At 50.9% G+C, this 114080-nt stretch carries 120 protein-coding genes and 1 riboswitch (1 of these 121 running past the window's edge); of the genes, 65 read left to right on the top strand and 55 right to left on the bottom strand.

Annotated features, from left to right (window positions below):
* From moaC to BLV87_RS03145, 11 genes are all read left to right on the top strand, one after another.
* A protein-coding gene (gene moaC, locus BLV87_RS03195) for a cyclic pyranopterin monophosphate synthase MoaC (protein WP_093065347.1) crosses the window boundary here: on the top strand, positions 1-239 show its 3' portion. The gene continues 250 nt to the left of window position 1, outside the view; 239 of the gene's 489 nt are visible here — the last part of the coding sequence; its start codon lies beyond the left edge, outside the window; its stop codon occupies positions 237-239.
* Between the two features lie 79 nt (positions 240-318).
* The gene (locus tag BLV87_RS03190; protein WP_093065345.1) at positions 319-1740 is read left to right on the top strand and encodes a M48 family metalloprotease; all 1422 of its coding nucleotides are present in this window, start codon (positions 319-321) and stop codon (positions 1738-1740) included.
* A gap of 201 nt (positions 1741-1941) precedes the next feature.
* On the top strand, positions 1942-2352 hold the full coding sequence (gene soxX / locus BLV87_RS03185) for a sulfur oxidation c-type cytochrome SoxX (RefSeq protein WP_217629926.1): 411 nt from the start codon (positions 1942-1944) through the stop codon (positions 2350-2352).
* 36 nt (positions 2353-2388) lie between these two features.
* A complete protein-coding gene (gene soxY / locus BLV87_RS03180; RefSeq protein WP_093065343.1) occupies positions 2389-2844 on the top strand; it encodes a thiosulfate oxidation carrier protein SoxY in 456 nt (151 codons plus the stop codon).
* A gap of 17 nt (positions 2845-2861) precedes the next feature.
* Complete coding sequence (gene soxZ / locus BLV87_RS03175; protein WP_093065341.1) at positions 2862-3170, top strand: thiosulfate oxidation carrier complex protein SoxZ; 309 nt, start codon at positions 2862-2864, stop codon at positions 3168-3170.
* A 12-nt stretch (positions 3171-3182) separates the two neighbouring features.
* Complete coding sequence (gene soxA, locus BLV87_RS03170; protein ID WP_093065339.1) at positions 3183-4037, top strand: sulfur oxidation c-type cytochrome SoxA; 855 nt, start codon at positions 3183-3185, stop codon at positions 4035-4037.
* A 180-nt stretch (positions 4038-4217) separates the two neighbouring features.
* Complete coding sequence (gene soxY, locus BLV87_RS03165) at positions 4218-4673, top strand: thiosulfate oxidation carrier protein SoxY (protein WP_093065337.1); 456 nt, start codon at positions 4218-4220, stop codon at positions 4671-4673.
* An 18-nt stretch (positions 4674-4691) separates the two neighbouring features.
* Positions 4692-5000, top strand: coding sequence for a thiosulfate oxidation carrier complex protein SoxZ (soxZ, locus tag BLV87_RS03160; protein WP_175517819.1), 309 nt, complete (start codon positions 4692-4694; stop codon positions 4998-5000).
* A 114-nt stretch (positions 5001-5114) separates the two neighbouring features.
* Positions 5115-6065, top strand: coding sequence for an MBL fold metallo-hydrolase (locus BLV87_RS03155; protein WP_093065333.1), 951 nt, complete (start codon positions 5115-5117; stop codon positions 6063-6065).
* A 49-nt stretch (positions 6066-6114) separates the two neighbouring features.
* Positions 6115-6690, top strand: a complete 576-nt coding sequence (locus BLV87_RS03150) for a DsrE family protein (protein ID WP_093065331.1) — start codon at positions 6115-6117, stop codon at positions 6688-6690.
* A 69-nt stretch (positions 6691-6759) separates the two neighbouring features.
* Positions 6760-7479 carry a DUF4395 domain-containing protein gene (locus tag BLV87_RS03145; protein WP_093065328.1) on the top strand — a complete coding sequence of 240 codons (720 nt, stop codon included), beginning with the start codon at positions 6760-6762 and terminating at the stop codon, positions 7477-7479.
* Positions 7480-7512: 33 nt separating this feature from the next.
* Here BLV87_RS03145 and BLV87_RS03140 read toward each other — a convergent pair whose 3' ends face one another.
* Positions 7513-8205, bottom strand: coding sequence for a hypothetical protein (locus BLV87_RS03140; RefSeq protein WP_093065325.1), 693 nt, complete (start codon positions 8203-8205; stop codon positions 7513-7515).
* Complete coding sequence (locus BLV87_RS03135) at positions 8202-8741, bottom strand: RNA polymerase sigma factor (protein ID WP_093065323.1); 540 nt, start codon at positions 8739-8741, stop codon at positions 8202-8204. The genes BLV87_RS03140 and BLV87_RS03135 overlap by 4 nt, the downstream gene beginning before the upstream one ends.
* 146 nt (positions 8742-8887) lie before the next feature.
* Between BLV87_RS03135 and soxB the strand changes: the two genes are divergently transcribed.
* Positions 8888-10633, top strand: a complete 1746-nt coding sequence (gene soxB, locus BLV87_RS03130) for a thiosulfohydrolase SoxB (RefSeq protein WP_217629925.1) — start codon at positions 8888-8890, stop codon at positions 10631-10633.
* 46 nt (positions 10634-10679) lie between these two features.
* Here the strand turns inward: soxB and BLV87_RS19000 are convergent, their stop codons facing one another.
* A complete protein-coding gene (locus BLV87_RS19000; protein ID WP_139282115.1) occupies positions 10680-10958 on the bottom strand; it encodes a hypothetical protein in 279 nt (92 codons plus the stop codon).
* Positions 10959-11056: 98 nt separating this feature from the next.
* Here BLV87_RS19000 and BLV87_RS03125 point away from each other — a divergent pair, with 98 nt between their 5' ends.
* The 3 genes from BLV87_RS03125 (at position 11057) to BLV87_RS03115 (ending at position 13642) form a co-directional block, all read left to right on the top strand.
* Positions 11057-11716 (top strand): protein-L-isoaspartate O-methyltransferase family protein, encoded by a 660-nt coding sequence (locus BLV87_RS03125; RefSeq protein ID WP_093065321.1) that lies wholly within the window; start codon positions 11057-11059, stop codon positions 11714-11716.
* A 2-nt stretch (positions 11717-11718) separates the two neighbouring features.
* Entirely contained in the window at positions 11719-12033 is a 315-nt protein-coding gene (locus BLV87_RS03120) for a rhodanese-like domain-containing protein (RefSeq protein WP_093065319.1), read from the top strand.
* An 82-nt stretch (positions 12034-12115) separates the two neighbouring features.
* On the top strand, positions 12116-13642 hold the full coding sequence (locus BLV87_RS03115; RefSeq protein WP_093065317.1) for a TolC family outer membrane protein: 1527 nt from the start codon (positions 12116-12118) through the stop codon (positions 13640-13642).
* A gap of 3 nt (positions 13643-13645) precedes the next feature.
* Here BLV87_RS03115 and BLV87_RS03110 read toward each other — a convergent pair whose 3' ends face one another.
* Positions 13646-14050 carry a hypothetical protein gene (locus BLV87_RS03110; RefSeq protein ID WP_093065315.1) on the bottom strand — a complete coding sequence of 135 codons (405 nt, stop codon included), beginning with the start codon at positions 14048-14050 and terminating at the stop codon, positions 13646-13648.
* Positions 14051-14176: 126 nt separating this feature from the next.
* Here BLV87_RS03110 and BLV87_RS03105 point away from each other — a divergent pair, with 126 nt between their 5' ends.
* Genes BLV87_RS03105 through BLV87_RS03075 form a run of 7 tightly spaced genes read left to right on the top strand, consistent with a single transcriptional unit; the run spans position 14177 to position 28252 of the window.
* On the top strand, positions 14177-15679 hold the full coding sequence (locus BLV87_RS03105; RefSeq protein WP_245706893.1) for a complex I subunit 4 family protein: 1503 nt from the start codon (positions 14177-14179) through the stop codon (positions 15677-15679).
* Complete coding sequence (locus tag BLV87_RS03100; RefSeq protein ID WP_217629924.1) at positions 15676-18864, top strand: DUF2309 domain-containing protein; 3189 nt, start codon at positions 15676-15678, stop codon at positions 18862-18864. Before BLV87_RS03105 ends, BLV87_RS03100 begins: the two co-directional genes overlap by 4 nt.
* The gene (locus BLV87_RS03095) at positions 18857-20413 is read left to right on the top strand and encodes a proton-conducting transporter transmembrane domain-containing protein (protein ID WP_093065311.1); all 1557 of its coding nucleotides are present in this window, start codon (positions 18857-18859) and stop codon (positions 20411-20413) included. Before BLV87_RS03100 ends, BLV87_RS03095 begins: the two co-directional genes overlap by 8 nt.
* A 13-nt stretch (positions 20414-20426) precedes the next feature.
* On the top strand, positions 20427-23666 hold the full coding sequence (locus BLV87_RS03090) for a putative inorganic carbon transporter subunit DabA (protein ID WP_093065309.1): 3240 nt from the start codon (positions 20427-20429) through the stop codon (positions 23664-23666).
* Complete coding sequence (locus BLV87_RS03085) at positions 23659-25218, top strand: NADH-quinone oxidoreductase subunit 5 family protein (RefSeq protein ID WP_093065307.1); 1560 nt, start codon at positions 23659-23661, stop codon at positions 25216-25218. The genes BLV87_RS03090 and BLV87_RS03085 overlap by 8 nt, the downstream gene beginning before the upstream one ends.
* 5 nt (positions 25219-25223) lie before the next feature.
* Complete coding sequence (locus tag BLV87_RS03080; RefSeq protein ID WP_093065305.1) at positions 25224-26759, top strand: complex I subunit 4 family protein; 1536 nt, start codon at positions 25224-25226, stop codon at positions 26757-26759.
* Complete coding sequence (locus BLV87_RS03075) at positions 26759-28252, top strand: complex I subunit 4 family protein (RefSeq protein ID WP_093065303.1); 1494 nt, start codon at positions 26759-26761, stop codon at positions 28250-28252. Before BLV87_RS03080 ends, BLV87_RS03075 begins: the two co-directional genes overlap by 1 nt.
* Here BLV87_RS03075 and BLV87_RS03070 read toward each other — a convergent pair.
* Positions 28244-28762, bottom strand: coding sequence for an Lcl C-terminal domain-containing protein (locus BLV87_RS03070; protein WP_175517818.1), 519 nt, complete (start codon positions 28760-28762; stop codon positions 28244-28246). The two genes, BLV87_RS03075 and BLV87_RS03070, sit on opposite strands and share 9 nt — an antisense overlap.
* Before the next feature lie 213 nt (positions 28763-28975).
* Here BLV87_RS03070 and bioD point away from each other — a divergent pair, with 213 nt between their 5' ends.
* A complete protein-coding gene (gene bioD, locus BLV87_RS03065) occupies positions 28976-29629 on the top strand; it encodes a dethiobiotin synthase (RefSeq protein WP_245706892.1) in 654 nt (217 codons plus the stop codon).
* On the opposite strand, the gene BLV87_RS03060 is transcribed toward bioD, so the two are convergent.
* The 3 genes from BLV87_RS03060 to BLV87_RS03050 are packed head-to-tail and all read right to left on the bottom strand — an operon-like array spanning position 29626 to position 32959.
* Positions 29626-30756 (bottom strand): PilT/PilU family type 4a pilus ATPase, encoded by a 1131-nt coding sequence (locus tag BLV87_RS03060; RefSeq protein ID WP_093065297.1) that lies wholly within the window; start codon positions 30754-30756, stop codon positions 29626-29628. The two genes, bioD and BLV87_RS03060, sit on opposite strands and share 4 nt — an antisense overlap.
* Positions 30753-31910, bottom strand: a complete 1158-nt coding sequence (locus BLV87_RS03055; RefSeq protein ID WP_093065295.1) for a PilT/PilU family type 4a pilus ATPase — start codon at positions 31908-31910, stop codon at positions 30753-30755. Before BLV87_RS03055 ends, BLV87_RS03060 begins: the two co-directional genes overlap by 4 nt.
* 14 nt (positions 31911-31924) lie before the next feature.
* A complete protein-coding gene (locus BLV87_RS03050) occupies positions 31925-32959 on the bottom strand; it encodes a type IV pilus twitching motility protein PilT (RefSeq protein ID WP_093065293.1) in 1035 nt (344 codons plus the stop codon).
* 61 nt (positions 32960-33020) lie between these two features.
* Between BLV87_RS03050 and BLV87_RS03045 the strand changes: the two genes are divergently transcribed.
* The 4 genes from BLV87_RS03045 (at position 33021) to BLV87_RS03030 (ending at position 37897) form a co-directional block, all read left to right on the top strand.
* Complete coding sequence (locus BLV87_RS03045; RefSeq protein ID WP_093065291.1) at positions 33021-33698, top strand: YggS family pyridoxal phosphate-dependent enzyme; 678 nt, start codon at positions 33021-33023, stop codon at positions 33696-33698.
* A gap of 59 nt (positions 33699-33757) precedes the next feature.
* The gene (locus BLV87_RS03040; protein ID WP_093065289.1) at positions 33758-35014 is read left to right on the top strand and encodes an ATP-binding protein; all 1257 of its coding nucleotides are present in this window, start codon (positions 33758-33760) and stop codon (positions 35012-35014) included.
* Between the two features lie 75 nt (positions 35015-35089).
* Positions 35090-36895 (top strand): ATP-binding cassette domain-containing protein, encoded by a 1806-nt coding sequence (locus tag BLV87_RS03035; RefSeq protein ID WP_093065597.1) that lies wholly within the window; start codon positions 35090-35092, stop codon positions 36893-36895.
* Between the two features lie 219 nt (positions 36896-37114).
* The gene (locus BLV87_RS03030) at positions 37115-37897 is read left to right on the top strand and encodes a methyltransferase domain-containing protein (protein ID WP_093065287.1); all 783 of its coding nucleotides are present in this window, start codon (positions 37115-37117) and stop codon (positions 37895-37897) included.
* Here BLV87_RS03030 and BLV87_RS03025 read toward each other — a convergent pair.
* Positions 37878-38474, bottom strand: coding sequence for an SCO family protein (locus BLV87_RS03025; protein WP_093065285.1), 597 nt, complete (start codon positions 38472-38474; stop codon positions 37878-37880). The two genes, BLV87_RS03030 and BLV87_RS03025, sit on opposite strands and share 20 nt — an antisense overlap.
* 149 nt (positions 38475-38623) lie before the next feature.
* Between BLV87_RS03025 and BLV87_RS03020 the strand changes: the two genes are divergently transcribed.
* The 7 genes from BLV87_RS03020 to BLV87_RS02990 are packed head-to-tail and all read left to right on the top strand — an operon-like array spanning position 38624 to position 43267.
* Positions 38624-39481: an energy transducer TonB gene (locus BLV87_RS03020; protein ID WP_245706891.1), complete on the top strand. Its 858-nt coding sequence runs from the start codon at positions 38624-38626 to the stop codon at positions 39479-39481.
* A 7-nt stretch (positions 39482-39488) separates the two neighbouring features.
* Positions 39489-40070 (top strand): YqgE/AlgH family protein, encoded by a 582-nt coding sequence (locus tag BLV87_RS03015; RefSeq protein ID WP_245706890.1) that lies wholly within the window; start codon positions 39489-39491, stop codon positions 40068-40070.
* The gene (gene ruvX, locus BLV87_RS03010) at positions 40067-40513 is read left to right on the top strand and encodes a Holliday junction resolvase RuvX (RefSeq protein WP_093065278.1); all 447 of its coding nucleotides are present in this window, start codon (positions 40067-40069) and stop codon (positions 40511-40513) included. Before BLV87_RS03015 ends, ruvX begins: the two co-directional genes overlap by 4 nt.
* Positions 40494-41000 (top strand): bifunctional pyr operon transcriptional regulator/uracil phosphoribosyltransferase PyrR, encoded by a 507-nt coding sequence (gene pyrR, locus BLV87_RS03005; protein WP_093065276.1) that lies wholly within the window; start codon positions 40494-40496, stop codon positions 40998-41000. The genes ruvX and pyrR overlap by 20 nt, the downstream gene beginning before the upstream one ends.
* Positions 41001-41036: 36 nt before the next feature.
* Complete coding sequence (gene cobU / locus BLV87_RS03000) at positions 41037-41567, top strand: bifunctional adenosylcobinamide kinase/adenosylcobinamide-phosphate guanylyltransferase (protein WP_093065274.1); 531 nt, start codon at positions 41037-41039, stop codon at positions 41565-41567.
* Positions 41555-42598, top strand: coding sequence for a nicotinate-nucleotide--dimethylbenzimidazole phosphoribosyltransferase (gene cobT / locus BLV87_RS02995; protein WP_093065272.1), 1044 nt, complete (start codon positions 41555-41557; stop codon positions 42596-42598). The genes cobU and cobT overlap by 13 nt, the downstream gene beginning before the upstream one ends.
* A gap of 6 nt (positions 42599-42604) precedes the next feature.
* Entirely contained in the window at positions 42605-43267 is a 663-nt protein-coding gene (locus BLV87_RS02990) for a histidine phosphatase family protein (protein ID WP_093065270.1), read from the top strand.
* Positions 43268-43300: 33 nt separating this feature from the next.
* Here the strand turns inward: BLV87_RS02990 and BLV87_RS02985 are convergent, their stop codons facing one another.
* Positions 43301-44989 (bottom strand): AAA family ATPase, encoded by a 1689-nt coding sequence (locus BLV87_RS02985; RefSeq protein WP_093065268.1) that lies wholly within the window; start codon positions 44987-44989, stop codon positions 43301-43303.
* 91 nt (positions 44990-45080) lie between these two features.
* Positions 45081-46964 carry a 3'-5' exonuclease gene (locus BLV87_RS02980; protein ID WP_093065266.1) on the bottom strand — a complete coding sequence of 628 codons (1884 nt, stop codon included), beginning with the start codon at positions 46962-46964 and terminating at the stop codon, positions 45081-45083.
* Positions 46965-47156: 192 nt separating this feature from the next.
* Here BLV87_RS02980 and BLV87_RS02975 point away from each other — a divergent pair, with 192 nt between their 5' ends.
* On the top strand, positions 47157-47717 hold the full coding sequence (locus BLV87_RS02975; RefSeq protein WP_093065264.1) for a Uma2 family endonuclease: 561 nt from the start codon (positions 47157-47159) through the stop codon (positions 47715-47717).
* On the opposite strand, the gene BLV87_RS02970 is transcribed toward BLV87_RS02975, so the two are convergent.
* The 9 genes from BLV87_RS02970 to BLV87_RS02930 form a co-directional block, all read right to left on the bottom strand.
* Positions 47718-47954, bottom strand: coding sequence for a YlcI/YnfO family protein (locus tag BLV87_RS02970; protein ID WP_093065262.1), 237 nt, complete (start codon positions 47952-47954; stop codon positions 47718-47720).
* Positions 47951-48382: a putative toxin-antitoxin system toxin component, PIN family gene (locus tag BLV87_RS02965; protein ID WP_093065260.1), complete on the bottom strand. Its 432-nt coding sequence runs from the start codon at positions 48380-48382 to the stop codon at positions 47951-47953. Before BLV87_RS02965 ends, BLV87_RS02970 begins: the two co-directional genes overlap by 4 nt.
* Positions 48383-48445: 63 nt before the next feature.
* The gene (locus BLV87_RS02960; RefSeq protein ID WP_245706889.1) at positions 48446-50824 is read right to left on the bottom strand and encodes a DNA phosphorothioation-associated putative methyltransferase; all 2379 of its coding nucleotides are present in this window, start codon (positions 50822-50824) and stop codon (positions 48446-48448) included.
* A 242-nt stretch (positions 50825-51066) separates the two neighbouring features.
* Positions 51067-51945, bottom strand: a complete 879-nt coding sequence (locus BLV87_RS02955; protein ID WP_093065256.1) for a hypothetical protein — start codon at positions 51943-51945, stop codon at positions 51067-51069.
* Positions 51932-53158, bottom strand: coding sequence for an AAA family ATPase (locus BLV87_RS02950; protein WP_093065254.1), 1227 nt, complete (start codon positions 53156-53158; stop codon positions 51932-51934). The genes BLV87_RS02955 and BLV87_RS02950 overlap by 14 nt, the downstream gene beginning before the upstream one ends.
* Positions 53159-53160: 2 nt before the next feature.
* Positions 53161-54648, bottom strand: coding sequence for an FtsK/SpoIIIE domain-containing protein (locus BLV87_RS02945; protein ID WP_093065252.1), 1488 nt, complete (start codon positions 54646-54648; stop codon positions 53161-53163).
* Complete coding sequence (gene dndD, locus BLV87_RS02940; RefSeq protein WP_093065250.1) at positions 54649-56706, bottom strand: DNA sulfur modification protein DndD; 2058 nt, start codon at positions 56704-56706, stop codon at positions 54649-54651.
* Positions 56703-58076, bottom strand: a complete 1374-nt coding sequence (gene dndC / locus BLV87_RS02935) for a DNA phosphorothioation system sulfurtransferase DndC (RefSeq protein ID WP_093065248.1) — start codon at positions 58074-58076, stop codon at positions 56703-56705. Before dndC ends, dndD begins: the two co-directional genes overlap by 4 nt.
* A gap of 97 nt (positions 58077-58173) precedes the next feature.
* Entirely contained in the window at positions 58174-58560 is a 387-nt protein-coding gene (locus BLV87_RS02930) for an HIT family protein (protein ID WP_093065246.1), read from the bottom strand.
* A 65-nt stretch (positions 58561-58625) separates the two neighbouring features.
* Between BLV87_RS02930 and BLV87_RS02925 the strand changes: the two genes are divergently transcribed.
* Entirely contained in the window at positions 58626-58847 is a 222-nt protein-coding gene (locus tag BLV87_RS02925) for a DUF433 domain-containing protein (RefSeq protein WP_093065244.1), read from the top strand.
* A gap of 215 nt (positions 58848-59062) precedes the next feature.
* Positions 59063-59515, top strand: coding sequence for a PIN domain-containing protein (locus BLV87_RS02920; RefSeq protein ID WP_139282114.1), 453 nt, complete (start codon positions 59063-59065; stop codon positions 59513-59515).
* A 325-nt stretch (positions 59516-59840) separates the two neighbouring features.
* On the opposite strand, the gene BLV87_RS02915 is transcribed toward BLV87_RS02920, so the two are convergent.
* The 3 genes from BLV87_RS02915 to BLV87_RS02905 all read right to left on the bottom strand — a co-directional run bounded on the left by BLV87_RS02915 (position 59841) and on the right by BLV87_RS02905 (position 62904).
* Complete coding sequence (locus BLV87_RS02915; protein ID WP_093065240.1) at positions 59841-60320, bottom strand: cupin domain-containing protein; 480 nt, start codon at positions 60318-60320, stop codon at positions 59841-59843.
* Entirely contained in the window at positions 60317-60898 is a 582-nt protein-coding gene (locus BLV87_RS02910; protein ID WP_093065238.1) for an RNA polymerase sigma factor, read from the bottom strand. The genes BLV87_RS02915 and BLV87_RS02910 overlap by 4 nt, the downstream gene beginning before the upstream one ends.
* 146 nt (positions 60899-61044) lie before the next feature.
* The gene (locus BLV87_RS02905; protein WP_093065236.1) at positions 61045-62904 is read right to left on the bottom strand and encodes a hypothetical protein; all 1860 of its coding nucleotides are present in this window, start codon (positions 62902-62904) and stop codon (positions 61045-61047) included.
* A gap of 167 nt (positions 62905-63071) precedes the next feature.
* Between BLV87_RS02905 and BLV87_RS02900 the strand changes: the two genes are divergently transcribed.
* From BLV87_RS02900 to BLV87_RS02890, 3 genes are all read left to right on the top strand, one after another.
* The gene (locus BLV87_RS02900; RefSeq protein WP_093065234.1) at positions 63072-63800 is read left to right on the top strand and encodes an adenosylcobinamide-GDP ribazoletransferase; all 729 of its coding nucleotides are present in this window, start codon (positions 63072-63074) and stop codon (positions 63798-63800) included.
* 128 nt (positions 63801-63928) lie between these two features.
* Positions 63929-65503 (top strand): hypothetical protein, encoded by a 1575-nt coding sequence (locus tag BLV87_RS02895; protein WP_093065232.1) that lies wholly within the window; start codon positions 63929-63931, stop codon positions 65501-65503.
* Positions 65504-65536: 33 nt separating this feature from the next.
* Complete coding sequence (locus BLV87_RS02890) at positions 65537-66361, top strand: hypothetical protein (RefSeq protein ID WP_093065230.1); 825 nt, start codon at positions 65537-65539, stop codon at positions 66359-66361.
* 6 nt (positions 66362-66367) lie between these two features.
* On the opposite strand, the gene cobO is transcribed toward BLV87_RS02890, so the two are convergent.
* The 7 genes from cobO to BLV87_RS02855 form a co-directional block, all read right to left on the bottom strand.
* Entirely contained in the window at positions 66368-66973 is a 606-nt protein-coding gene (gene cobO, locus BLV87_RS02885) for a cob(I)yrinic acid a,c-diamide adenosyltransferase (protein WP_093065228.1), read from the bottom strand.
* Positions 66970-67365, bottom strand: coding sequence for a CZB domain-containing protein (locus tag BLV87_RS02880; protein WP_093065226.1), 396 nt, complete (start codon positions 67363-67365; stop codon positions 66970-66972). Before BLV87_RS02880 ends, cobO begins: the two co-directional genes overlap by 4 nt.
* Positions 67366-67492: 127 nt before the next feature.
* A complete protein-coding gene (modC, locus tag BLV87_RS02875; RefSeq protein WP_093065224.1) occupies positions 67493-68584 on the bottom strand; it encodes a molybdenum ABC transporter ATP-binding protein in 1092 nt (363 codons plus the stop codon).
* The gene (modB, locus tag BLV87_RS02870) at positions 68581-69261 is read right to left on the bottom strand and encodes a molybdate ABC transporter permease subunit (protein WP_093065222.1); all 681 of its coding nucleotides are present in this window, start codon (positions 69259-69261) and stop codon (positions 68581-68583) included. The genes modC and modB overlap by 4 nt, the downstream gene beginning before the upstream one ends.
* A 2-nt stretch (positions 69262-69263) precedes the next feature.
* On the bottom strand, positions 69264-70043 hold the full coding sequence (gene modA, locus BLV87_RS02865) for a molybdate ABC transporter substrate-binding protein (RefSeq protein ID WP_093065220.1): 780 nt from the start codon (positions 70041-70043) through the stop codon (positions 69264-69266).
* A gap of 43 nt (positions 70044-70086) precedes the next feature.
* Positions 70087-70671 (bottom strand): TOBE domain-containing protein, encoded by a 585-nt coding sequence (locus BLV87_RS02860; protein ID WP_217629923.1) that lies wholly within the window; start codon positions 70669-70671, stop codon positions 70087-70089.
* 197 nt (positions 70672-70868) lie between these two features.
* Positions 70869-71237, bottom strand: coding sequence for a winged helix-turn-helix domain-containing protein (locus tag BLV87_RS02855; RefSeq protein WP_245706888.1), 369 nt, complete (start codon positions 71235-71237; stop codon positions 70869-70871).
* Between the two features lie 19 nt (positions 71238-71256).
* Here BLV87_RS02855 and BLV87_RS02850 point away from each other — a divergent pair, with 19 nt between their 5' ends.
* Positions 71257-71529, top strand: coding sequence for a hypothetical protein (locus BLV87_RS02850; protein ID WP_175517817.1), 273 nt, complete (start codon positions 71257-71259; stop codon positions 71527-71529).
* Between the two features lie 12 nt (positions 71530-71541).
* Here the strand turns inward: BLV87_RS02850 and moeA are convergent, their stop codons facing one another.
* The 5 genes from moeA to BLV87_RS02825 all read right to left on the bottom strand — a co-directional run bounded on the left by moeA (position 71542) and on the right by BLV87_RS02825 (position 77309).
* Positions 71542-72792, bottom strand: a complete 1251-nt coding sequence (gene moeA, locus BLV87_RS02845) for a molybdopterin molybdotransferase MoeA (RefSeq protein ID WP_093065219.1) — start codon at positions 72790-72792, stop codon at positions 71542-71544.
* Positions 72789-73739, bottom strand: coding sequence for a tRNA dihydrouridine synthase (locus BLV87_RS02840; protein WP_093065217.1), 951 nt, complete (start codon positions 73737-73739; stop codon positions 72789-72791). Before BLV87_RS02840 ends, moeA begins: the two co-directional genes overlap by 4 nt.
* A gap of 30 nt (positions 73740-73769) precedes the next feature.
* Positions 73770-74330: a hypothetical protein gene (locus BLV87_RS02835; RefSeq protein WP_093065215.1), complete on the bottom strand. Its 561-nt coding sequence runs from the start codon at positions 74328-74330 to the stop codon at positions 73770-73772.
* Between the two features lie 97 nt (positions 74331-74427).
* Positions 74428-76263: a TonB-dependent receptor domain-containing protein gene (locus tag BLV87_RS02830; protein WP_093065213.1), complete on the bottom strand. Its 1836-nt coding sequence runs from the start codon at positions 76261-76263 to the stop codon at positions 74428-74430.
* Between the two features lie 58 nt (positions 76264-76321).
* Positions 76322-76460, bottom strand: a riboswitch (cobalamin riboswitch).
* 21 nt (positions 76461-76481) lie between these two features.
* Complete coding sequence (locus BLV87_RS02825; RefSeq protein WP_093065211.1) at positions 76482-77309, bottom strand: metallophosphoesterase; 828 nt, start codon at positions 77307-77309, stop codon at positions 76482-76484.
* Positions 77310-77464: 155 nt separating this feature from the next.
* Between BLV87_RS02825 and BLV87_RS02820 the strand changes: the two genes are divergently transcribed.
* Positions 77465-78250: a TatD family hydrolase gene (locus tag BLV87_RS02820; protein WP_093065209.1), complete on the top strand. Its 786-nt coding sequence runs from the start codon at positions 77465-77467 to the stop codon at positions 78248-78250.
* Positions 78247-78741 (top strand): hypothetical protein, encoded by a 495-nt coding sequence (locus BLV87_RS02815; protein ID WP_093065207.1) that lies wholly within the window; start codon positions 78247-78249, stop codon positions 78739-78741. Before BLV87_RS02820 ends, BLV87_RS02815 begins: the two co-directional genes overlap by 4 nt.
* A 1-nt stretch (position 78742) precedes the next feature.
* Here BLV87_RS02815 and BLV87_RS02810 read toward each other — a convergent pair whose 3' ends face one another.
* From BLV87_RS02810 to BLV87_RS18990, 10 genes are all read right to left on the bottom strand, one after another.
* Entirely contained in the window at positions 78743-79405 is a 663-nt protein-coding gene (locus BLV87_RS02810; protein WP_093065205.1) for a hypothetical protein, read from the bottom strand.
* A 5-nt stretch (positions 79406-79410) separates the two neighbouring features.
* Positions 79411-80148, bottom strand: a complete 738-nt coding sequence (locus BLV87_RS02805; protein ID WP_175517816.1) for an OmpA family protein — start codon at positions 80146-80148, stop codon at positions 79411-79413.
* Between the two features lie 161 nt (positions 80149-80309).
* The gene (locus BLV87_RS02800; protein WP_093065201.1) at positions 80310-81347 is read right to left on the bottom strand and encodes a motility hub landmark protein FimV; all 1038 of its coding nucleotides are present in this window, start codon (positions 81345-81347) and stop codon (positions 80310-80312) included.
* 2 nt (positions 81348-81349) lie between these two features.
* Positions 81350-82096 carry a phosphate/phosphite/phosphonate ABC transporter substrate-binding protein gene (locus BLV87_RS02795; RefSeq protein ID WP_093065199.1) on the bottom strand — a complete coding sequence of 249 codons (747 nt, stop codon included), beginning with the start codon at positions 82094-82096 and terminating at the stop codon, positions 81350-81352.
* Positions 82074-82586, bottom strand: a complete 513-nt coding sequence (locus BLV87_RS02790; protein WP_093065197.1) for a PAS domain-containing protein — start codon at positions 82584-82586, stop codon at positions 82074-82076. Before BLV87_RS02790 ends, BLV87_RS02795 begins: the two co-directional genes overlap by 23 nt.
* A 120-nt stretch (positions 82587-82706) precedes the next feature.
* Positions 82707-83069: a roadblock/LC7 domain-containing protein gene (locus BLV87_RS02785; protein ID WP_093065195.1), complete on the bottom strand. Its 363-nt coding sequence runs from the start codon at positions 83067-83069 to the stop codon at positions 82707-82709.
* Positions 83070-83105: 36 nt separating this feature from the next.
* Complete coding sequence (locus tag BLV87_RS02780) at positions 83106-83753, bottom strand: hypothetical protein (RefSeq protein WP_093065193.1); 648 nt, start codon at positions 83751-83753, stop codon at positions 83106-83108.
* Entirely contained in the window at positions 83750-84298 is a 549-nt protein-coding gene (locus BLV87_RS02775) for a GTP-binding protein (protein WP_217629921.1), read from the bottom strand. The genes BLV87_RS02780 and BLV87_RS02775 overlap by 4 nt, the downstream gene beginning before the upstream one ends.
* A 4-nt stretch (positions 84299-84302) precedes the next feature.
* Entirely contained in the window at positions 84303-85682 is a 1380-nt protein-coding gene (locus tag BLV87_RS02770) for a hypothetical protein (protein ID WP_093065191.1), read from the bottom strand.
* A 27-nt stretch (positions 85683-85709) separates the two neighbouring features.
* The gene (locus tag BLV87_RS18990; protein WP_139282112.1) at positions 85710-86426 is read right to left on the bottom strand and encodes a hypothetical protein; all 717 of its coding nucleotides are present in this window, start codon (positions 86424-86426) and stop codon (positions 85710-85712) included.
* Positions 86427-86612: 186 nt separating this feature from the next.
* Between BLV87_RS18990 and BLV87_RS02760 the strand changes: the two genes are divergently transcribed.
* The 10 genes from BLV87_RS02760 to BLV87_RS02715 all read left to right on the top strand — a co-directional run bounded on the left by BLV87_RS02760 (position 86613) and on the right by BLV87_RS02715 (position 93048).
* Positions 86613-87008 carry a hypothetical protein gene (locus tag BLV87_RS02760; protein ID WP_093065187.1) on the top strand — a complete coding sequence of 132 codons (396 nt, stop codon included), beginning with the start codon at positions 86613-86615 and terminating at the stop codon, positions 87006-87008.
* Between the two features lie 75 nt (positions 87009-87083).
* Positions 87084-87446, top strand: a complete 363-nt coding sequence (locus tag BLV87_RS02755; protein WP_093065185.1) for a bactofilin family protein — start codon at positions 87084-87086, stop codon at positions 87444-87446.
* 208 nt (positions 87447-87654) lie between these two features.
* The gene (locus tag BLV87_RS02750; RefSeq protein WP_093065183.1) at positions 87655-87849 is read left to right on the top strand and encodes a hypothetical protein; all 195 of its coding nucleotides are present in this window, start codon (positions 87655-87657) and stop codon (positions 87847-87849) included.
* Between the two features lie 117 nt (positions 87850-87966).
* A complete protein-coding gene (locus BLV87_RS02745) occupies positions 87967-88284 on the top strand; it encodes a (2Fe-2S) ferredoxin domain-containing protein (RefSeq protein WP_093065179.1) in 318 nt (105 codons plus the stop codon).
* Positions 88281-89138, top strand: a complete 858-nt coding sequence (gene ubiA / locus BLV87_RS02740; protein WP_093065177.1) for a 4-hydroxybenzoate octaprenyltransferase — start codon at positions 88281-88283, stop codon at positions 89136-89138. Before BLV87_RS02745 ends, ubiA begins: the two co-directional genes overlap by 4 nt.
* Positions 89139-89188: 50 nt before the next feature.
* Complete coding sequence (gene fabA / locus BLV87_RS02735; RefSeq protein ID WP_093065175.1) at positions 89189-89704, top strand: 3-hydroxyacyl-[acyl-carrier-protein] dehydratase FabA; 516 nt, start codon at positions 89189-89191, stop codon at positions 89702-89704.
* Positions 89704-90399, top strand: a complete 696-nt coding sequence (locus tag BLV87_RS02730; RefSeq protein ID WP_093065173.1) for an SIMPL domain-containing protein — start codon at positions 89704-89706, stop codon at positions 90397-90399. The genes fabA and BLV87_RS02730 overlap by 1 nt, the downstream gene beginning before the upstream one ends.
* A 52-nt stretch (positions 90400-90451) precedes the next feature.
* Entirely contained in the window at positions 90452-90703 is a 252-nt protein-coding gene (locus BLV87_RS02725; protein WP_093065171.1) for a type B 50S ribosomal protein L31, read from the top strand.
* 84 nt (positions 90704-90787) lie between these two features.
* Positions 90788-91771: a M48 family metalloprotease gene (locus tag BLV87_RS02720; protein ID WP_093065169.1), complete on the top strand. Its 984-nt coding sequence runs from the start codon at positions 90788-90790 to the stop codon at positions 91769-91771.
* Positions 91772-91824: 53 nt separating this feature from the next.
* A complete protein-coding gene (locus BLV87_RS02715; RefSeq protein WP_093065167.1) occupies positions 91825-93048 on the top strand; it encodes a malic enzyme-like NAD(P)-binding protein in 1224 nt (407 codons plus the stop codon).
* Here BLV87_RS02715 and BLV87_RS02710 read toward each other — a convergent pair.
* From BLV87_RS02710 to hemC, 4 genes are read right to left on the bottom strand one after another with little or no spacing between them, the layout of a single operon-like run.
* Positions 93043-94320 carry a heme biosynthesis protein HemY gene (locus BLV87_RS02710; protein WP_093065166.1) on the bottom strand — a complete coding sequence of 426 codons (1278 nt, stop codon included), beginning with the start codon at positions 94318-94320 and terminating at the stop codon, positions 93043-93045. The two genes, BLV87_RS02715 and BLV87_RS02710, sit on opposite strands and share 6 nt — an antisense overlap.
* A complete protein-coding gene (locus BLV87_RS02705; RefSeq protein WP_093065164.1) occupies positions 94317-95618 on the bottom strand; it encodes a uroporphyrinogen-III C-methyltransferase in 1302 nt (433 codons plus the stop codon). The genes BLV87_RS02710 and BLV87_RS02705 overlap by 4 nt, the downstream gene beginning before the upstream one ends.
* Positions 95615-96394 (bottom strand): uroporphyrinogen-III synthase, encoded by a 780-nt coding sequence (locus BLV87_RS02700; RefSeq protein ID WP_093065162.1) that lies wholly within the window; start codon positions 96392-96394, stop codon positions 95615-95617. Before BLV87_RS02700 ends, BLV87_RS02705 begins: the two co-directional genes overlap by 4 nt.
* Positions 96387-97316 (bottom strand): hydroxymethylbilane synthase, encoded by a 930-nt coding sequence (gene hemC / locus BLV87_RS02695; protein ID WP_175517815.1) that lies wholly within the window; start codon positions 97314-97316, stop codon positions 96387-96389. The genes BLV87_RS02700 and hemC overlap by 8 nt, the downstream gene beginning before the upstream one ends.
* Before the next feature lie 315 nt (positions 97317-97631).
* Between hemC and BLV87_RS02690 the strand changes: the two genes are divergently transcribed.
* The gene (locus tag BLV87_RS02690; protein ID WP_093065158.1) at positions 97632-98075 is read left to right on the top strand and encodes a Fur family transcriptional regulator; all 444 of its coding nucleotides are present in this window, start codon (positions 97632-97634) and stop codon (positions 98073-98075) included.
* Here the strand turns inward: BLV87_RS02690 and cfa are convergent.
* On the bottom strand, positions 98072-99250 hold the full coding sequence (cfa, locus tag BLV87_RS02685; protein ID WP_175517814.1) for a cyclopropane fatty acyl phospholipid synthase: 1179 nt from the start codon (positions 99248-99250) through the stop codon (positions 98072-98074). The genes BLV87_RS02690 and cfa overlap by 4 nt on opposite strands.
* Before the next feature lie 280 nt (positions 99251-99530).
* Between cfa and lexA the strand changes: the two genes are divergently transcribed.
* From lexA to BLV87_RS02660, 5 genes are all read left to right on the top strand, one after another.
* Complete coding sequence (gene lexA, locus BLV87_RS02680) at positions 99531-100142, top strand: transcriptional repressor LexA (RefSeq protein WP_093065156.1); 612 nt, start codon at positions 99531-99533, stop codon at positions 100140-100142.
* Between the two features lie 23 nt (positions 100143-100165).
* Positions 100166-100471, top strand: coding sequence for a hypothetical protein (locus BLV87_RS02675; protein WP_093065154.1), 306 nt, complete (start codon positions 100166-100168; stop codon positions 100469-100471).
* A 114-nt stretch (positions 100472-100585) separates the two neighbouring features.
* The gene (locus BLV87_RS02670; protein WP_093065152.1) at positions 100586-102067 is read left to right on the top strand and encodes a hypothetical protein; all 1482 of its coding nucleotides are present in this window, start codon (positions 100586-100588) and stop codon (positions 102065-102067) included.
* Between the two features lie 118 nt (positions 102068-102185).
* A complete protein-coding gene (locus BLV87_RS02665; protein WP_093065150.1) occupies positions 102186-103370 on the top strand; it encodes a FimV/HubP family polar landmark protein in 1185 nt (394 codons plus the stop codon).
* A gap of 20 nt (positions 103371-103390) precedes the next feature.
* Positions 103391-103993, top strand: coding sequence for a lipase family alpha/beta hydrolase (locus BLV87_RS02660; protein WP_093065148.1), 603 nt, complete (start codon positions 103391-103393; stop codon positions 103991-103993).
* On the opposite strand, the gene waaC is transcribed toward BLV87_RS02660, so the two are convergent.
* Positions 103986-104966, bottom strand: coding sequence for a lipopolysaccharide heptosyltransferase I (gene waaC, locus BLV87_RS02655; RefSeq protein ID WP_093065146.1), 981 nt, complete (start codon positions 104964-104966; stop codon positions 103986-103988). The two genes, BLV87_RS02660 and waaC, sit on opposite strands and share 8 nt — an antisense overlap.
* Before the next feature lie 447 nt (positions 104967-105413).
* Here waaC and BLV87_RS02650 point away from each other — a divergent pair, with 447 nt between their 5' ends.
* Together BLV87_RS02650 and BLV87_RS02645 are read left to right on the top strand one after the other, a co-directional pair.
* Positions 105414-106409: an adenosine kinase gene (locus BLV87_RS02650; protein WP_093065144.1), complete on the top strand. Its 996-nt coding sequence runs from the start codon at positions 105414-105416 to the stop codon at positions 106407-106409.
* A 25-nt stretch (positions 106410-106434) separates the two neighbouring features.
* A complete protein-coding gene (locus BLV87_RS02645; protein WP_093065141.1) occupies positions 106435-107349 on the top strand; it encodes a hypothetical protein in 915 nt (304 codons plus the stop codon).
* 27 nt (positions 107350-107376) lie between these two features.
* Here the strand turns inward: BLV87_RS02645 and ribF are convergent, their stop codons facing one another.
* The gene (gene ribF, locus BLV87_RS02640; protein ID WP_093065139.1) at positions 107377-108297 is read right to left on the bottom strand and encodes a bifunctional riboflavin kinase/FAD synthetase; all 921 of its coding nucleotides are present in this window, start codon (positions 108295-108297) and stop codon (positions 107377-107379) included.
* 9 nt (positions 108298-108306) lie between these two features.
* The gene (locus tag BLV87_RS02635) at positions 108307-108771 is read right to left on the bottom strand and encodes a tRNA (cytidine(34)-2'-O)-methyltransferase (RefSeq protein WP_093065136.1); all 465 of its coding nucleotides are present in this window, start codon (positions 108769-108771) and stop codon (positions 108307-108309) included.
* An 89-nt stretch (positions 108772-108860) separates the two neighbouring features.
* Here BLV87_RS02635 and BLV87_RS02630 point away from each other — a divergent pair, with 89 nt between their 5' ends.
* The gene (locus tag BLV87_RS02630; protein ID WP_093065134.1) at positions 108861-110099 is read left to right on the top strand and encodes an ATP-binding protein; all 1239 of its coding nucleotides are present in this window, start codon (positions 108861-108863) and stop codon (positions 110097-110099) included.
* On the opposite strand, the gene BLV87_RS02625 is transcribed toward BLV87_RS02630, so the two are convergent.
* Both BLV87_RS02625 and BLV87_RS02620 read right to left on the bottom strand, forming a co-directional pair.
* Entirely contained in the window at positions 110096-111370 is a 1275-nt protein-coding gene (locus tag BLV87_RS02625; RefSeq protein ID WP_093065131.1) for a dihydroorotase, read from the bottom strand. The genes BLV87_RS02630 and BLV87_RS02625 overlap by 4 nt on opposite strands.
* Positions 111367-112362, bottom strand: coding sequence for an aspartate carbamoyltransferase catalytic subunit (locus BLV87_RS02620; RefSeq protein ID WP_093065129.1), 996 nt, complete (start codon positions 112360-112362; stop codon positions 111367-111369). The genes BLV87_RS02625 and BLV87_RS02620 overlap by 4 nt, the downstream gene beginning before the upstream one ends.
* A 118-nt stretch (positions 112363-112480) precedes the next feature.
* Between BLV87_RS02620 and ispH the strand changes: the two genes are divergently transcribed.
* The 3 genes from ispH to BLV87_RS19200 all read left to right on the top strand — a co-directional run bounded on the left by ispH (position 112481) and on the right by BLV87_RS19200 (position 114010).
* Positions 112481-113419, top strand: a complete 939-nt coding sequence (gene ispH, locus BLV87_RS02615) for a 4-hydroxy-3-methylbut-2-enyl diphosphate reductase (protein ID WP_093065126.1) — start codon at positions 112481-112483, stop codon at positions 113417-113419.
* Between the two features lie 124 nt (positions 113420-113543).
* Positions 113544-113750: an inner membrane CreD family protein gene (locus BLV87_RS02610; protein WP_245706887.1), complete on the top strand. Its 207-nt coding sequence runs from the start codon at positions 113544-113546 to the stop codon at positions 113748-113750.
* Between the two features lie 101 nt (positions 113751-113851).
* Positions 113852-114010 (top strand): hypothetical protein, encoded by a 159-nt coding sequence (locus BLV87_RS19200; RefSeq protein ID WP_175517813.1) that lies wholly within the window; start codon positions 113852-113854, stop codon positions 114008-114010.
* Positions 114011-114080 lie beyond the last annotated feature (70 nt).

Here is a 114080-nt window from a genome sequence, read left to right as displayed (position 1 = left end):
AAGTCGACATTGAATTGACCCCTCAGACAAGTACAGCATCCGTCCACTGCTGCGTCAGCGTAGAAACACGTGGGCAAACCGGTGTAGAGATGGAAGCACTGACCGCAGTACAAATCACCTTACTCACCATTTACGATATGTGCAAAGCCATTGACAAAGGTATGTCGATGGAAGGCATTCGTCTGCTGCAAAAATCCGGTGGAAAATCCGGGGATTGGACTCACCCTGCAACATCATAGCCTGCGATATAAAGGAAAACATACTTTTTAGGGCATTACGGCTATAGTTAGCTAAGCCAACCCGGAAGCTCGATTAACGATGAAACACCTAATCAATGCCAGCTTAATAGCCCTCTGCTTAAGTCTCACGACCAGCAGCCAAGCGGCACTTGATCTGGAATTACCCAGCATCAATATTCCTGACCTAGGAGACCCCGCCAGCAATACCCTCAGCAGCACGCAAGAATCCCTATTAGGCATTAAACTTATCCGTGAATTGCGGGGTCGTGAACCCATCATCGAAGACCCCGAACTCAGCGGCTGGCTACGCGCCCTCGGCAATCGCCTTACTGCCCATGCACCCGGTGGTGGCAATTACTACTTCCTGATTGTCAAAGACCCCGAAATCAATGCTTACGCCATGCCCGGCGGTGTCATCGTCATCCATTCCGGGTTAATTCTCAACACCCGCTCTGAAAGTGAATTAGCTGCTGTGGTAGCCCATGAAATTGCCCACGTTTCCCAGCGTCACATCGCCAGAATGCTGGCAGGTCAAAAAGGCAATCCACTCATGACGGGGCTGGGAGTACTCGCAGGAGCAGCAGCAGCCTCCAAAAGCCCGGAAGCAGCACAAGCCATTATTAGCAGCACGATTGCCACCCAACTGCACCGTCAACTGAGCTTCAGTCGCCAAATGGAAACCGAAGCCGACCGCACAGGCTTACGCATCCTTGCCAGTGCAGGGCTAGACCCACAAGCCATGCCACTTTTCATGGAAAAATTGGACAGACGCACCTCTGACCTACACGGTGATATTACTCAATATTTGCGCACTCACCCCCAAAGCATTGATCGCCTCAGTGATACCCGCGCCCAAGCCAATCAAATGGGCAAACGTACCGTGCACGAAGACAACGACTACTTGTATGCCCGCGAAAAACTTCGCGCCCTAACTGCCCCAAACTCGCCTGCGGTTACAGAAGGCACCCCACAACTCGTACAATATGCCCAAGCTGTCAGCCAATTACGCCGGGGCAACCCAAACGCCACCTTACAAATACTCGGTACGCAATCACGCCAACTCCCTGTCGCCTTAACCATTGCTGCCGCATTGAATGCAACCCGGCATTATGCCGAGACTGAAACCCTATTGACCCCTTTAGTAACCGCTTATCCCGGTCAAGAAGATTTACTCGCCCCACTCGCAGAAGCCTTGCTCGCCAATAAAAAAGCCCCTCAAGCATGGCAACTGATTAAGCAAACGCAACTCACTGAGCAAACCAGTTTAGAGTTCCTCGAAATTCGCCAACGGGTTGCCGAACAAGCAGGACAACCAGCCGAAGCCTATCGCTCCGCTGCTGAGCGTAGTATTCGCATGGGCGAATACAAACACGCCAAAGCCATTCTCGAACAAGCTTCACGACTGCCCGGCAACCCCGCACACACTAGCGCCCGCTTTCAAGCCATGGCTCGTGACATTGAACAAATGGAAGCCAAAGAAAAGCAACTCGACAAGTTTTAACCAATAATAAGAATATAATTATATTCTTATATAAACCACTGGTTTTATTAAAGTTTTTTTGCGTGTTTTACCACAATCAGTTAAGCTCCCAATCCGAAAGTTGATATTTCTCAATGTTTGGTAAGATGTACTACACCAGCCATCTCACAAGCGTAGAGAAACACGTTTCATCGAAATGTTTCGTTTAGAGAGGAGGTCGTTATGCGGAAACTTTTTCGCACTTTGGTAATGTCAGCATCGGTTTCCGTGTTGGCTTTAACCGCTGTATTCTCGTCTGCTTATGCAGCCGATGATAAAAAAGCAGACGCTGCAAAAGCGGAAGCAAAACCAGCAGAAGCAAAAAAAGAAATGACAGGTAAAGACTTGGCATTTGATCGTGGGTTGGGCAACTGCTTGGCGTGTCACATGATTGCTGGCGGTGAATTGCCCGGCAATATTGGTCCACCATTAATTGGAATGGCAGCGCGTTTCCCAGATAAAGAAAAACTCAAAGCCCAAATCTATGATGCACGGGTCGCGAATCCTAATACCATCATGATTCCGTTTGGCCCGATGGGGATTCTGAATGACGAGCAACTGGATAAAGTTGTCGAATTCATTTCAGGTCTGTAATACCTAGATTTGCTGAATTTTGGAGAGAGGAAACTTATGAAACGTAGAACATTTTTGCAAGGCACACTCGCAGCCAGTGCGGCTGGTCTTGCGGTCAGCGCTGGCTTGCTGACCCCACGCATGGTTATGGCAGAAGGCGGCGGTGCATTTGACGCCAAAACCATGGAAGATGCCCTGAAAACCATGGCATTGACACCGGAAGATTCCGCTGACATCAAAATCAAAGCCCCTGAAATCGCTGAAAACGGCGCGGTTGTCCCTGTTACTGTCACCTCCGGCGTGGCTGGTACAACGGAAATCAGCATCCTTGTTGATGGCAACCCTACCCCACTGGCAGCTACCTTCATCCTCGGTGAAGGCACACAACCCGAAGCGTCTACCCGTATCAAAATGGGTAAGACCGCTAACGTTGTCGCGATTGCCAAAGCCGGTGACAAATCGTACACCGCTAAGCAAGAAGTTAAAGTCACCATCGGCGGCTGCGGCGGCTAATTCAGAGGAGCACACACATGTCTAGTATTAAACTTAAAGCTGCTGTGAAAGACGGCACTGTCGAAGTCAAAGCACTGATGACACACCCGATGGAAACTGGGCAGCGTAAAGACAAGAAAACCGGCGAACTCGTTCCGGCGCATTTCATTCAGGATATCGTGGTCACAGCGGGTGACAAAACCATCCTGACCGCTAAATGGGGTGGCTCTGTCTCCAAGAACCCTTACCTCGCGTTTAACTACGCAGGTAAGGCAGGCGACAAAGTGAAACTCGCTTGGACTGACAACAAAGGCGAGAAAGACTCTGCCGAAGCTGACGTTGCTTAACTGGAGGTTTTCATGAAAAAAGTATTGACAGCAGCAGTTGCGATGTCTTTGTCATTCGCAGCAATCAACGCCGTACACGCAGACCCTGCCGAAGATTTGACTGCATTCCAAGACCATTTCAAGACAGCATTCAAAGACATACCATTTGAAGATTTTAAAGACGGTGCTTATGCCTTGGATGCCAACTTGAAAGCCCAATGGGAAGAAATGGAATCGTCATTCCCTCCTTACGAACCCGACATTGATGCGGGAAAAACCATCTGGGAAACACCTTTTAAAAATGGCAAAACCTATGCGGATTGCATGGGTGACATCAAATCCATCCGCACCAAATACCCTTACTACGATGCTGAGAAAGACACTATCGTCACGGCTGAAGGCGCATTAAACGCCTGTAAGACAGAAGGTGACGGCGAAGGCTTCGTTGACAAGGAAGGCAAGCCATTGCTGAATAAAGGTAAAATCGCACAGTTGATGGCTTACATTGCGATGGAAAATCGTGGTGAAAAAATCAACGTTGCTACTCCGGAAGGCAAAGCCGTTGATTGGTACGAAAAAGGCAAAAACTTCTACTACGCCAAACGTGGTCAGTTGAATATGTCTTGTGCAGATTGCCACACCAATAATGCAGGTAAAATGATCCGTGCGGATTTGCTTAGCCCTGCGGTTGGTCATGTCACCCACTGGCCGACTTACCGGTCTGCGGATGGTGAAATCACCACCCTGCATAACCGTTTCATGGGTTGCAACACCATGGTACGTGCTGCCAATTTCAAGGCTCAAAGTGATGAATATAAAGCATTGGAATATTTCCTGACTTATATGTCTAATGGCTTGGAATGGAACGGCCCCGGCTCACGTAAGTAAGCACACCTTACGTTCGATCTGACAATCGACTTGAACCCGGCTTAACGCTGGGTTTTTTATGCACTTGAATAAAAAAAACGGAATATTTTTAGCGCTGCTAACATCATTACCTCTGAATGTTGAGAGTGGCTTGCTCTCAGCGCTATTACGCTCACAAAACATCTCTGGAGAGAGGAACTTATGAAACGCAGAACATTTTTGCAAGGCACACTAGCAGCCAGTGCGGCTGGCCTTGCGGTCAGCGCTGGCTTGCTGACCCCACGCATGGTCATGGCAGAAGGCGGCGGTGCATTTGACGCCAAAACCATGGAAGAAGCCCTGAAAACCATGGCATTGACCCCGGAAGATTCCGCTGACATCAAAATCAAAGCCCCTGAAATCGCTGAAAACGGCGCGGTTGTCCCTGTTACTGTCACCTCCGGCGTGGCTGGTACAACGGAAATCAGCATCCTTGTTGATGGCAACCCTACCCCTCTGGCAGCTACCTTCATCCTCGGTGAAGGCACACAACCCGAAGCGTCTACCCGTATCAAAATGGGTAAGACCGCTAACGTGGTTGCGATTGCTAAAGCCGGTGACAAATCGTACACCGCCAAGCAAGAAGTTAAAGTCACTATCGGCGGCTGCGGCGGCTAATTCAGAGGAGCATTGATCATGTCTAGTATTAAACTTAAAGCCGCTGCCAAAGGCGATGTTGTTGAAGTCAAAGCACTCATGACACACCCGATGGAAACCGGGCAGCGCAAAGACAAGAAAACCGGCGAACTGGTTCCGGCGCATTTCATTCAGGACATCGTGGTCACGGCGGGTGACAAAACTATCCTGACCGCCAAGTGGGGTGGCTCTGTCTCCAAGAACCCTTACCTCGCGTTCAACTACGCGGGCAAAGCGGGTGACAAAGTGAAACTCGCGTGGACTGACAACAAAGGCGAGAAAGACTCTGCCGAAGCTGACGTAGCGTAATCTGCGCTGCCCGTAGAGACGCAAAATTTTGCGTCTCTACCACACCACAACAAAGCATAACAACTAACCACTGCCCCACACACGCCCAAACTTTCACGCTTTACCGGAGGACTCATGCGCGTTATCGCTGCATTCTTCACCCTTCTCTGTTTAACCATCGGGCTGAATGCCCATGCTGATGACAAACTGCCTCCCGTCGTGATGGAGCTGATCAAGGTTTCCGAACACGTTTACTATGTGCAAGGCGCACCGGGTGCTGCCACCCAAAACCACGGTTTCATTTCCAACGCGGCGGTGATTGTCACTGACGAAGGCGTGGTTCTATTCGATACCCTTGGCACACCAGCGTTAGCGCAATTATTCCTGCAAAAACTCAAAAAAGTGACCGACAAGCCGGTGAAAAAGGTCATTGTCAGCCATTATCACGCCGACCATATTTACGGTTTACAAGTTTTTAAAGATTTGGGCGCGGAAATCATCGCCCCCGCTGGTGCTGAGGAATACCTCAATGCGGACAATGCCGAAACCTTGCTGGCTTCGCGGCGTGAAGAGCTTGCCCCGTGGGTCAATGCTGACACCCGCTTGGTTAAACCCGACCGTTACGTCGATGGCAATGAGGAAATCACCCTCGGCGGTGTCACCCTCAAACTCATTTTCAACGGCAAAGCGCATTCTGATGGCGACCAAAGCGTGCTGGTCGAGCCAGATGGCGTATTGCTGATTGGCGATTTAATTTTTGAAGGCCGCGTGCCTTTCGTGGGCGATGCCAATACCAAAATCTGGCTGGAACGCTTAAAAGACATGGCGCAAGGCAAACTCACTGCGATGGTTCCCGGTCACGGCCCGATGTCCAAAAAACCGCAGGAAGTGATTAAAACCACGGTGCAATACATCGAATTCCTGCGTGAAACCATGGGCAAAGCCGTCGAAGACATGACCCCGTTTGACGAAGCCTATGCCGCCACCGACTGGGGCGATTTCATCCACCTGCCTGCATTTGAAGAAGCCAACCGCCGCAATGCTTATCAGGTCTACCTGTCGCTGGAACAGGAAGGAATGCAATAAACACAATTTGAATTAGAACAATTTTATCAACCGTAGGAGGAGACGACCCATGTTAAAACCAATCATACTGGGTTTATTGATGACTGCCAGCAGCGTTGCTGGTCTTGCACTTGCTGACGATGCCAAACCGGCTGAAGCTAAAACAGAAGCTGCCGCTGCTCCGGCTGCTGATGCCAAGCCTGCCGACGCGAAATTCGACCCCGGCGTGCCAGCCCCGAAAGTCGCCGATGACTATTACGCGGGTGCAGAAAAAGTGGTAGTTCACGTCACGATGGAGGGTGACGAAAAGAAATACCTTGGTGTACTGGGCAATATCAGCAATTACATCAAAGCACTGGATCAAACCGGCAAAAAAACCGACGCAATCATCGTCATGAACGGCGACGGCCTAGGTTTGCTGACCACCGCCAAGCAGGTGGAAATGAACGCTGACGCCAAATTGCCAGCAAAAATCGCCGAGCTAAAGGAAAAAGGCGTGAAATTCCAAGTGTGTTACAACACCCTGACCGGGCGCAAAATCAAGTTTGAGGACTTGTACGATGCCAAAGCAGAAGACGTGATTCCCTCCGGTGTGGCAGAAGCTGGTCGTTTGCAGTCGCAAGGCTACCAATTGCTGAAACCGTAATCGCAGAACAAGAATGGTGCTGAGTAAACTCAGCACCATTCTGACCTATCAAGCTAGGAATTAACCCTCATGGTCAATTGGATTATCTCTTGCTGCAAAGATTTGTGGTTTCGTGACCGCAACGAAGTCAGCCCTTACATTAACGACACCGCTGTGCGCATCCGCGCGGGGCTGTTGCTCGCGATTCCCATCTACATGGCATTCACGCTGTTTGATGCCATCTTTGGTTCGGATTGGGTCATCACCGGCGAGGTCATTACCGACACGCTCGAAACCGATTTTGATGGGCGCATTATTTACAGCGTCGAAGCCGTCAAGCGCACGTTTGATTACAGCACGCAAACATGGGTGTTGTTTTACGCGCTATTTGAAATGATTTCCGGCATGTTTGTAAGCACTTCGCGGCTTTCCCCCACCATTCTGCTCAGCAGCTTTCTGGCTAAAAACCTGCGCCCGGTGTGGAAACCGTTACTACCGAAACGGTTTGCTTGGGCGATTGGAGCCAGTTTTATTGTCACCTGCCTAATTTTTTTCAATCCCGAAACCTTCGCAGGCTGGGTCAATGCCATTGCAGGCAGTGAACAACTACCGGAAACGTACAACTACATGCCATCGTGGATCCCGCTGGTGCTAGTGTGGGTGTGCTTTGGGTTTATGTGGATGGAAACGGTGTTGGGATTTTGTATGGGGTGCAAAGTGCATTCCTTGCTGGTGTGGATGGGAATCCTCAAAGAAGAGTGCGAAGCCTGCAACAATTTGGATTGGGGTGATACTGCCAGCAAACGCTGAGCAGCTTCCCTATAAGACAGCCTGTGTGGCGAGTTAAATAGCGATGTAACGCCAACCGTCACGCATGTGTTTCACCACAAACTCCACCGCCGATGGTGCAACTTCCGTATCCTCCACCAATGCCACTAATTCCCCACGTTGGTGGTAGGAATATAACGTATTGCTGCACGCCACAAAGCGCAAATGGGGATATTTTTCGCTCATCTGCAAAATTCGTCCTTCGTGCTGAGTTTCGCCCAAACGTAATAAATCAATGCCCTCTGCACTGGTTACAACATAAACACTGCCATCTTTATGCTCGACCTGCTCCGCCAGTGTTTCGGCTTTCACCAGAGCCTTTTCTAGCTTAGCTGGCTCATGTGAATCGACGAACACAATAAAACGGTCGTCGTGTGCCGCTGCATTTTCCAACGTCAACCCTTCGGGCTGCCACAATTTCGGCACGTAGTGGCTACTGCCTGCGCCAGCAAGAAAGGTAAGCCCAAACACCAAAGCAACCGTTGCAGCTTGTTGCCATACTGGTGGGCGACGCACGGGCTGGCGCAAAACTGGTAAGGGGTAAGCCGATTTCACCAAGTGTTTGATGCGCTGGATTTCGCACAATTCTTTTTGCAGCCCAAGGTCAGTTTCCACCTGAGCTAACACGTAGCGGGTTTGTTCAGCATCCAATTGCCCGTCTGCGAGGGCGTGCAGGCGGTCGTGGATGGTTAGCTGATCGGGATTCATTTCACTCTCCGTAAATAGTGAACGTTGTCAGTTTGGCGTATCCCTTGCAGGCGTTTTTTCATGGTTTCGCGGGCACGGCTGAGGCGGCTCATCACCGTTCCCACCGGAATATCGAGAATCGACGCGACTTGTTCGTAGCTGCACCCTTCTAAATCCACCAAGGTCATGACTTGGCATTGACTAACGGGCAGCGATTCCACCGCAAGGCGCACTTGCGTTGCCAGTTGATCATCGGCGAAGTGTTTTTCGGGGCAATCCGTACAGGTTAACTCCATATCGTCGATGTCCAGCGTCGGCTTTTGGGTGCGCAAATGCTCCATCCAGCAGTTGTGGAGGATTTTGTACAGCCACGCGCCTAAACGCGCTTCATCTTTGAGCTGCTCTTGTTTTTCCAAGGCTTTTGCAAGGGTGTCTTGCACCAGATCGTCGGCTAACGCGCTATCGCCACACCATGCCACTGCCATGCGATGCAGCTTAGCGCGGTGTTCCGACAACTGCTGGTCAAGGCGGTTAAAACGAAAATACTGACTAAACATGTGATTTATTAAAGTCTCTTAGCGGTTCTATTGCACATGACGCAAAATATATGCGAAATATTCCAAAAAAGATGGAATATTTTCGCCTGCACCCCGTCACTACCCCTGTAGCTAGAATAACTTCAGCCCGTTTGAGGAGAGAAAACGTGAGTTTAACCCGTCGTGAATTTATGCAAATGTTGGCGGCTGCCAGCGTTGCCGGTTTCAGCCTGAATAACGCCTTCGCCGATGATGCCGCCAAAGAAGGCGACAAAACATCTGTCAAAGCCCCCAACAACCCGTATGAACTGCCCGCCTTCGGCAATGTATCCCTGATGCATTACACCGACTGCCACGCGCAATTATTGCCGATTTACTTCCGTGAGCCGAACGTCAACTTGGGTATCGGCAGCATGAAAGGTGCAGTGCCGCACTTGGTTGGCGAACACTTCCTGAAAAAGTACGGTATCGAAGCCGGTACGATGGATGCGCACGCATTCACCTACCTTGATTACGTTGAAGCCGCAAAAAAATACGGTAAGGTCGGTGGTTTTGCCCACTTAAAAACCTTGGTTGACCAAGTACGTGCCCAACGCCCCGGTTCATTGCTGCTGGACGGCGGCGATACATGGCAAGGTTCGTGGACATCCTTAAAAACCAATGCGCAAGACATGGTAGACGCACAGCTTGCCCTCGGCGTAGATGTGATGACCCCGCACTGGGAAATGACCTTCGGCGCGGATCGTGTGAAAGAAATCGTCGAGAAAGATTTCGCGGGCAAAATTGATTTCGTCGCACAAAATATCTTCAGCAACGACTTTGACGAGCGTGTATTTGAACCGTTCGTGATCAAAGAAATCAACGGCGTACCCGTGGCGATTATTGGTCAGGCATTTCCGTATGTGCCCGTTGCCAACCCCAAACACATGGTCGCTGACTGGAGCTTCGGCATCCGTGACGACGATATGCAGCAAGCGGTTGACGATGCGCGTAGCAAAGGCGCGAAAGTCGTCATTATGCTGTCGCACAACGGCATGGACGTTGACTTGAAAATGGCCAGCAAAGTCACCGGCATTGACGCCATCATGGGCGGTCATACCCACGATGGCGTATTCCAGCCGGTGGTGGTTGAAAATGCAGGCGGCAAAACGCTGGTCACGAATGCGGGTTCCAACGGCAAGTTCCTCGGCGTGCTCGATCTGGATGTGAAAGACGGTAAAGTCGCGGATTTCCGTTACAAATTGCTGCCCGTCTTCTCCAACTTGTTGGAAGCCAACAAGGACATGCAGGCACTCATCGACAAAATCCGTGAACCGTACAAAAAAGAATTGGCGGAAGAACTCGCGGTGTGTGACGACGTATTGTACCGCCGTGGCAATTTCAACGGCACGTTTGACCAATTGATCTGCGACGCGCTGATGCAAGGCTTGGATGCACCGATGGCATTTTCACCCGGCTTCCGCTGGGGTACGAGTGTACTGCCGGGGCAGCCCATCACGTTTGAACACGTTGCTGACCAAACCGCGATTACTTACGGCACGGTCACGCGTAACGAAATGACTGGCGAAACCATCAAAACCATCCTCGAAGACGTAGCCGATAACCTCTTCAACGAAGACCCTTACTACCAGCAAGGCGGCGACATGGTGCGCGTGGGTGGTTTGAAATTCACCTTTGATCCGACGGCGAAAATGGGCAACCGCGTCTCCGACATGGAACTTGATGGCAAGCCGTTGGATGCTGCGAAAACCTACCCCGTGGCAGGTTGGGCCAGCGTGCAAGAAGAAGTGCCGAAAAACAAGCAAATCTGGGAAGTCGTCGCCGATTACCTGCGCGACAAAAAGACCATTGGCAAGATCGAGCTGAACACGCCGAAACTCAAAAATGTGGACGGCAACGAAGGTTTAGCCTAAGCCTTTATCATTCGTAGGGGCGAATCATCATTCGCCCCTAACGTGTTTACGGACACGCACCCGGTACAAACCCTTGTACTTGCGGGTCTGCACACGCTTTACAATCATTTGCATACGTTACAGGCTGACTAAATTGCCCATTCACTCTGCTTAGGGTTGCGCACACAGGCACAAACGACTCGTAGCAAATTTCAGGGCGTGGCTCACGACACGGTTGAAAAGATGCCGTATCAGCCATCCCTTCTGCCGCATCAGAACGGCTACAACCTGACAGGGCTGTTATTAACAACACCCCCCCTAACAGCAGTATTCCCAAGCTTTTCATAAAAACCTCGCATTATACTGTTTTAGACATTACGCAATCACTTGCGACATCACGCCTTAATCCGTACTCTTATCGCATTCTTTGTCTGGAGCCTGCACATGAATCTGGAACACGCCCGCTTTAATATGATCGAACAACAGATACGTCCATGGGACGTCCTTGATCAGACAGTTTTAGACACGTTTGGTTTCATCCAACGTGAGCTATTTGTACCCAAGGTTCACAAAGCACTGGCGTTTGCTGATGTAGAAATCCCACTCGGTCACGGCGAACACATGATGTTCCCCCGTGTTGAAGCCCGGATGTTACAAGCGCTAGAGATTTCCCCCGACGATACCTGCTTAGAAATTGGTACAGGTAGCGGGTTTATCACCGCCTGTCTGGCTCATCTTAGCAAACACGTTGATAGTGTCGATATTTATGAGGACTTTACCCGACAAGCGGAAGAACGCCTGTTCAACCTCAAACTGCGCAACCACACCCTACACACAGCGGATGCCTTGCGTGATTGGTCAACCGGCAAACAGTACAATGTCATTGCCGTGACAGGTTCTATGCCAACCTATCTACCTCGCTTTGAAGCGCAGCTTGCCCCCGGTGGTCGTCTTTTCGTCGTCGTCGGGCACGGTTCAGTCATGCAAGCCACGTTGATCAAGCATGAAGCGGACAGTGAATTTACGCGCACTACACTATTTGAAACGCAGCTAAAGGCACTGGTCGGAACCGACAGTGATACTGATCGCGCTTTTGTCTTCTAATCGTGCGTCACTGGACTCCTACTGAGCTTGCTGCACATCTCAACACGCAGCAGCCTTTGCATATATTGGATGTCCGGGAAGAATGGGAATACGAGATTGCCCATCTCGAACCCTCAACCCTCATCCCTTTGGGACAATTACCCAGCAAACTGTCACACTTAGATAACCATCATGAGTGGTTAGTGGTCTGCCACCATGGTATTCGTAGTGCCCATGCGTGCTATTACTTAGAACGGAATGGTTTTCAAGTCATCAACTTAACCGGCGGGATCGACCGTTGGGCTAAAGAGGTTGATCATGATATGCCACTCTACTAATTGAGATTAAGGCTATAATCCGCTTTTGGATAAACATGCTAGTATGGCACGTAGCTAACTATAATTTTGGAACCGTTTTTTTATGAAACAACAGACACTGGCATTCTTGATAGCGGCCTCCCTGACACTGATCGCCCAACAAGCACACGCAGAAAACCTGCTTCAGGTTTACCAACAAGCCAAAGGATACGATGCTCAGTTTAAGGCGCTGGAAAGTGATTACCTAGCAACGTTAGAACGCAAACCACAAGCATTAGCGGCCTTAAAACCGCAGGTCGGCGTTTCAGGCTCCATCACCCATAGTCGTCAGCGTACAACGCATGATGCTTCTCTGCTCGACCCTAATGACGTTAATAGCGGCAACAACACTAATTACGCTGTCAATGTCAGTAAATCCTTGTATAACAAAGCCCTAAATGCCCAAGTCGATCTCGCCGACTCCACTATCGCCCAAGCCAGCGCGGGTTTAGACGCACAGCGCGAGGCATTGATCCTGCGGGTGGCGGAAGCTTATTTCAACTTCCTACTCGCCCAAGACAATCTGGAATTTGCCCGTACTGAAAAAGACGCGATTGGTCGCCAATTAGAGCAGACCAGAGCGTATTTTGATGCGGGTCGCTCCGCCATTACCGACGTCAAGGAGGCAGAATCACGCTATGACCTTGCGGTTGCCCAAGAAATCAATGCGGTTAACCAATTGGATTTAAGCCGTGAACAATTGCGCGTACTCACCGGTGGTTTTTACCAAACCCTAAATGCTCCGGCGGCTAATCTACCATTGACCGTTCCAGAACCAGCCGATATTGAGCAATGGGTCAAAACAGCCAAAGTGAATAACAAACAACTGATTGCCAGCCAACATGCCATTCAGTCAGCACAAACCGCTATTGACCTCCAGCGTGCTGCCAAAAAACCGGTAGTGGATCTAGTCGCCAAACAAACAGGCAGTGATGCCCAAAGCAGCGCCCCCCTGGATCCACAAAACTACGGTGCAAGTGTCGGTGTGCAAGTCAGTATGCCCCTGTATACCGGCGGTAGCACCGATTCCAAAATCCGCGAAGCCCAACACAACTTCCGCCAAGCACAACAGCAATACGACTTTCAAAACCGCACCACAGAACAGCAAGCACGTAATGCATTCCTGACGGTGCAGTCCAGTATTAGCCAAGTCAAAGCCAACCAACGCGCCCTTGCTTCGGCGGAAACAGCAGCGGAGGCCACCCAGGCGGGCTTTGAAGTCGGCACACGTACAGCGGTGGATGTGCTGACTTCCTTGCGCAACGTCTTCAGTGCACGGCGTGACTACGCCCAAACCCGCTACACCTATTTGCTAAATACGCTGAAATTGCGTCAAGCAGCAGGTATTTTGACCGATCAAGATATTGCCAATATGAACACATTCATGACCTCAACCCCCAAGCAATTAGCAGCCGCGTTACAGCAAAGTGCTCCACCCGCTGATATTGAGGACAATGGCAGTTTTGAGCAATACAGCACGACTGATGTGAAGCAAGAAAAGCCAGCAGCACCGATCAAAACCAAGCCAACACCCGCCAAACCAGCACAGCAGCAATACTTCACCATCCCGCAAGATGTTGGCAAAAAATAAGCCTCAACGCCGGTAAGCGTATTTCCAGCGACACCCGGATGCTGCTTCCAATGCACTCAGCAAAGCAGCATCCGGTACTGCTTCCGCCTCATGAATATTGCCAATAATCACCCACTCGCGCACCTGCACCAGTGGCTTACGAATCAATTGAAAATCCACCATTGCTGCACTGCAAGGTAATTGTATGTAACAAAATGGCTTGTTTTCCTGCGGCACTAATTCAATATCCGGCGAACACCCCAAAAAACACACCAACGACAAAAACCCTTCACCCACCGCAAAATGCCCTGCCCCCAAACTCTCACCTAGCAAACCCAACGTTTGTAAACACGACTCTAGCGGGGCAATGGCTGGCGCATCAGCCGTAGCGACAGGGAACAACACCAACTGATGCGTAGAATACTGCATTTATTTACCTCAAAATCCTGTAAAACAGTGTGGGTAAACGGCTTGACACCTACCCACAGATACGAAACTTATGTATCATCGCCTGCTTATATTCCCCTGACCACCCCTTTTTAAGGCGCATTGGATATGATGGATCACCCGCTCATCCTGCTCTTGCTTCTGCCTGCGGTAGGTGCGTTTATCTTGGCATTATTACCCAGTGGGCGACCGGGCTTAATCCGCAACACCGCTATTGGGGTGGCAGCCGTTACGCTGGCGTATGCCGTAAGCCTCACCCAACAAATCGACTTTAGCAACCCCGCGATTCAATTGGCGACCAGTATGGTCTGGAATCCTAAACTGGGCACGTCGTTTTCCTTAGGCGTGGATGGGTTAGCGTTCCCGATGGTGTTGCTCACCACCGTGCTGGTGCTGATGGCATTGCTGGCTTCGCACATGATCACGCACCACGTCAAAGGCTATTACCTGCTGATGCTCTTGTTGGAAGCCGCCACCATGGGTGTATTCATGGCGCAAGATTGGGGCTTATTCTACGTTTTTTGGGAACTGGTGCTGATTCCGTTGTTTTTCTTGATTGACCGTTGGGGCGGCAAAAATCGGCAAACGGCGGCATTGAATTTCGTGTTGTACACCATGGGTGGCTCAATTTTCATGCTGCTGGCGCTGTTGGTGCTGTTTGATGCGACTCCTGCACACTCTTTCACCTTTGCGGCCATAGCAGAAGGTGCACGGCAACTGAGTACAACAGAACAAATCCTGATTTTCAGCGGCTTACTGATTGGTTTTGGGGTAAAAATGCCCTTGTTTCCACTGCATGGCTGGCTACCGTTGGCGCACGTCGAAGCGCCTAGCCCCGTGAGTATTTTGCTCTCTGGCATCCTGTTGAAAATGGGGTCGTATGGCTTATTACGCACCATTGATATTTTACCCGCCGCCGCGCAAGCGATGCAGGGCTTATTGTTTACTTTGGGTGTGATTGGCTTGTTGTACGGCGGCTTATTGGCGTGGCGGCAAAGCGATATGAAAAAGATGATCGCGTACTCTTCCGTCAGTCACATGGGCGTGGTGCTGATTGGGATTTCCACACTGAACGTGATCGGCATGACCGGCGCGGTATACCAAATGGTGGCGCATGGGCTGGTGGCGGGTGCAACGTTCATGCTGATCGGCTTGTTGTATGAACGTACCCATACCCGCGACATCAACGATTACGGCTCGCTGATTAGGGTTACGCCACGTTTCGCTTTCCTGATTATTTTGGCGTTCGTCGGTGGCGTAGGCTTGCCGAGTACCGCAGGTTTTGTGGCGGAATTGCACGTTTTGATCGGCGGCTTTGAGGCGTGGGGGTGGAGCATTGTCTTGCTGTCGCTGGGCGTGTTGATCACCGCCACTTACAGCATTCGCACCGTCAAACAGCTTTACACCGGCCCGATGCGGCTGGATATGCAGCAAGTCGAAGACATGCGCCCACTGGAAATGGTTGCGGCGGGTAGCCTGATTATTGGCACGTTGCTGTTAGGTTTTTATCCAGCGCCTTTGCTGACGATGATGGATACCTCGGTGCAACAACTCATTAGCCATTTTGTGCTGCCCATCGTAGCACCCATATCGGGGGGAGCGATGCCGTGAGTGGGGGTATTTTCCAGCACTTACTGGAACATCTGGAACACGTCTTACCCGGTCAAGCACCCCTGCGGGATTTCGTGCACCACAATACCCTGCACGGTTTTCAACACCTCCCTTTCCCAGCAGCGCTCAAAGCGGCACATGACATTACCGGCGCTTACGGCTATTTACCCAGCGAAAAATTCCGCGAGTATTTTCAGCAGGGTCGCATTGCCGCTGATGATCTGGACGCGGTATTGCAAGCCGATTCCAGCCTGAATAGCGCAGAAACTGTATTCAATCGCGCCGCTAACGGCGATGCCATTACACGCGGCGATATTTACCGCACTGCCCTGATTCACCCCATTAAACCCATTAGCCCCAGCGAATTTGTGTGGCAAGTGGAAGAAAACCGGGTGCTGGAACGTGACGGCGAATTGTGGTCAGCGTGCCTGAGTGCGTTGCAACTGGATCATCATCTGCTGCATTCCGAAGACTTACTCAACTTTTCCCCCGAACGTGCCGCCCGTTTGTTTGCCGCCGAACTCGATGCGCAAGGCACGAGCATTCACGAGCGCGTCGCCCAAGACGCACAGCAGCAATTACTCACTCTCACCCGGCAAGTTGGTGAAACGCTGACCTTACGCGACTTATTGCAAGCGGTGACGGGGGAAGACATCCTCCACGACATCCGCCCCTTATTCCTCCGGCAAGTCGCCTCTTGGCTGGATCAAGGCATGGCGGCTTGGCACAACGGCACGGCGGGCAGCAGCTTTTTCACCGCATGGCGCAATACCAGTGCAGACGACCTCACCAGCACACTGGAAGGGCTAACCGATTGGAGCGAACACCTCAATTCCCTCCCCGATACGGCTGAAGCCGCCATCATTGCCGAATTGCAACGCATCGGTATTCCCAAAGAACACTGGGAAAGCTATCTGGAACGCCTTGCCTTGGAATTGCCAGGTTGGTCGGGCATGTTCCTGTGGCGCGATCAACACCCCGGTTACGCGGGCATCACCACGCCACACGTCCACATGCTCGACTATTTGGCGGTGCGTTTGAGTATGGAACACCTGTTTGCGCGGCGCTTGTGCCGTCAAATTTGGTGGATGGAAGCCAGCCTTAGCGATATTCGCGGGCGATTTCGGCGGCATCCCACCGAATTTTGGGTGCGTTACTACACCTTTAACCACCGCCTGCCCGAATATTTGCTCACCCCGGCACAACAATTGATTCGTCACAGCCGCCCGCGTATCAACGAAGAAGCGCAGTGGCAACAACTGGCGCACCAAATCTGGACGTGGGCGCACAGCCCCGCGAATGCCACCCTGCAAGGCTGGAATGCTTACGCGCACGGCTGGCGCTTATTCCGCTTGGCGCAACATCTGGCGTTGGATGCGGCAACGCTACACCAACTGAACCACACGCAACTGGAAACTATTTTCACCTGTCTCGATGCGCTAGATGCCGAACACAGCGGCTTTTTGTGGCTGCAAGCCTACGAACGCCATTACCGCGAACAAATCTTCAACGCCATCCTTAATAACCACGGGCGTGGCACTTGGCAACAACGCCACCAACGCCCGCAAGCGCAACTGGTGTTTTGCATGGATGAGCGCGAAGAAGGCATTCGCCGCCATCTGGAAGAACTCAACCCGCACATCGAAACACTGGGCGCGGCCGCATTTTTCAACCTGCCCATGAACTGGCAAGGGCTGGACGACAAAACCGTCACCAAACTCTGCCCCGTTCCCGTCACGCCGGTGCATTTGGTGCGCGAAGTGCCAGCGGATGCAGCAGCAGAATTGCAACGCCAACATGCCCTACGGGTCGGGTGGCGTAAACGGCTGTTTGCCCACTTGCAACACGTTACCCGGCATAACTTGCTGCTTGGCACCGTGAGCCAAATGGCGCTCGCACCCGCCTCGTTGGGTGTCATGCTGGGCAAATCCTACCTGCCGCTGGGGTTTGGGCAATGGGTGAAACGCTTGCGCCGCAAAGCCGACATGCCGATTCCGACCAAGCTGGAATTCATCGCTTTGCAACCGGAACAGCAACGTTCCAGCCAGCAAAACCAGATGGGCTTCACCGACGCGGAACAAACCGAAAAAGTCGGCGGGTTCTTGCGCATGATCGGGCTAACCGATGGCTTCGCCCCGCTGGTGGTGATTATGGGACACGGCTCTACCAGCCAAAACAACCCCCATGCGGCGGCGTATGAATGCGGCGCGTGCAGCGGTCGCCACAGCGGGCCGAATGCGCGGGTGTTTGCGGCAATGGCAAACCGCGCTGAAATCCGCACGCTATTGGCAGCGCAAGGCATTCACATCCCCACCGATACTTGGTTTGTGGGCGCGGAACACGATACCTGCGACGAACACATTCCTTGGTTTGATACCGACAAAGTGCCTGCGGCGTTGCAGAATGCGTTGCATACCTTGCAAGCCAGTTTGACCGAAGCAGCTCGGCATTCGGCGCACGAACGTTGCCGCAAACTGGCATCTGCCCCGCGTCAACCGACGTTGGCACAAGCGGCGGCGCACATTGCCAGCCGTGCCGTCGATTACAGCCAAGCCCGCCCGGAATTGGGTCATGCCACCAATGCTTGCGCCTTGATCGGGCGACGCGCTGTCACACGCGGCAGTTTTTTGGATCGGCGCTGTTTCCTGATTTCGTATGACTGCACCCGCGACCCCGACGGCAAGATTCTGGAAAATATTTTGCTGAATGCCGGGCCGGTCGGCGCGGGCATTAACCTCGAATACTATTTTTCCACGGTGAATAACGACCGCTACGGGGCGGGCACGAAAGTGACGCACAACCTCACTGGGCTGTTTGGGGTCATGGAAGGCGTATTCAGCGATTTGCGTACTGGTTTGCCGCAGCAAATGATTGAAATCCACGAGGCGATGCGCTTGCTGGTAATCGTGGAAGCGAAAACGGCAATGGTAGGTGAGATTTACGCACGGCAAGCGCCCTTGCAAGAATTGATTGGCGGCGGGTGGCTGATTGTCGCGGTGAAAGACCCGGATAGCGCGGTGATTGATTTGTTTGTGCCGGGAACGGGGTTTGTGCGCTGGGAGGGGAAATTGCAGCAGTTGACAATGGTTGAACGCTCGGCACAGTGGTATTCGGGGGATTATGGGCATTTGCCGCCTGCGTTGGTGACGGCTAACGCCGTTTCACCGGAGGTCGCTCATGCCTAACAGCTTACTTCTGCTCATCCCCGGTCTCCCCTTCCTCGCCGCCCTGTGGATTGTCCTCGGCTTTATCTTCGGCTGGAATCGCGGTGAAAAAGGCGAACGCGAAACCGCGCGGGTCGCGGTCACCGCCAACACCCTCAGCCTGCTGGCCATGGTGGCACTGGCGATTTACGACTTTACCCACGGCGCACCCGGTCATGTGACGTTGTTTCCTTGGCTGCAAAGCGGCGATTACCAAGCCTCGGTCAGCTTGATGCTGGATACACTCAGCTTAAGTTTTGGCGTGGTAATGGCGACGATTACGCTGGTGGTCACGCGTTTTTCGGTCAACTATTTGCACCGCGAACCCGGTTTTCAACGCTTTTTCATTGTGATGTCGCTGTTTTCCTGCGCCATGTTGCTGATTGTGCTGTCGGGCAGTGCCTTGCTGGGCTTTATTGGCTGGGAAATGGCGGGAATCAGTTCCTATATGCTGATTGCATACGCTTGGCAGCGTGAAACGGCGGCGGAAGGTGCTACCCGTGCGTTTGTCACCAACCGTTTCGGCGATACCGGTTATTTGTTCGGCATGTTCATTGGCTTTAGCTGGCTGGGCAATGTTGAGTGGAATGTATTGTTTGGCGAAAAACCCGATATGTCCGGCATGGTGGTGGGCTTGATGAGCATGGGTTTCATGCTGGCAGCGCTGGTGAAATCAGCACAATTTCCATTCAGTGCGTGGATTACTCGTGCGTTGGAAGGCCCCACCCCATCCAGCGCGGTATTTTACGGCTCAATCATGGTACACGCGGGGATTTACCTGCTGTTACGTCTCGAACCCTTGCTGGAAGAATCGCCCCTATTGGGCAACGTGCTGATTCTGTTAGGCATACTCACGGTGCTGTACGGCTGGCTCGGTGTGCAAGTGCAAACCGACATTAAAAGCTCGCTGATCTTTTCCACTCAACAGCAAACCGGGCTAATGCTGATTGAAATCGGGTTCGGATTTTACACCCTCGCCGCATTCCACATGGGGCTACACGCGATTTGGCGAGCTTACCAATTTCTGCATTCGCCCTCGTTTTTGCAACAAACCGAATGGGAACCCGCCAAACCCGCCCCTGTTTGGCTGCGCAAACGCCGCTGGCTGTATACCGCCGCCCTGCAACGTTTCTGGCTCGTACCGCTGGAAAACTGGTTGCTGGTACGCCCCACCCAAGCGTTGGCTCACGAAGTGCAAACCCTGGATAGCCGCGTGATTGACCGCCTCACCGGTACACCATCGCACAGCAATATGCTCTCCACCTTGGCAGAAATGCAGGACTTCCAACAAGGCAAATTGCGACTGGAAAGCGGCATCGGCACGGGTTCAGGCTTGCTGGGCAAGCTGATGCAATGGGTGGCAGAACGATTTGAATGGCTGGAAGACCGGCTGTTATTACAAAAAGGTGGCGGCAAACTGGGGCACTATTTGCAGCAACTGGGCGAATACCTCGACTTGGTTGAAGAATTGCTCACCCAGCCGCGCTACCTGATTTTATTGATAGCGGCTACCCTCGCCGTTATTTTGTAGGAAACAATAACACATGACGAATCACAGTCAGTCACACGACGCACAACGTGACTATTTGCGTGAAGCCATTGCCGGTCTGAATGCGGTGCTGCCGATTCAAGCGCCGCTGCAAGATTTTGTGCATTTTAATCCGCTGGAAAATTACGAATACCTGCCATTCGCCGAGGCGCTACGCACCGCTCACGCTCACAGTGGCTCACTGGGCTATTTGCCCAATGGCGAATACCGCCGGTTTTTCCGCGAAGGGCGCATCAATCGCCACGATATTTTCAGCGTACTCGCCACCGAAGCCGATAAAGCGGCTGACCGCGACATTTACCTCACCGCGCTGGCGAATAATATTAAGCCGATTACCTTCCAGCAAATGCGTTGGCAGGTGGAAGAAAACCACGCGCTGGAACGTTTTCAAGCCGATGTTGCCTTTGAGCAGCGCGAAAAATTACTCGAAGCCGCCGGTCAAGACGAAGCCGTCGCCATCCGTGCCTTGTGGGAAACTTGCCTGCAAAAGCTGGAACTGCACTACGATTTGCCTCACCCTGAAGCCTTGCTCAACCTGCGCCTCACCGACATTAACGGCATCTGGGATCAAATCAAGCAACAAGGGCAAATCGGAGCCAGCATCCCCGATGCAGAAAGCTTCATCCACGCTGAAAGCCGCCACCTGCTGCACGATTTGCTGGATCAAGTCGGCGAAACCCTCACCCTGCGCGGCTTGCTGAGCAAACTTACCGCTGTTGATGTGATGGATTCACTGCTGCCGCTGCTGGATCGCCATCTGGCAAGCTGGCTCGACCAAGGCATTGCCGCTTTCCGCTCCCAATCCAACGGATTTTACACACATTGGCGCGAAGCCACCCTCAACGACCCCACCCTCACCCTCGCTGGCATGGATGATTGGGACGATTACCTGCGTTCCCTGCATCACGACCCGCTGGAAACCATCCACCAAGAAATGATGCGCCTTGGCATCGACAAAGCCCATTGGGGCGGCTACTTGCGGGTATTGGCGCTGGAATTGCCGGGCTGGTCAGGCATGTTCAACTGGCGGGCGAAAAATCCCGGCTATTACGGCTTAACCACGCCGGTGAGCATGGAAGATTACCTCGCGGTGCGTTTGGTGCTGGAACACATCTTCTGCCGCCACGTTGCCCGCGACAACTGGCAAATCGACGCCAGCACCACCGGCATTCGCGGTTATTTCCACCAGCATCAGGATGAGTTTTTTGTTCGCTACCACGCCTACAACACTACCTTGCCAGAATTCCTGCAACAACTCGCCCAACAATTCTTAAGCAGCCAAGAAGACATTCAACCCGCTGACTGGCATCAACTCGCGCACCAAATCCTAACCTGGAACCTTGCACCAGAAACCGTGATCCCCGTCGGCACAGATATTTACCGCAAGGCTTGGCGCTTATTCCACCTTGCCCAACACTTAGGCATGGCAGCACCCCAAGTCGCGCAATTGGAAACCCAGCGCATCAAACGCCTGCTAGCGATTCTGGAAGAACTCGACGACCCCAACACCAGTGGCTACTTATGGCTGCGGGCGTATGAACACCACTATCAGGAAGAAATTTTCAGCGCCTTGCTGAACAAGCACGCGGAAGAAAACCCGCCTAACCTCTCTTCTCCGCCCAATGCGCAGTTGATTTTCTGCATGGATGACCGCGAGGAAAGCGTGCGCCGCCATCTGGAAGAACTCGCCCCCGACCTCGAAACCTTGGGTGCGGCAGGCGTGTTCGGCTTACCCAATAACTGGCGCGGGCTGGATGCACCCCGCCCGTTAAAATTGGCACAACCCGTGGTCACAGCGGTTCACGAACTCCGCGAAGTTCCCGCCACGAATGCCCGACAGCGTTTACCCGCTCACCAACGCCGCCAACGCTGGCTCAATTGGCTGCACAAGTTGAAAAATCACCGGATGCGCCACAGCGTCATCGGCACGACCTTGGCATTACCGCTACTCGCCCCGTTTGCTTTGCTGGAAATGGTCGGGCGCAGCGTCATGCCCGCCAGCTACCAACGTTTCATCAGCAAGGTACAACACCAAACCAGTGTGCCACTCAAAACCCGCGTGGCTTACACCGCCCAAGACGCATTGGAATGCCCTAGCAAAGATCACAATCAACAAGGCTTCAGCGCAGAAGAAAAAGTCACCAAAGTTGCCACTTTCCTCAAACTCACCGGCTTTACCAGCGGCTTTGCGTCCTTGGTGGTGCTCATGGCTCACCGTTCGCGCCATTTGAACAACCCGCACATTCTCGGCTACGGTTGCGGCGCGTGCAGTGGGCGCTTCGGCGGCCCCAATGCGCGTGCCTTTACCAGCATGTGCAATGAACCGGAAGTGCGGGCGCAATTGGTCGCGCAACACGGCATTCACATTCCTGACGGCTGCTGGTTCATCGCCAATGAACACGATACCACCAGCGATGCCATCGACTGGTTTGACACCGATTTGATTCCTGCCAGCCATCGCAGCGTGTTTGCGCACGTGCAGCAAGCCACCGAGCAAGCGGTGCGCTTATCCGCGCAGGAACGTTGCCGCAAATTTGCCTCCGCCAGCCCGCACCTGACCCCGCGTCAAGCCAAGCGGCATGTGGAAGGTCGCGCCGCCTCCCCCGATCAGGTACGGGCAGAATTAGGGCATCAAGGCTGTGCGGTCGCCTTCATTGGGCGGCGGGAATTGAGCAAAGGGATTTTCTGGGATCGACGCGCCTTCCTGATTTCGTATGACCCACACAATGACCCCGATGGCAAAATGTTAGAAGCGCAATTACAAGGCAATGGCGTGGTCGGGGTCGGGATTCAGATGGACTACTACTTTTCGCGGATGCAAAACGGCTACTTCGGTTCCGGCAGCAAAGCCACTCACAACCTTACTGGCTTGTTTGGGGTCATGGAAGGCGGCGCGAGCGATTTACGCACCGGACTGGCACAACAGATGGTGGAATTGCACGAGCCGATGCGCTTACTGGCAATTGCCGAAGCGGAGATTGATACCTTGGTGGCGATTTACCAGCGCCATGATTATTTACGGCGCTTGCTGGACAATGGCTGGGTGTTGCTGGCAGCGAAACCGCCGGAGCGCAACGAAATCCATGTGTTTCAACCGGGCAAGGGCTTTGTGCAATGGCAGGGCGAAATTCATCAATTGCCAAGGGTACAGCATTCACAAGAATGGTACGCGGGGCAGCGGGGGTATTTGCCGCCCGCTGCGGTGCGCAATACAGCGGAGGTGACACATGGCTAATGGCTGGTTATTACTGATTCCCGGTTTGCCTTTATTAGCCGCTGTGTTGGTAGCGCTGAATCGGGTATTGCGTTGGAATCGCTGCGAAGCGAGCGAACGCCTCAGTTCACAGTTGGTGCTGGGGGCGGGCTTGCTGAGTCTGGTCTTGGTGTTGTGGGCGGATGGGCAGTATTTATTGCACGGTAGCCAGCACGTCATGGTATTGCCTTGGTTACACAGCGGTGTCTACAACGCCAGCATCAGCTTCATGCTGGATGGTTTGAGCTTGAGCATGTCGACCTTGGTGGCAGTGATTACGCTGTTGGTGACACGCTTTTCGGTGAATTATTTGCACCGTGATTGCGGGTTTCAGCGCTTTTTTATGGTGCTGGCACTGTTCACCGCCGCGATGCAATTGATTGCCCTGTCGGGCAGCGCGGTGCTGGCGTTTGTGGGCTGGGAATTGGCGGGTGCGAGTTCTTACCTGTTGATTGCGTATAACTGGCAAAGCAAAACCGCAACCATCAATGCGACGCGGGCATTTGTCACCAATCGGCTGGGGGATGCGGGCTTTTTGCTGGGCATGTTCATGGCGTTTTCGCTGTTCCGCAGCACCGAATGGAACGTGATGTTAGTGCCGCAAGCCGATCAGTCGAGTTTGCTGATTGGCGTGGCGGCGTTTGGCTTGATGGGCGCGGCCTTGGTGAAATCGGCACAGTTTCCGTTTTCGGCGTGGATTACCCGTGCGTTGGAAGGGCCTACGCCATCCAGTACGGTGTTTTACGGATCATTGATGGTTCATGCAGGCATTTTCTTATTGCTGCGGATTCACCCACTGTTGGAACAAGCCCCGGCATTGCAATACTTGCTGCTGGGGGTGGGTGTTCTCACCGTATTGTATGGCTGGCTGGGTGGCTTGGCACAAACCGATATTAAAACCTCGCTGTTGTTTTCAACCTTGGCACAAACCGGCTTGATGTTGATCGCGATTGCGCTGGGCTGGTATAGCTTGGCGCTGGTGCATCTGGTATTGCACGCGGTGTGGCGGGCGTATCAATTTTTGCATTCGCCCTCGTTTGCGCTGCATACCCAATGGCAAGCAGCTCCTGCGGTTCCGGCATGGCTGGGGAAACGGCGCTGGTTGCACAATGCGGCCTTGCAACGTTTCTGGCTCGACCCGCTGGCGGATTGGTTGCTGGTAAAACCCACCGTTGCCCTGTCGCAGGAAGCGCAAATCTTTGACGGGCAAATCCTCGATAAACTCAGCGGCACACCGGGGCATCACAGCGGCATTGCGACCCTTGCGGATATGCAAGCCATGCAGCAAGGGCGCTTGCGGGTAGAAAGCAGTATCGGCATTGGCTCTGGGCTGTTCGGCAAGCTCATGCAATGGATCGCCGAACGGCTGGAATGGTTTGAGCAACGCTTATTGCTGCAACAAGGCGGCGGCAAAGCCAAATCCATTCTGGATACCTTAGGGCGTTATTTGGATAAGATTGAACGCCTGCTCACTCAACCGCGTTATCTGGTGTTGCTGATTTTGGCAACGCTGGTCGTTATTTTTCAGGGGTAATGCCAATGACATTTTCGGAAATTCCGGCAGCATCACCGTTGTTGACCATGTTGCAACTGTTCCCGCTGTTGACCGGGCTGGTGTTAATTAAGATACGCGGCAATGCGGCAGTGGCCTTGGCAGGCATTATGGCGCTGGCGCAAATGTTGCTGGCGGTAAGCTTGTATGCCAAGTTTGATGTGCATCAAGCGGCGGGGGTGATGCAGTTTGCGGCACGTTTCCAGATACTCGGTGCGTTTCATTACCACGCGGCGGTGGATGGCATCGGGGTCATGTTTGTGTTGCTGACCAGCTTGATCAGCTTGCTGAGTGTGGCGTTTGTTCTGGTGCGGCGTTTGCACGAAAGTTCGATACTGGCGGTGATGATGATGATTCAGTCCGTCATTACCAGTCAGTTTGTGACGGTGGATTTGCTGTGGTTTACCTGTATGTCCTTCCTCGAAGTGGTCATGGTGGCGTATTTGACCAAACGCTGGCCGACGTTCCACGACATTCAACCGACCTTGGCGCGTTACCTGCAATTCATGGTGGTAGGGCTGCTGTTGTTGGTGTTTGGCACGCTGGTGTTGGGCTGGAATTATGCCGATGCGAATGCCGGACGCTGGAGTTTCAGCCTGTATGAGCTGGCAACCCTCGGCTTTGGGGCGCACGATATGGTGGGAACCTTGGTGTTTTTCGCCCTGTTTTATGCAATGGCGGTACGGATTCCGTTATTCCCGTTTCACGGCTGGCTGCCTGCGTTTATGTTGCACGGCAATGTGGCAGTGGCACCGATTTACTTGCTGGGTTTGAAAGTGGGGGTCTACGGGCTGTTGCGCTTTGTGTTCCCGATTGTGCCTCATGCGGTGTGGGAATGGCACATGGTCGCCACCGTGTTCGCCGCTACCGGGGTGTTTTACGCCGCATTTTTGGCGATGCGCCAGCAAACCTTGCGTGAATTATTGGCGTTTGCGGTCATTAGCCATACCGGGATTTTGACGATTGGTTTATTCAGTTTGCACCGCATGGCGTTTGAAGGCGCTGTCTTGCTGGCGATGAATTTCGGGTTAGCCATCACTGGCTTGCTGCTGATGACCGGCATGGTGTGGCAACGCACCCGTACCACGCGCTTGAGCAAGCTCGGCGGCATGATGGATTACATCCCGATTGTGGGCTTGGCGTTTCTGGTGGCAGGCTTGGCGATTGTGGGAATGCCGGGAACACCGGGGTTTGATGCGGTGCATTTCGTGTTGGAAGGCTCGATTAAGCGCTTCGGGGCGTTGGTGACAGTCGCTGCGGCTTTGGGCAACTTGGTGGCGGCGGGCTTTTTGTTACGCGCTTTCCAACAGGCGTTTTTAGCCAATCCGGGGGTGGAAAGCAAGCGTTGGGATACCAACCCCACTTACCCGGCAGAAATGCTGATGGCAAGTATTGTGATTGTGGTAACGGTAACGGCGGGGTTCTATTCCGCGCCGTGGATTGCATTGATTGATCAGCCCATCCAAGGTTTGGCGGGGCTGTTTGCAGACTACACGGGCGACGTTCAAGGGGGAGAACATTGATGGATAGCTTAACAAGCATGAATTTTCCTTGGCTCAGCCTGTTACTGCTGATGTTACCGTTGGGCGCAATCTTGACCGCATTCATGCCGGGCAAAGAAGCGCGGTTGGCGGCGTTGACCACGGCGGTGCTGACCTTGGTGGTGGCGCTCATTATCGTGGCGGGATTTGATTCGCAGCAGACGGGGTTCCAATTTGTGGAAAAAACCCCCTGGATGCCAAGTTTGGGGATTCATTACCTCTTGGGGGTGGATGGGTTATCGGTCTTGTTCCTGCCGTTCACCGCGCTGTTGTTCATTGGGGTGATATTGGCGTCTTGGAATGCGATTCGCACCATGACACGCCTGTATTTCGCGCTATTGCTGGTGTTGGAATGCACCATGATGGGCATTTTCACCTCGCTGGATACGATTTTGTTTTTCCTGTTTTGGGAAATGACTCTGCTGCCGCTGTTTTTCCTGATCAGTTTGTGGGGCAGCGGTGCGAACCGGCGTTACGCGGGGGTGAAATACAGCTTGTTTATGCTGGCGGGTGGCTTGCCGATTCTGCTGGGGTTTGTGGTGCTGGCGATGAATAATTCCACGGGGATGAGTTTTGCCTACACCGATTTATTGCAGGGTAGCCGTGAATACGGGGTGCAGGTGACGGTGTTCTTCCTGTTGCTGGTGGGGTTTGGGGTGAAAATTCCGCTGTTCCCGCTGCACACGTGGTTGCCAGTGGTCGCGCAAGAAGGGCCTGCGACCACCGTGGCCTTGCTGACGGGTTTGAAAGTCGGGGCGTATGGGTTATTGCGCTTTGGCTTGCCGCTGGTGCCGGATGCCGCGTTGGAATTCCGCTGGATTCTGGTGGGGCTGGGGATGATTGGGGTGTTGTATGGCGCAGTGGCGGCGTTGAGCCAGACCAGTTTGCGGCGCATGTTGGCGTTTTCATCCTTAAGCCACGTCGGGCTGGTGGTGTTGGGGATTGCTGCGTTTAGCCCGCAAGGAATGCAGGGCGCAATCTTCCAGTTGCTGAACTTTACGCTGATTGCGGGTGGCTTGTTTTTGATTACCGGCTTTTTGCATCAACGTACCGGCTCGACGGAATTGTTGAGTTTGGGCGGGGTGGCGAAATCCATGCCATTGCTGGCATCGCTGTTCTTTTTCCTCGGTTTAGCGGGGATCGGAATGCCCGCCACCAGCGGCTTTCCGGCGGAATTTTTGCTGATCGTGAGTATTTTGGAAGTACACACCGGCGCAGGTTTGGTGGTGTTGTTTGTGGTGATTTTGGGGGCGGCGTATTTCCTGAACTTCTACCGCAAAGCCTTTCTGGGTGAAGCGCGTCACGCCATTATCCGTGACGCACCTGACTTGAAGCCGCGAGAACTGGGTGTCCTGCTGCTGATAGTTATACTGGTGCTGGTGTTCGGCCTCTACCCACAGGGGATGTTGGATATGACCGAAACCAGCAGCCAGTATTGGGTGAGCTTGATGCTGCCAACGGATACGTCACCGTAAATTGCGCACCAAGCGAATGTACTTGCCCGCGCCTTTGAAATGTTCATAGGCGCGGCCTTTACCAAAGTCCATACTCCATGCTAATGGATCGGACTGATTTACTGACCATAAACCAACAGCTAACATGTTTGGAAAAAGGTCATTGTTAACCGCTGGCTCAATACAACGCTTATCGACAAGCGTGCCTAACTCATCTAGCGTGGGTAAACGCCAGCCAGAATAACCCGCAAATTTATCGCTGTTGCTCAATTGCGCTAGGCTTACAGCTTTATCCCATTCCATCCGTACAGCACGTCCCACACAGCGTTCACCTGTTTGACCTTCTAGGCATTTTTTCCACATTAAGCCCGTACTAACGTCAATTAATGTGCCATTACCCTGATCGTTGAAACGCTGCACTGGCGTAGAAGATGGAATATTCTGGTTACAATCTTGTCGTGCCATGACCACGTTAGCACTAGTGAACAGCAAACTACCGCTCAACAGTAGGGAGAACCTTTTCATTGTCATATTATTATTTACCAAGCAAGTCATTCGTTTTACTTATTGAATCAAATTAAATATGATTAACAATCAATCTATAAGACGCTTATTTAATCAAAATGGTTCATTATAATAAGATAAATTTATCACTTTGTTTTGCTTAGCGTAAGTATCAGATTATATACCCCATAAAATGATACTTTCTGGATACTTTACTAACGGAGAGGAAATACTATGGGCATGATTGCTCCAACACTTGCTCAATGGCTGGATGACTCCGGTATGAGTACTAGCAATGGTGTTTTCATAACAGGCACCGATACCGGTGTGGGTAAAACTTGGGTTGGCACTCAATTGATTCGAGTTATGCGCGTTTTAGGACGCGAAGTGATTCCCCGTAAGCCCGTGGAATCAGGCTGGGTATCAGACCTAAAACAAACCGATGCTTGGCAATTAGCAGATGCGGCTGGATTGCCCCTAGATAACACAATTTGTCCCTACCGATTCACCGCTGCCCTTGCCCCGCCAAGGGCAGCCAGACAAGCAGGCACAACTTTAGGATTACAACAACTTGCCGCAACCTGCCCTACACGTTGGGAAACTCGCCAATTTCTGCATGTGGAAGGCGCGGGTGGTTTCTACTCACCCATTGCACATGATGGGGTAAATGCCGACCTTGCCCAAATTCTGGGGTTACCGATTATCCTAGTGGCAGAAGACCGTGTAGGCTGTATGAATCATGTCTTACTGATAGCAGAAGCCATTCAACACCGAGCGCTCAGACTCGCGGGTATTATCCTCAATGCTCGGCAGACACCCATCGCAGGCATGGATAACCGCCATGATTTGCAACAATACCTCGATATTCCAATCATGCAGTTCCCATGTGCTTAAACCATCTCCGGTAACTCATGGAGGGATTCGCGGCTCTCACCTTGACCCGCCCCGAAATTGATTTGCCACTCAAGGTCGTTGCGTGAACTCGCATATTCCAGCGCAATCGCTTTGCTAATGTGTTTACCGATATAAAGCTGGTAGAGCGCTTGGTCAAAGGTCTGCATTCCATCCACCGTGCCTTTGGTAATGATGTCTTTCAGTTCACCAAACTGTCCGGTGCGAATCAGTTCCGCCACATACGGCGTATTGACCAATACTTCTGCCGCCAGATGCAAGCCATCCTGCTCATCAGGAATCAAACGTTGCGCCACAATACCCCGCAAGTTAAGGGATAAATCCATCAACACCCGACTTTTATTTTCGCTGGGAAACAGGTACAACATCCGCTCCAATGCCTGAATTACGTTAGTTGCGTGCAATGTCGACAACACCAAATGCCCGGTATCGGCAAACCCCAATACTGCATCCATCGTTTCGGTATCGCGTACCTCCCCCACCATGATCATATCCGGTGCTTCACGCATTGCCTCACGCATCGCATTGGCATAACTCAAGGTATCAAAACCGACTTCGCGTTGCCCGATGATGGATTTGCCATGGCGGAAGGTGTATTCAATCGGATCTTCAATAGTCAAAATATGCCCACAGTGATGCTCATTGCGGTGCTGAATCAAAGATGCCATCGACGTGGATTTACCCGATCCTGTAGACCCCACAAACAGCAACATTCCCTCTTTTTGCATCACCAGCTTTTTCAGGACTTCAGGTAACTTTAGCTCTTCCGGGGAGCGGATATCAGAGCGAATATGGCGAATCACCATCGACACCTCACCTCGCTGAAAATAAAAATTCATGCGAAAGCGCCCAATACCTTTCAGCGAAAATCCCTTATTTAATTCACGATCCGCAAAGAAAGCTTCAATTTCGGTTGCCGTCAGGATCTCTTCGGCTAATTGGCGAATATTGCCCGGCTTCATCGACTCCCGGCTAATGCGCTTGAGCTGCCCGCGCACCTTAATCGTGGCGTGCGCCCCCGTGGTCAAATACAAATCCGACGCGCTTTGTTTCACCATCACATTCAATAATGGCGTGATGCGCATCTCAGCTTCACTTAAAATGGTCATCGTGTGGCATTCTCCAGCGGCTCAATCGCCAACTCATCCAACCCCTTAAAGAAGTCATTATCCTGGGCAAAGCGGCTTTCCAATTTAAGGCGTAGACGCAAGTCATTCTGTGAATCTGCATGGCGCAACGCTTCTTGTACGGTGATTTGCCGCGCTTCAATCAGGTCAAACAAGGCTTGGTCGAACGTGCGCATTCCCTGTTCACGCGATTTCGAGGTAAGCACTTTCATCCCCGGCACATCCCCTTTGAGGATCAAATCTGCCATTAATGGGGTATTAATCACCACCTCCACCGCTGCCAAACGCCCCTCGCCCTTGGCTTTACGTACCAAACGTTGTGACACCACCGCCTTCAGGTTTAACGATAAATCCATCAATAACTGGTTGCGGCGTTCTTCGGGAAAAAAGTTAATAATCCGGTCAATCGCTTGGTTAGAACTGTTGGCGTGCAAGGTAGTCAAGCACAAATGCCCGGTTTCCGCGTAAGCAATCGCATAATCCATCGACTCACGATCCCGAATTTCACCCAGCAAAATGACATCGGGTGCTTGGCGCAAGGTGTTTTTCATGGCGATTTCGTAACTGGCGGTATCCACTCCAATTTCACGCTGCGTAATCAAACACCCCTTGTGCTGATGCACAAACTCGATAGGGTCTTCGATGGTAATGATATGCCCCTTGGAATTCGTATTACGGTAATCCACCATTGAGGCCAACGTGGTGGACTTACCCGAACCGGTTGCCCCCACCATAATCACCAAACCGCGTTTGGTCATGGCAATTTCACGCAATACTGGCGGCAAGCCCAAATCCTTCAAACCCGGAATATGGGTAGGAATGTGCCGCAATACCATGCCTGCGCACCCACGTTGCGTGAAAGCATTGACCCGGAAACGCGCTTTGCCAGGCAGGCTGATGGAAAAGTTACATTCCATATCCTCTTCAAACTGCTTGAGCTGGCGGTCATTCATAATGGCACGCACCAACATCCTAGCGTTTTGCTCATTAAGTGCCTGCGTGGTTAACGGTAGCATTTCGTTAGCAATTTTGGCAGAAGGCGCGGCCTCGGCAGTGATATACAAGTCGGAAGCCTTTTTATCCAACATGGTAGCCAACAATTTATGCACATAGCTGATGGCAGCATCGCGATCCATATCTTACCCTCTGCTTAAATACTATCGGGGTTATCGGCTTTGCGGCGGGCAGCTTCACGCTCGACCAGCCCTTTCATCACCAAATTTTTCAGTGACTGATCAAGGGTTTGCATTCCGTCATTTTGTCCGGTCTGCATCGCGGAACGCATCTGCGCAATCTTGTTCTCGCGGATCAAGTTGCGCACCGCACGGTTGCCAATCAAAATTTCGTGAGCAGCCACACGCCCGCCGCCTTTTTTCTTCAATAACGTTTGGGAAATAACGGCTTGCAACGATTCAGACAGCATGGCTCGCACCATTTCTTTTTCGGCAGCAGGAAACACATCCACAATACGGTCAATGGTTTTGGGCGCAGACGTGGTATGCAAGGTGCCAAACACCAAATGCCCGGTTTCCGCCGCCGTCAGTGCCAGACGAATGGTTTCCAAGTCACGCATTTCCCCCACCAGAATGGTGTCCGGGTCTTCACGCAAGGCGGAACGCAAAGCTGCTTCAAAACCTTTGGTATCACGGTGCACTTCACGTTGGTTGATAAGACTTTTTTTACTTTCGTGGACAAATTCGATGGGGTCTTCGATGGTGAGAATATGACCGTAATCGGTGTCATTTTTGTAGTCGATCATCGCCGCTAAGGTGGTGGATTTACCCGACCCCGTAGGCCCTGTCACTAGCACCAACCCCCGTGGATTTTCGGAAATCTTGCGAAAAATACCCGGCGCACCCAACTGATCTAAGGTTAATACTTTGCTGGGAATGGTACGGAACACCGCACCTGCCCCACGATTTTGGTTAAAGGCATTCACACGAAAACGGGCAACACCCGGAATTTCAAACGAAAAATCGCATTCCCAATGTTCCTCGTAATTTTTACGCTGGTAGTCATTCATGATGTCGTACACCAATGCATGTACCTGCTTATGGTCGAGCACCGGCAAGTTAATCTTGCGCATTTCACCATCGACACGGATCATAGGCGGCATCCCGCCCGATAAATGCAAGTCGGATGCATTGTTTTTGACGCTGAATGCCAGCAGTTGAGTAATATCCATTGTTGTTATTATTCGCGTTGAAGGTTTAGTTCCGTAATTAATGAGGAAAGTAACACATACCATGACAATCCGTGACAATATCCAGACAATCGGCGAACGCATCCGTGCTGCTGAACAAGGCTTCGGACGTGAACCGGGCAGCGTACACTTACTCGCTGTAAGCAAAAAACACCCCACAGCGAGTATTCGCGAAGCCATCCTCGCAGGCCAGACGCAGTTTGGTGAAAATTACGTGCAAGAAATGGTCGAAAAAGCGGCTGAACTCGCTAATAGCGGCATCGTGTGGCATTTCATCGGCCCGATCCAATCCAACAAAACGCGCCTGATTGCAGCAACCGCTCGCTGGGTACATTCTGTGGATAGTGTCAAAATCGCCAAGCGCTTGAGTGAGCAAAAACCAGCAGATGCGCCCGACATCAATATCTGCCTGCAAGTGAATATCAGCGGGGAAGCCAGCAAATCAGGCGTAACGCCGGAAGACTTGCCCGAATTAGCCGCCCAAATAGCAACCTTACCCGGTATTCGCTTACGCGGCTTAATGGCGATTCCCGCCCCCGAACACGACTTCACTAAGCAATGTGCCGTATTTGCGCAAGTACGTGCCTTGCAAGAAAATCTCGTCTCACAAGGTTTCAGCCTCGATACATTATCAATGGGGATGACCGATGACATGGAAGCCGCCATTGCCGAAGGGGCGACTATTGTGCGCATCGGCACAGCCATTTTTGGGGCAAGGTGAAAATATTAATTTTTACAGTCTATAATCTCTAAAATACTCATTTATTGCCAAGAATCGTTATGAAAAGAGCCTTGCTGACGCACAATCCTCACTGGGAAGCACGTTTCCCCACTTTATACCCGCGTGCGTTGCTGCCCGTTCTAACCAAAAAGTTGGCACTCAAACAGGTGCAAGTATTGCAAGGTAGCCGCCGCAGCGGCAAGTCATCGCTGTTCCGCCTGTTGATCCAGCACCTTGTGGAACAGGGCGTAGAGGCGAGGAGCATCCTGTATGTGAATCTGGATGACCCGTATTTCGCTGAGTTGTACACGGATTCTAAGCAACTTTACAGCCTGTTGGATTTATCCGAATCGCTCACAGGGCATAAAGTGGTGTACTTGTTTCTGGATGAAGTACAAAACGTCACCCGTTGGGAAAAGTTCGTCAAAGCCATCTACGATAACCAGCAAGTGCAGAAAACTTTCGTCACTGGCTCGAACTCCTCCTTGCTGGAAGGCGAATTTGCGACCTTATTGAGTGGGCGTTATGTGCGTGACATTGTTTATCCACCCGCGTTGAGCGAACTTTTGCAGGCGCAAGGTTACACCGATTATCTGTCACGCTTGGCAAACAAGCCCAAGATTCTGGCATTGATGATGCAGATGATGGAATACGGTTCGTTTTACGAAGTGTTTGGGCAACAGGATGAAGGGCTGAAACGTGACATTCTGCTGAACTACTACGATACCGTGATCTTCAAGGACTGCATTGCCAATAACCAAATACGCGATACCAAAAGTTTCCGTGAAGCTGCTCATTTTCTGATTTCCAATACCGCTAACCTGTATTCCTACAACTCGCTGGGTCGTGCTTTGGGGCAACATGACAGCACCATCAAGGAATACATCCGCGTGTTGGAAGATTGCTATGTGTTGACTGAACTCAAACCCTATTCCTATTCGCTCAAGGAACAACTGAAGGCTAAGAAAAAAAGCTACATCATTGATAACGGTTTTCTGGCACAAACCGCATTCCGCTTTTCCGCCAATTACGGCACGTTGTTTGAAAATCTGGTGTTTAGTGAACTGGTCAAACAGGGCTATGAGTTGTTCTTTATCAGCAGCGATTTCGAGTGTGATTTCATTGCCCGCAAAGAGGAGCAATTGACTGCTATTCAGGTGTGTTACCAACTGACTCCGCAAAACCGTGAGCGGGAACGGCAAGGTTTGCTCAAACTGAAACTGGCAGTTACTCGCAAGTTATTGATTACCTTCGATCAGTCAGAGCCTTTCGCAGACGGGATCGAAACCTTGCCGTTTTGGGAGATGTTTGGCTGAGTGCCATGCGTAACAGAACCCTTTTTCCCGCATCTGCGCTATACTGCCCGCCTGTTCAACACCGCGCTGGCACTCATGGCTTTACTTCACTTACGCAATATCCACCTCGAAAACGGCGACAATCGCCTGTTTGACGGCATCGACCTCACCATCGAACCGGGTGAACGCCTGTGTTTGGTCGGGCGTAACGGCACGGGCAAATCCACCCTGATGAAATTGTTGTGCCGCGATATTTTGCCGGATGATGGCGAAATGATTCACCCGCCCGAACTCAAAATTGCCCGCCTGCAACAAGACGTACCCCACGATCTTTCTGCCCGCATTTTCGACATTGTGGCGGAAGGCCTAGGTGAAGTGCAGCCTGAAGACGAGTGGCAAATCCAGTGGAAAGTCGACACGGTGCTTTCCCGCATCCAGCTTGACCCCGACACCCTGTTTGACAGCCTTTCCGGTGGCTGGAAACGCCGCGCTTTACTCGCTCGCGCCCTCGTCGCCGAACCCGATTTGCTATTGCTGGACGAGCCAACCAACCACCTCGACATCCCCGCGATTGAATGGTTGGAAAACTTCCTGATGGGCTTCAAAAGTACCCTGCTGTTTGTCAGCCATGACCGTTCCTTCGTGCAAAAGCTCGCCACCCGCATTATTGAACTTGACCGGGGCAAACTCACCAGTTGGCCGGGCAATTTCCAAAAATACCAAGAAAACAAACAAGCCGCGCTCGATGCCGAAGCCCAGCAAGCCGCGCTGTTCGACAAGCGCTTAGCCGACGAAGAAGTGTGGATACGCCAAGGTGTCAAAGCCCGCCGCACCCGTAACGAAGGTCGTGTGCGCCGCCTCGAAGCGATGCGCGAAGAATTCAAACAACGCCGTAACCTGCAAGGCAAAGTCACCGCACAAATCGGGCAAGGCGACAACTCCGGCAAAATCGTGGTCGAAGCCGAACACCTCGATTATGGCTGGGATGGCAAGCTATTGATTCAAGACTTCAACACCACCGTCTTGCGTGGCGACAAGATCGGCATTATCGGCCCCAACGGGGTCGGCAAAACCACCCTGATCAAACTGTTATTAGGGCAATTGCAACCCACTGCGGGGACGGTCAAGCTCGGCACACGTTTACAAGTCGCCTATTTCGACCAACACCGTTCGCAATTTGATGGTGAGAAAAATCTGCGTGATAACATCGCCAGCGGTTCCGATTTTGTGGAAATCAACGGGCAAAAGCGCCATATCATCAGCTATTTGCAGGATTTCCTGTTCACCCCGCTGCAAATCCAAAAGCCGGTGAAAGTGCTCTCCGGTGGCGAACGCAACCGTTTATTGCTGGCTCGCTTATTCTCGCAACCCTCCAATTTACTGGTACTCGACGAACCGACCAACGACCTCGATGCTGAAACCCTCGAATTGCTGGAAGAATTGCTGATCGACTACCAAGGCACGCTCTTGCTGATTTCGCATGACAGAAGTTTCCTCAACTCGGTGGTCACGCGCACCATCGTGTTTGATAACGGCACTATCGGCGAATACGCAGGCGGTTACGACGACTGGCTGTTGCAACGCCCGCAACCCGTGTCAGAGAAAGACAAACCTGCCGCAAAAACTGAAAAATCAGCGGAAAAACCAGTCGCAGTAGCCGCCAAACCCGCTCCCAAAGCCAAAAAGCTCAGTTTCAAAGACCAGCGCGAACTCGAACAATTACCCGCCCAGATCGAACAACTGGAGCTGGCGATTGCCGCACTCCACGAACTGATGAACCAGCCTGACTTTTACCAGCAAGGCACGGTGCAAATTGCGGCGCGACAGGATGAATTACAGCGCCTGGAAAGCGACTTGGAAACGGCTTTTACCCGTTGGGAAATGCTGGAACAGCAGGCATAAAAAAACCGGCCTACCGTTATGGAGGCCGGTTGAAGTTATGTGCTAGTTCTTATGGTCAGTTGAGGGGTCCCTAGCACATAAAGCTGAGACGGAAAACTCTGTTCAACTTGGAACGAGCATAACAAAGAAAAAGTTAATGCCGGTTTACACGTCAAGGTTTTTTTAGGCATTTTATTAAAAAACCTGACAAACAACCTAGTAATCACCATAGGTTTTGATATGCAACAAGACCGAATCTTTGACGGTTTAGCTCAACGTTTCCAACGCAGCATTTATGATGACCCGCGTGGAGCCATTCGCTTAGCCATTCTGCAAGACGATTTGCAACCTTTCGTCGTGAATACGCGCCCCTTGAAGATTTTGGATGCCGGGGGCGGCTTGGGGCAAATGGCTATTTGGTTAGCGCAGCAAGGCCACCAAGTGGTATTGGCAGAACCTTCCGCCGAGATGTTACAACGCGCTGCCACCGCGATTGCCGCTGCGGGTTTGCAAGATGCGATTCACTTATTGCAAGCCAGTGTGCAGGAATTAGCGGCACAAGACTGTGAATCCTTCGACTTAATCACCTTTCATGCCGTATTGGAATGGCTGGCAGAGCCGCGAGCGGTGTTAGCACAGTTGTTATCGTGCCTGAAACCGGAAGGCTGGCTGTCTCTCATGTTTTTCAATCACCATTCGACGGTCATGCGGCGGCTGATTGCGGGCGATCTTGATACCGTGCGCCGGGGTGAGATTGCCAGCGATGGCAAACGTGGCTTAGCGCCAATCTCGCCCCTAAAGCCGGATGAAGTCCTGAGCTGGCTTGCACCATTAGGCTTGGAATTGGATACTTGGTCAGGAGTACGCTGCTTTTATGACTATATGTATCGTGATGTCCGCAAAGCCGCCAAATTGGAAGAAGTGCTACCACTGGAACGCCAATATTCACAGCAAGAACCTTGGCGCTCGCTGGCACGTTATCAGCACATGTTGTGCCGCAAACTTACAAATGACGGCGTATAGCCGCCGCTAATTCTGCGGGTGGCACGGCGTGTTGCACCTGCTCACGCACCTGCCCATCCTTATCAATGACATATAAAATTGCGGAATGGTCGATGGTGTATGCCATTGCCGAACCCGGCACTTCCACCTTGCGGTAAAACGCATTATAACGGCGGGTAATTTCCAAGAGTTCTGCCTGAGAGCCACTCACCCCTATCAAACTGGGGTGGAAATACCCAACGTAGCGCTGAATGTGTTCCAAGGTATCGCGTTCGGGGTCTACCGAAACAAACAGCCCCTGTGTCTGTGACAACTCCGCTGGCGTCAACTGTGCCAGTGCGGCTTTTAAGGTCGCCATGGAGGTGGGGCAAATATCCGGGCACGCGGTATAACCGAAATACAGCACCACGACTTTGCCCTGAAAGTCACTCAGGCTAACCGCACCCTGTGCCGCTTGCAGGGTAAAATCCCCGCCTTTAGGCAAAGGTAACGGTGCTTGACTCAGCGTTTCATCTGGACTGAGAAATCCGGCAACAAACCATGCTCCCCCGACACCTAATACGACAGCTAAGACCACCCCGATGATTTGTTTCAACATAAGGCTCTACTCAATCGGCTCTGAAAAGTGTTAGAATACCTTCAATCAAAGGGGCATACCTTGAAAAAAAGCAAGCAGGGTAATATTAAAAACAATATCCTGTCCGTGGGACACGTTATCTGCGTACTATAACAATGCATGTATTGCCAATGAACCTAGCTGACGAACCGTTAGCCAAAACCTTCCCTGTTGCAGCGCTGTTGCACCTGTTGTTGATCTTTGGCGTGGGCTTCCTACCCGAAATCAGCAAAAACACCCGCTTAGCACCCGTGTTGGATATTACCCTTGTTCAGACGCATTCCGAACAAGCACCCGATGTGGTGGACTTTATTGCACAAGCCAACCAGCAAGCCAGCGGCAGCAGCGACGAAAAGAATCGCCCGCAAAGCCCATTGGCTGCGCTTCTGCCTATCGAAACCAGCGGCGAATCGCCGGTGCAGTCGGAAGCCGGTTCACCGGATACCCCGCTCAAACTGACGCCGCAAATCCTCACCACGAAAGGGGAAACCTTCAAACGTGTCGACAAGACACCCGAACAACCGGTTGAGGAAGAGGACGTACCCGTCGCCGAAGAACGCACCGATGCGACCGAGGAAATTGCCCAATTACTCGCTGAAATGGATGAGGACGAAGCCCGTTATGCCCGTCGCCCACGCATCCACTTCATTGATGCAGTGAGTGCCAAAAGTGCGGTCGAAGCCGAATACATCGACGCGTGGGTCAAGAAAATCGAACGCATTGGCAATATCAATTTCCCTGAAGAAGCCATCATGCGCAACCTCAGTGGCAAACTCATTCTCAATGCGACACTGGATCATGGCGGGCGTGTCGTTGATGCACAAATTAGTCTATCATCAGGGTATGACGTGCTGGACAAAGCCGCGCTGCGTATTATTAAACTCGCAGGCCCTTACCCCGCATTGCCCGATGAAATTCGCCGTAAGTGGGATCAACTGAACATCACCCGCACGTGGATTTTCCACAGCGGAACCCTAAACACCCAATAGCCAGAGCGTGACCGGAACAACTGTGACCCAAGACATCCTCAATTTACGCAATCATCTGCTGATAGCCATGCCAAACATGGGTGACCCCAGCTTTGAGCATACGGTCAGCCTGATCTGTCAACACGATGAATTCGGTGCCTTTGGGGTGATGATCAACCGCCCACTGGAAATGACGGTGGGTGAACTGTTTGAGCAACTCGACATTATCATTGACGACCCCCACATTGCGGGGCAATATGCCCTCAGTGGTGGCCCGGTACAAGCCGAACAAGGCTTTGTACTGCATGATGGCAGCCGCAGTTGGGATAGCACCTTGCGTATTGCTGAGGATTTAGCGCTTACCTCGTCGCGTGACATTCTGCAAGACATTGCCCATGACCGGGGGCCTGCACACTTTTTGCTGTTATTAGGCTGTGCGGGTTGGAGTCCGGGACAACTCGAACACGAGATTAAAGAAAATGTCTGGCTGACTTGCCCCTCCCACGCCAATATTCTGTTTGAAATGCCTTATCAGGAACGCTGGCATGGGGCAGCTCGCACACTCGGTATTGATGTTAATTTGTTAGGCGTTGCGGCTGGTCACGCATGAGTCACATAACCGTGCTAGGCTTTGATTATGGTAAAGCACGAATTGGCGTGGCGATAACCAATACCCTCACCGGCATTGCGACACCCCAGTCCACCATTCAGGCGCACGATGGCACACCCGACTGGAACGCGATTACCCGTTGCCTGCAAGAATGGCAACCGAAACGCTTAGTGGTGGGAATGCCACGCAAACTGGATGGCTCCGACAGTGCTATGCAGGAACCGATTTTACGCTTTATCCGCCAACTGGAAGGACGTTACCACCTTCCTGTTGATGTCGTCAGTGAGCAACTATCATCCCTCGAAGCCGAACAACGTCTCAAGCAGGCCCGGCAAGTAGGGCGTAAGCGCAAAGTGCGCAAAGAAGAAATTGACCAAATAGCAGCAACCATTATTCTGGAAAGCTGGATGCAGGAATACACCCATGGACAGCAAAAACTATAATATCAACGCCTTACTTGACCAGCTCGAACAGCAAATCCGTGCGTGGATGCAAGCAAAAAGCATTACCAACCCCGTTATTGTTGGTTTACACACCGCAGGCGTGTGGGTAGCCCAAGCACTGCGCCAACGCTTACACATAGCGGAAGAACTCGGCACAGTCAGCGCCACCTTCTACCGTGATGACTTCCATCAAGTGGGCTTACACCGCCAACAAAAGCCCTCTCACCTACCGTTTGAGATTGAAAATCGCCATGTGCTGCTGGTTGATGATGTGATCTACACTGGGCGTACCCTGCGCGGTGCGATGAATGAGTTGTTCGACTTCGGTCGCCCTGCCAGCATTACGGCCATTGTGCTAATTGCCCGTGAGGGGCGTGAACTACCCATCGAGCCACAAATCGTTGCCTTACGGGAAGAACCCGGCAGCCATTTCCGCTACCAAGTGACCGGCCCTGAGCCGTTAACCTTGCAATTAGTGGCAAGCTGAGACACGCTTTCCTGTTGTTATTCACAGGAAACACCCATGCAAGCCTTGATCCTTGGTGGCGCACGTTCTGGCAAAAGCCGTTATGCGGAAACCCTTGCACAACAATCCGGGCGCGACGTGGTGTATATCGCCACCGCTCAAGCCCATGATGCTGAAATGCACGCCCGCATTGCCCACCACCGCGCCTCCCGCCCTGCCCATTGGCAAACCGTGGAAGAACCTTTAGCGCTGGCGACTACCCTACAAAACCATGCCGCCCCCGGATGCTTACTACTGGTGGATTGTCTGACCCTATGGCTCAGCAACCTGCTATGCTTAAACGATAACGACCGCCTGCACACCGAAACCAGCGCGTTGCTAAGGTGTTTGCCCGCCTTACCCGCTGATATTTTGCTGGTCAGTAACGAAGTCGGTTTAGGCATTGTGCCATTAGGCGAATTAACCCGCCGTTACGTCGACCATGCAGGCCAATTACACCAGCAGCTCGCCACACAATTGGATACCGTGGTTTTCATGGTGGCAGGGTTGCCACAACCGTTGAAAGGAGTGATCTCATGGAATGGCTAAACACCCCGGCGCAAGCACCCAATGCAGCAATGACCGCAGCCGCCCACTTGCGCCAAACACAACTGACCAAACCCGCCGGTGCGTTGGGTGAATTGGAGGCGGTTGCTATCCGTCTGGCGGGTTTGCAGGGGCGGGAGCAACCCCGCGTTGATAACGTCCACATTAGCGTGTTTGCCGCTGATCATGGCGTCGCCGATGAAGGCGTATCCGCATTCCCCCAAGCTGTCACCGCACAAATGGTACATAACTTCCTCAACGGTGGTGCGGCTATCAACGTCTTGGCACGTGAAATCGGCGCAACGCTGGAAATCATTGATGTTGGGGTAAAAACCCCACTCACTCACCCCAATCTCATCAGCCAACGTGCGGGTAATGGCACCGCTAACAGCGCCTTGGATGCTGCCATGAACACAGCCCAATTAAGCCTTGCCCTGCAAGCCGGAGCCGATGCGGCTGATCGTGCTAACGCCGCTGCTGCTGACCTGTTCATTGCAGGCGAAATGGGCATTGCCAACACCACTGCCGCCACCGCTATCTATTGCGCCCTGCTGGATGTCGCCATACTCGATGCTACCGGCCCCGGCACGGGTTTAGACCGCGATGGCATGGTGCATAAAGTGAATGTGATCCGCCGTATTCTCAACCAACACCGCAGCCATTTTGACGACCCGCTGGAAGTCTTACGCCGCCTCGGTGGGTTTGAAATAGCCGCCATCACCGGCGCATACATCCGGGCGGCACAACTCGGTTTGCCGGTATTGGTGGATGGTTTCATCAGCACTGCCGCCGCGCTGATTGCGATTAATGTGCAACCTAGCGTCGCTGACTGGCTACTGCTCTCCCATACCTCTGCCGAACCGGGGCACTTCTTTGCGATTGCCGAATTGCAACAACGCCCTTTACTGGATTTGAATTTACGCTTAGGCGAAGGCAGTGGTGCTGCTGTCGCCGTCCCCTTATTGCGCATGGCCTGCGCCTTACACAATCACATGGCGACATTTGCGGAAGCCGCCGTAGCCGGAAAACTGTGAGACACGATGACAGACGACACCCTCGAAACGCAGGCTGATCAGCCCGATGTAACGCCAGAACAACCCGCGCCGATCACCACGCCCACCACCGTGGACTTGTTACGCCATGGGCAAGTGGTCACCCCCAATTTGTTTTGCGCCCCCAGCAACGAGCCACTGGGTAATCACGGCTGGAAGCAATTAACCCTTGCCACCCAAGCGGGGCAATGGGACATTGTGATCAGTTCCCCCAGCCGCCGCTGCCACGATTTCGCCCGCTTATTGGCGCAACGCCTCGGCTGCCCGTTTGGGGTTGACCCACGTTTCGGGGAAATGGATTTTGGGGATTGGATCGGCAAATCCCAAAGCGACATCTGGGAACAATACCCCGAACTGATGCAACAGTTGTGGTATCAACCGCGCCGCTTCATTGCCCCCAATGGCGAGGCGATGGAAGACTTCATTGACCGCGTGCAACAAGCGTGGGATGAACTGCAACACCGCTACGCAGGGCAAAATATCTTGCTGCTGACTCACGCAGGCGTGATTCGCGTGGTGCTGGCAAAAGTGCTGGATATTTTGTATCAGCGCAGTTTGCGCTTTGAAGTGGGGTACGCACAGCTTACCCGGGTGCGGACTTATCCTGATGGTGAAACCTCATTGGTGGGGCATGGCTTGCCGCACGCCTAAACTCACCGGTTATGTCAACAGGTATGGATTTGTTTACACTTTCACCACATCTAGCCGTTCCCCATCCGTGAGGAATACCCATGCACTGAGTTTGGGGAGTGCGGCAATCTCTGGCAACTGCAAATAGCCTTGCACCTGCGCAATGCCTTCCTGCCGTTTGGCGTCCCAACCCTTTTCCTTATCGCTTTTCTTGGCGTATTTTAGCTCAATCAGGTGCTGGTGGTTGACGGCAAACGGGCTGCGCTCCAACAGCAAAACATCGGGGTAACGGTGGTTCATTTCGCGCTCGCTCTGAATGAAATAGAACGACACTTGGTATAGCAAGGTTAACAGCAGGGTCTTGACGTGCTTTTCATCCATATTGGTAAAATCGCGATTGGAGAGCAATTGCAGTACCCGTTGCATCTCATCCGCCAGTGGCTGGATATTGTCATGCAACGCCAAGGTTTCCAGCGCCATCCGCAACGCACGATTGGGAATGCTGATCTGGTTGCGGCGTTCCAATTCGACTTTGAAGTACTGGAAATACAATTCCTGCATCACATGGTTGGGGATTCCAAAGATTTCGCCGGAAAGGGTTTGACCTTGCAGGGAGGCAAAACCCATGTACGCCAGCAAACTGATAAAATCGTCGCGATCAAAGCCCTTGTCGAAGTCGAATTTACGGCGTTGCTCAGCAATCACCTGCCCTGTATTGATCAACTCGTCCAGCACGGCGTAGTTTTCGTCACGGTCACCGATACTGAACATGCCCAACAGCTTGCCGTAGTCCGAGGCGATATTGTCATCCAGCATCCGTGCAGGGTAGGCGCAATCCTCTGCATCAAAGTTTTTCACAAAGTACAGCACCATATCCGAATTATAAAGGCTCTCCTGTGCTTTGGTATGGAAGCGGTAGCCATTGTACCAACGGGTCACATCCGCCATCAGTATGCTAGCATCAAGCTGGCACGCCTTCACTAAGGGTTGCAGCAACTGTTCCACTTCCGCTTTGGTGAACCCCATCAAGGCGTTGAAGTCTTTATGCAGGGAAATATTTTCGCCAATATTAAACCCGCTAGTCATGCTATCGAGCGTAATCGGCGTAACCCCCGTAATAAACAAACGGTCAATCGTGCCGCGTTGTGTGGCAGTTTTGAGGGTTTCGTAAAAACTGCGCAAGAAGCCGCCCTTGCCGACAATGCTTTGGAACAATTTCAGGTCTTGCGCCAGAATGCTATTGGCAAAGTGGTCGTATTCGTCGATCAGCAACAGAATTTTCTGCTCTGCGACAAGTTTGAAGAATTGCTCCATTTTCGCGTGGGGAGAGGGTTCGCTATCGACCAGCGCAAGCATATCCGGCGGATAACCGTAGCGCCGTAAAAAGGCTTGCAGTGAGATGGATATTTTTCGGTCAAAGTCTTGGTATAAGCGCTCAAACCCCTGTTCAGTGGCAATTCCGCTGAATTCCATGAACAGTACTTGGTAACTGCTTTTGAGCGTTGTGGGGTGCTTGCCAATATAAAGCGTTGAAAAAATTGCTTCAAAATCAGTCTGATAGCCGATGTCGTAATAATGTTCCAATGCGGATAGAAACAGGCTCTTGCCGAAACGGCGCGGACGCAGCAGGATGTGGTATTTGCCATTTTCTTCCAGCCTAGCGATATAGTCGGTTTTATCGACGTAATAATAGCCTTGGGTGATGACATCTTTGAAATTGCTCAGACCGTAGGGGATTTTCATGGCGGTTCTTTGTTCCTAAAAGCTCACGGTAGGAAAATCATAGCACAGGGAGGCAACTGCTTCTGTTGTTTGGCTTGGGTATCGAATACGGCTAAAGCGTTACTGCTACGGAAGTGGTTTTACTTTGCAAGGCACGAGTAAACTCCGTTTCCTGATGGCTAGTCAGCAATAAACGGTCAGTAGCGCGGGTCATTGCGACATACAATAGCTTGGCTTCGTCGACTGCACTTTCTGCTTCCGCACTAATAAAGCCCAGACCCGCAACCACGACCAGCGGAAATTCCAACCCCTTGCTGCTATGGAACGTCATCAGCTTTACGGTATTGTCCGCCGGGTTAAAACCTTTCTTACTCGCCGCATCACGCAACCAATAGCAAGGCACTCCCGCCGCCTGCATTGCCTGCTGCAACGCCGCGCCTTGTTGATAATGCCGGTACAACACCGCCATTTCTGCCCATGCGGTTCCACGTTCCTCGTGCCATTGGCGTAACCAACGCACCACCCGTGCAGTTTCTTCCGCAAAACTGGGGAACAAACGGCAGACCGGCGCAAAGCTGTGCCGCCCCGCCATTTCAGGTACAAGCAGCGGTATATGGTCATCGTCGCTGTCGTGCGGTTGCAGGTATTGCCGCGCAAATTGGTAAGCAAACCCAAACACTTCATCGGTATTGCGGTAATTAAGCCGCAGCACGGTCGTGCGCCCGCGAGCCTGAATCCCCACGCTGGACAAGCTGAACTTCAACGCTTTGCCTTGCTGATAAATCGACTGCGCGTCATCGTATAACAACAGCAAGGAATCCTTTTCCGGGTCAACCATGCCGCTAATCAGCTTTAACCACGCGGGCTGAAAATCATGCCCTTCGTCAATCATGATTGCGCCATATTGCGCTTTGGGAATACGCCCGTTTTCCACGGCAGCACTGACGGTATTCACCAGTGCATCCAGATACTCAAGCCCGTGTTCCGCTGGGCGGTCGATGTGATACGCCCGCAATTGTTCACCACACCAGTCGTGAAAGTGGTAAACGCTTACCTTGTCATCAATGGCTTTTTCTTGCATCAATGCCCGTAACCGCGCTGCTAAGGCGATGTTGTAACACAGCACCAAAATGGGTTTGGCTAACACCTTTGCCAGATACAAACAACGGTACGCCAATATCAAGGTTTTGCCAGAACCGGCAACCCCGTGAATGACGCGATGCCCACGCCCCATGCTGCGTGCCAGTTGTTCCTGTTGCAGATCCATCACTTTCAGAATATCGGGCAACACGGTTTCGATGGGTTTATCCGCGACACCCGCCGCCATTTCCGTCTGTGGTTCGGCAAACAAACTGCCTTGGGAGGCGATGCGAATCTCCGGGAAAATATGCCAACGGATACGATCCAGTTGCGGCACGGTCAGCGGTTTGCTGAACTGGTAATCGAACATATTCCACAAACATTGCTGGAAATCTTCCGGGTCAGTATTTTCCTGCATTTCATCACTGCACAGGGTGCGATTCCACGGCAACACGGCTTGCAAATCGGTATTGCTAAACTGCTGGCGGCTCATATTGGTCAGTACCACGCCATAGCCGTAAGGGAATGCCAATTTGCCCTGATGCCTGCCCGCGTATTGAGTCAATTGCGGGTCTTGTTCGAGTTGCTGCACCAGCTTATAAGCACATTGCCGCGCCTGTTCCAGCGGGTTGGTGACGGTTTTAACGCCTTGCGGGGTTAGCAGGGTGGCAGACGCTTTGTCGATAGACTGAATGCTATCCAACTTCCAATCTTTGACTTCCAGCAGCAATAATCCCCGCCAAGGATGCACAATAATGAAATCGGCGTAACGCTGGCGAAAACCCTCACCCACACGCGGCTCATACCAACACAGGTAATCATCTTCCAATAACTGTTCCAAACGCCGCGCAAAACGCTTTTCGCCGGAAGTCATGCGGTTGAGGCAACTTTGTAAAGAGGGGATTAACTTGGTCATGAGATAATTATTGTCATTTTTAGGTACATGCTGGCAATAATACGCCAGCCCTGCGGCAATCGCTAATCGTCATGTTTCGCTTGCCCACCATGAATTACCGGATTTCCTTGCATCACTTGAACTGCTTCGCAAAAACTACGAAGATGGAATCGTGTCGTTGAGCTTAAAGTCCCTTATGCAGGAGTCAGTGCGATGGGTGCGTTACCGAAGTCATCTTATGTGTCCCCGGAAGCATATTTATTAGGGGAAAACGACCGCCCGGATGGGCAGAAGTACGAGTACGTGAATGGGCAAATTTACGCGATGGCGGGGGCGAGTCGCGGGCATAATCAATTGTCGATGGCTTTTGCTGGTTTGTTATTTCTGCACCTGCGCGGCAGTCGTTGCCAAGTATTTCAGTCGGATATGAAGGTTGAAATTCAAACATTCAACGATACCCGCTATTACTACCCCGATGTGCAGGTGACGTGTGAGGATGAAACCGCATCGCATTTTAATCAATCGCCGTGTCTGATAATTGAAGTATTATCCGGCAGCACGGCACGTAAAGACCGCACGGAAAAACTGGCAGGTTATCGGATGATTCCGACCTTGCAGGAATACGTGCTGTGTTCGCAGGATACGCCTTACGTGGAAATTTACCGCCGCAGCAACGAGTGGCTCAAGGAAAGTTACACCGAGGGCAAAACTTTCACACTCGTTTCTGTTGGGTTGGAAATGGCGGTGGATGATCTTTACACGTTCTTGCGTTGATCACAAACGGTCGAACGCTTCCGGCTCAACATCCGGTACGGCACGCATGACCTTGAGAAAATCTGCGCGTGATGCTTGAGCCGCTTCTTGTGCCAGATAATTTTTGGTCAGCAAGGCAGACATTTTTTCAGCCGCCGCTGTTACCAAAAATTGATTGATTGAGACACCATCCGCCTTTGCCAGCTCTTTGATCTTCTCATGCAATGATTGGGGTAAACGCAATGTCAGTGTAGTCATGATGTTTGACCTCTTAATAATTCAAGAAAACGCCCCGGTGTAATAGCCTCAATCCCAAAGGTATCAATATTGGCAAAATCACGGAGGTTGTGTGTCACGATGTAACGGCTAGAGGAAGCAACCGCCAGTTCCAGTACCATGTCGTCTTTTGGATCGCTTAACCATGGTCGCCATAAAAAGAAAATGTCGTGATGGCTCGTGATTCCGCAGATGTAACGCAAAAACTGGAGAATTTCTGCTTTGCTGCTTGCTCCGGTCATGTGTTCGTCACGGGTAAGTACATCCTGATATTCGGTATACAAGGGTACAGACAACGCCACCTGAAAATGTTCCAACGGCAATTGTGAAACAAGCGCGTAAGAAGCCCCTTTGCTGGAGCGTAACGCCGACAACATCACATTGGTATCAATCACAATTCGTGTTTTCATGGTGTCATATATACAACCATTAGTAGCTGTCTGGCAAGTTTCTTGCGGCGTTAATTGTTTAGACTAAGCGTCTGTTGTCATTGTGGCGAATCTTTCCGCCGTTACTACTTTCGGCACGAGTCGCCCGCTTTTCCCCGGTAACATCAGCACAATGGCACGGTTGTGTTCATCGCCGTAGCTGACGTGTAGCGGTTTGTCGTTGCCGTAGAAATACAGGCGGTCAAACGGGGTGTTTTGCACGATCCATTGCGCCACTTCCAGCATGTTTTCGTCGGGGACGATGAAATCACAAGCAGCGCCCTTGCGTTCGCAGATTAGGTTGCCACGGGTATTCACTTCATGGGCGGCGTGTTGGTCGCGTTTGGGGTCGATGCTGCCCTTGATGTGTTTGGCGAGTTCGGGGGAGCAGAAACCGTAGGTGAGTTCGATACCGCCAAAGTAATCCATTACCGGGTCAATAATGTGCTGCGCTAGTGCTGCCAGCGCGTTGTAGCTTTCCGCCTGTTTGGGCAGGTTGGGCAAACCGGTACGCGCTTGGGTTGCGCCGCATTCGATGAAGTCGCGGAAGGTGTGGTATTGACCGCAGGGGTCATCCAACGCGGGGATGTGTGGCGCGGGTTGCAGTTCAAAGCCCACGACTGCCAAGCGTAAACGCTGCAAGGTGGCATCGAATTGTTCGGGGGGCATTCCGTAACCGTCTAAGGCAAATTCAGGGTGGGTTGCCAGCACCTGGTCAAAGGCGAGTTGTTCGGCGTAGTGCGGGAAATCGGGGGTGAGGAAACGCGCCTTCCGGTACAAGTAAGGCGGGGTATAGGTGTCGCCGTATTTGTAATACTCGAAACGCTGGTTGACTAGGCTGATTTTGATGCGTTCTAGCAAGCGCGGCAGGGGCGATTCTTCAAAGTCATCGTATTTCATCAGCGACAACTTGCCGGATTCGGCATGGATTTTCAGTAAATCGGCGGAGGTCACGTCACCGAAAACGAAGGTGGCGCAACCGATGTAGACCCGTAAAATCGGCGGCAATGCCACGACTTGCGCGGTGTGGAAGGTGAACGCGCCTTCTTCATCGAGATAGCCATAGCCTTGCGCGGCGGCTTGTTGGCACATTTGGCGCAGCAACGCGGGGTTGCCCGCTGAGAATAACAGGCGTTCGCCGTCGGTTTGGGCGTGTTGATAGTTTTGGAAGAAGGCTTTGACATCGCGCTTGAGGCTTTCCGGTAAATGGCGGTAGATGCGTTGTTGGTCGAAACGGCGCATCGCAAAGTACACCGTGAGGTCATCGCGGCGGCTGTCGAAGGCGAGTTTCAGCAGTTCATCACCGTGGAAGCGTTGCAGGAATTTCAGGGCGCGTTGTGCTGTGCCGAACAGGTCTTTGCTGGCGGCAAGGTCGGGGAATTCGTCGTCTTGGGGCGGTCTGCCCAGTTCTAGCCAGCGTAGCCAGAGTGCATCCAATAAGGCTGCGTGTTGTTCGTAGAAGGCGCGTTCTTTGTCGGCTTTGGTAAGGCGGGCGGCGCGTTCGGCTTTGGGAGCTTTCGGCACTTTGGGTAATTGGCTGATCAGGCGGTTGGCGGTAGCGCGGTTGCGGTAGCGGCGTTCCAGAAATGCTTGTTCTGCGTCTTTGTCTTTGAACACGAAAAACACGCCAGGGCCGACGGCTACCGGGTCTTCATCCAGTACATGGCGCAGGTATTCGCGGAATTCTTCCTGTGAGTAATAGCGCTGGAAGGTGTTGCGGCTGGTGAGTACACCATCACGGAACAAACGCCCGCGTTCGGGGGATTGTTCGCCCAGCATGACCGCAGCGCACAGGAATTGGGTGCAAAGTTGGTATGCGCCTAACACGGCTTCCATGCGTTCGGTTTTGTCTTCGATCACGTTGATGACGAAACCGAGGTTGACAATATCGGCAGTGTGTTTGGGATTGTAGGGGCAGAAATGCGGATCCCAGCCGTTGGCGGTGAGGTTGTTTTGGCGCAGGATGTCTACGTCGCTGCCTTTGCCGCAACCGTAGTCGAAAATCGTGTGTTTGCCTTCCAAAAAGTCATGCTTGGCGAGAAGTTGCATGGGTTTGGAAAGGGCGTAGCGGGTTAGGGCGGTGCGGTGGCGCTCGACGTTGGAGGTCTTTTCTATGGTTGCGGGTGGTGCTATTTCACTTCCATCTAGCCCGACTAGCTGGTGATCGACGACTTTGTAGCCTGCATTGCGGAGGCGTTCTTCCCATTGTTTTTTATAGCCGATTTTGCGGGAGTCTTTGAACAGTCCAGCATCTTCGAGCTGCTTGGTCAGCGCGGCGAATTTGGGAATGTCGGGGTGATCAGGGGGGAGAAGGAGTTCTTTGCGGTGGAGGATGGGCAGGTGAGGGGTTATATAGTGACGTTTTTTAATAGATTGCGAGGGTAAATCTATTATCCAGCTATATGCTAGAGTTGGAAACGGCATACTGAAAATGTCAATATATTGTAAAAAAGAGATTTTTCTCTTCTTGTGGTTAATTTTAATAACATTGAAGTCTTTTTCAGTTTCCAAACTGAAATTACATTGAGTTTCAGTGATCAGCCTCTGAACTTCAGAAGGTTGCTCATTGAACAGAAGATGATGCCAGTAAGAATTACTGCCAACATGTTTGCCCAATAAGCTAGGTGCAGAGGTTATCAATTGATGTTCACCTCTATACGGCATATCTACAGATGGCTTGAGCTTATTGAATCAATATACGTTGCTATTTCAATGGGTGCTGGGTTAATTCGCTCCGCAAGATGATAGCGTGGGTCATCCATAATTGCGTGAATTTGCTTCCAACGATTAAGCAATAGCTTTCCATCAATGATACGTAGCAGACCGTGATATTGATCGAGTAAATCTGAGCTACTGTTCGTAAATGTTGCTGCCTTTGATAGATTGGCTTCGTAAGGCTCTATATCATCGGGCGTGTTCAATAATTTTCTTACTTCAAGATCAACTGCATCACGTTGCTTATTTTTGTATGGATTGTTTATTTCCCGTTTACGCTGCGAATGTCTTAACAGATTTAGCCCAGCCAATGGTATCAATGCATCACAATGTTGGAGCAGTTCAGAAGTGACTTCATGAGTTGGACGTTCAGCGCGACCTTGCTGATGGGAAGCTAAATGCCGCTCCAGAGCATGAGGCTCCAGCAAATAGCTTTCCATTTCCCAGCGCAGTAGGACATTAATATAGTCGCCGAACGGTTTAGCGGCGAGAAAGACTTCATCATCCGTTTCCCAAACCAAATCCCATAAGTCAGCAGATTTTACAGAATCTCTGTCTACAATACCGTAGGATTCAATCCCTGCACTGCGGTCATGCTCAACACTCTGCCTTACCGCAGTGCAGCCATTCATATTTGCATTGCCATCACTACCCGGCTTAAATGCCAGTTTTCTCAAATAATCACGAAACCAGTAATTCTCATAGAGATTTACATCTGCTTCTGACTCAAGGTAAACAATCCGCTTGCCAGCGTAACGGCTAAATAAAATGTCATCGTCAGTAGTAACTGTGCTGGTTGCCGCCCGTTGTCTGCTTTTAAGACTCTGCACTGAGTTGCTCCCTCATTTCCTGCATGATTCGTTGTGCTTTAGCTTCTTCTTCGGCGGTTTCAAGGATATACGCACCTTTCACCAGATTCTTTTCTGTCAATTGTGGGGCAAATGCCTTCATAACTTCCTGAGTATGCGTAGTAACAAACAAAGTGAAGCCGGGATAATGCTTCTGTGCCATTTTCATCAGCTCGAACATAAGCTGGAAACGCCAGGTTGTATGCAGATGAGTTTCTATTTCATCAATGAAAACAATGGTGTTACCTGTCATATGAATGCCAAGACGCAAGAATATTTGCAGAAGGCTCTTCTCACCACTGCTCATCTGATCAAGACGATGAGCTTGTGATTGCCCATCTACAGTAACGTCAGCCAACAAGGTACGTTTGTTGACATCAGTAATTTTCTTGTTGGACTCACCAAATACTCGTTGATTAATGATTGATAAGGCTTCTTTGAAGCGTTCTTCGTCCAACCATTTCAACCAAACCAATAGATTATCTAATGACTGATCCCACAACTGCCCTTCTGTAGAAAAGGTATGGGTTGGTTTGTATCCCCAATTGTTGGGGCGATCAATACTACGTTGGTCAATATTCGCGGGCTTGGGAATATTCCGGTATGCCGAGAAGTAAAGCAGTGTCGGGTAAGTGAGTGATGCATCTTCAAAACCATGAGGTTCTGTTTCTGTATTGTCTTTTTCCTGTGCTTTGCGGAGTAGTGAATTAAAATCATGTATCCATGAGTTATCAGGAAGATTTTCTTTAGTGGTGGTTAACATCTCAATCCGACCAGAATCTGTCCGTCGGAAGCCAAAGCCATACCACTCACCAGCACCAACTCGCGTGAGTTCTTGTTGATTCCATGCCTTTAAGAAATTATTGCCAATAAAACCGGCGATCAGTGACAGTACCCACACTTTGTCAACACCATCACGCTGGGTACGAACCAGAATATCCCATTGCGCACGTCCTTTGCCGTAGTCCAGCGGCTCGAAGCCGAAGCTTTCTAGTTTGGTCTTGCCCAGCATGTTCATCATAGCGACCATCAGCTCCAGCAAGGTGGTCTTGCCACGTCCGTTTTTGGAGGCAAACAGGAAAACATTACAGGGTTCTTCGTTCACATCGGTGAAATCGAACTCCTCCAAGCGTTCCTGAAACGGCCCTATGCGGTCAACCGTCAGGAAGAGTGGTGAGAACTGTTTGATCTGCATGGCTATTTCCTTGTCATTTTGACTAGTTGGGCAATATCGTCAGCATTAATATTAACACCATGCAGCCTCAGAACATTGCCCCCAACCAAACGAATTAACATATCACCACGACCAGTGAGCTTTTCCGCACCTGTTTCGTCCAGAATGATGCGTGATTCAGCAGCAGTACGGACAGTCAGAGCAATACGGCTGGGAACATTGCTGCGTAGCAAGCCACTGAAGGTGTCAGCATCAGGGCGTTGTGTAGCCAACACGAGGTGAATACCCGTTGCGCGGGCTTTTTGCGCAAGCCGTACCAAATAGGTTTCCGTGTCTTGTGATTCCATCAACAGAGCGGATAATTCTTCAACAAATACAACAATAAAAGGAAGCTGGATGACTTGCTTGGTTAAGCCCTCTTCCAAATCCCGCACGCCTGCATCGGCTAATACTTGTTCCCGACGCTCCATTTCACCCGCTAGTTCTTTGAGTAGCTTTAGTGCGGCTGGTGCATCTGTCACTAAACCTTCAGGAGCAAGATGGGCTAACTGCTTATACGCCGTAAACTCAACTCTTTTGGGGTCAATCAAATAAATTTGAAGTTGCGCAGGCGTGCAACTTTGTACAAGTGAAGCAATGAGAGCGTGCAACAGGACACTTTTTCCGCTGCCCGTTGTGCCTGCAACTAACAGATGCGGTGCTTTTGCCAGATCAAAACTGTACGGTTTACCCAAGACATCCACACCGGGATAAACAGGCAGCAAGAACGTTGTACTTTTCCCTTGTTCTATCCAACGGCTTTGTTCATGGAATCCTTGGGAATGCCAAGATGAGGCAGGACGTGGTACATCCAATCCGATCACTTTAGGTTGGTTGGTTTCGTGGGTGAAAATTCCTTGTTCTTGCAAGCCTAAAGAAAATGCCAATGTATCCAGATTCCGCTTCAATTTGCTAAGGTCATTGGCATCAGGCAGATGCAGCATAAAACGGGTTAAACGAGATCCATCTATGGTTTCCTTGATATGTCCACGAACACCTATTTCTTCTAGCATTTCCAGTAAGGGTAGTGGGGCAGCATTTCTATCCTGCTGCTTTGCTGTATTAAGGTTGCTGAATAAGGATTGATACAGGTACTCATGGAAATCGTGTGACTCTCGCCAACTCGTGCGAAATTCATCTAAACCGCGCCGGATGTGACGTTGTAACAAACGGATAAACATTTCCTCATCAGCAAACAAATCTTGTTGATGGTAGTTGCTTATTAACAGACGATAGAGATCAGTAAAATTTTCATCATCAGGCTTGCCTTCTCCACAGACTTGCTCCAGTGAGTATTCTTTGCCGTCACTAGTTCCAAAGTCATAGTGTTCGCCCGGTGGCGTGGTCATTTTCAGAGAGCGTGCCAATGCCAAGCGCAATATTTGCCATTTATATCGACCTGCCAACAAACCTTTGCGTTGAACAAGCTCAATGGTTCTCTCATCATTAAGACTTGTATTTACTTTAGCCATTTAATACATAGCCTCATCTTTTATCGGTTGCGTATGTGCGCCATCTTGGCTATTTTCCAAGCGATATTCTCTATAGATATATTGTTTAAGTCGATGGTAATCCTCTGCAATAATTTCAGAGTCTGTAGGTAGTAAAATAATTTGTCGTCCTAATGCAGGATAATACTGTTCCAATAAGTTGATACGGTGTAATCGGTCAATTCGCGCAAGCGGTGTGTCAATAATGACAGGAGCTTCTTTTCCTGAAACATCCTTCAACGCCCATAACAGAGCTTGAGCAACCAGTTGCTTCATCCCAGACGAAATATTGGCCATACCAACCAGTTCGCCATGTGCATTTTCATAAGAGAGACTGAAATTTTCATCAACTTTGATTTTGTGGATCAAGTGATGTGATGTCATCAACGCATTAAAACGAATATTAATCTTTTCTTCAATTTGCTCACGCCGCCGCTTCTTTAAGTCTTGCTTGTAGTCACGATAAATCGTTTGTAGTTTCTGTGCCAACTCCAATTTTTCTTGGCTAGAGCTTAGTTGACGCAGTTTGGTATCTTGTGTTTTTACTGCTTGCTGTTTTTGATCAACCATTCGTTGAGCTTGCTTAATAGCATCTTCTTTTTGACCAATAGCTTTCAGAATTTCATCACGCACTGCTTGCAGTTTACCAATTTCTGCTTTGTGTTCCTGAAATTTTTTCTGTTCGTCTTGGTCAAGACTGCTGACATCATCCAGCTTTTGCTGGATTGTACGCTGTTGGCGTTTTAAATCACTGATGCTTTGACTTTCTCGTCCTAAACGCTGACGTTCTGTATCTGCTTGCAAGAAAAACTGGAGGCGTTTAAGTAATTTGGTCGTCCGAACGCTATCCAGCTTGAATTTCAAACCTGAACGTTCAGTCACTGGCATTGGTGCATATAGCTTTTCATACATTGATAGCAAACCAGCCAGTTTTTGCTGAAAGAAGTTTCGCTGATCCTGATAAATATCGGGATACGGTAGAGGTTCTTCATGCAATAGTTTTTGTGGCAGTTGTTTCTTTAATTCTGACAGCAGTTTACCAATAGGGCTTTCTGTTTGTTTCGTTAAATGAGAAAGGCTTTGTTCAGCCGATTGCAGCAATTCAGGCACTAATAGTACCGGCGCAATCGGGGTGAAATCATCAGTGAACTGTTGTGTTTTCTGCTCCAACTGCTTTCTTATTTCGTCTACCTGAGTTGTCAATCGCGTCTCATCTTCTTGTAGAGCGAACGCACGTTTTGATTGAATATAACTTTCAAGATTTTTAATTTTGTAGGTGTATTCTTGATTTTGCTCTTCCAGAATCCGTACTTCTGCCTGAAGTGCTTCATGGGTTGCGCAACTAATCTGCAACTCACCGTGAAGCTTATCCAGCTCTGCCTGTTCTATTCTGGCTGAACCTTCTCGTCGCCAATTTGAAATGTTTTTACCAATATACTCATCCAACAGGTCAACTGTTGCTATATCAAGAATTTTCTCAATTTGTTCTAATTGGCGGGTACGGTTAGCTTCAGCAAGTGTTTGTACTTGCTCCCCATCATAAATAAAAAATGGTAAAAGATGGCGAGGTAAAATATTTTCAAGAAATGCATCTGCATCTTCCTGATCAGTAATGCTGTGACCATCGCTGAACGTAATTTCTAGCAAACCATTATCGGTATAGTTTTCTTGATGTATTGGCCAAAATCGGCGCACAGATGCTTTTTCGCCGCGCTCAGTCCATTCTAATGTAATGGAGAAGTCTCCATCAGGTTCTGCCTTGCGAGCTTCAGTATTCAGGATACCTTGCCATTCATTTCCAGCACCTTGAATATAATCCTTTGGGCGTAATTTTCGACCTGTTTGCACAGTAGAAAGCATGGCATCACTCGTGCCTAGGAACAGCAGTTTGACACTATTGATGAAACTGGTCTTGCCATAGCCATTACGCCCATGAATCAGGGCAATATTCCGCCGAGTGTCTGTTGCAGGACTCAGGTCAAATATTTGCTGACCCCGATAGGAGAACAGGTTGCTGATGATAACGCGATCAATAATCATGAGTTGCTTTCCATCACCTGTGGGATGGCTTGGTTAATTTGGGTTGTTGCTTTGGTAATAAACTCGCCTACCTTCCGTTCCAATTCAGCTTTTGCCCCCCAACGCCCCATGTCACCCTCAGCCTCTCGACCAAGTTGCAACAAGGACTCAAGCAATTCAGATGGCAGGTCATTTTCAATTGCCAGTTTTTCAATGATGTCTTTTTCTATGCTGACAGCTACGGGCATAAGACTCTCCAATGCAGGGACTTCCCGACCAAATGGTTTGACGAGTTCAGATACACTTTGATTTGAATAATCGAAGTCACTAATCCACTGCTGCTGAATATATGCCAGTTCTGCATCAGAAATCAGCTCAAAACCCGTTTTTCTTTCCGTTTCGAGCAATTTTTTCAAGAGCATTTTTCTTGCATCAGGTTTGAATGGCCCTAACCCTACTTGATTGTTCCGCCGTACTGGACTCCGATAACTTTCGTTTTCACGCATTTCCTTCAGCCAGTTGCGAAATTGGTAGAGAGGTTCCAAACGGGTTTCATGTAGCAGGAAACCCTGCATAGATTTATCTTCTTTAACAACAGTACAAGTCCAGCACCCAAAGCGGCTACCACCACAGGATGGAGTGCTTAAGTCCAGCACAACCGGACATTCGTTGCTATTAGCTTGGCGGTATAATGCCAACATTTCATCATGGGATTTACCCCAAGGTGGTGGGTTAAATGTGTAGAGGTATTCCCACACTTCATCCGTTGTCCAGTTAGCAACGGGTTTGGCAACGAGGGCATTAGGGATCTCATGGTGTGGATTGAGTTGGCTCTCGTTCTCGGATATAGCCAACATGCGCTTTTTGCGGTCACTACTTTCATCAAGGCGTGTGCCTAACAATAGAATGACACTACCGTGGACATGGGCAATAGACTCGATAGCCCGTCGTGACGGCTTGATTTTCATGTAGCTGGTACACCAACGAAAATGTCGTGTTGGTGGTGGATAGCCTCGCCCAATCATTTTCCCCCAAAAGCTCTCTGCCGCAGTCGGCTCAACCAGTTGCACATGAAACGGTAGCCCCCCTGCTTGCGCATTAGCATCAATGGCATTCAGCGTATCACGTACATACTTTGCAACATTAGGAGACTCAACGCGCGTGTCTGATGAAAGGACGTAAACAGGCTTCAGTGCTGCACAGCCTTTAGCTTGCAAGGAATTTACGGTTTCATATACCAACTGCAAAACCAATGTAGAGTCCTTGCCTCCAGAAAAGGCAACAACCCAAGGACGTTCGTCATCAAGATAGAGTTTTTCCAGATACGACAATGTAGATGAGTATTTCTCATCTAGCGTAGTTGGTATGATTTTTGGTTTTGTTTGGGTCATGAAAACAAGTCATTGCAGGGAAAAAAGTGTCATTAGAGCAAAAGAACACTGGTTTGGGTAGCGATCAGTTTCGATCAAGGTGAATTCAAATAAATAGCTAATCCCAATACACCGCCTTTTCAGGAAAAATCCACCGCACGCCACCACGCGGATCTTCCTGATCGCCCACATAACGCGGCATCACATGCACATGCAGGTGAAACACGGTCTGCCTTGCCGCTTCCCCGACATTCACCCCGATGTTATAGCCTGCGGGCTGGTGTTGGGTATCCAATTGCTGCTTGGTGATATGCAGCAATTCATGCAAAGCGTTGAATTCTTCAGCCGTAAGTTCAAACAGTGAAGCCACATGACGCTTCGGAATAAGCAGCGAATGCCCCAACGACACTGGAAAACGATCCCGGATCACCACATGAAACGCATTTCCCGCCACAATATCCGCCGCCGCGAGTTGGCAGAACGGGCAAGATCGTGCAGTGGTCATGTGATTACTCCTTATGTTACTGTTTCAGCAAAGTCGGAAACCCCAATACTCAAGTGGGTTGTAACATGACATCAGAAAATTTGTTAAGCCGCATCACGGTTGAAACAGGCAAATGTGGCGGTCGCCCTTGCATTCGCGGCTTGCGTATCCGTGTACAAGATGTGCTGGGGATGCTGGCGGAAGGCATGGAAACCAGAGAGATTCTGGAGGACTACCCCTATTTGGAAGCAGCCGATATTCGTGCCGTGCTAATGTATGCCGCTCGCCAATTCCGTTCTCCTATTTGACCGTTATTTACAATACACCGCCTTTCCACAGCCGTGAGTGCAAACCAGTGAAGCCACATGGCGTTTTAAGCTGAGGAAAACTGGGCATTGTAGTTACGGTTACAATATCCTATCATAGAAACACGACTCTCCCCTTGACCGTTTGGCTAGGTCAAATGCTCTTGGGGCGGCAAGCCGCCTTCGGGCGGCTTTGTCATTTCTGGAGAATGGATATTTTGCGAACCATCGTTTTCATTGACGGCTACAACTTGTATTACGGAATAGTACGGCACACACCTTACAAGTGGCTGGATATTTTCAAGCTGTTCCAAGAACGCCTGTTGTTGCCAGAAACAGAATTACTGGAAGTGCGTTATTACACCGCGCCGGTATTGGGTTCGTTGTGCGATGATCCCGCATCCCCCCAACGCCAACGGCAATACCTACAAGCATTACGCAAATTACACCCAGAAAAGATTGCTATCTTTGAAGGGAAACTGGTTAAAAGCACTCCGATTCTGCGCCTTGCAGAACCGATTCCGGCAGCACCAGAATTGACGATGGCAAGGGTTATCACGCTGACTGAGAAAAAAACCGACGTGAAATTCGCCAGCATTGCCCCGCTGTGCGTGTGGGTTTGGTCACGCCGATTGCCAGCTCGGAACATCGGCATATCTGCAAGGAACTGAAAGCCTTATCCCATTGGGTGAAAGTGCTTAAGTTGGACGATATGGCACAAGCACAATTGCCTCATAAGATACCCGGAACATCCATTACCAAGCCAAGCAGTTGGTAAATTTTCGCCGCAATATCCGCCGCCGCGAGTTGGCACGCAAACACCGCCAGCTTACCCAGAAACTGATCAGCGAACGCACCGGTATCAGCCCCATCACGAGGTATCGGGTCTGCCCTTCGACTACGCTCAGGGCACGGGTCAAAAACTTCCTAACCTTTCCGCGTGTACATAGCCAAAAAAGTGAAAAACCTTAGCCAATAGGCAAACACAATGCCACTTTAAACCGGCAATACACCTTTCTGAAACACCAACGCGCCGGTTTCTGTCCGCAACTTGCCATGCAACACACCTTTAGCGGCAAAGTGGTAATCACCCGCCTTGAGGTGCAAGTCCCCCAGCCACATTTCGCCTTCGAGCATAATACACTCTTCATCGTAAGGGTGCGGATGCCCCGGCATTTCAAAGCCCGGTTCTAACCGCGCCAAATACGTGACCACAGGCGAATCCGCACTTTGGTGCAAGATTTTGATTGCTGCACCGGGAACAGCCTGTAGCCATTCCCCTTCAGCCGCCCGAATGGTTTGGAAACCCGGTGTCAGGCACGCGCTTTCTGCCGCCACTTTTTCCAGCACAGCCGTGCGCATCCGCAGCTTCAGCGCGGCTGGCACGGTCGCACTGGCGTGGTGTTCTGCCAATAATGCTGCCACGTCCGCGTCCAATGCGTCTGTCATTACGTTGTTGTCGTCATTGCTGTTCATGACACACCTCTGTCTGGAAAAGAATCCGCTAAGGCGGCGCGTAAAATCGCTTGCGCCCGCCGTAACTGTGTTTTGATTGTCCCTAACGGTTCGCCGGTATGCGCGGCGATTTCCTGATGGCTCAAGCCCCGATAAAACGCCAATGCAATCAATTGGCGTTGCGGCGCATCCAATAATTGCAAGGCGGTTTGCAAGGCACTGTCGGCTTCCACCGCCAAGGTTAAATCGAGCGGGTTGGGCGTATCGGGGTCGGCTGCCTCGAAATCGTCGCTCAATTCCACCTGCTGTTTGGTGGTGACAGACTCTTTGCGCAGCGCGTCAATTGCACGGCTGTGTGCCATCATCAACAACCATGCCAGCGGGGTAGCACGTTCGGCGCTGTAACTGCCCGCTGCCCGCCACACTTGTAAATACACATCGCTGACAATCTCTTCCGCCAACGCCGGATTCGCGGTGACTTTGAGCGCAATGGCGTACACCCTGCCCACGGTTGCATCGTAAAAATTGCCCAATGCCTGTTGATCACCCCGCTGTACTTGTGCCAGCAAAGGGTAGAGTTCGGCCTGATCGTGTGCCATTCATGCTCTCCCGCAAAATGATTTTGTGAGTCTAGCACAGGGTATTGCATCCCAAATTGTAAAAAAATAAGCCTGACGGATCAGGGGGAATCCAGTCAGGCTGTAAAACCCCAGCCCTACAGCCAGGGGAGTGTGTTGCGGAACGCTTATGGTTGAGTGGTACGGCTACGCAAGTATTCGGTCAACGCTTCACGCCCGGCACTGCCATCACCATTGCCCAGATACGGCCCTAATTGCAGCTCACCCGTGGCACTCAAGCCCGGAAAGTAGAACGGATGCGGTGACTCCGTGCCGCGTGCGGGGTCAAGCAGTTTGTTCAAACCGGCAGCAGCGGTTGCCCCACCAACCGAGCCGTCATGCAGGAAATCATCCTTGGCATTCAAGTCCAGCAATAACGGTTTGGCGTAACCCGGTTTTGACCCCGGCGCACTCACTGGCTCGCCGCGAATACTCGCATCCAACACCACCAGTGACAGGTCGTAATTCGGGTCAGCCCCTGCCAGCGTTTTCTGGATATTCGTAATGCCTTTGTCCGAACGATCCAGCAAGGTCAGCAGATTATTGCTGTAAGGGCGGTACAATTGTTCGAGTGGGCGCACAAAACTTTCCACCGCCTTATCCGGTGCAGTATGGCAGGCAATGCAATTTGCCCCACCCGCTGTGCGTGGCATCATGAAAATCTGTTCGCCCAACGCCACTTTTTCAGGATTCAAACCCGCCGAAGCAGCAGGCGATTGCAATTGATCGGTGTACGCCCGCAATGCCTGCAATTTGCTCTCATCCACCCGCAAACCCACCGGGCCAGTCGGCGAACCTGCCGCGAGACCTGTGGCATTCGCGGTGACAAACGGTTTGATGGCATCGGAAGTTGTGGCATCGGGAATCACATGAGTCGCCCGCAACACCGTTTCATAGCGTTCAGCAATTTCATCCCCCACCGGCCCTGCGAGGAAGTTCAGAAAAGCACGCCCGTCTTTGGTCAGCAAGCTGGTCGGGTCGAGTGCCACGGTGTACACCAGATTGTTGAAATCATCCAGCTTCTCAAACGCGCCACTGCTACCCCACGGCGCGGCAAGGTCGGTGCGGAAAAACGGCGGGATGTAGGTGGCATTGCCGATACCATCCGGGGTCGCGTCAAACGAGCTAATCGGGTAATGGCGCAAACCTTCAGCGGTCATGCCTGTCAAGTATTCGCGGGCAGCGGCGGTTTGATCCGCAATCGAATCGCTGCTTTTAATACCGGCGAAACTGCCACGCCCTAGGGTTGCATCGCCTAGCGCGTCATACGAGAGTTGCAGGAAGGGCAAATACGCCAGCGGGTTTTCTGCCGCTGCAAAAATTGCCCCAACATCCAGCTTTTCTGCAATCACGCCATCGACTTGCTTGCCAACCGAACCGGGGCCTGCAAACCCCACAGGCACGATGGAGTTATCGGTAGCGGCATGGCACAAGGAACACGATACCCCAATGCGGTCGCCCACCAGTGGGTTGAAAACACTGTCATTTGTGAACGCGGGGTCGCTGCCCAAGGGTTTGCGTTTGCCTGCCGCATCGAAGGGTACAACCCCGATGACTGCACCTTCATTGATCAAGGCAAGGGTGACTTCGGGCTTTGCCAGCACGGTATCGCTGGGGGATGTGCCTGCCTTGATTTGATCCAATGCGCCGGCTAAGGCGGTGGCTGTTCCCGGCGATAGGGCTTCGACATTCACGTTCAGCCCCAGATTCAGGGCATCCAGCGGGGTGACACCTGCGCCCGCCAAGCCTTGCGGCAAGCGCATCGCATCCGTCCAGAAACGTTCATTGCCGAAGGTTTCGTAGCTAAACACGGTTTTGCCCAAGGCAACGGGGGAAACCGCCGGGGTTTCTGGTGTGGCAGTTGTACCGTCGCTGGCAGCAACCGAAGTACTGCTACTGTTATTACAACCGGTAAGCAAGGCAGCCAGCAACACACTGACCCCACTGACCAGCGGGTAAGGGGATGATTTTAGGCTTTGGCTATTCATGGTGGCTCTCCAACCTCTCATTGTCATCGTGATTAAGCGGCTTGTTACAAACCTGTCTTGGGGTATTACGTGGCAAGTGAGCAACTGGATTGCGGTTTTATCATTATCCTCCCCTTTTTTTATTTGATGGCTTATGCTGATACCTGAGTCTTTGAAACGAACCCCTGATGCGCACACACTTTTTTCTGGCGATTGCCTTCCTCACCCGTCTCCCAGTCCCCGATCTGGGCAAACTGGAAGCACCTGACTTTGGTCGGGCAGCGCTGTTTTATCCCTTGGTGGGTTTAGTGATCGGTGGTTTGCTGTGCGTGCTAGGGCTGGTCTTTCCCCATGCATCGCCGTTATTGCTGGCAGCCATTCTCACCGTGCTGTGGGCAGCCATTACCGGCGGGCTGCACCTAGATGGCTTGGCAGACAGTGCCGATGCATGGCTCGGTGGCTTTGGCGATGTGGAAAAAACCCACCGTATTCTCAAAGACCCGCTAGTCGGTGCAGCCGGGGTGATTGCTTTGGTCGGCGTATTGCTGTTGAAATTTGTCGCGTTAAGCGTATTGATTGCACACCAACAATGGCTGGTGATCGTATTTGCCCCGCTATTAGGGCGTACCTTGATCCTGCTGCTTTTTTTAACCACGCCGTATGTACGCTCTGGTGGCTTGGCAAGCGCGGTGACGCAACATTTACCACGCCAGACAGCCTGGTGGATCACGGCGGCTGGTTTACTGGTCGGAATCACGGTCTCCACCGCTGGCATCCTCCTGATGTTATTAGGATTTTGGTTATTACGCCGCCTGATGTTGCAACGTTTACATGGCTGTACTGGCGATACTGCTGGGGCAAGCGTAGAAAGCGGGGAAATGTTATGGCTGACAGGTGCAGCATTGACACTGAGTTAAAGCAGAACACAAAAAATAAACGGCACATTTTTCCTAACGAGAGGTCTATTTTACACTAGAATTAAAGAATACAAACTGTCACACCCAACTCACAGGACGGGTGAAAATAATACTTGGGGAGTTCAACCATGCCACAAACCACCACCAGTAACACCGATAATCGCACCATTGTTAAGAACAAAATTCTGGAACTGAATAGCTTGGCAAAAGACGCTGACACCAAAATGCGTGAAGCGCTAACAGCCCGTAACCAAGCCTCAGCCACGCTTTGGCGTGAACGCCGCGATTATTACAACGCAGAATCCAAACGCTTAACCGAATGGCTGAATACCCCGCCCGCTCCCAGCATGACCCCTGAAGAAATCCGCAAACGCCTGAATGAACTGCCGTATAAAATACAGTACGCCAACAAAATGTTAACAGAATACCAACGCGTTAATAATGCGGCAAAAATCAACGAATGGGCACGTGAACTGCAAAATCTCGAAGCCGAGCAAGCTCGACTGAAAGCCATAAATACCACAACGCCTTCCCCCGTTACCCCACCACCAACACCCGTCCGGCCTGCACCTGTCACACCAACCCCGGCACAGCCTACGCCCGTGACGCCTGCACCTGCCACTCCGCCACCTGCCACGAACAGCAACGACTTTATCAGCAACTTAGCGGACACCTTCAACACCAACGGCAATCAGGATTACGCTCACAATGCCATCCTCAAAGAATTATTGGAAGGCAAATACAGTGCTGCCAAGATTCCCGCCAATGATCCCAAAACAGCGGCTTACACGGTCGTCAGAACCAACAATAGCGCCCCCTTGCACTGGATTCGCAACCAAACCCAAGCCCAAGATCTGTATAAACGCTTACCCGTCGTCAATGATCAGGAGAAACGCCGCTTCCCCAGCCTGAATCTGAGCGGGCGACGCATGGGGCAAACCTTTTTCATCCGCGACTTTATGCAAGTCAACAGCCAAGGCAATTTAACGGTGGGGGACTTAATCGCCGTGGATGACACGGTGTATTCCCTCTTTGCCCAAGACTTTGACAAATTGGTCAATAGCATCAACCAATACCAGCAGCAACGCGGACGCACCTACCGCGTATTCCCGTTCCTGCGCATGGCGCACCGCGATGCTTTTCAGTTAATCCCCGACCGTACCCCGGACGGTATCGACCGTTATGGCGGAGCCGTCATGAGTAATGTGAGCATTACGGGCAACTTGCTGTACTCTGACGGCGCGTTGCAAGGCATATTCGCGTCGGATGGGGCATTCCGCAACCTGCATATTCGCAATAACCATCTGCAAATTGGCGGGCAACACACCATTTCTATCAGCGGGATGTTAAACGGCTCTATCCTGGGGAATACAGACATCCACAACCGCCCCTTAGCGGATGATAAGATTGCCCTGTATCCGTTGCGACTGGGGGGAGGCGCTAATATTTATATCATTGGTTTCAAGAATAAAACCGCCATCAACCCAACAGATACCCGCTATTATCAGTACGACACGATTCTCGGTGTGCCGCCTGCTCGCGATTTCCGCCGTCAAATTCAAGCCAGTGGGCGCTGTTACCGCGACGTCGATATGGTGGAACTGCATACCCTGTTAAAACGTCAAAATCCGCAGACGCCCACGCAATGGCAGGCTATGATGGATACCCTGGTACAACGGGGTTTTGCCCAAGTCGCCACTTAAATTATCGAATTATCACGGAGGATAATAAAACGGATGGTGTGTAACCTAAAAACGCTCATTGCATTCATGATTACCCTGAGCACCTGCTTCAGCGTTAACAGCTTCGCAGAACCTCAGGAACAAGCCATCAAACTGGGTAGCAGTTGGTACAGAGCCGCCTTTGAAACCCGCTTTCCGCCTGCGATTCCCTCGCTACCCGATGCGAATGGTTGGGTGGTGCTCTACAAAAACAAGGCGGACTTAATGGGGGAACAACACGACAATGTATTCCGCCCGATAACACCAGCGCTAAACGTGGCGTTGTCAGCCGAGACCACACTCAACCCATTCCGCAAGCGCTACCCCGATTTCTACACGGAGGTGAGTAATCGCAAGCGTTTGGATTGCCCGGTGTTAGGCGTTCCCTTTGAGCTGGATGATAAACCCACCACGCAAGAATGGGTCGTCGCCTTTTCCGCCATCCAGTGCCTGAGTGATGATGAAAGCGTCAAACTACGGCAGGGCGATACCGAAGCGCATTACTGGGTCTTGCAAAAACGGGCGAACGGTCAATACCGGGTACTGGCAGAAGGCGATGGCAGCCTGCACGTGGTCAATCACTACAAGGAGCAAGGCTACAAAGAAATCCGCACCCGTTTGCTGTTAAACCGTGCGTTTCCTAACGATGAGCTGCAATGCGGCGGCGCAGAATTCACTTGGCGCTACCGCAACACCGGCTATTATTTAGCGGATACTGAAATCATGGCGCAAGATTGCCAGCTTCTGCATTTTCCCGAACTGACCGGTGAGGCTTGGCAGTATGCGTATGACGAATACGCACGGCGTGCCAAAGTGTTAGTGGATCAGTGGGTGAAGTAACGTTACTTATAAATCAATGCCTTGCTGTGCCTTGATGCCATCGCGGTAAGCATGTTTCACATCCGCAATCTCAGACACGGTGTCAGCGAAATCGCGTAAGGTTTCGCTGGCTGCCCGCCCTGTTACCACCACGTGTTGCATGGGCGGGCGGGCGCTGATGTCATCCAACACCTGATCCGCATCCAAATAACCGTAGTTCAGTAAATAGGTTAATTCATCCAATACTACCAAGTCATAACGGGGGTCAGCCAACATGCGCTGCGCCACCGCCCAGCCACGTTGTGAGGTGGCAATGTCTTGCTCACGGTTTTGCGTTTCCCAGGTAAAACCGTCGCCTAACACATGCCAGTCGCAACCTGCTTGCTTGCCGAAAAACGCTTCTTCACCGGTATCGGTACGGCTTTTGAGAAACTGGCAGACCCCGACTGTCATACCATGCCCTAACGAGCGCCCCACCATGCCAAACGCCGAGCTGGATTTGCCTTTGCCGTTACCCGTTAGCACTAACAGCAAGCCTTTTTCCTGATCGGCGCGGGCAATACTGGCGTCAATCATGGCTTTTTTGCGTGCCATGCGGGCTTGGTGGCGGGTGTTTTTATCCGAATCAGTCATGCTTGTTCTGCGCTAATGGGTTGGGATTTGACTTTGCCTGAGACACCATCCATCTGCAATAAGAGATTCACCAAGGTATTGGAAAGCTGATGCATCTCCGTGAAGGCGCGGCGCATTCCGATTTCATTGCCGTCGAGCTGACAGCGCAAGGCTTCATCACTGGCTAGATGGAAACGTTCGTGTGGCACAAATAACGCATTGAAAAGTTCCACCATTGACTCACCGTATGCATTCGCCTCGCGTTGCCCTTCGCCATATAACCACCCACCCAAGGAACACATACGGCAAGTCGTTGGCTCAAAGTGATTAGATCCGTCTAAACGCCCTTTCATTTGGCGCAAATATTGTACGTGATCATTCAAACGTTTGAGAAAAAACGCTTTCTTTTCCATCTAGTAGCCCCTTCATGTTCTTGCAACATGATTAATCATTAATCTGATTGATCGACATTACACTGATAGATAAAGAGCGTCAAATGATAGCAGTAACGGCGGAGTAACAGCTTAGTAACAACGATTTTCACACAATCGCGGTCGCCTTGATCTGCGCAAACACTGCCATCCCCACCCGCAAGCCCATCACACTCGCCGATTTCTGGGTAATGTGTGCCAGCAATGGCACGCCGCCTAGGTTCAAACGCACCATCACCTGCCCCGCCACCGGTTGCGCCATACCGGTAATGCTGGCGGGCAACACGTTGAGAATGCTGGTTTGCGCCGGTTGTTGCAGCGTCAAACTGACATCGCGAGCATCAATGCGCAAGCGCAACGGCGTACCCACGGCGGTTGCCTGCTGGTAGGGCAAACTGATCACGCCCCCGGCAAAACCGACGTGGCTGAGGTGAAACTCCGGCTCATGATCCCACACTTTCACCTGCAACACGCTGGAGGCTTCTTTTCCTTGCGCCATCGGCGAATCCAGCCGCGTCAACACCTCCGCCAATGCGCCCGAAGCCACCACCCTGCCCGCTTCCAGCACCACCAGATGATCCGCAAGCTGGGTCACTTCCTGCGGTGAATGCGTCACGTACAAAATGGGAATATCGAGTTCACGGTGCAAGTGTTCCAAAAACGGCAAAATCTCCTGTTTACGCTTGAGATCGAGCGCGGCAAGCGGTTCATCCATCAACAACACTTGCGGCTTGAGGGCAAGAGCACGAGCAATGCCAACCCGCTGGCGTTCTCCACCGGAGAGTTGCGCGGGGATTTTGTCCAGCAAATGCCCAATCCCCAGCATATCCACTATCGCCGCCAGTTCCGCGTCATTGGCAGCTTGCACGGCACGTTTGCGCCCGTAATCCATATTCTTGCGTGCGCTCAAATGCGGAAACAAGCTGGCTTCCTGAAACACATACCCCAAGGGGCGTTGGTGCGTTGGCAAAAACACGCCCTGCGCGCTGTCTTGCCACACCTGCCCGCGCACTTGCAGGAAACCGCTGTCCGGGCGTTGCAACCCGGCAATGCAGCGCAACAAGGTGGTTTTGCCAGAGCCGGAATGCCCGAACAATGCCGTTACGCCGCTCCCCGGCAACTGCAAATCGGTTTCCAACTGAAAGCCACTAAAAGCCAGTTGGAAGCGGGCGTGTAAGTTATCGTGTGGTGTATTACTCATATTTTTGACATCCTGATCCCACGGTTAAGCGTATACATCAGCAACAACACGATGAAGGAAAACACCACCATACCGCCTGCCAGCCAGTGGGCTTGCGCGTACTCCATCGACTCCACATGGTCGTAAATCTGTACCGACACCACGCGGGTTTTGTCGGGAATATTGCCACCAATCATCAACACCACGCCGAATTCACCCACGGTATGCGCAAATCCCAAAATGCAGGCGGTGAGAAAACCGGGGCGGGCTAGTGGCACAACCACACTAAAAAACGTATCCATAGGTTTTGCCCGTAACGTCCGGGATGCTTCCAGCAAACGCATGTCGAGGGCTTCAAACGCATTCTGGATCGGCTGCACCACAAACGGCAGCGAATAGAACACCGAAGCCACCAGCAAACCACTAAAGGTAAATGGCAATGTTCCCAGCCCCAATGAATGCGTTAATTGTCCAATCGGCCCTTTTGGCCCCAAGGTAATTAGCAGGTAAAAACCCAGCACGGTGGGTGGCAATACAATCGGTAAAGCCACCACCGCACTCAAGGGAGCTTTCCACCAGCGGCGGGTATGCGCCAGATGCCACGCCAACGGCGTACCAATCAGTAGCAAAATCAGGGTAGTAAGGCTGGCAAGTTTAAACGTCAACCATATTGATGACCAATCACTGGCGGAAAGCATGATCACTTCTCCTTGGTAGCTGTTTTTTCAGGCAAACCGTAGCCGTAACTGCTGATGACAGTTTGTGCTTCTTCTCCCTTCAAAAACTCCAGCAAAGCCTTGGCTGAGGCACTGTCCTTGGCACTGCTGAGCAATACTGCATCCTGGGATAATGGCGTATACATATCCTGCGGCACGACCCACGCCGAACCGCTCTTGAGTTTGCCCTCTTTTTGCACCTGCGACAGTGCCACAAAACCCAGTTCTGCATTGCCAGTGGAAACAAAATCGTAGGTTTGGGTAATGTTTTCACCCGTCACCAATTTGGGGGTAATGGTGTCGGTAATCCCCAGCTTCCCAAAAATCCCCATCGCTGCTTCACCGTAAGGCGCGGTTTTAGGGTTGGCAATCGCCAAGTGCTTGAAGTCGCCTTTAGTCAATACTTCGCCTTTGTCATCCACATAACCCTCGGTACTGCTCCACAACGCCAGCTTGCCGAAAGCGTAAGTAAACTGGCTATCAGCTTCTGCCATCTTGGCTTCAACCAGCTTTTTCGGGGTCTTGCTATCGGCGGAAATGAATACTTCAAACGGTGCGCCGTTTTCGATCTGGGCGTACAGCTTGCCGGTTGCACCGGCGGAGATTTTCAAATCATGTCCGCTGGCAGCTTTGAATTTTTCCGCAATGGCTTCCAGCGGCTTGGTGAAGTTGGAGGCAACGGCAACTTGCACTTCATCTGCCCAAGCACTGGCGGTACTGCAAGCGATGGCGACGGCAAGCAGGGTTTGTTTAAACAGTTTCATGGTGAGTTCCTTAAATGGCTAGTGAGGGGAAATCGGTTGGTTATTAGTTGGATACGGCTAGGATAATGTGCGATGCCTTGATCAGGGCACTGGCTTTGTCCCCGACTTTCAGCTCCATATCCTGCACGCTGTCGTTGGTAATGATGGATGTGACGGTTTTGCCACCGGGCAATTCGATGATGACTTCGGCATTGACCGCGCCTTCTTGCAAGCTGACGATCGTGCCACGCAAATGGTTGCGGGCGCTGGTTTTGATCTTGCCGTCGTCTTTGGCGAGGACGATCCACGGCGCTTTGACCAGTGCGTAGGCTTGCACACCGGGGGCAAGGCCGAGGTGCTCAACGCTGTTATGCGTAATGACGGCAACGAGTTCGTCACCGCCGCCGATGTCGAGGATGACTTCGGAATTGACCGGCCCGTTGGTCACTTTGGTGACAGTGCCTAAGAATTGGTTACGGCTGCTAGTTTGCATATCGAATCTCCTTATTAGTTGAAAATATTGCTCGAAATTGTCCGCCACCTGCCCTAATTGGGAGAGGATGCGGGCGTGTTCCTTTTCCATGTGGCGGTAAACCATCACCATGCGCCGCCCGTAAGCCGTCAGGTTGGTTCCGCCGCCGTGTTGCACAAGTTTCCGATTTTCAAATCCTGCATAGCAAAAGCCATGCCATGAGAATAATCTTAATATTTTCAATTATTTGATAAAATAACCATCTGTCGCAGACCTAACAAATTTCATAATCCTGCTGGATTTACTACGTTATGTTGTTGTAGTGCATAACCATTTCGCTATTTCCAAAAAAACATAACGAGTGGCAAAAAATTTTACAGGGTCAGGGATTCAGAACGCTTTGCCAGAAAAGCGTCAAAATCAGCGCGGACTGCATGGTAAAGCGCAATGGCTTTTTCGCCCGTCTCGGTAAGGCTTGCGCCGCCGCCGCCCTTCCCCCCCGTGGCACTGCTGACTAGCGGCGTGCGGCTGTGGGTATTCATGGAATTAACTAACGCCCACGCTTGGCGATAGGACATTTCGATGGAACGTGCCGCCGCGCTGATGGAGCCGTGTTCGCGGATACATTCCAGCAAGGCAACACGGCCTTGACCGAGGAAGGTTCCTTGAGGGCTTTCGATCCAAAAGCGTCCGCGTAGGTGGTAGGTGTTGGGTGCTGTATTCATGGTTTCGTTATGTATCATAAAACATAGCGGCTATGCAATGGCACGGATGTTGATGCACAAGGACATTTTCCGCCACAGCTCCACCCGCCGCACCATCACCCGCTTTATGTCGGCAATCCTGATTGCGGTGTCGATCGAGGCGTTGCTGCTGATGTTCAAATCGGTGCTGGGCGACGGCGAGATGTTGGCAGGCGCAGTGGAAATGATGTTCTCGGCGGCAGGCTTGCTGGTTGCACTGGGGATGTATGTATTCCTGGGTGCAAAAGCGGAAAAGGCAATGGTGGAATTGCGCCAGAGCAAACCAGATTAACGGTGATAGACATCACATCAACCCCTCAAAAGGGATAATCGTCACAGACGTACCAGCCGCCACATTGCCCCACTCCAACGGTAAGACAATAAAGCAATTGGCTTGGCTCATGGAACGCAACACATGCGAACCTTGGTTGCCAGTAGTGCGCACATGCCACTGCCCAGTGCTGTCACGCTCCGCAATACCGCGCTGGTAATCCTTGCGCCCTGGTGCTTTTTTCAGTGGCGTGTCGCAAATAGCCGGGTATTCCGGTACGAGTGGCACGCTTTCACCCCGTAATGTAAGGATGGCAGGGCGCACGAACAGCAGAAAAGTCACCATCACCGATACCGGATTACCCGGCAAGCCGAAAAACAGGCAATCGCCCAACGTCCCAAAAGCTAACGGTTTGCCCGGTTTGAAAGCGATTTTCCAGAAATTGACTTGCCCCAAACGTTGCAGCGTATCAGACACGTAATCGGCTTCACCAACCGATACCCCGCCACTGGTGATCAACACATCAGCCGTTAATGTGGCTTGCTGGAATGCCTGCTCCACCGCTTGTGGGGTGTCACGGATAATGCCCATGTCGATCATGTCCACATCCAGCGTTTGCAGCATCGCGTGTAGGGTATAGCGGTTGCTATCGTAAATCTGACCGGGCTGTAGCGGCATACCCAAGGGGGTGAGTTCATCGCCCGTGGAGCAAAACGCTACCCGTACCCGCCGCCAGACCGTCACCGTGCTAATGCCTTGCGAGGCAAGCATACCAAGGTCAGCGGCGTTGAGCTTGCGCCCTGCTTCGAGCAAAATATCACCGGGTTGACTGTCCTCACCGGCATAACGCACGTTTTCACCCCGCTTGAGCGTGCCGGAAAGCCGGATGGTGTCACCGTCGCGTTGCACGTTTTCCTGCATGACCACACTATCGGCTCCCGCAGGCAGAACTGCGCCCGTCATAATGCGCACGCATTCACCTGCCTGCACTGTGCCAGTAAACGGATGCCCCGCAAAGGCCGTGCCGATGACGTGCAATGACGCCCCGCTATCCGCATGGCGCAAAGCGTAGCCATCCATCGCAGAATTGGTGTGTGGCGGTACTTGCATTTGTGCACGGGCAGGTTCAGCAAGGATGCGCCCGGCAGCTTGCATCAGTGGTAAGGTTTCGGTATCACGCAGGGCTTGGATGCTATCGAGCACGCGGGCTTGCGCCTGTTCGACAGCAAGTGTGCCACTGGGCAGCGTGTCGCAAGAAGTGGTGACGTTAGGCTGGTCGGTCATGGGTAACTCCCGTGCTTGAATTGCTTGTTAATCTCCGCCATGTCCTTCATCCGCTTGATTTGCTGGAATAGGCTTTCAGCTTCCGGGTATTGGCGGCGTAAATAGGTAAACCATTGTTTGACGAAACTCACGGCGTATTTCGGGGCGCGTGCTTCCAACTGTGCAGCGTAATGCTGCACCAACGGTAACACCGTTGCCCAAGGCATGGGAGTGTAAGCTTCGCCTGCGTATTGGGCGTGAATTACCCGTGCCAAATCGGGGAAACTCAACGCGCCCCGACCCAACATTAAATCCACACAACCGCTTTCTGCTTGGGCTTGCTGCGCATCAGTACCTGACCAGATTTCGCCGTTAGCAATCACGGGAATGCTGAGCCTGGGTTTCACCTTGCCGATTTCTGCCCAATACGCCGGGGGTAAGTAACCGTGTTGCTTGGTGCGGGCGTGAATACAGAGTTCGGTTGCACCCGCCGCCTCCACACCGAGGGCAATGTCTTCAAACAAGCTGCTGTCTTTGAAACCGAGGCGGATTTTCGCGGTCACGGGAATCTGTGGGCTAACGGCGGCGCGTACTGCCCGAATAATGCCGTGGACGCGCTCCGGTTCACGCAATAATACCGAACCGCCATCGCTGTTGTTAACCGTTTTGGAAGGGCAGCCGAAATTGATGTCGATGCCGGGTGCACCCAAGCGTTCCAGCGCATGGGCATTCAGTGCCATCACGTCGGGATCGCCACCGAGTAATTGCACATAAACAGGGGTTCCTGCGGGGGTTTTACCACCTTGGCTCAATTCAGGGCAAGCACGGTGGAATACACGGTTGGGTAATTGCCGGTCGACCACGCGCACGAATTCGGTCACGCAACGCGCGTAACCGCCAACACGGGTCAGCAGATCGCGCATGGTGTGATCCATCACGCCTTCCATGGGGGCGAGGATTAAGCGCAAGGCAGTAAACCTGACAACGGGTATTCCAGACTACACCGTAGTCTTCAAACCACTTACTTGCTTGACAGCAACATGCAGCAAAGCCGCAACGGTCAGGTACATGCCTGTAATATACAAACCATGCGGTGCATACTTCAGCAATTGCGCCACAAACCCTGCCACACTGATGTCGACGGATGTACCCGAAAAGGCATAGAAACTACCACTGGAAATCACTTCAGTCAGTGTAAACCCGATCAATACCGCCAGCACTAACTTGCCCAGTGATGCCAAGGTTTCGCCTTGATACTGCCCCGCAAACCAACGCCCGGCAGCAAACATCACACCATAAGCGGGAACCAGCGCAATATACGCCTGCGATACACAGAAATTACTAACGCCAAGCTGGCTAGTGGCGACGTAATCAATCGCTACTGCGGTTGCCATAAATACCCCAAACGCCAACAGATTGCGCAGATAAAATCCGGCAAGGAAAAACACCGCCCACGACGCATCCAGTAAATGGTCAATCACATGAACGCGGGTAAGCAGCATGACCGCCAGTAGAATGCCACCGACCAGCCATTGATTCTTAGTTGAAAGTGTAAACATAAACATCTCCTGTAGGGTGGGTGGAGCGTAGCGATACCCACCATTATTCCAAACCGCTAAAGAGGGTGGGTATCGCATTCGCTCCACCCACCCTACGTTACTTTGGTGCGTATTTAACTGTCACCAAACCATTAACACCATCCTGATTATACCCGGAGTTGGTTTGGTAATCTTTGTCCAATACGTTGCCGAGTTTCGCGCCAATCGTCCAGTCTTTTGCCAAGCGGTAATCAGCGCGTAAATCCAAAGTGCCGTAACCTGACAGCTTCGCGCTCTCGGTGTTGGCATCATCGGTATAACGCTGGCTTTCACCACGCACGGTTGCACCCACACGAAATTTACCCAAAGCACGATCAATATCGACACTGGCAAGCTGTTTCGGGCGGTAGATCAGGGTTTTACCCGCATCCGTGCCACTGCGGTTTTCGGGATTTTGCAGCGTGACATTAGCAGCAATATCCCAACCAGCCAATTGCGTACCTGTACTCAATTCCAAGCCTTGAATCCGTGCCTTGTCCGTTTGGCTGACCTGGTAAGTCGGTGGTCGGTAACTGATCAGATTGTCGATGCTGTTGCTGAAAGCATTCGCTGACCAGGTGGTTTTGCCACCCGCGAGTTTACCAGCGACACCGAGTTCGGCGTTTTGCGATTCTTCCGGCTGCAAGCTCGCATCACCACTGAATGGGTAGTACAAGTCATTGAATGTTGGCGCTTTGAAAGCCGTACCATACGCCGCCGTCACGCGCATTCCGTTGCGAAGGTCACGCCCGACAGCAATGCCACCGCTGTTATGTGTACCAAATTGCTCATTATCGTCATGCCGTGCCGACACTTCCAGCCGATTTGCACCCATGTCGGTTTGGTAGCTGGCAAACAGCCCGGTATTGTCGCGGGAAGTACGGTCGTAAGCACTATCACTTTCCACTGTATCGCGTTGCTGATCCAGCCCTAGCGTTATTGCACCACGGCTGCCTACATCAACATTCGCCTGGAGGGAAGCCGTATCGCGCTGGGTGTTGTAGGTACGAAATGCCGCCAATGGCGTGCCATTGAGGTAGTTGTCAGCATCATCGCGTGCCTGTCCGATTTGTGCGGTTAGCAAGGTGTTGTCATTGACACGGTGTTGCAGCTTGCCAGACAGGGTTTGTTGGGTAAAGTGGGTTTCGTTATTGAAACTGCTGTCGAAGTGGTTTTCACCAGCGGCGCGTAAGGCTGATACTTCCAGTGTGGTATCGTCGGCAAAGCGATGTCCAGCACGCAGCGACAGGCTATCGCGGTCATAACCATCGGCATCCGGCTCTTGGTGGTTGGCAGTAACATCAATGCCATCCGTTTTTTCCGTACCCGCATTCAGGTTGTACCAGGTCGTGGCGTCACCTCCTGCAAGGTTCATATTGGCTTTTTGGGTGTTGTGACTGCCTGCACTGAGGCTGGCTTCGGGCTGGAAACCTTTGCCACCTTTACGGGTGAAAATCTGGATTACGCCACCAATCGCTTCCGAACCGTACAAGCTGGAGCGGGGACCACGCACGACTTCAATGCGCTCCACCTGATCCAGCGGTAAATCTTCAAACGCGACGCTGCCCGTCGTGGCAGAACCGACTTTGACACCATCAATCAGCACCAACACGTGGCTGGAATTCGTGCCGCGAATGAATACCGAAGTAGCTTTGCCCACGCCACCGCTGTTGCTGAGGTTGATACCGGGCACATGACGCAAGACATCGGGGATGCTGCTGGCTTGGTATTTTTCAATGTCCGCACGGGTAATGATGCTGACAGGAGCTAAGGTTGCATCAACGGTACGAGCCTTGCGGTCAGCCGTGACAATGATTTCATCGAGGGTTGTGGCATCTTCTGCCAATACCAGTGGGGATGCCAACAGGCAAAAGGTAACAGTGCCGAACTGCGCGGCAAGAGGGGATAATTTCATGGGGTATGGATTTCCGTAACGATGCGCCCATCGCGCACGTGTATGAAGACGACTCGGCAGAGTCGCGCCTTGTTAGGCCGGTATCGGACTTATCAGATTGATTTAACCTGCTTACCGTTGCGAGGGCAGCGTTGGTATTGCACCAACTTCCCGTTTAACGCTCACCAAGATGAGCGCACCTGAACAGCGACGCACGTTACGGGATTCACCCCATACTGTCAAATCGACAATTTGATGATTTCTTCTTCCACCACAAAGGGCAGATAGTAAACGCGGGTTTCTACCCGACCATCCGCTAACAATACAATATCGCGCCATGCGGGTTGGGTATGGTCGAATTCGATATTTTTACGCACGGGTTTCATTTGTACACAAGTCGCGGGCGTACCGTGCACTGCAACCACCCGCCCATCGGTGTAGGTATACTGCCCATTGAATTCTTGATGGATATGCCCGTTGAACACGACTTTGACTTGCGGGAAATGTTCGACTAATTGCCAGAAATAGGTTTTCTGCTGCAAACCCATCACATCCATCCACTCACTCTCAATCGGCACAGGGTGATGATGCATAAAAATGGCAACGAAATGATCCTCCGGAACACTGCCCAAGTGTTGCTCCAAACGCTCAAATTGTGCTTCACTCAAGCGTCCATCAGGTTTACCGTCAGCATGGGTATCCAGCAACAATAAATGCCAAGCACCTAGCTCAACATGCTCTGCCATCTGTACATTCCCACTGAGATTTTCCTGCATCATCAGGGGAATGTCATGGTTTCCCGGAATCGTATAAACCGGTAAAGGGAATCTATTAAGTAGTGCATTGACACGCTGGTAAGTCGCAGGGATTTCTTCCTGTGCCAAATCGCCGGTTAACAATAAGGCATTGTAACCTTCTGCCATTCCCCCCAAATGCGCCAAAATCGCTTTTAACGAAAGATTGGGGTAAATAGGCATGTCTGTCCAAGTTAAACGACTATCATCACTGGCATAACAGTGACTGTCGGTTATTTGGAACAAACGTACCGCACTCGGTGTTTTTTCCATGTGAATAGCCCCCTCACGAGTCTGTCTTTCCGATAAACCAAGCATATAATTGCATTTTATAATGCATTTCACTCGTTTTGACTAGTTACTTTTTCAGGTAACAACATCTGCTGACATCCTATTCATTACACTCATAATATTGTACTTTACTGCAAATGAAACTGATCGACACACACTGCCACTTTGACGAACCCGATTTTGCCGATGATCGGTTATTATTAATTGACAAAATGCAAAAGCTAGGCGTAGCCGATCTAATTCTCCCAGCAGTCAGTGCTAAACATTGGCCTCGATTGCGCGATATTTGCACCACATCTCCCCATTTTCATGCCACTTACGGTTTACACCCCGTTTATCTTGCTGAACATACCCCAAACGATTGTGTATCGTTACGTCACTGGGTAGAGAAGGAACAACCCGTTGCCATCGGCGAATGTGGCTTAGATTTCTATCTACCCGAACTGGACGTGGCTCAACAGGAATCCCTATTTGTCACACACCTCAGGTTAGCCCGTGAATTTGAGCTTCCGCTAATTATTCACGCCAGACGTTCGCTTGACTGTGTTCTCAAACACATTCGGCGTTTTTCTGGTAAAAATAATTTAAACGGTGTGATTCATAGCTTTGCTGGCAGCCAGCAGCAAGCCGATACGCTAATCAATCTGGGGTTTTATTTAGGTGTCGGCGGCACCGTGACTTATCCACGCGCCCAACGCCTGCGTAATGTTCTCGCTAACGTGCCATTGGAAAGGCTATTACTGGAAACAGACGCCCCCGATCAACCGGACAGCGAATGGCGTGGTAAGCGTAATGACCCCACCCGCTTACCCGTGATTGCCGCTAGCTTGGCAGAACTGCGGGGTGAAAGCATTAACCGTATTGCTGAAGCAACCACCGCAAATGCGATACACTTATTCAAATTGCAACACGAGTCTCTATGAAATACTTTTTTCCTGCCCTGATGGCATTGCTCATCCTCGCTGGCATCAGTCTGGTCGCAACACCCTATATTGCGGAACAGTTTTTTCCGGCGTCAAAAACCACCTTACGCACGGCTGATCCAGAACGCTCCAAACAAGCACTTGCCAACTGGTTTGGCACAGACCCGACCAACGTTACTGGCGTGCAGGCCAGCAACCAAGCCTCTGCACAAGGTAATACCTCATGGTTTATGTTTGGTATAGAACGCCAAGCGGTTGAATATTTCATCCGTCAAAACGGCCTGAAACAGCAAGATTTAACCCCAGAAATCTTGCAAACAACGTTTATGGTACAACAACCTCCCGCATCATGGTGGCAACCCGCCACATTGAAACGCGAAACCTGTTTTATTGGCACAGACGAAGGCCGTGAAATCGGTTTAATTTACAATGCTGAATCACAAGCAGGTTTCTTGATTGTACGTACCTATCAAAAACCGACGAAATTTTGAATCAACAGAGTAGTGCACGGGCATTCTGCGCCCATCCGTCTGGCGGTTGATAGAGATCGCTACCAATAATACGTTGAATTCGCAGCATATCATCTGATGTGAACTCAGCAACTTGGCGATAGGTGACAATACCCAGTGCTTTTAACTGGCTGGCTAACTGCTGGCTAATGCCTTGAATACGGGTCAGATCATCATGCTTGCTCACTTCTGGACGCTGGCTATTTGCGGTTGCTGGTGCGATAGCTAACACTCGTGAGGTTGCTGATGTAGTTTGCAACCTAGTGGATACCTGTTGGTTACATTGCAATTCAATTCGCAAATCTGCCAATGTTTTTTCTTGCTGATGACATTGTGTCAGCAATATTTGGTATTCACTCCGTGTCTTTTCCAGTGTTTTTCTCAGTTCCAGAAACTGACCATACTCACTGTCAACCGGTGGCGTGCTAATTTTACGCAAGATTTTTTCCAGTTGGCGTGTTTTGCTGCGCAGATTGGCATTTTCTACCGTTACATCGTGGTAGTTACGCCGTAAACCTGCTAACTCCGTTAAGCATCCGGCTACCTCCCTATCATAACGCCATTTGGCAACCCAGCCACCAACCCATACGCCCACTAATAGGGCAATACTCAGTAATAATACTATCTGGAAAGCAAGATAGAGCATCCCTGCTACTCCTTTAATACTGTAATTTCAATGCGCCGATTTTGCTGAGCGGCATCAGTATTAGGCTCAGCTAATGGACGTGTTGAACCATAACCTTTCGCTTGCACTTGCTTGGCTTCAATGCCTTGGGACAGCAAGTAATTGCGTACTACCTCGGCACGCGCCTGACTCACGGTCAGATTCCCTAACGCCGTTCCCTCATGGTCGGTATGCGCGGATACTTCAATCGCCATCGCAGGGTGCTTACGTAGCTCAGCCAACACTTGTTCCAACGCTGCTACGGCACTGCTATCCAATTCTGCTCTAGAATATTCAAACTGAATGGCACTCAGATCGATTTGCTCAATTTGATACTGCTTAGAAGGGGTGTGTAAACCAAGGATAGGAGGAGGAGGGGACTCTAAACTCGCAGGCTGTGCTGCGGATGCGCTAACGGGAATCAAGCGATTTTCAACGTAACGTACCCCATAGACACTGCTAACAATCTGTTGCAACAGTTCAGCTTCCGCTTCACCAGCCACCGTGCCTGTCAAAACGCCATCACGCCCATCAAATTGAACCAACTCGGTTGGCAAACCCGATTCAGCCAAGGCTTGGCGGGTTCGTTGTAACAAATCTGTTTCAATAGCGGGTTGTTGTATTAGTAAGCTTAACAGGGTCAATACGGTGACAGCTATTACAGCCAATAGCACAGCGAATGAAATTACTTGCTGTTTGCCTACAGTAAACGCGGAAAAAGCCATTTGACACTCCCAAGTCATTGCTCGAACCATAGAATATAGACCAATGGTTGAGCATTGAGAGTAGAAGTGTTGTGATGTCTATGCTAGTCACCGCAGGATAGAGGGAAAGAACCAGCAGACTAGCAGGATAAGCTGTTAATTTCTAAGTATTAACGGCAAGCTTAGGTGATAAAGGAAAGAATCTCGCGAGCTTCTTGGCGTTGCTGATTGCCCCCTTCTACCAAGACATCCTGTAAAATATCAGCAGCAGCTTCTGAATCACGCAAATCCAAGTATGCCCGCGCAATATCTAGCTTTAAAGCAGCATCAGGATTTTCATCCATCGCTATCGTAGCAACAACGGGTACTTCAGGGTGAGATTGAATAGGCACATCTGCCAGTGTCTCAGCGGGAGCGACCAGTGTAGAAGCTGAAATAGCACCTGCATCCAATGAGGAGGATTCGTGCTTGCGCCACATTAACCAAATCAGCGGCAACGTCAACAGTGCTAATAACCCCAGCAATATCCAAGGCAAATTGCTCACACTGGCTGCTTTGGTTTCAGCAACTGCCGCCGCCGCACGAATCTGCTGCAAATCGTTTTGTAAGGCTTCGTTCTCACGGGTTAGGGTGGCGACTTGCGTTTCCAAGGTTACATTAGCAGCCTTGCTCTCTTCTAATGCTTGTTTGGTCGCATCCAACTGTTGCGGCAAAGTGTTGTCGATAGGGGCAGCAGGCTCAGGTTTTGTGCCACCTGATATTTGCTCTTGCAGCATCTCCTGCACCGCTGCATTTTCTTCCTCAAGAATAGTGATTGTTTCTTCGAGTTCGGCAACTTGCGTTTCTAATGCCTGTATTTTTTTCTGAGCAGCAGGATCACCACCCGCTACTTCTGCCTTAGGTACTAACGGCTTCAGATTGGGAATATCAGCAGGATCAGGTAACTGGAGCGTTTCCCCCACAATCAGGCTATTCACATTTTGGTTACGGAAAGCCTGCGGATTACGTTTGAGGACTTCCTGCATAATGGCCTGACGGCTCCCGTAATCGGGGTAATGTTCCGCAATAATTTTGCCAAGGCTATTACCGGGCTGAATTTCCCATACTTTGTCTGCCGCCAAGACTGCGCCAGACAAACACATGCCTGCCAGAGAAACAGGAACCAGCACTTGCAACACATGGAGGCGTACCTGTTGGTGAAGGGGGGTCAGTTTTTTCATGGTTAGTTAACCAGTGTATCCATCAGGTCAATCATAAATTCGGTATCTTCCTGTTCTTGTATTTCCCAGCCTAGCAACCCCAGACTCTCCAATACACCTTTGCCTTTAACGTCAGCATTCATCGCGGGTAAGATGCGTCGTAAAGCTTCATGCTGTTCCCGCAATCGAGGGCTTGCCAGCAAAACATGACGAATAACGTGTATTTCACTGCGAATCAACTCACGTAACTGACGTTGAATCATGCCAGAAAGCGTATCAAATGCATCCCTAAGAAAAAAACCAACATCCGCTTGGCCTTGCAAAAGCTTTTTAGCCACCAATACATAAGTATCAACCGTTTGTGTTTGGACATTATGAGCTGACAAATCCGCAGGCTCTAACATGATCATCGCAATCAGATTCACATCGGGGTCGTCTGTTGCCACAATGCGTATGCCGGGCTGCAAATCCTCAATGTGTTTTATTGGTGAATCTATCGCTACCGCAATAATCGCCTCGTCCGATTTATGCAAGGGAGTCGCAATCGCTGTAAAGCCCTTTTCCCGCACCAGCATAGCAGCATCAAAGGGGTTGGCGTAAATCAGGTCGATACCATTATCCTGAATAACGGCTCGCTGGCTGGCAAAGTCTGAAAATAATTCCACATGAATAGGCACGCCCAATTGGCGTTGTAACCACGTATTAAAAATATACCAACCTGCAATTTGCGCAGGGGGGAAATCAGGGCTAACCGTCATGACATAAGGCATTGTGTCGCGCCTCCGCTTGCTTTAACTGGGCATAATGTGCGATACAGGCATCGACTTGGGTACGCGAAGGTTTACGCCGTACTGAGGTACAGCTCACCGCTTTCCCCTCCCGCACATTGAGAATAATCGTGGCATATACCCAGTAATAACACCCATCCTTACATAAATTTTTAACATAGCCATGCCATTTATTGCCTTGCGCGACAGTTTCCCATGCTTCCTTGAAGATCGCTTTAGGCATATCAGGATGCCTAAGGATATAGTGTGGCTGTCCAATCAACTCAGCTTCCGTATAACCGGACATCTCCACAAAAGCGTGATTACAATGGGTAATAATACCTTGCAGATCCGTGCGGGAAACGATCAACTTTCCCTCAGGAAAGGGAATCTCCTCATCTTTAACCAGAACACGCCGCGAAGTACCATCATAGTAGTCCAACACATGTTCTGTATAAGGCTCAAGCACATCCTTGGTTGTCATGTCTTCCATCGCATCTCTCCGTGTTGATCCCGGCAGTTTGAGAGGGTGCAGCTATAAACCACCACATCCTCAGCGCTGTATTGACCGAGCCACTTTTTATTTTTATTAAATCGAGATTAGCTATAGCTATTAAATGATTTTACCAATATTTTCAGCAGCACGTTTTACATCCAAGAAAATGAGGCCAAGACGTGCATTAGGTTTAGCTAAGACAGTAACAACGGCTTCATTACCCGCATGTGTCATCAGAATATAACCTCTAGCTCCTTTGATTAGTACTTGCTCCAATGCGCCTCGCGCTAATTCTTCGGCAGTCCTATCCCCTAGAGACAACATGGCAGCACTCATCGCCCCCACTCGGTCTTCATCCATACCGGCAGGTAACATGGAAGCCATCATCAAGCCATCAGTCGATAAGACAGCAGAGGCCTCAATGTCCGCAGATGAACCATTCAGGTCACTGAGGATGGAGTTCAGCATTTCAGAGCGCATCTTGTTTTCTCTCCTTGGTTATCAGTATTCGTTCAATTAAACAGGTATTTCGGTATTACCGTAACGCATTTCTAGGGCCCACACCAACCGTTTAAAGTCTGGCTGGTTGAACTGAGGAATGCCTCCAATAATAAGTGTAAAGCGATTTTGGCCAATATAAAGTGGCCAAAAGCCGACTTCACTGTTACCACTCGCATCTACCAAGCCCCACGCACGCTGGCGGTAGCCTAGGTTACCGTGCAGCAATTCCTTATGACGTGCATACACTGCCGTCAGATTGGCACTGAGGGCAGCGAGTTCTTCCGCTGCTTCATGGGTAAAACCAGCGCTGCCTAAATACAACCCTCGACTTTCCGCCAGAATTGCCTTGCCTTCGTCAGAGAGGGTACGTAATAGTTTAGGCAGTAAGCGCTCTAAGGTTTCCTCAGGAGCCGTTTCGCCTTGCTCCTGCCCCAAAATCAAACCGGCTTCTTGCATCCAATGCACAAATTCTAACGCCCGTTTTTTCTTGTAGCCACTCAGTTCACAGGCAACATCAACCGTGAATAAAGGGGTAGCGGCTTCTTGAAACAGGCGGTGTAAAAACACCCTGCCGGGTTCTTCAGCACTGTCTTGTACAGCGTAGTAAGTACCCGCAGGGGTCACACCTAGATGCAAGTTTTCTGTGAGTATGTATTCGCTCATCCGTTCGTTACTCCCGGATCCAGTGAGAACAACAGCGCCTGAATCAGCATGGTGACATCTTTGTGACTACGTGCATCCACTTCAAAGACAGGTGCTTGCAGCGACAAGGATTCCAGATAACGACGGTACTCCGGCAGCCCCGGTTTACGGTGCAAATCCATGCGTGTCACACCGACCACCATTTGCTGTTTTTCGATAAAGTCACGGAATGCATTGGTGTAAAAACGGATATCCTGAAACGGATCCTTGCGGGTATTATCCAGCAGCAAGATCAAACCGATTCCACCTTTAGTGAGGATATCCCACATAAAATCGAAGCGTTCCTGCCCCGGTGTGCCATACAAATGCACCCGTTCATTTTCGCTCAGACGAATTAAACCATAATCCATCGCCACCGTGGTCTGTGGCTTGCGACTTTTGGTCATATCAGAAGCGTACTCATCCGTTGTAATCGGTTTTATATCACTAATGGCGGCGATAGCCGTGGTTTTACCTGCACCAACAGGCCCGGTAAAAATAATTTTGCGGTTGATCATGCTGCTCATAAAGCTATTTCGTTCCCCCTCCCAACAAACGCTTCAACAAGCGCGAGAAGAAGCCACGATTTTCCTGCTTAGGCTTCTCTTTTTCCCGACTCTTGAGTTTGTTCTGATCCATTTCAAACAGGTTAAGTGCATTGGCTGCCGTGTGGAACGCAAACACATAGCGTTGTGGGATACTCAAGGCACTGGCAATGTCCAATGAACTTGCCGGGCGCTGGTTCCACAATGCAGCGATGCGCATGATATGGGGGAACTGTTCAAGGCGCGTCAGGTTGGGCCAATATTTCAGGGAAATTTTCTGCTCAATCTCAACACCACGCCCCAACCGGCCTCTGGCGGTCAGCAAACTACTCACCCACACAAACGCTTCGATATCCAGCAAAGCATCTGCATCATGCGTTGCTTGCTGTTCCAGTTGTTCGAGTTCCACACTGTTGGGTATATGTAGCGCAATTTGCCCAGCTTGTATGGGATTATTGCACAAGACGCGGAATTCTTCTGACCGGGTGTCAAGAGTGCAGTAAGCCAGTCCCTGTTGTGGCATCAACAATGCGTAATCCTGTGCTGATAACTTAAGGTGCACCGTCTGCTGTGATTCCCTAGCTAACCGCAGTGCCTCCAAAATAGTGCTCAACAAGTAATTTTCCGGGGTAAACAGGGCAACGTCGGGTACCGCCTGCACATCGTCTTGTTCACCACACAAAGCCTTCCAGCGGCGCTCAGCGTCTTCTTGCGATAAGGAATCACCAACAGGGCGATCGACCTCTTCTAAAGAAATATCAGCTTCAGCGGGGTCAAACACTACCATCGGCACATCGACTTCTGGCTGCATCACAGGCGACGTAACAGCCATCGTCTCTTCCGCTTCGTCTTCGTCCGGGAGACTAATCACCAATGAGCGTAACTTTCTGTCTACACGATCTGTACGGGCAGATACGCCAAAGGGCTGAGGCAAATCGCGAAAATGTGCTTCAGCGTGCTGCACTAACGGCTGTTCAGCAGCCACAACAGAGGCAGGTGTCATCGCCGGGCGATGTACCGCATTCAATGCTGGCTCCAAGCTGACCGCCAACTCATAAACCCGATCAACCGCATCCGTTAAGGCACGTGACGTTAGCGGCTTAGGAATCCAAATACAATTAGGCAACTCCACCGGGTGTACCGACAAAATAATCCCTGGCTTGTGTAAAGCAGCGCGTTGTTGCCAGTCAGCTTTAGCATCCGGGTGATCATGGTCAAGGATGAAGGCATCTGCCTCTGCCTCCGGGACAACCTTGAACAAATTGCGCCCCGCTCCTGAGAAAAAAAACTCAAGGATAGCCCGGTTATGCGGGCTAATAGCCAGTAGTGCAACTTTCAAAGGGCCTGTTTTAGAATGTGTCAGCATAAATCCAGCCTGCTTGTCGTTATTTTTTTACCATTGTTCGGATTCCTGCTGTTTTTCCAGCCACAGAGCAGAAATCTCTCGCCCTGCCTCTTGCATCTGCTTAATCATATTGCTCAGCCCATCCTTGCTGCGCGTGTACTGATAAATGTTCACAAGCTCCTGCTCTATCGACTCGTCAGTGTTGCCAGCCAGAACCTCTGCTTCCAACAGCTCCCTCGCGGTATCAATCTGACCATACTCTAAACATGCAAAAACTTCTTCCATCACATTCGAATATTGAGCTGTTTCTTGACTGCGCTCAAGTGTCAATAACTTCACTGCTGCGGCTTCTTGCCCCGTAGACAACACAGAACCTTCACGCCATTGCTGATGCGCCTCGCTCTCACTCGCAGTTTCTAACCATTGCTGGAAAAATAGCTCATCCTGCCGACTCAAATCATCCTTAACCAAGTGGAACAAGTGTTCACGCAACAGATGCCCTGATTGCCCTAAGGCAAGAAAGACATCCTGAAGACTACCTGCTAAACGGCTACGAAGAGACTCATGCTGCGCTAACAAAACCCTCTGGGTATGAGCACGTAAATCTTGAGGGTAGCGACGAACATGATGCGACAAGAATCGCCACACCCTCAACGTTTCAGGATGCTGATGCAAACGAAGCTGGCGTTCAGACGCAAGACTAAAAACTAAAGGTAATTCTGGCGGGGGCTGAACTTTTCCGCTGCGCAATAATTTTCCTAGCATAATTTTAGGGTCACACCAAACACTCAACAATGGTTTATAGTATATTCTTTCAGGATACTAGAAGACTTTTTAATCATAGTCTATAAGCGCTCCAGAAAAATATTTTTCTGATGAAAGGTGAAGTTTTCTATTAACGTGAGACTGCTACAATAGGATAGTCCGGTAATTTAAGGTGAGAGGGAGCCGATGTTTTACCTAACCATACAAATTGCTTTCTTATTAACCCTAGCTATTTTTATCGGCGTGGCGATTGGCTGGTGGGTTGCCAATAAAATAAAACAATCACCCACGTTACCCCAAGAAACATCTGATAATCCTTTCGATGCACGGTTTCGCTTGGAACAATGCCACCGTGAAAATGCAACGTTAAGACGTGACTTGAAAGAAACCGAAGAACGTGCTGAGAAATTAAATGCACGCTTAGACAACAGTACACAACACGATGATAACGTGCTGGAACGCCTAGAAACCTATGAAATTCGTCTAGAAGCCCTGATGGAAGACTTGCAAATGCGTGATGATACTATTGCGGTGCTAGAACAGGAGTTAGAACAACTACGCGATCAGCGCAATAATGCATGATGTTTTGTTTAACACCTGCTACTATTCTTGACTTAATTATCTTGATTTTCCGACCTCAATAAATACGATAAATACATGACAACCAGAAATACCTCTTCAGCTTCGCTGCTGGAAAAAGACCTGGAAATTATTGGCAACATTGCCTTTCAGAATAATTTATATGTTCATGGGAAAATTAATGGCAACATTATTGCCCCCATGGATTCACGAGCAGCGCTGTACATTCAGAGTGACAGCGAAGTAATCGGTGAAATACGCGCCCCCTTAGTGGTTGTTTCAGGCACTATTTGTGGCGATATATTCGTCTCTCGCCGTATTTCACTGAAGTCTACTGCTAAAATTAATGGCAATATCCATTATGTTGAGATACAAATGGACGAAGGTGCTGAAGTTAACGGTGTGCTTGCCAGCCTGAACAATACTTCTGATACCCAATAAGCAATATCGCTATTTTATTAAAAACTTATACACAAAGTTTAAAACAGTGCTACGCTTAGCAACGTAGGAATACCCATCAAGGGTAAGCAAGGATTGCACATATAGAAAGGTGACATTCAAGGAATCATGAAGGTCACCGGGTGTTAGTTCGCACAAAATGCGTTCAGCACTTAACTTTTTTCAAGTCAACTTTTGTGGAGATAAAACAATGACTCAATACCGTGTACTGATCGCTGCTTTGCTGGCTGCTTTCGCTCTGACTGCTTGTGGTGAAAAAGCTGCTGAAGCACCTAAAGCTGATGCTGCTGCTCAAACTGCACCTGCCGCTGACCAAACTGCACCTGCACAAGCTGCTCCAGCAGCACCTGCTGCTGACCAAGCTGCACCTGCTGCACCAAAGTGATCATTAGCCGTTAGGCGAATAGATACGAAACAGGGTGGATTTTCCACCCTGTTTTATTTTGTGGGTATGGACACCTCTGGCATAATGAACCTCTGTTCTTTAGGCAAGCAATGACCCATGAGCTACTATCAATATCATGTCTTTTTTTGCACCAATCAACGCGCGGATGGCGAATCCTGTTGCGCTCAGTTTGATGCCCAAGCCATGCGTGATTATGCCAAGCAACGCACTAAAGCGTTAGGTTTGCACAAAGACGGCAAGTCGCGAATTAACGCTGCTGGCTGCCTGAACCGTTGCGCCGAAGGCCCGGTTATCGTCGTGTACCCTGAAGCTATCTGGTACACCTATGTCGATCAAGAAGATATTGACGAAATTATCGAAAGTCACTTGCAACACGACAAGCCCGTCAAACGCCTGATGCTTGATCCACAATGATGACAAAGCTGCGCCATTATGCGCATTTGGTGAGGCTGGATCGGCCTATTGGCATCTACCTCTTACTATGGCCGACCCTCTGGGCGTTGTGGATAGCGGCAGAAGGTGTACCCAATCTGACCATACTTTTAGTATTCATTGCCGGAGTCGTCTTAATGCGTTCAGCCGGTTGTGCCATTAATGACTATGCAGACCGCGACGTTGATCCCCACGTTGCCCGTACCAAAGCCCGCCCGCTTGCTGCCGGACATCTTTCACCAAATGAAGCATTAGGCGTTTTTGCCGTATTAAGCTTACTGGCTTTCGCACTGGCTTTATTGCTTAATGGGTTAACTATCGCACTGTCAGTGGTTGCCGTGTTGCTGGCAGCGACTTACCCTTTTATGAAACGCTTTCACCATTTGCCGCAAGTACATTTGGGCGCTGCGTTTGCTTGGGCAATTCCTATGGCTTTTACCGCCACCACCGGCACAATGCCGCCCTTGGTTGCTTGGCTATTATTCTTAGCTGCACTGCTGTGGACAACCGCATATGACACCATGTATGCCATGTGCGACCGTGAAGATGATGTGAAAATTGGAGTTAAGTCCAGCGCCATTCTGTTTGGCGAGCATGACCGTTTGATCATCGGCATCTTGCAAATATTGACCCTGTTATTGCTCATGGTAGTGGGTATTCTAGCGGAACTCGGCCTGTGGTATTGGCTAGGCTGGTTAGTCGCTTGCGGACTCTCCGCTTACCAGCAATGGTTGATTCGTCATCGGGAACCACAACCCAGTTTACAAGCTTTCCTCAACAACCACTGGCTGGGCATGGCTATTTTCATCGGCTTGGTAGCTGATTATGCTTTCTGAGACAGATTCCGTTACAATCTTCCGCTTTATGACACTCTTGAGCTTGCATTATGTCCAGACAATCCAGTTTTACCCGTGAAGAACTCCTGCAATGTGGTCGTGGCGAAATGTTCGGCCCCGGCAATGCGCAATTGCCAGTCCCCAATATGTTAATGATGGATCGTATCGTCGAAATCAGCGATAACGGTGGTGCACATGGCAAAGGCCACATTTTGGCAGAACTGGATATTACTCCGGATCTGTGGTTTTTCGATTGCCATTTCCCCGGCGACCCAGTGATGCCCGGTTGCTTAGGTCTGGATGCCATGTGGCAAATCATCGGTTTTTACCTAGCTTGGCTTGGCAACCCCGGTCATGGGCGGGCACTGGGCGTAGGTGAGGTAAAATTCTTCGGTCAAGTACTCCCAAAAGCCAAGAAAGTAACCTATAAAATTGAATTAACCCGGGTCATTACTCGCAAACTGGTAATGGGCATTGGTAATGGCAGCATGGAAGTTGATGGGCGTGAAATTTACACAGCCAAGGACTTACGTGTTGGTCTATTCACGTCAACGGATAATTTCTAATGAAACAGCTAGTCGCTGCGGTTTTGCTTTCATTCTCTGCACTCAGCAGTAACGCTATTGCTGAACCCCCCACCGTTTACGACCGTATGGCTTTTGCTGTTATTGCAGAAAAAGAAGTGCCTAACGATATGCTGACCGCGATACTTTACGCCGAGCAACAAGGGCAAGACACCGCAGCGATGGCTGATAGCATTAATCAAACGATCACTTGGGCACTAGACCTCGCCAAACAAGAAACTGCGGTAGACAGCAGTACCCTAAACTACATCACTAACCCGGTGTACACTGATGGGCGGGTCACGGGCTGGCAAGTACGCCAAAACATCCAGCTAAAAAGTAAAGACAGTAAAATCCTCAGTGGCCTGCTAGGTAAATTGCAGGAAAAATTGCGTATCGAAGGTATTCACTACAGTGTTTCCCCTGAAGTCAAAGCCGAAACCGAAAAAAACCTGATCGACCAAGCCCTGAAAAATTTTAAGGAACGGGCTGACCAGCTCAAAGCCGGAATGGGTCGCGCAGAATACCGCATCGTGCGCCTAGACGTGCAAGCACTGGGAGGCGAATCACCACAAGCACCGATGTATCGGATGGCAGCAATGGCACTCGATGCTGCACCAGCACCACCCTCATTGGAAGGCGGTAAACAAAACCTGCAAGTGAATGTGCAAGCCGAGATTGAACTTTCGATTCAATAACGCTAAGATGTTGCGCTTTTCGCATATACCCGAATAACTTGAGGATTTCAACATGAAGCCCGGCATTCACCCTAACTACAGAGAAGTCGTCTTTCAAGACCTGACTAGCGGCTTCGCGTTCCTGACCCGCTCCACGGTCAATACCCGTGAAAATATCACCTGGGAAGATGGCAAAGAATACCCATTGGTAAAAGTGGAAGTTTCCAGCCAATCTCACCCTTTCTACACTGGCAAGCAAGCGGTTAGCACCACGGCTGGTCGTGTAGACAAGTTCAAGAGCCGTTATGCACGTGGTGGCAAGTAAGTCCTAGCAGACTGTTCCAGAATCATGCATCATTAAAAGGCGCTCTTTAGAGCGCCTTTTTTGTTTTTGACGGAGAACGATAATATGCGGCTAACTACCTTAGTAACCAGCATCCTCCTCAGCAGTGCTACACTGCTGGCTGGTTGTTCTGCCAACCCGGTTTCAGGTGAAAATCAACTCTCCCTGATGTCAGAGGCTGAAGAAATTCAGACAGGGCAACAAGCACACCGAGAAATTCTCGCTAAAACGCCCCCTTACCAAAATGCGGCTATACAAGCTTATGTCAATCGTATTGGGCAGTTAATGGCAGCACAAAGCCACCGTAACAATCTACAGTTTACCTTTACAGTATTGGATGACCCAGCCGTCAATGCATTTGCCTTACCCGGTGGCTACATCTACATCACCACTGGCCTGATGGCTTATCTGAATTCCGAAGCAGAACTGGCGGGTGTGCTCGGACATGAAATCGGTCACGTTGCTGCTCGCCATAACGTCAGTCAAGCCTCTTGGGGCGTGGTAGGCGGCATTGTCACCAGCGTTCTCAGTGAAAAACTGGGCAATAAAGATCTCATCGGAACCCTAGGTGAACTGGGCTTAAGCAACTACAGCCGTAACCAAGAACTGGACGCAGATGGCTTAGGTGCTGAATACCTCGCCCGTGCTGGCTACGATCCAGCCAACATGGCCAATGTGATTGCCACGCTGCAAGCCTATGATCAATTCAAAGGCGGCAGTTCAGACCCTTATCGTGACCTGTTTTCCACTCACCCCAACAATGACCTACGCTTACAGCAACTGATCGGACAGGCGCGGCGCTATGGTACTGGCACACGCGACGCAGGTCATGAAACCTACTTACAGCAAATCGAAGGTTTACGCCTACCTCTGGGTAATGGACAAACTGTACAGGTACGCTTGCTCACAGCACGCCCCGGCGATACATTCGATAACCTCGCACGCTCCAGTCGCTTAAGCAACAATCCAGCCATGCATTTGCGTGTACTGAACGGCCTGTTCCCGAATGGTGAACCACGCCCCGGTCAGTTACTCAAGACCATACAATAAGCTTACCGCACACAGTTAGCCCCAATACATTAAACCCAGCAGGCGGAGGAACCATGTCTACGTTAAAAGAAGATGCGCTGAAATATCACGCTGAACCACGTCCCGGCAAAATTGCCACCCACATCACCAAACCAACCGCAACGCAACGGGATTTGGCCTTAGCCTATTCACCCGGCGTTGCCGAACCAGTACGCGAAATCCACAAAGACCCAGAAGCGGCCTACCGTTACACTGGCAAGGGCAATCTGGTTGCCGTCATTTCCGATGGCTCAGCGGTGCTGGGCTTAGGCAATGTCGGCGCACTCGCTGGCAAACCCGTCATGGAAGGCAAGGGGCTGTTATTCAAGCGTTTTGCCGACATCGACGTCTTTGATATTGAGGTTGCCACCCAAGATGTGGAAGAGTTCATCACCGTGGTGAAGAACATTGCGGGTACTTTCGGTGGGATTAATCTGGAAGATATTTCCGCACCACGCTGTTTTGAGATCGAAAAGCGCTTACAAGCGATGCTCGATATTCCCGTATTTCACGACGATCAGCATGGCACGGCAGTCATTATTGCGGCGGGTTTGATGAATGCGCTGGAACTTCAGGGCAAAACCTTGGCAGAAGTCAACATCGTGTGCGTCGGTGCGGGCGCGGCGGGGATAGCCTCGATGAATTTGCTAGCAGCATTAGGGGCGAACAAGCAAAAGCTGTTGATGGTGGATAGCAAAGGTGTATTGCATACCGGGCGCACGGATTTGAACACTTTCAAACGGGATTATGCGGTGGATACCGACAAGCATACGCTGGCGGATGCGTGTCAAGGTGCGGATGTGTTCATCGGTTTGTCTGGCCCCGACATCATGAGTATTGAGATGCTCAATAGCATGGCAGCTAACCCGATTGTGTTCGCGTTGTCTAATCCTGACCCAGAAATTAATCCAAACGTAGCCTTGGCACTACGCAGTGACTTGATTATGGCAACCGGACGCAGCGATCACCCTAACCAAATCAACAATGTACTCGGTTTCCCGTTCCTGTTCCGGGGTGCGTTAGATGTGCGTGCTCGCTGCATCAATATCGACATGCTCAAAGCAGCCGTATACACCTTAGCTGCATTAGCACGTGAACCTGTCCCCCAAGATGTACTAGATGCTTACGGCTTAGCATCGTTAACGTTTGGAAAAGATTACATCATTCCTAAACCTTTTGACCTGCGCTTACGCGAACGTGTACCCATTGCCGTCGCCCAAGCAGCGATTGACAGTGGTGTTGCACGTCTTCCCTTATAAACCGTTATAAGGCGTTAGTGCTGGCGGCGTCTGCGGGTTGACCTGCGGACGTTGCGTTGGGGTTAAATTTAGCTTTTCACCCTCACTACGGATGCAATAACGCAATCCCATGCGGTAACAGCGTTGCGCATTTTCCGGCTCTTTCATGGTTTCCAACAATTCTGCCAACTCCAAATAGCCCTCTCTACTTGGTGCTTGATTAAGACTGGCTTCGTAATAGCTTTTTGCCATTCCCCATAATTTTTGCTGGTTATATAAGCGTGCTAACAGCAACAGCAATGCAGGGTTGTTCTCAGGTTGACTGAGTTGCCACTTTTCTGCTTGTTGGATGGTATTGCCAAGACTGTGATGCTGAATACGCCCGTACAAATCGGCCAAACCATCATCCCAACGTTTGTTCAGAATGCTACTGATAAAGCTATTACATGCCAAATCATCCCCTGCGGTGTGTAAAGCTTTGGCATAGAGCAAAATAGCTTCGTGATTTTCGCGAATCAGGGCTGGTAGTTTTTTCCACATGGCCTGTAGCTTATCGGTCTGCCCTGCCTTAGCATAATGCTGAAACATGGCTTTCAAGGTTGCACCTTGAACTTTGCTCATGTCGTCATTTTTCAACAAGTTTTGTTTAGCTAAATCGGGCAACAAACCCAATAAAGCATCCCAGTTTTCTTGCCGATACAATACCTTAGCCAGCAACTTCAGCACATAAGGATGCTTAGGGGAGAGATCGCGCAAACGCACTAAGGTAGCGTGTGCTTGTTCTAGCTGCCCACTACCGAATTGCATTTCAGCTTGCGAAACACCCACCGCAACATTGGCTTTACTATCACTTTCAATCGCTTGTTTGAGCAACTCATCCCGGCGTTCATAAGCTTCACGCATGTGCGCCGCCCTTGCTGCCGCCAAGTAATTCAGCAACGGTGTATCGCTGTAAGGTGCATGATCCACCAACAATTTTTCTGCTTTATCCCAATGACCTTCCGTTAACTGAATCAGCCCTTGGGTTAGCGCCCGGTTAGCCTTGCTCCCCAAACGTGCAGCACGAAACCGGCTGAAGCTGCGACGCATTCCAAAGCCGTGACGCAGCAAACTAACCAACAGGTAAAAACTCACACACGCCAACAGAACTAAAGCTGCCAACGTGGCAGTCTTCATCTCGAAACTCCACACCCCCCACGTAATGGTGGCGATGCCAGGGTTTGATAATACCAGTTGCCCCATCCACACGATCAGAGCGATCAGGATCAGCAACACGATCAGGTAAAACATCATTCGCGTTTGCCTCCCTCTGGTTTAGCCTTGTCCGTGGTTTTTGCAGGTTTCGCTGCTTTGCTAGCCTCCTCATCCCCCGTATCCACCGCTGTGGTCTCAGCATTATTACTTTCAGCTTCCTGTATCACCCTAGAGGCTTCCGCATGACGTGCACTTTCCAATTGCTTGAGGCTGGCAGAAATATCCGGGATAACCGGTTGTAACTCCAACTTACCGATGTCATCCAACTCAGCCAATACCGATTTAGCCTGATCAGACGGGTAATACTCACTCAGCGTTTCCTGAATCAATGCCAATTGGGCACGAAATCCCACATGATCACGCTGAAGCACCAATAAACGTAGATTTTCGAGCCGCAGTTGCAAAAGTTGGAACAAATGTAATCGCGCATCCGCATCCAATTGCATTTGCAAGGGCTTGTCGTGTTGACGGATTACAATCGCCTCGTTGAGGGTTTCCAAGGCTTTACGCTTGTAGTCTGCCCACAAAGAATTACCGGTCACATCCGCCTCAGTCGTATCAGTCAGGGTCACTGATTCTCCCGCAACAGGTGTCGAACTCAAGGCTGGTAAGGGTTTTAAACCCAGCATCAGCGCATTAATACGTTGGGAAACGCCCACAATATCAGGGACAGGCACAGCTTCTAAAGCAGAAATATCCCGTGCAATCTGTTGACGTACCGTCAAGTAATTAACCGAACCCACTTTTGCTAGCAAACCATCCGCTTCTTTCAAAGCAGTAATCGCAGTACGCACATCTTGCGCCAAATGCAATTGCCGCCCGGCCAATTGCAGCAGAAACTCGACTTCCGTAATTTGCCATTCATTAGCGCTGGCGGGTGTTGCACTTTGCTGCATTTTAGCTTGCAAGAACGTGACCTGCTCAACTTGTGAGGCCACCGTATCCGCAAATTGGCGGGTTTGATTTTGTAGCCGCGCCATTTCCTGAAGTGCTTGATCATTATTGCTTAATGCCTGCGCGGTCTTAGCACCCAAATCTTGCCGCAAAGTATTCAGCGCATCGCTGGTGGGTACACTTTGTAACTGTTCACGTAATGTCGCAATTTCTGCCTCATTGCTACGCGCTTTGTCATTCATACGCTGCCAATGCTTATAGCCCGCCGCAATACCGATAGCAGTGAAAGAGAGTGCCAAAATAGACACAAACACGGCAAAACGCGCCCCCGTTGATTTTGGTGGGGCAACATACCCAACATCGTTACCGAGGTGATCAACAGCATCTACTGCCGTGTGCAAAGTCCCATCATCAGCTTCATGTGTCGCTGCTTTATCAATCATGGTTGGAATTCCTGTACCCAATGGAGGAGTGCCTGCAACATGGCCTCATCACCGGGGTTGTCTGCAATGCGGATGGTTCCGGTAAATCCGGCTTGGCGTGCCGTTGCCAACATACGCTGGCTACCAACCAGCAAGGGAACCGTTTTTATCCAATCGGGATTACCCAGCATGACGAGCAGATTCAATAGCCCCTCGCTACTGGTGATACTGATTATATCAAGCTGCTGCTGTTCATGAAGGGATTTCAGTTGATTGGCGTCGATTTGTGGGCAAACCCGTTGGTAAACATCAACGTAAGTCACTTGCGCACCACGTTCACGCAAGGTATCCGCGAGTAATTCCCGCCCTCCTTGCCCTCGAAAAATCAGGATATGTCGATTCGCTAATTGTTTTGTTTGCGGCAAAGCAAGGAAATCTTCACTGGTAAACCCCTGCTGTGGAATCCAATGCGCTGTAAAACCATGCTGCTGCAACGTACGCGCTGTCTGCTTACCAATCGCACCCAACGTCAAGGTCTGCAACACTTCGCCTTGTTGCATGTCTAATAAGCTCAAACCATAATTGACCGCATTAGCACTGATGAACACCGCAGTATCATAACGTGATAGCTGTGCCAACGTTGTTAATGCCGCTTGAGGATTCTCCAGCGGACGCACCTCAACCACTGGCAATAACTGCACGACAGCTCCTGCTAGCTCCAAGCGTTGACGAAAACCCTCTGCCTGATGAGCAGGACGTGTCACCATTACATGCAAGTCATGCAGTGCTTTAGGCATGAATCCCCAGCAAGGCCAGCACTTTATCTCCACCTTGTGCCAGCAAATTCTCGGCAATCGCCACACCTAAAGCCTCTGGATCGACCGCACAACCGTGTTGCTCACAACGATACATCGCCGAACCATCCGGGAAACCAATCAACCCGCGCATTCGCAATACCCCCTCTTGCAACTCAGCAAACCCCGCGACAGGTACTTGGCAACCACCGTTAAGGCGGTGATTCATCGCGCGTTCGGCACGCACACACACCGTAGTTTCCGCATGACGCAACGGTGCCAGCAAATTTTCCACCCGTGGATCATGCCGACGACACTCAATGCCGACCGCACCTTGCCCAATCGCAGGCAAACTCTGTTCGGTGGACAAATAGGCGGTAATGCGTGACTGGAATTCAAGGCGAATCAACCCGGCAGCCGCCAGAATAATGGCATCGTATTCACCATTATCCAACTTCGCCAAGCGGGTATTGACGTTGCCGCGTAAATCCTTAATCTGTAAATGCGGGTAACGGGCGCGGATTTGCGTCTGGCGGCGCAGACTGGATGTGCCAACAACTGCCCCGTGCGGCAACTCATCCAAGGTTTGGTAACGGTTGGACACAAACGCATCGCGAGGATCTTCGCGCTTTAAAATAATAGGTAAGTGTAAACCTTCAGGAAATTCCATCGGCACATCTTTCATGGAGTGCACTGCAATATCCGCAGTTCCTTCCAACATCCCTAACTCCAACTCTTTCACAAACAAACCCTTGCCGCCGATTTTGGATAGCGGACTATCCAAAATTTTATCACCACGTGTCACCATACCCACCATTTCAATCTGAAGGTTGGGGTGAAGTTCCTGCAAACGGCGAGCGACGTGTTCGGCTTGCCACATGGCAAGCGGGCTAGTACGAGTAGCAATACGAATAATTTCGGACATGATTCCTGCGCGTGTCTAATCCAAATGATAGCGTAACACTTTACGGCAAAGTGGGCTTAACTTCCATCCTTGCAAAATATTTGCGATCAAAGTTTAACCATAACCCTTGTATTTTTTTATATTAAGGCTACATTAAGGATACGACCAACGGAATGAAAAAATAACATGGAAGTTATACTTATCTCTTCCTCTTAACGTGGTTGTTCAGGGACGGGCGAAATGATCAGCCCCCATAATATTTCGCTTGTAACGTGCCGGATCTTTAGCCCGAATCCGGCACTTCCTTGATTACTTTAAGAGTGCTAAAGTGAGCGAATGACTGCACTCCCCTATGAACAAACTGCCCGTACACTACTTCAGCAATCCAATGGTCGGGTAACGCCTGCTAGAATTGGCGTACTCAGCATACTGCTGGAAGCCAAAACCGCTCTCACCCATCAGGAAATTGAACAGCTCGCCCAACAACAAGGCGACACCTTTGACCGTGTAACCCTCTACCGTGCCTTGGATTGGTTGGTGGAACACCATGTGGCGCATAAAATTGCTGGAGTAGACCGTACTTGGCGTTACAATGCCCAAATGGGGGTTCCACAGCAACACGCCCATTTTTATTGCAAACACTGTGAACACATATTTTGCTTAGAAAATCTTCAACCCGCTTGGCTATTTAGCCTTCCCCCCGGCTATCAACTTGAGGAAGTCGAACTTAATCTCCAAGGGCAATGCCCGGATTGTGCGGCTGGCTCATCTGAGGTTTAACGCGGCGCATCGTAACGTTGGCGCTGCCGATTACGCTGGCGTAGCACCAACTGAAACAACTGCAACTGCCTGCTACGAAAGGCTCCCGCACACGTTAGTAAGTAATACTCCCACATGCGGCGGAAACGTGCCGTATAACGCTGCTGTAGTTCTGGCCATGCAACACTGAAACGCTGCTGCCAAGCCAAGAGTGTCGTGTCGTAATCTGTACCAAAGTTCTGCACATCTTCAACCACGAAATGCGGTTCACACGCCCATGCAATTTGAGCGAGAGTGGGCAGTTTACCATTGGGGAAAATGTAACGCTCAATCCAAGGATCCGTTGCCTCTACCTGCCGATCAGTCGCAATAGTATGTAAGACAAAAACACCATCCGGTTTTAACACCCGTTGCACCATTGAAAAATAAGCAGTGTAATTTTTTAACCCTACGTGCTCAAACATACCGACAGACACTACCTTGTCGAATTGCCCCATTATATCGCGGTAATCCTGTAAACGGATGTCGACCGGCAAACCTCGGCAGCGCTCTTCTGCCAGTACTTGTTGTTCTCGTGACACCGTAACCCCCGTTACCTTTACCCCGTGATGGCTCGCAGCATACTGTGCAAAACTACCCCAGCCGCAGCCAATATCTAACACCTGTTCTCCCGGTTGCAATGCCAACTTGCGGCACAATAGATCCAGCTTGTTTAACTGCGCTTGTTCTAAATCGCTGGCGTCTTTCCAGTAACCACAGGAATAACACATACGGCTATCCAGCATCATAACGAACAGGTCATTGCCAAGATTATAATGCATATCTGCCACTTGATAGGCTCTGTGGCTAGATTGCAGATTGAACAAACGGGTACGTAATACTTGCAACCAAAACTGAGGATTATGACGTAATATTTCATCAAGGTTTGCCTGCAACAGCCGGGTCGTGAGAGAGTCAATACTGCTACAATCCCACCAGCCATCCATATAGCTCTCCCCCATCCCAAGGGAGCCTTGTTGCAAGATGCGACGATAAAAACGCGAGTCATGGACATCCAGATCAAACGCCTGTTTACCTTCCACCCCCACACCTGCGCTTGCCAGCAACATCCGCACACTGCGCTCATTGCGTCCCATACGCCGTTGAGGAATCTGGAATACCGATTTATCAGTATGCTGAACCGTTGGTGTACTCATAAATCACCTCCTTCGCACTATTCAAACATAGCATTCAGGCTTGCTCTTGGCTAAACGATTAAAGCAATTATTTTAATTAACAAAATCAATGCTCTAGTTTTTATCAGTCAACTAGTGATAACACCAACATAGTGCATTTCATACATCACACAGCTACCGCTCATCGGCAAAACCGAACAAAAAGCGAATATATGGCAAGTATTTTTGATTGGCGTATGTCCAAACTAAACCGTATATTTAGTTCGTGTTTTGTTCGGTTTGTTGATGAGGAAACAGCATTATGCTCACACGCAGACAACAGCAGATGATGGACATCATCCAGTCCCTGTACGCCCGTAACGGCTACGCCCCAACCTTGGATGAAATTGCGCAGGCAGGTGGAATATCCACCCGCAGCACCGTTCACCAACATGTGCAGGCACTGATCCGGGAAGGCCGCCTGCAAGCCACAGCGGGCAAGCGTGCCTACCGGATGCCTGAAACGGCAGTGGCGCGTCACCCGCAAATGCCGCTCAGCCTCGGTTTACCACTCGCGGGGCGTATCGCGGCGGGTAAACCGATTGAAGCTATCGCTGGCAAAGATGAAATCAACCCCAGCGACCTTTTCAGTGGCAACGGGCGTTACGTGCTGGAAGTACGTGGCGAATCAATGATAGACATCGGCATTATGGACGGTGATTTCGTCGTCATTCAACAACAGGAAAATGCCCGTGATGGCGACATTGTTGTCGCTTTGGTCGAGCGTGAAGAAGCCACTCTCAAACGCCTGTACCGCCAACCCGATGGGCAAATCGAATTACGCCCTGAAAACAGCCAGATGCAACCGATGGTCTATCCGGCGGAAAGTGTACAGGTACAGGGCAAAATGGTCGGTTTGTTCCGTAGTTATTAAACAGAAAATTTAGGAGTAACCTTATGAATATTGAGATGCAAACACCTGCAACAGGGATACAGGAAATACCCGATAAACCAGAATGGGGACAAGTCTGGAAAGTCACCCGCGCCTTATTGGTCGTTTGGGCATCGGCAGTATGGGCTTTGCTGATCCTGCTGCCCGGTTTAGAACAAATTATTGATATAGAAACAGCGATGCTGCATTTACCTTACATGCTGATTGGCTTGGCTTTGGTCGGGGCAGTGGTGGCAGCCCATAGCTTGCATGCAGATCGGCACTTGTTATGGTTTCTAGGTGTATTACTGATGTTGGCTGGCTGGATGTAAATCATGAGACAGAAACAGTCAGCATAAAAATGGCGTGATGAAAGTTGCCGCTTTCAACACGCCGGAGATTCCCGCTATCACTGGGTTAATAGTTAAAGACAGGAAGGTTTTATTATGACGGATTCCAACACAAATACCAACTTGGATCGACCAGCGCACCTGATCACCACAAAATCATTGCGCGACATCCTCGGCGACCTACGCAAAGCCGAAGCATGGCTATTGATGGCTGCTTTTGCTGCATTCCTCGCCTCCGCATTTTTTGTCGTCAAATATTTTGTGGGCGGGGAAATGGATCCGCCCAATTGGAGTGGCGAGCAATGGGCAAATGCGATACTAGGACTAGGCATTACCGCCGTGATCACCGCCGCACAGGCATTTTTGTATGCCAGTGGTTACAAAGGCCCAGCAGCTGTAGTAGCAACCGTCATTGTAGTGTTTTTCGGCTTATTTTCTGAAGTATCGCAATCCATGGAACGTGAGGATGCCACTGTGCGGCAACGTTCTGAAGGGTCGCCCGTGTTTCAAGCCGCGTTGGGCAGCATCCAAAATTTGAGTGTGCAAGCGGCAACACCTTCAGGCGCAACCGCACAACTGGCGGCAGCGCGAGGCACACTGGTAAGACACGAGGCAGAACTCGCGGCTTGCCGTGCCAAATACCGTACTGATGCCCGCATCCAACAATGCGAACGCTACGAACATGCCAAAATTGCCGAAGCCAAGGGCGAAGTTGCCGCTGCCGAAGCAGCTGCCAGTGGCTCAGCGGCAGTCGTGGGTTCTGCGCTTAGTGCTGCCATTACTCAAGCGAAAACGCTGGAATATGACGAAGACAAACACTACGCCATGATTCGCTTACTTAAGGACTTGCTTAATGTAGGCGGTATTTGGGCATCCTTCCTGTTTTCGGTCATTATTATTGGTACATTTGAATACGCTTTTCACTTTGTGGGCAGTTACGTAGCCGATCATAAACGCGCCTTACTCCTGATGGGGCGGGATACCCGTGGCGAATTAATCCACCCTGATACGGACGCAAGCGTGGGCAGCAATGTTAACGGCATCCCCAGAGACTTCGGCAATACAGAGCGTAATCAGTACCTCAATCAGATTACACCAGAACGTACCGAATCCGCCGATACCAGCAATATCCGCATCAAAGATGAAACCGTACCGGTACAAGCCGATATGCCCCCGGTAATGGCTGAAACCAACACTGCAACGCTGGATGATTCACGCTCGGATCCGCCAGAATCCAAGGTGCGTGACCTGACCCGCGAACGCTTTTTCAAACTGATTTACATGGAAGTGCGTTCACGCATCCTCAATGGCGATGTCAAACCCACAGTACGCCCTGTAACCGATGCAGTGACTGACGTCATTCGCCATCACACCAAGGCATTAGGTTTACAACCGTCTTTAATTGGCAAACCCGAACGCCAGAAAATTGCGGAAAAAATCCTTGAAAAGCTGGAACGTGAAGCGGTACTGGAACTGAATCCCCAACAAGGTGTCGGAAAACCTAAATACCTGCTGGCAAGCCGCTGGGCAAACCAGTCTGTACCGGAAATACCGATGCCGGGGCAAGCCATCCGGTAAACCGTGCAGAGTGGCTGACATCAGGTTATGATTAACTGGGCTGTTGATGATCCGACGGCATTTGCCGTGCGGATCGTCTATATAAAAGATTAACTTAGACTGTCTGCGCGGAACTATCATGAAATATAAAATACTTGCCGTTGCCACTGGGCTGCTGCTGGCGGCATTACTCACCAGTTTACCTCCTGCTTATGCCGCCGCCAGTTACGGCCCGGTGAAAAATAATGAAACGTTGTGGGATATTGCGAGTCGCCGCCGCCCTTCCTATGACGTTAGCGTGCCACAAATGATGGCAGCCATCCGCGCTCAAAACCCACAAGCTTTTATTGATGGCGACATTAATCTTCTAAAAAGAGGCGCTTACCTAAAAATTCCGATTATGCCAGAAGTTAAGCAAAACGCAGGCAAACAAGCCTCTCTTGCCAGCTTACGTGCTGAAATCCGCCGCTTACGTGGTCAGCTTAAAACAGAACAACAACATAGCGCCACCTTAGCCAAACAACTCAAAGCGTTGCAGGCTACGCAAGCAGCAACACCTTCCACGACGCCTCTTCCCGAACAAGCACAGGTCGCACAACTGCAAAACGACTTAATGATTAAATTACAAACCGAACTAACCGAGTTAAAACAGCAGGTACAGGCCAAAGATGCACGCATCAAAGAGTTAGAAGCGGCGTCTGTACAAGTAGCAGCCCTACCGAATGCCACCAGCGATCCCACTACCAGCGTCACTCCGGCACAAGCACAACAAGACGATGCCGCTATGCAAGCAGAACTGACTGAACTCAAACAATTGTTAGAGCAACGCGATACCCATATTCAGAACTTGCAAGCCTCCTTGCGGGAAGCCAGCATATCCATCAAGCGTCAGTATGCAGAAAGCCAAGAACTTTATGGACGTCTGAAAGAACTCGAACCTGGTAATGCGGTTACTGCACCACAACTACCAGCAAAACCGGGCAGCACAACTCCCCCCAACCTGACGTTAGCAGCCAACCCAGAAGCCGACCAAACTCCGACGGCTCCACCTGAACAAGCACCGGTCTTTACTGATCAGCTCACGCCACCAACGGCAACGACTGAAGCAGGGAAAGCAGAGAAACCCGGCACTTCCTTGCAAAACATCTTAGAACAACAGGTATCAGGCAGTAAGGATGGTAAATTGCCAGCCCCAGCTCGCGTCTCGTTAGTGGTTGCGTTGATTTCTTTGATGTTTATTTTAGCATTACTATGGCGTTCACTGTCGCAACGACGTGCCTTAAATCGTGAGGAAGAACGCCTGCGGGCAGAACTGGAAGGTTAGCCATTACCACCTCAACCATCGTGCTCTTGCACGGCATTTGGATGCGCCCGCTGGTATTACAAACGCTAGCAAGACGCTTACGGCAAGCAGGTTACCTTGTCAAAGTACCTGCTTATGCCTCTGTTAGTCTGACACCTGCTCAAAATGCTGAGCGCTTATACTGGTTTATCCAACGCTTATCCACAGATTATCTGCACCTCGTCGCACACAGTTTGGGTGGAATTGTTGCGTTGCATTTGTTGAGTCAACACCCCGAACTACCACCGGGTCGTCTCGTTACCTTAGGTACACCGATTCAAGGCAGCAAAATTGCGCGAATGATCAAACCCTTACCACTATTGGGCTTGGCATTTGGTAACAGCATGGATGCAGGTTTAGCCGGTGTTAATATACCTACTAACATTGGACGTGAATGGGGAGCGATTATCGGAACCTTGCCATTAGGTTTGGGTTCACCCTTTTTATTGGGTGAACCTAATGATGGTGCGGTCAGTGTTGCAGAAGCATACCATCCGGCACAAACAGTTCGTATCCAGCAACGGGTATCCCACACAGGGATGCTGTTTTCCCCACTGACATGTTCTTATATCCAACATTTCCTGCGCACAGGTCAGTTTATCTAAGCAACAGATTCAGCAAACGCTGGGTAACCGCTTCAACATCCTGCGTGTCTGCACCACTGAGATTTTCCAAGGTGTTAGTGCTGCGGCTGTTACCCTGTACGCCAGTCAAAGTAGGCTGAGTAACCGGATACAATGCCAAACCCGGCTTATCCAAAGCGGCTGCAATATGCATCAAACCCGTATCCATGCCGATAACCCCTACTGCCTGCTGCATGATGGCGGCGAGTTCCCCTAAACCACTACGCGGCAGTACCTGTACACCCTCAGTGACTTGAGCAAGCCGTTGCGCCCGTGCGTGTTCACGTGCATTTCCCCAAGGCAATAAGGTGCTAATCCCTTGTTCTGCCAGCGCAGTCAGCAGGATTTGCCAGTGTGTTTCCGGCCATTCTTTGTCAACCCGGCTAGTCCCGTGTAAGCCAACCACGTAGCGGCTGGGAAGTGGTAAATTAGGCAAAGGGTAAGTGCCACCTGCAATGCCGTGCTCCAGCGGCAAGGTTTCAATACTGTACCCCAAGGCATGTGCCAACAACAGACGGTTACGGGTGATCGCATGACGCTGCTTATCGACACTAAACCCTTGTTGATACAACACACTAGCCAGCGGTTCACGGATGCTATGGCGGTCATAACCGTAACGTTTTCCTTGGGCGAAAGCTGCAATCAGGGCGCTTTTCAGCAAACCCTGTGTATCAATAATTGCATCATACTGCACCTGGTGTAAGCATCGGTGAAAGGCGCGTATTTCCTGCCAAGTTGTTCGGTTAAACACGTGTTTGCGCCAGCGACGTATGGCAACTGGCAAAATATTCCCGACAGATGGATGCCAGGCGGGAACTTCAGCAAAATTTTCTTCCACAACCCAATCAATGTTCAGCCCTGGTCGTTGGTAGCTGGCATCAGTAATCGCGGGCAGCATGTGCACGACATCACCCAAAGATGATGTTTTAATGATCAGAATGTTATGTGCTGACATCAGACAAGCTCCACGTGAAACATCGCCTCTAGGTAAACATCCTGTTGACAGCGATTGTGGATAAGTCTGCCAGCCCGATAAAAAGATAGGAGGTTTGACACCATTACACCTTGTTGAGTTTTTTTAGACGCCTTGCTGAACCTACTATTAAAAAAACAGATTTATTCGACAAATGGCGTAAATTACCAGACTAACGATATGTAGGCATCGACTACATCCCTCTTACACCAACAGCTAACAGCTTTTTTTATGGGAAAACCACTGTGTTGATAAGCTTCTTTCCTGTGGATAACTTCGTGGATAACTCTGGGGAAAAGTTTGTGGGTAAGTGTGTAACGTTAAGCTGGTTCACGGTGGCACAGTGTAGCAGATTGCAGGGTAAATGCTGGAAAAGAAAACCTAGATAAGGTACAAGGCATTTTCAAGCAATAATCTGACGGGGACACGATGAAATACGACGTATTCGGTATTGGCAATGCGCTGGTGGACAAAGAATTTGAAGTGACAGAAGACTTTTTGGCAGCACATGGCATCCAAAAAGGCATGATGACCCTGATTGATGAAGTGAAACAGCAACACTTACTCGCTGGTTTGACCGACACTTTTGGGTTGAAAAAGCGTGCCAGTGGTGGTTCAGCCGCTAACAGCATCGTAGCGATTAGTCAGTTTGGGGGTAAAACGTTTTACGCTTGTAAAGTGGCGAATGATGAAACTGGCGAGTTTTACATGCATGATTTACACGCCGCTGGGGTGAATACCCGCCTTGATCAGGTGCGTGGAGCCAGCGAAGGCGTAACGGGCAAGTGTATGGTTATGGTGACACCCGATGCGGAACGCACCATGAATACGTTTTTGGGGATTACTGCTGACTTTTCCGAAGCCGAATTGCACTTGGATGAACTCAAGCAATCCAACTATTTGTATATCGAAGGCTATTTGGTGACCTCAGATATATCACGAGCAGCCGCTTTAAAAGCCCGACAAGTCGCCAAGGAGCATGGGGTAAAAACGGCGATGACATTCTCTGACCCGGCAATGGTGCGTTTCTTCCGTAGTGGTGTGGATGAGATGCTGGGCGATGGTGCAGATATTTTATTCTGCAATCGCGAAGAGGCTAGTGTCTTTACCGGCAAAGATGATCTGGAAGAAGCCATTCGCGCAATTAAGCCTTATGCAGGGAAATTGGTGATAACCTTGGGCAGTCAAGGTGCATTGGTCGTCGATGAGACTGGGCGCACTGAAATTGCGGCACATCCAGTAACAGCGGTCGACACTAACGGGGCAGGTGATATGTTTGCAGGTGCATTCTTATACGGCGTCACCCAAGGCATGGATAATGCGCAAGCAGGGAAACTAGCGAGTTTATCCGCAGCGCGAGTCGTAACCGTGTTCGGGGCACGTCTAAGCAAAGCGGCGCATCAGGAAGTGCTCGCCATTATTTAATCCATTTTAAGGGCAGGACATAACAATGAATCTGAAGATTAAACACATTTACGCAGTCACACTGTTAACCTTAACCAGCACCCTCGTCGCCTGCGGCGGTAGCGATACCGGCAGTGCAGCAACTGCCAATAACGCCTACACCGGCGCACGCACACTCGCCGCCTTAAATAGCAACAATCAGCAACTTTTCTACAGTGCGCTTGAATTGTCCTTGCTGAATTTAAGTGAAACCAGTGAATTAGCGGCAAAATCCAGCGACCCAAGCGTCACCAGTTTCGCCCTTTTATCCCAACGTTATGCACGCTTGGCAGGGGCGATTGATGAATACATCGCAAACCAGAACTATCAAGCACGGACGATTAATGACAGTGTACCCTGCACCAATGGTGGCTCAATCACCATTAGCGGCACACTGAATGACCAAACCAACACCGGAACATTAAACGTTTCCCACAACCAGTGTGCAGAAGATGATGTCGTTATCAACAGTGTTGGCACATTAACGATCAACAAATTTGACACGAATTTACTGAAAATTACTGACTTTACCGTCAGTGGAACGGGCAGCACGTTATATAACGGCGTTACTTACACCGAAACCGGCGTACAACAATTTGCCGTTGACCATTACAACGGGCAGCTCACCGCTGTTTCTAACATAACCCGCAAAGCAGGCGGGCTACAGTTGTTAGAAAATAATCTCGTCCTCATGGTTAACCAAGGCAATATCACGTTCTCAGGTCAATTGTGTGAAGGAGTAGAGGGCTGCGTGAATATCACGACCCCAACACCTTGGAGCACTAGTGATACGACTGGGGAAACGCTTCTGAGTGGTGCCAACAACAGTAAAATTCGTATCCGCTCGGTCAGTGGGTTTGAATGGTTAGACTTAGATGCCAACGGTGATGGTATCTACGAAACCACCACTCGCGCCGAGTAAGGACACCAACACCGTTTTGCAGGTGCGTCATGCTAAGGCATGGCGTGCCTGTACAGCATCCCGCGCAATTTGGGCTTGCAACGCATCCAGTGACGCAAATTTCATTTCGTCACGGATGAATGCCACGGGTTCTACGCAAATATGCTTACCGTACACCTGTTGGGCAAAGTCGAACAGGTGGACTTCCAGCCGGTTTTCCACGCCATGCACCGACGGACGTGTGCCTAGATTTGCCACGCCGTTGATGGTTTCCTCACCCAGCCCGTACACCTTGACTGCATACACCCCACGGCGTAACGCAATATGTTGTGGCACACGCATGTTTAACGTGGGAAAACCAATGGTGCGCCCACGTTTGTCACCGTGGCGGACGCGCCCTGAAATCCGGTAAGGTTTGCCCAATAATTCCGCTGCCAAACCCAATTCTGCCGTACTCAATGCCAGTCGGATACGGGTACTGCTGACCCGCTCATCGGCGTGCAGAAATGTCGGCGTATCCACCACCTGCATCCCGGCTATTGCCCCCATGGCTTGCAACAAGTGGTAATCGCCGCGCCGCCCTTTGCCAAAGCGGAAATCATCGCCCACCACCAGATAGCGCACCTTCAAGCCATCCAGCAAGATATGTTGCACAAAGTCTTCTGCTTCCATATTAGCAAGCTGCTTGTTGAAACGTAGGCAAGCGAAGCGCTCAACCTGCATCGCTTCCAGCAAGCGTAATTTGTCACGCAACGCATAAATGCGCGGTGGTGGCGGCGAGCGGAAGAACTCAATCGGCAGCGGTTCAAAACTGATCACCGTTGCAGGCAAACCCAAAGCTTGCGCCTTCCATTCAACATGTTGGATAACCGCTTGATGCCCTTTGTGCAAACCATCGAAATTGCCAATGGTGGCAACACAACCGGGGTCATGAGCAGGAGCGGGTAAGATACGGCGTAGTAGTTTCATGTGTCGAGTCTAGCCTAATCCCGCAAAATGTTGTTGACGCAATGCCTCATACACCACGACTGCTACGGTATTCGACAAATTCAAACTGCGACTATCCGGCAGCATCGGTACGCGCAACGTCAGCTCATCCGGCAGGCTCAACAACAAGGCTTCTGGCAAACCCCGCGTTTCAGGGCCAAACAACAACACATCCCCCGGCTGAAACTCGGCATCGCTGTAGCGCGTACTCACTTTGGTACTCAGCGCGAACACGCGCTTGCCCTGCATCGCTAGGTTAAACGCGGCAAAATTCTCGTGTTCTTGCACCACGGCTAAATCACGGTAATCCATTCCCGCCCGCTTGACTTGCTTCTCATCCAGCGAAAAACCTAGCGGATGGATTAGGTGCAAACGGCAGCCAGTGTTGGCGCACAAGCGCATGATATTGCCGGTATTCGGCGGAATTTCGGGTTGGTAAAGCGCAATATCAAACATCAAAAAACATCCATTTCATTCCTGATCGTAGGGCAACATAATCCTGATTTCACGCTATACTAATCCTAATCTTACGACGTAGGTATCGCATGAATAACGCCTCATTATACCCCAGACTACTGCTAACACACGTACAAGAAGCATTAGCTGATACACCCGTAGTATTGATTACTGGCCCACGTCAAGCAGGAAAAACCACGTTGGTACGCCAATTAGCAGGCACTGGGATGCGCTACCTGACACTGGACGATAACCTTACCCTGTTGGCGGCGCAACAAGATCCAGTCGGTTTTATCCGTACTCTTGATCGGGCAGTGATTGACGAAATCCAGCGTGCGCCGCAACTGTTGCTGGCGATCAAAAAGACCGTGGATGAAGACCGCCGACCGGGGCGTTTCCTGCTAACGGGTTCTGCCAACTTAATGACGTTGCCCTTAGTAGCGGATTCATTGGCAGGACGCATGGAAACCCTTCCCTTGTACCCGTTTGCTCAGGCGGAAACCCATTATCAAACAAGCTGTTGGCTAGATGCTATCTTTGCGGGAAACATCCCTGTGACCACTCAACCCCTGCTGGGTGATGACCTGATGGAAGCCGTTTTGCAGGGCGGCTATCCTGAAGCCTTAACCCGCCCGAATCCACGCCGCCGTCAGGCATGGCATCGTCAGTATCTTGATGCACTCATCCAACGCGACGTGCAGGACATTGCCACCATCGACAAGTTGGGGCAACTCCCCCTTTTTCTACGCGCATTGGCAGAAATGGCAGGGCAACTCTGCAATTACAGTCAGTTAGGCGCACAAATGGGGATGGATGCCAAAACAGCCAATAAATACATGGGCATTTTCGAGCAGATGTATGTGCTGAAACGCATTCCGGTGTGGGCGGGTAATCGTCTCAAGCGCGTCCTCAAATCCCCCAAACTGCAATTTATAGATTCCGGTTTGCTGGCTTCTGTGCGGGGGTTGACGGTGGATAGCCTCAAACGTGATCGCACTTTGTTCGGCGCATTGCTGGAAACTTTTGTGTATGCCGAATTGCTCAAGCACAGTACCTGGGCGCAAGCGGATTACCAAATCCTCTATTACCGTGATACTAACCAGTATGAGGTCGATTTTGTGGTGGAAAACAGAGCGGGTGAACTGATCGGCGTGGAAGTTAAAGCCTCCGCCACGCTCACCGAAAAAGACCTGCGCGGGCTGAAACGGCTGGCGGGTTTGGCAGGCGATGCCATGAAGTTAGGTGTGATTCTGTACGATGGGACGGAAGCACTGCCATTGGGCGAAAAGCTCATGGCAGTGCCGTTGTCGAGTTTGTGGGGTCGTTAGCTGCTAAACACCGTCTTCCCTGCCAATAACGTGCGTTTCACCGCACCGTTAAAATTCCAGCCACCAAACGGCGAATTGCGCCCGTTGCTGTGCATCGTATTCAGATCCAGCTCCCACAAGGCGGATGGGTCAAACAGCACCAAATCAGCCGGAGCACCTACATTGATCTGCCCTGCCTCGCTGTCAATGATAGTCGCGGGGCCTGCGGTGATCTTACGCAAGGCTTCTGGCAAGCTCAACACCCCGTCTTCCACCAAGCGTAAGGTCAGCGGTAACAAGGTTTCCAGTGCCGAAATGCCCGGTTCAGTTTGCTGGAAAGGTGCCAGTTTAGCATCGACTTCGTGCGGCTGATGGTCGGAACAAATCGCATCAATCGTGCCATCCGCCAACCCTTCACGTAATGCATCCAAATCACGTGCTGAGCGCAACGGCGGCATCACGTGGCACAGCGGGTTGAAATCACTCACATCCATATCCGTCAGGAACAGTTGGTGGGCAGCCACGTCAGCCGTAATGTCGAGACCACTATCCTTGCCTTGCCGGATCAGGCGCACACTCAGTTTCGCAGACAACCGACAGAAATGCACTTTCGCCCCGGTATGGCTTGCCAATGCCAAGGTTTGCGCCACCGCCACCGTTTCCGCAGCAGATGGGATCGCAGGCAAGCCCAAGCGAGCCGATACTTCACCTTCGTGCATAAAGCCACCCGCAGCCAGTGCGTGTTCCACGGGGTAAATGAACACGGTCAAGTCATGAGTGGCAGCGTATTCCATTGCACGGCGCAAGGTTTGCAGGCTATGGAATGGCTGCCGCCCATTGCTCATGCCCACGCAACCGGCGCGTTTCAGGCTTGCCATATTGCTGAGTTGCTGACCTTTTAAGCCTTGAGTCAAATTACCCAACACTTCAACATTGGCGTAGTGCGCCCGCCGGTTGAGGTCGTATATCAGTTTGACCTGCGCTGCATTGTCGAAATTGGCACCCGGTTCAGGCTGGTAGCACAACGTGGTAATGCCACTACTGGCAGCAGCAAAGGTTTCGCTGGCGAGGGTGGCTTTATGGTCTAACCCCGGCTCGCGCAAACACGCCGCCAAATCCACTGCACCGGGGAATACCCACAAGCCTTGCGCGTCGATGGTTTCATCGGCAGAAAATGCGGCGGAGGCTTCTGCCAACGCGGTAATCCGCCCACCGTCGATCAGGACAGTGCGCTGCCCATCCAGCCCACTAGCGGGGTCAATCACCCGTGCATTGCGTATCAGCAAGCTCATGCTGCACCTCCCTGTGAACCCATAATCATTGACATCACCGCCATGCGCACCGCAATACCGTTGGTAACTTGCTCCAAAATCACCGACTGCATTCCGTCCGCGACCCGCGAATCAATTTCCACGCCGCGATTAATAGGGCCGGGATGCATCACGATCGCATCAGGTTTGGCAAGTTGCAGGCGTTCTTCGGTCAAGCCGTAGAGCTTAAAAAATTCGCGTTCGGAGGGCAGCAAGGCGGTCTGCATCCGTTCGCGTTGCAGACGCAGCATAATCACCACATCCACATCCTCAATGCCTTCTTCCATGTGGTGAAACACGTTCACGCCCATTTTCTCGATTCCGGCAGGCACGAGTGTTTTCGGCGCAACCACGCGCACTTCCCCAGTTGCCAACGTGGTCAGCGCGTGGATTTGCGAACGTGCCACCCGTGAATGCAGCACGTCCCCGACAATCGCTACTTTCAAAGGCTGAAAACTGCCCTTTTTTTGGCGGATGGTGAACATATCCAACATCGCTTGGGTGGGGTGCGAATGCCGCCCATCGCCCGCGTTCAACACGCTGATGTGCGGGGCGCAGTAGCGGGCAATGAAATGCGCCGCACCCGCGTGTTCATGACGCACCACGAACATATCGGCGTTCATCGCTTCCAGATTGCGCACCGTATCCAGCAAGGTTTCGCCCTTGGAGGCGGATGAGGTGCGAATATCGAGGTTAGTGACATCTGCGCCCAAGCGTTGCGCGGCGATTTCAAACGTGACGCGGGTACGGGTGGAGTTCTCGAAAAACAGGTTCATGACCGTTTTGCCGCGCAGCAAGGGGGCTTTTTTCTGCTGTTTATTCGGCAATGTGACGAATTGTTCGGCGCGATCAAGAATTTCTTCCAACAATAGCGGCGGCAAACCTTCGATAGTCAGAAAGTGTTTCAACTTGCCGTCTTTGGTCAACTGCATACGCGACGGTAGCGGCCCTGGGGAAAGGTGAGCGTGGAGCATGGATGCACTCGCTTTTATTTTGAACACTAAAGGTGCGCGTATCTTACAAGGTTGCGATGGTAAAGCGAATAGCGTAGCTTAGTTTTCCTGTAACAAACGACCGATGGGGACTCCCTTCATGCAAGCCATTCTCGCCAACCCACGCGGCTTTTGTGCCGGTGTTGACCGCGCTATCGAAATCGTTGACCGCGCCTTGGAAATCCTCGGTGCGCCCATCTACGTGCGTCACGAAGTCGTGCATAACCGTTTTGTGGTGAACAACTTACGGGAAAAAGGCGCGATTTTCGTGCAAGAACTCGACGAAGTGCCAGACGATGCCACCGTCATTTTCAGCGCCCACGGGGTATCACTCGCGGTGCAGCAAGAAGCCAAACGCCGTGGCTTGAAAGTATTCGATGCCACCTGCCCACTGGTGACGAAAGTGCATATCGAAGTGATGCGTTACAGCCGCGAAGGGCGCGAAACCATCCTCATCGGTCACAAAAATCACCCCGAAGTCGAAGGCACAATGGGGCAATACGATACGTCTTTCGGCGGCGCAGTTTACCGCGTTGATTCCCCGCAGGAAGTGGCAGAACTGGTGGTGAATAACCCCGAAAAACTGGCATTCGTCACCCAAACCACCTTATCGGTGGACGACGCCTCCATCGTGATTGACGCTTTGCGTGCCAAATTCCCTACCATCATTGGCCCCAAAAAAGACGACATTTGCTACGCCACCCAAAACCGTCAGGATGCGCTGAAAAAGCTCGCGGATGAAAGCGATATGATCTTGGTGGTTGGTTCGCCCAACAGTTCTAACTCCAACCGCTTACGTGAAATTGCCGAAAAGCGCGGCACACCCGCTTACTTGATTGATGGCGCGGAAGACATCCGTGCCGAATGGCTGGAAGGCAAGCAGTGCGTCGGTGTAACCGCTGGCGCATCTGCCCCCGAAGTGCTGGTGGAAGGCGTAATTGCCCACCTGCAAGCACACGGCGCACAGGTGCGAGTACAAGATTCAGGCATCACCGAAAACGTATCGTTTGTGTTACCAAAGGCATTGCGGCGCGATTAATCCGGCGAGCCTGCCACTGCACGAAAGCTGCACCAAACTCCGCTGCTTTTCCACATTGCCCCCATCAATCCTGCATTATTGTTCTTTATGATGACACTCGCCCTGTCATCATAAGGAGTCTTTCATGTCGAATCAGCGTTACTACCTCAAACTCGCACTCATCGCTTTTCTGATTATTTTATTGCTGATCCCGCAAGCCTTCATGTTAGGGTTAGTGGGTGAACGCGAAAGTTGGCGCTCTCAAGCGTATCAAAGCATCGAACAAAGCTGGCCGGGTACGCAAACGCTGGCAGGCCCGGTGCTCACCATTCCCTATACGCATCAACTTTAAGCCCTCCATTCCCTAACTTGCTGTAATCTCATCCAATTATTAGGTTTTTTCCTCCGTTTGTTTTGTCGGCAAGCGGTTGAAGAAGCGAAGAGTTTTGCCAGTTGCTTGAGGCATTTTATCAAGCTGCGTCGCTCAGCGATGCAGGCGGCAAGATGGGAAGCCTGTTCCTGAATGGCTTGAACACCTTTGGTGAGGCTGCGCTGGGGTATTTCCCACAATCCGGTGAGCATGATCCAGTGTTGGATGAGGATAATCAGTAATTTGACGTAGATTTCACACAAAATTCGCCATACGTTGGCACTTCTGGAAACCGCGAGGCGACTTTGACTT

The sequence above is a fragment of the Thiothrix caldifontis genome (genome assembly GCF_900107695.1).
In the GTDB taxonomy this organism is placed as follows: domain Bacteria; phylum Pseudomonadota; class Gammaproteobacteria; order Thiotrichales; family Thiotrichaceae; genus Thiothrix; species Thiothrix caldifontis.
This window is presented reverse-complemented; position numbering and strand designations above follow the sequence as displayed.

Excerpts from the sequence above, each read along its gene's own strand:
- BLV87_RS03190 (WP_093065345.1), top strand. The coding sequence starts at position 319 with ATGAAACACCTAATCAATGCCAGCTTAATAGCCCTCTGCTTAAGTCTC.
- soxX (WP_217629926.1), top strand. The coding sequence starts at position 1,942 with ATGCGGAAACTTTTTCGCACTTTGGTAATGTCAGCATCGGTTTCCGTG.
- soxY (WP_093065343.1), top strand. The coding sequence starts at position 2,389 with ATGAAACGTAGAACATTTTTGCAAGGCACACTCGCAGCCAGTGCGGCT.
- soxZ (WP_093065341.1), top strand. The coding sequence starts at position 2,862 with ATGTCTAGTATTAAACTTAAAGCTGCTGTGAAAGACGGCACTGTCGAA.
- soxA (WP_093065339.1), top strand. The coding sequence starts at position 3,183 with ATGAAAAAAGTATTGACAGCAGCAGTTGCGATGTCTTTGTCATTCGCA.
- soxY (WP_093065337.1), top strand. The coding sequence starts at position 4,218 with ATGAAACGCAGAACATTTTTGCAAGGCACACTAGCAGCCAGTGCGGCT.
- soxZ (WP_175517819.1), top strand. The coding sequence starts at position 4,692 with ATGTCTAGTATTAAACTTAAAGCCGCTGCCAAAGGCGATGTTGTTGAA.
- BLV87_RS03155 (WP_093065333.1), top strand. The coding sequence starts at position 5,115 with ATGCGCGTTATCGCTGCATTCTTCACCCTTCTCTGTTTAACCATCGGG.
- BLV87_RS03150 (WP_093065331.1), top strand. The coding sequence starts at position 6,115 with ATGTTAAAACCAATCATACTGGGTTTATTGATGACTGCCAGCAGCGTT.
- BLV87_RS03145 (WP_093065328.1), top strand. The coding sequence starts at position 6,760 with ATGGTCAATTGGATTATCTCTTGCTGCAAAGATTTGTGGTTTCGTGAC.
- BLV87_RS03140 (WP_093065325.1), bottom strand. The coding sequence starts at position 8,205 with ATGAATCCCGATCAGCTAACCATCCACGACCGCCTGCACGCCCTCGCA.
- BLV87_RS03135 (WP_093065323.1), bottom strand. The coding sequence starts at position 8,741 with ATGTTTAGTCAGTATTTTCGTTTTAACCGCCTTGACCAGCAGTTGTCG.
- BLV87_RS19000 (WP_139282115.1), bottom strand. The coding sequence starts at position 10,958 with ATGAAAAGCTTGGGAATACTGCTGTTAGGGGGGGTGTTGTTAATAACA.
- BLV87_RS03125 (WP_093065321.1), top strand. The coding sequence starts at position 11,057 with ATGAATCTGGAACACGCCCGCTTTAATATGATCGAACAACAGATACGT.
- BLV87_RS03115 (WP_093065317.1), top strand. The coding sequence starts at position 12,116 with ATGAAACAACAGACACTGGCATTCTTGATAGCGGCCTCCCTGACACTG.
- BLV87_RS03110 (WP_093065315.1), bottom strand. The coding sequence starts at position 14,050 with ATGCAGTATTCTACGCATCAGTTGGTGTTGTTCCCTGTCGCTACGGCT.
- BLV87_RS03105 (WP_245706893.1), top strand. The coding sequence starts at position 14,177 with ATGATGGATCACCCGCTCATCCTGCTCTTGCTTCTGCCTGCGGTAGGT.
- BLV87_RS03095 (WP_093065311.1), top strand. The coding sequence starts at position 18,857 with ATGCCTAACAGCTTACTTCTGCTCATCCCCGGTCTCCCCTTCCTCGCC.
- BLV87_RS03090 (WP_093065309.1), top strand. The coding sequence starts at position 20,427 with ATGACGAATCACAGTCAGTCACACGACGCACAACGTGACTATTTGCGT.
- BLV87_RS03085 (WP_093065307.1), top strand. The coding sequence starts at position 23,659 with ATGGCTAATGGCTGGTTATTACTGATTCCCGGTTTGCCTTTATTAGCC.
- BLV87_RS03080 (WP_093065305.1), top strand. The coding sequence starts at position 25,224 with ATGACATTTTCGGAAATTCCGGCAGCATCACCGTTGTTGACCATGTTG.
- BLV87_RS03075 (WP_093065303.1), top strand. The coding sequence starts at position 26,759 with ATGGATAGCTTAACAAGCATGAATTTTCCTTGGCTCAGCCTGTTACTG.
- BLV87_RS03070 (WP_175517818.1), bottom strand. The coding sequence starts at position 28,762 with ATGACAATGAAAAGGTTCTCCCTACTGTTGAGCGGTAGTTTGCTGTTC.
- bioD (WP_245706892.1), top strand. The coding sequence starts at position 28,976 with ATGATTGCTCCAACACTTGCTCAATGGCTGGATGACTCCGGTATGAGT.
- BLV87_RS03060 (WP_093065297.1), bottom strand. The coding sequence starts at position 30,756 with ATGACCATTTTAAGTGAAGCTGAGATGCGCATCACGCCATTATTGAAT.
- BLV87_RS03055 (WP_093065295.1), bottom strand. The coding sequence starts at position 31,910 with ATGGATCGCGATGCTGCCATCAGCTATGTGCATAAATTGTTGGCTACC.
- BLV87_RS03050 (WP_093065293.1), bottom strand. The coding sequence starts at position 32,959 with ATGGATATTACTCAACTGCTGGCATTCAGCGTCAAAAACAATGCATCC.
- BLV87_RS03045 (WP_093065291.1), top strand. The coding sequence starts at position 33,021 with ATGACAATCCGTGACAATATCCAGACAATCGGCGAACGCATCCGTGCT.
- BLV87_RS03040 (WP_093065289.1), top strand. The coding sequence starts at position 33,758 with ATGAAAAGAGCCTTGCTGACGCACAATCCTCACTGGGAAGCACGTTTC.
- BLV87_RS03035 (WP_093065597.1), top strand. The coding sequence starts at position 35,090 with ATGGCTTTACTTCACTTACGCAATATCCACCTCGAAAACGGCGACAAT.
- BLV87_RS03030 (WP_093065287.1), top strand. The coding sequence starts at position 37,115 with ATGCAACAAGACCGAATCTTTGACGGTTTAGCTCAACGTTTCCAACGC.
- BLV87_RS03025 (WP_093065285.1), bottom strand. The coding sequence starts at position 38,474 with ATGTTGAAACAAATCATCGGGGTGGTCTTAGCTGTCGTATTAGGTGTC.
- BLV87_RS03020 (WP_245706891.1), top strand. The coding sequence starts at position 38,624 with ATGAACCTAGCTGACGAACCGTTAGCCAAAACCTTCCCTGTTGCAGCG.
- ruvX (WP_093065278.1), top strand. The coding sequence starts at position 40,067 with ATGAGTCACATAACCGTGCTAGGCTTTGATTATGGTAAAGCACGAATT.
- pyrR (WP_093065276.1), top strand. The coding sequence starts at position 40,494 with ATGGACAGCAAAAACTATAATATCAACGCCTTACTTGACCAGCTCGAA.
- cobU (WP_093065274.1), top strand. The coding sequence starts at position 41,037 with ATGCAAGCCTTGATCCTTGGTGGCGCACGTTCTGGCAAAAGCCGTTAT.
- cobT (WP_093065272.1), top strand. The coding sequence starts at position 41,555 with ATGGAATGGCTAAACACCCCGGCGCAAGCACCCAATGCAGCAATGACC.
- BLV87_RS02990 (WP_093065270.1), top strand. The coding sequence starts at position 42,605 with ATGACAGACGACACCCTCGAAACGCAGGCTGATCAGCCCGATGTAACG.
- BLV87_RS02985 (WP_093065268.1), bottom strand. The coding sequence starts at position 44,989 with ATGAAAATCCCCTACGGTCTGAGCAATTTCAAAGATGTCATCACCCAA.
- BLV87_RS02980 (WP_093065266.1), bottom strand. The coding sequence starts at position 46,964 with ATGACCAAGTTAATCCCCTCTTTACAAAGTTGCCTCAACCGCATGACT.
- BLV87_RS02975 (WP_093065264.1), top strand. The coding sequence starts at position 47,157 with ATGGGTGCGTTACCGAAGTCATCTTATGTGTCCCCGGAAGCATATTTA.
- BLV87_RS02970 (WP_093065262.1), bottom strand. The coding sequence starts at position 47,954 with ATGACTACACTGACATTGCGTTTACCCCAATCATTGCATGAGAAGATC.
- BLV87_RS02965 (WP_093065260.1), bottom strand. The coding sequence starts at position 48,382 with ATGAAAACACGAATTGTGATTGATACCAATGTGATGTTGTCGGCGTTA.
- BLV87_RS02960 (WP_245706889.1), bottom strand. The coding sequence starts at position 50,824 with ATGCCGTTTCCAACTCTAGCATATAGCTGGATAATAGATTTACCCTCG.
- BLV87_RS02950 (WP_093065254.1), bottom strand. The coding sequence starts at position 53,158 with ATGCAGATCAAACAGTTCTCACCACTCTTCCTGACGGTTGACCGCATA.
- BLV87_RS02945 (WP_093065252.1), bottom strand. The coding sequence starts at position 54,648 with ATGGCTAAAGTAAATACAAGTCTTAATGATGAGAGAACCATTGAGCTT.
- dndD (WP_093065250.1), bottom strand. The coding sequence starts at position 56,706 with ATGATTATTGATCGCGTTATCATCAGCAACCTGTTCTCCTATCGGGGT.
- dndC (WP_093065248.1), bottom strand. The coding sequence starts at position 58,076 with ATGACCCAAACAAAACCAAAAATCATACCAACTACGCTAGATGAGAAA.
- BLV87_RS02930 (WP_093065246.1), bottom strand. The coding sequence starts at position 58,560 with ATGACCACTGCACGATCTTGCCCGTTCTGCCAACTCGCGGCGGCGGAT.
- BLV87_RS02925 (WP_093065244.1), top strand. The coding sequence starts at position 58,626 with ATGACATCAGAAAATTTGTTAAGCCGCATCACGGTTGAAACAGGCAAA.
- BLV87_RS02915 (WP_093065240.1), bottom strand. The coding sequence starts at position 60,320 with ATGAACAGCAATGACGACAACAACGTAATGACAGACGCATTGGACGCG.
- BLV87_RS02910 (WP_093065238.1), bottom strand. The coding sequence starts at position 60,898 with ATGGCACACGATCAGGCCGAACTCTACCCTTTGCTGGCACAAGTACAG.
- BLV87_RS02905 (WP_093065236.1), bottom strand. The coding sequence starts at position 62,904 with ATGAATAGCCAAAGCCTAAAATCATCCCCTTACCCGCTGGTCAGTGGG.
- BLV87_RS02900 (WP_093065234.1), top strand. The coding sequence starts at position 63,072 with ATGCGCACACACTTTTTTCTGGCGATTGCCTTCCTCACCCGTCTCCCA.
- BLV87_RS02895 (WP_093065232.1), top strand. The coding sequence starts at position 63,929 with ATGCCACAAACCACCACCAGTAACACCGATAATCGCACCATTGTTAAG.
- BLV87_RS02890 (WP_093065230.1), top strand. The coding sequence starts at position 65,537 with ATGGTGTGTAACCTAAAAACGCTCATTGCATTCATGATTACCCTGAGC.
- cobO (WP_093065228.1), bottom strand. The coding sequence starts at position 66,973 with ATGACTGATTCGGATAAAAACACCCGCCACCAAGCCCGCATGGCACGC.
- BLV87_RS02880 (WP_093065226.1), bottom strand. The coding sequence starts at position 67,365 with ATGGAAAAGAAAGCGTTTTTTCTCAAACGTTTGAATGATCACGTACAA.
- modC (WP_093065224.1), bottom strand. The coding sequence starts at position 68,584 with ATGAGTAATACACCACACGATAACTTACACGCCCGCTTCCAACTGGCT.
- modB (WP_093065222.1), bottom strand. The coding sequence starts at position 69,261 with ATGCTTTCCGCCAGTGATTGGTCATCAATATGGTTGACGTTTAAACTT.
- modA (WP_093065220.1), bottom strand. The coding sequence starts at position 70,043 with ATGAAACTGTTTAAACAAACCCTGCTTGCCGTCGCCATCGCTTGCAGT.
- BLV87_RS02855 (WP_245706888.1), bottom strand. The coding sequence starts at position 71,237 with ATGATACATAACGAAACCATGAATACAGCACCCAACACCTACCACCTA.
- BLV87_RS02850 (WP_175517817.1), top strand. The coding sequence starts at position 71,257 with ATGGCACGGATGTTGATGCACAAGGACATTTTCCGCCACAGCTCCACC.
- moeA (WP_093065219.1), bottom strand. The coding sequence starts at position 72,792 with ATGACCGACCAGCCTAACGTCACCACTTCTTGCGACACGCTGCCCAGT.
- BLV87_RS02835 (WP_093065215.1), bottom strand. The coding sequence starts at position 74,330 with ATGTTTACACTTTCAACTAAGAATCAATGGCTGGTCGGTGGCATTCTA.
- BLV87_RS02830 (WP_093065213.1), bottom strand. The coding sequence starts at position 76,263 with ATGAAATTATCCCCTCTTGCCGCGCAGTTCGGCACTGTTACCTTTTGC.
- BLV87_RS02825 (WP_093065211.1), bottom strand. The coding sequence starts at position 77,309 with ATGGAAAAAACACCGAGTGCGGTACGTTTGTTCCAAATAACCGACAGT.
- BLV87_RS02820 (WP_093065209.1), top strand. The coding sequence starts at position 77,465 with ATGAAACTGATCGACACACACTGCCACTTTGACGAACCCGATTTTGCC.
- BLV87_RS02815 (WP_093065207.1), top strand. The coding sequence starts at position 78,247 with ATGAAATACTTTTTTCCTGCCCTGATGGCATTGCTCATCCTCGCTGGC.
- BLV87_RS02810 (WP_093065205.1), bottom strand. The coding sequence starts at position 79,405 with ATGCTCTATCTTGCTTTCCAGATAGTATTATTACTGAGTATTGCCCTA.
- BLV87_RS02805 (WP_175517816.1), bottom strand. The coding sequence starts at position 80,148 with ATGGCTTTTTCCGCGTTTACTGTAGGCAAACAGCAAGTAATTTCATTC.
- BLV87_RS02800 (WP_093065201.1), bottom strand. The coding sequence starts at position 81,347 with ATGAAAAAACTGACCCCCCTTCACCAACAGGTACGCCTCCATGTGTTG.
- BLV87_RS02795 (WP_093065199.1), bottom strand. The coding sequence starts at position 82,096 with ATGCCTTATGTCATGACGGTTAGCCCTGATTTCCCCCCTGCGCAAATT.
- BLV87_RS02790 (WP_093065197.1), bottom strand. The coding sequence starts at position 82,586 with ATGGAAGACATGACAACCAAGGATGTGCTTGAGCCTTATACAGAACAT.
- BLV87_RS02785 (WP_093065195.1), bottom strand. The coding sequence starts at position 83,069 with ATGCGCTCTGAAATGCTGAACTCCATCCTCAGTGACCTGAATGGTTCA.
- BLV87_RS02780 (WP_093065193.1), bottom strand. The coding sequence starts at position 83,753 with ATGAGCGAATACATACTCACAGAAAACTTGCATCTAGGTGTGACCCCT.
- BLV87_RS02775 (WP_217629921.1), bottom strand. The coding sequence starts at position 84,298 with ATGAGCAGCATGATCAACCGCAAAATTATTTTTACCGGGCCTGTTGGT.
- BLV87_RS02770 (WP_093065191.1), bottom strand. The coding sequence starts at position 85,682 with ATGCTGACACATTCTAAAACAGGCCCTTTGAAAGTTGCACTACTGGCT.
- BLV87_RS18990 (WP_139282112.1), bottom strand. The coding sequence starts at position 86,426 with ATGCTAGGAAAATTATTGCGCAGCGGAAAAGTTCAGCCCCCGCCAGAA.
- BLV87_RS02760 (WP_093065187.1), top strand. The coding sequence starts at position 86,613 with ATGTTTTACCTAACCATACAAATTGCTTTCTTATTAACCCTAGCTATT.
- BLV87_RS02755 (WP_093065185.1), top strand. The coding sequence starts at position 87,084 with ATGACAACCAGAAATACCTCTTCAGCTTCGCTGCTGGAAAAAGACCTG.
- BLV87_RS02750 (WP_093065183.1), top strand. The coding sequence starts at position 87,655 with ATGACTCAATACCGTGTACTGATCGCTGCTTTGCTGGCTGCTTTCGCT.
- BLV87_RS02745 (WP_093065179.1), top strand. The coding sequence starts at position 87,967 with ATGAGCTACTATCAATATCATGTCTTTTTTTGCACCAATCAACGCGCG.
- ubiA (WP_093065177.1), top strand. The coding sequence starts at position 88,281 with ATGATGACAAAGCTGCGCCATTATGCGCATTTGGTGAGGCTGGATCGG.
- fabA (WP_093065175.1), top strand. The coding sequence starts at position 89,189 with ATGTCCAGACAATCCAGTTTTACCCGTGAAGAACTCCTGCAATGTGGT.
- BLV87_RS02730 (WP_093065173.1), top strand. The coding sequence starts at position 89,704 with ATGAAACAGCTAGTCGCTGCGGTTTTGCTTTCATTCTCTGCACTCAGC.
- BLV87_RS02725 (WP_093065171.1), top strand. The coding sequence starts at position 90,452 with ATGAAGCCCGGCATTCACCCTAACTACAGAGAAGTCGTCTTTCAAGAC.
- BLV87_RS02720 (WP_093065169.1), top strand. The coding sequence starts at position 90,788 with ATGCGGCTAACTACCTTAGTAACCAGCATCCTCCTCAGCAGTGCTACA.
- BLV87_RS02715 (WP_093065167.1), top strand. The coding sequence starts at position 91,825 with ATGTCTACGTTAAAAGAAGATGCGCTGAAATATCACGCTGAACCACGT.
- BLV87_RS02710 (WP_093065166.1), bottom strand. The coding sequence starts at position 94,320 with ATGATGTTTTACCTGATCGTGTTGCTGATCCTGATCGCTCTGATCGTG.
- BLV87_RS02705 (WP_093065164.1), bottom strand. The coding sequence starts at position 95,618 with ATGATTGATAAAGCAGCGACACATGAAGCTGATGATGGGACTTTGCAC.
- BLV87_RS02700 (WP_093065162.1), bottom strand. The coding sequence starts at position 96,394 with ATGCCTAAAGCACTGCATGACTTGCATGTAATGGTGACACGTCCTGCT.
- hemC (WP_175517815.1), bottom strand. The coding sequence starts at position 97,316 with ATGTCCGAAATTATTCGTATTGCTACTCGTACTAGCCCGCTTGCCATG.
- BLV87_RS02690 (WP_093065158.1), top strand. The coding sequence starts at position 97,632 with ATGACTGCACTCCCCTATGAACAAACTGCCCGTACACTACTTCAGCAA.
- cfa (WP_175517814.1), bottom strand. The coding sequence starts at position 99,250 with ATGAGTACACCAACGGTTCAGCATACTGATAAATCGGTATTCCAGATT.
- lexA (WP_093065156.1), top strand. The coding sequence starts at position 99,531 with ATGCTCACACGCAGACAACAGCAGATGATGGACATCATCCAGTCCCTG.
- BLV87_RS02675 (WP_093065154.1), top strand. The coding sequence starts at position 100,166 with ATGAATATTGAGATGCAAACACCTGCAACAGGGATACAGGAAATACCC.
- BLV87_RS02670 (WP_093065152.1), top strand. The coding sequence starts at position 100,586 with ATGACGGATTCCAACACAAATACCAACTTGGATCGACCAGCGCACCTG.
- BLV87_RS02665 (WP_093065150.1), top strand. The coding sequence starts at position 102,186 with ATGAAATATAAAATACTTGCCGTTGCCACTGGGCTGCTGCTGGCGGCA.
- waaC (WP_093065146.1), bottom strand. The coding sequence starts at position 104,966 with ATGTCAGCACATAACATTCTGATCATTAAAACATCATCTTTGGGTGAT.
- BLV87_RS02650 (WP_093065144.1), top strand. The coding sequence starts at position 105,414 with ATGAAATACGACGTATTCGGTATTGGCAATGCGCTGGTGGACAAAGAA.
- BLV87_RS02645 (WP_093065141.1), top strand. The coding sequence starts at position 106,435 with ATGAATCTGAAGATTAAACACATTTACGCAGTCACACTGTTAACCTTA.
- ribF (WP_093065139.1), bottom strand. The coding sequence starts at position 108,297 with ATGAAACTACTACGCCGTATCTTACCCGCTCCTGCTCATGACCCCGGT.
- BLV87_RS02635 (WP_093065136.1), bottom strand. The coding sequence starts at position 108,771 with ATGTTTGATATTGCGCTTTACCAACCCGAAATTCCGCCGAATACCGGC.
- BLV87_RS02630 (WP_093065134.1), top strand. The coding sequence starts at position 108,861 with ATGAATAACGCCTCATTATACCCCAGACTACTGCTAACACACGTACAA.
- BLV87_RS02625 (WP_093065131.1), bottom strand. The coding sequence starts at position 111,370 with ATGAGCTTGCTGATACGCAATGCACGGGTGATTGACCCCGCTAGTGGG.
- BLV87_RS02620 (WP_093065129.1), bottom strand. The coding sequence starts at position 112,362 with ATGCTCCACGCTCACCTTTCCCCAGGGCCGCTACCGTCGCGTATGCAG.
- ispH (WP_093065126.1), top strand. The coding sequence starts at position 112,481 with ATGCAAGCCATTCTCGCCAACCCACGCGGCTTTTGTGCCGGTGTTGAC.
- BLV87_RS02610 (WP_245706887.1), top strand. The coding sequence starts at position 113,544 with ATGTCGAATCAGCGTTACTACCTCAAACTCGCACTCATCGCTTTTCTG.